Annotated in this window: 100 protein-coding genes and 2 pseudogenes (1 of these 102 running past the window's edge); 51 read left to right on the top strand and 51 right to left on the bottom strand. The window is 62.6% G+C overall.

What is annotated here, in order from left to right:
- Both garD and ACN6NG_RS12160 read left to right on the top strand, forming a co-directional pair.
- Positions 1–735, top strand: partial view of a galactarate dehydratase gene (gene garD, locus ACN6NG_RS12165; protein ID WP_016499307.1) — the 3' end only. 819 nt of this gene lie to the left of the window's left edge; only the last 735 of its 1,554 coding nucleotides appear in the window; the start codon falls outside the window, past its left edge; the stop codon is at positions 733–735.
- Between the two features lie 174 nt (positions 736–909).
- Positions 910–2,490: an aldehyde dehydrogenase (NADP(+)) gene (locus tag ACN6NG_RS12160; RefSeq protein WP_474314123.1), complete on the top strand. Its 1,581-nt coding sequence runs from the start codon at positions 910–912 to the stop codon at positions 2,488–2,490.
- Between the two features lie 171 nt (positions 2,491–2,661).
- On the opposite strand, the gene ACN6NG_RS12155 is transcribed toward ACN6NG_RS12160, so the two are convergent.
- A complete protein-coding gene (locus tag ACN6NG_RS12155; RefSeq protein ID WP_016499305.1) occupies positions 2,662–3,411 on the bottom strand; it encodes a FadR/GntR family transcriptional regulator in 750 nt (249 codons plus the stop codon).
- Positions 3,412–3,609: 198 nt separating this feature from the next.
- On the opposite strand from ACN6NG_RS12155, the gene ACN6NG_RS12150 reads away from it, so the two are divergent.
- On the top strand, positions 3,610–4,260 hold the full coding sequence (locus ACN6NG_RS12150; RefSeq protein ID WP_474314122.1) for a DUF998 domain-containing protein: 651 nt from the start codon (positions 3,610–3,612) through the stop codon (positions 4,258–4,260).
- A gap of 74 nt (positions 4,261–4,334) precedes the next feature.
- Positions 4,335–4,664, top strand: coding sequence for a hypothetical protein (locus ACN6NG_RS12145; protein WP_016499303.1), 330 nt, complete (start codon positions 4,335–4,337; stop codon positions 4,662–4,664).
- Positions 4,665–4,709: 45 nt separating this feature from the next.
- Here the strand turns inward: ACN6NG_RS12145 and ACN6NG_RS12140 are convergent, their stop codons facing one another.
- From ACN6NG_RS12140 to ACN6NG_RS12130, 3 genes are all read right to left on the bottom strand, one after another.
- The gene (locus ACN6NG_RS12140) at positions 4,710–5,630 is read right to left on the bottom strand and encodes a LysR family transcriptional regulator (RefSeq protein WP_197898711.1); all 921 of its coding nucleotides are present in this window, start codon (positions 5,628–5,630) and stop codon (positions 4,710–4,712) included.
- 28 nt (positions 5,631–5,658) lie between these two features.
- Positions 5,659–6,633, bottom strand: a complete 975-nt coding sequence (locus tag ACN6NG_RS12135; protein WP_474314119.1) for a quinone oxidoreductase family protein — start codon at positions 6,631–6,633, stop codon at positions 5,659–5,661.
- 112 nt (positions 6,634–6,745) lie between these two features.
- Positions 6,746–7,960 carry a YeeE/YedE family protein gene (locus ACN6NG_RS12130; protein ID WP_279923738.1) on the bottom strand — a complete coding sequence of 405 codons (1,215 nt, stop codon included), beginning with the start codon at positions 7,958–7,960 and terminating at the stop codon, positions 6,746–6,748.
- Between the two features lie 220 nt (positions 7,961–8,180).
- Here ACN6NG_RS12130 and ACN6NG_RS12125 point away from each other — a divergent pair, with 220 nt between their 5' ends.
- Positions 8,181–9,089 (top strand): LysR family transcriptional regulator, encoded by a 909-nt coding sequence (locus tag ACN6NG_RS12125; RefSeq protein ID WP_063424666.1) that lies wholly within the window; start codon positions 8,181–8,183, stop codon positions 9,087–9,089.
- Here ACN6NG_RS12125 and ACN6NG_RS12120 read toward each other — a convergent pair whose 3' ends face one another.
- The 4 genes from ACN6NG_RS12120 to ACN6NG_RS12105 all read right to left on the bottom strand — a co-directional run bounded on the left by ACN6NG_RS12120 (position 9,090) and on the right by ACN6NG_RS12105 (position 12,294).
- Positions 9,090–9,608, bottom strand: coding sequence for a DMT family transporter (locus ACN6NG_RS12120; protein WP_063424668.1), 519 nt, complete (start codon positions 9,606–9,608; stop codon positions 9,090–9,092).
- A gap of 228 nt (positions 9,609–9,836) precedes the next feature.
- On the bottom strand, positions 9,837–10,418 hold the full coding sequence (locus tag ACN6NG_RS12115; protein ID WP_049275956.1) for a hypothetical protein: 582 nt from the start codon (positions 10,416–10,418) through the stop codon (positions 9,837–9,839).
- A 158-nt stretch (positions 10,419–10,576) separates the two neighbouring features.
- On the bottom strand, positions 10,577–11,869 hold the full coding sequence (locus ACN6NG_RS12110) for a PQQ-dependent sugar dehydrogenase (RefSeq protein ID WP_474314115.1): 1,293 nt from the start codon (positions 11,867–11,869) through the stop codon (positions 10,577–10,579).
- On the bottom strand, positions 11,866–12,294 hold the full coding sequence (locus ACN6NG_RS12105) for a DUF2231 domain-containing protein (RefSeq protein ID WP_063424672.1): 429 nt from the start codon (positions 12,292–12,294) through the stop codon (positions 11,866–11,868). The genes ACN6NG_RS12110 and ACN6NG_RS12105 overlap by 4 nt, the downstream gene beginning before the upstream one ends.
- Positions 12,295–12,458: 164 nt before the next feature.
- On the opposite strand from ACN6NG_RS12105, the gene ACN6NG_RS12100 reads away from it, so the two are divergent.
- The 3 genes and pseudogenes from ACN6NG_RS12100 to ACN6NG_RS12090 all read left to right on the top strand — a co-directional run bounded on the left by ACN6NG_RS12100 (position 12,459) and on the right by ACN6NG_RS12090 (position 16,960).
- Positions 12,459–12,746, top strand: coding sequence for a hypothetical protein (locus ACN6NG_RS12100; protein ID WP_081237966.1), 288 nt, complete (start codon positions 12,459–12,461; stop codon positions 12,744–12,746).
- 314 nt (positions 12,747–13,060) lie between these two features.
- Positions 13,061–16,079, top strand: a pseudogene (locus ACN6NG_RS12095) (T6SS effector BTH_I2691 family protein).
- 2 nt (positions 16,080–16,081) lie between these two features.
- Positions 16,082–16,960, top strand: a complete 879-nt coding sequence (locus ACN6NG_RS12090; RefSeq protein WP_474314112.1) for a DUF6708 domain-containing protein — start codon at positions 16,082–16,084, stop codon at positions 16,958–16,960.
- Here ACN6NG_RS12090 and ACN6NG_RS12085 read toward each other — a convergent pair.
- Together ACN6NG_RS12085 and ACN6NG_RS12080 are read right to left on the bottom strand one after the other, a co-directional pair.
- A complete protein-coding gene (locus ACN6NG_RS12085; RefSeq protein ID WP_474314110.1) occupies positions 16,947–17,759 on the bottom strand; it encodes a class I SAM-dependent methyltransferase in 813 nt (270 codons plus the stop codon). The two genes, ACN6NG_RS12090 and ACN6NG_RS12085, sit on opposite strands and share 14 nt — an antisense overlap.
- 263 nt (positions 17,760–18,022) lie before the next feature.
- A complete protein-coding gene (locus tag ACN6NG_RS12080; protein ID WP_474314109.1) occupies positions 18,023–20,209 on the bottom strand; it encodes an OsmC domain/YcaO domain-containing protein in 2,187 nt (728 codons plus the stop codon).
- Between the two features lie 344 nt (positions 20,210–20,553).
- On the opposite strand from ACN6NG_RS12080, the gene ACN6NG_RS12075 reads away from it, so the two are divergent.
- The 4 genes from ACN6NG_RS12075 to ACN6NG_RS12060 all read left to right on the top strand — a co-directional run bounded on the left by ACN6NG_RS12075 (position 20,554) and on the right by ACN6NG_RS12060 (position 25,782).
- Positions 20,554–21,009, top strand: coding sequence for a (2Fe-2S)-binding protein (locus ACN6NG_RS12075; RefSeq protein WP_353456959.1), 456 nt, complete (start codon positions 20,554–20,556; stop codon positions 21,007–21,009).
- A complete protein-coding gene (locus tag ACN6NG_RS12070; RefSeq protein WP_474314107.1) occupies positions 21,009–23,258 on the top strand; it encodes a xanthine dehydrogenase family protein molybdopterin-binding subunit in 2,250 nt (749 codons plus the stop codon). The genes ACN6NG_RS12075 and ACN6NG_RS12070 overlap by 1 nt, the downstream gene beginning before the upstream one ends.
- Positions 23,259–23,276: 18 nt before the next feature.
- Positions 23,277–24,620, top strand: coding sequence for a c-type cytochrome (locus tag ACN6NG_RS12065; RefSeq protein ID WP_353456962.1), 1,344 nt, complete (start codon positions 23,277–23,279; stop codon positions 24,618–24,620).
- A gap of 154 nt (positions 24,621–24,774) precedes the next feature.
- Positions 24,775–25,782, top strand: coding sequence for an XdhC family protein (locus tag ACN6NG_RS12060; RefSeq protein WP_353456963.1), 1,008 nt, complete (start codon positions 24,775–24,777; stop codon positions 25,780–25,782).
- 17 nt (positions 25,783–25,799) lie between these two features.
- Here ACN6NG_RS12060 and ACN6NG_RS12055 read toward each other — a convergent pair whose 3' ends face one another.
- The 4 genes from ACN6NG_RS12055 to ACN6NG_RS12040 all read right to left on the bottom strand — a co-directional run bounded on the left by ACN6NG_RS12055 (position 25,800) and on the right by ACN6NG_RS12040 (position 28,033).
- Positions 25,800–26,588 (bottom strand): substrate-binding periplasmic protein, encoded by a 789-nt coding sequence (locus tag ACN6NG_RS12055; RefSeq protein WP_063423672.1) that lies wholly within the window; start codon positions 26,586–26,588, stop codon positions 25,800–25,802.
- A gap of 226 nt (positions 26,589–26,814) precedes the next feature.
- Entirely contained in the window at positions 26,815–27,456 is a 642-nt protein-coding gene (locus ACN6NG_RS12050) for a LysE family translocator (RefSeq protein ID WP_197898700.1), read from the bottom strand.
- A gap of 50 nt (positions 27,457–27,506) precedes the next feature.
- Positions 27,507–27,707, bottom strand: coding sequence for a DUF1289 domain-containing protein (locus ACN6NG_RS12045; RefSeq protein ID WP_012271937.1), 201 nt, complete (start codon positions 27,705–27,707; stop codon positions 27,507–27,509).
- 8 nt (positions 27,708–27,715) lie between these two features.
- Positions 27,716–28,033 carry a hypothetical protein gene (locus ACN6NG_RS12040; RefSeq protein ID WP_016499285.1) on the bottom strand — a complete coding sequence of 106 codons (318 nt, stop codon included), beginning with the start codon at positions 28,031–28,033 and terminating at the stop codon, positions 27,716–27,718.
- Between the two features lie 311 nt (positions 28,034–28,344).
- On the opposite strand from ACN6NG_RS12040, the gene ACN6NG_RS12035 reads away from it, so the two are divergent.
- Positions 28,345–30,093: a BCCT family transporter gene (locus tag ACN6NG_RS12035; RefSeq protein WP_063423670.1), complete on the top strand. Its 1,749-nt coding sequence runs from the start codon at positions 28,345–28,347 to the stop codon at positions 30,091–30,093.
- A gap of 143 nt (positions 30,094–30,236) precedes the next feature.
- Here ACN6NG_RS12035 and ACN6NG_RS12030 read toward each other — a convergent pair whose 3' ends face one another.
- Both ACN6NG_RS12030 and ACN6NG_RS12025 read right to left on the bottom strand, forming a co-directional pair.
- Positions 30,237–30,716, bottom strand: coding sequence for a VOC family protein (locus ACN6NG_RS12030; protein ID WP_016499283.1), 480 nt, complete (start codon positions 30,714–30,716; stop codon positions 30,237–30,239).
- Between the two features lie 128 nt (positions 30,717–30,844).
- Positions 30,845–32,152: an OprD family porin gene (locus ACN6NG_RS12025; protein ID WP_412104475.1), complete on the bottom strand. Its 1,308-nt coding sequence runs from the start codon at positions 32,150–32,152 to the stop codon at positions 30,845–30,847.
- Between the two features lie 307 nt (positions 32,153–32,459).
- On the opposite strand from ACN6NG_RS12025, the gene ACN6NG_RS12020 reads away from it, so the two are divergent.
- Positions 32,460–33,110, top strand: coding sequence for a TIGR04211 family SH3 domain-containing protein (locus tag ACN6NG_RS12020; RefSeq protein WP_016499281.1), 651 nt, complete (start codon positions 32,460–32,462; stop codon positions 33,108–33,110).
- A gap of 60 nt (positions 33,111–33,170) precedes the next feature.
- On the opposite strand, the gene ACN6NG_RS12015 is transcribed toward ACN6NG_RS12020, so the two are convergent.
- Together ACN6NG_RS12015 and ACN6NG_RS12010 are read right to left on the bottom strand one after the other, a co-directional pair.
- The gene (locus ACN6NG_RS12015) at positions 33,171–33,443 is read right to left on the bottom strand and encodes a hypothetical protein (protein ID WP_016499280.1); all 273 of its coding nucleotides are present in this window, start codon (positions 33,441–33,443) and stop codon (positions 33,171–33,173) included.
- Between the two features lie 176 nt (positions 33,444–33,619).
- Positions 33,620–34,501: a LysR family transcriptional regulator gene (locus tag ACN6NG_RS12010; RefSeq protein WP_063423682.1), complete on the bottom strand. Its 882-nt coding sequence runs from the start codon at positions 34,499–34,501 to the stop codon at positions 33,620–33,622.
- A 114-nt stretch (positions 34,502–34,615) separates the two neighbouring features.
- Here ACN6NG_RS12010 and argC point away from each other — a divergent pair, with 114 nt between their 5' ends.
- Positions 34,616–35,557, top strand: coding sequence for an N-acetyl-gamma-glutamyl-phosphate reductase (gene argC, locus ACN6NG_RS12005; protein ID WP_063423667.1), 942 nt, complete (start codon positions 34,616–34,618; stop codon positions 35,555–35,557).
- A gap of 80 nt (positions 35,558–35,637) precedes the next feature.
- Complete coding sequence (locus ACN6NG_RS12000) at positions 35,638–36,324, top strand: GNAT family N-acetyltransferase (protein WP_063423666.1); 687 nt, start codon at positions 35,638–35,640, stop codon at positions 36,322–36,324.
- 111 nt (positions 36,325–36,435) lie between these two features.
- Here ACN6NG_RS12000 and ACN6NG_RS11995 read toward each other — a convergent pair whose 3' ends face one another.
- The 5 genes from ACN6NG_RS11995 to ACN6NG_RS11975 all read right to left on the bottom strand — a co-directional run bounded on the left by ACN6NG_RS11995 (position 36,436) and on the right by ACN6NG_RS11975 (position 40,926).
- Positions 36,436–37,191: an ABC transporter permease gene (locus tag ACN6NG_RS11995; protein WP_063423665.1), complete on the bottom strand. Its 756-nt coding sequence runs from the start codon at positions 37,189–37,191 to the stop codon at positions 36,436–36,438.
- Complete coding sequence (locus tag ACN6NG_RS11990) at positions 37,191–38,396, bottom strand: ABC transporter substrate-binding protein (protein WP_197898697.1); 1,206 nt, start codon at positions 38,394–38,396, stop codon at positions 37,191–37,193. The genes ACN6NG_RS11995 and ACN6NG_RS11990 overlap by 1 nt, the downstream gene beginning before the upstream one ends.
- Positions 38,383–39,204, bottom strand: coding sequence for an ABC transporter ATP-binding protein (locus ACN6NG_RS11985; protein WP_197898696.1), 822 nt, complete (start codon positions 39,202–39,204; stop codon positions 38,383–38,385). The genes ACN6NG_RS11990 and ACN6NG_RS11985 overlap by 14 nt, the downstream gene beginning before the upstream one ends.
- On the bottom strand, positions 39,201–40,265 hold the full coding sequence (locus ACN6NG_RS11980; RefSeq protein WP_197898695.1) for an acyl-CoA dehydrogenase family protein: 1,065 nt from the start codon (positions 40,263–40,265) through the stop codon (positions 39,201–39,203). The genes ACN6NG_RS11985 and ACN6NG_RS11980 overlap by 4 nt, the downstream gene beginning before the upstream one ends.
- Positions 40,266–40,365: 100 nt before the next feature.
- Positions 40,366–40,926, bottom strand: a complete 561-nt coding sequence (locus ACN6NG_RS11975) for a carboxymuconolactone decarboxylase family protein (RefSeq protein ID WP_063423661.1) — start codon at positions 40,924–40,926, stop codon at positions 40,366–40,368.
- A 102-nt stretch (positions 40,927–41,028) separates the two neighbouring features.
- Here ACN6NG_RS11975 and ACN6NG_RS11970 point away from each other — a divergent pair, with 102 nt between their 5' ends.
- Complete coding sequence (locus tag ACN6NG_RS11970; protein ID WP_063423660.1) at positions 41,029–41,940, top strand: AraC family transcriptional regulator; 912 nt, start codon at positions 41,029–41,031, stop codon at positions 41,938–41,940.
- Between the two features lie 128 nt (positions 41,941–42,068).
- Here the strand turns inward: ACN6NG_RS11970 and ACN6NG_RS11965 are convergent, their stop codons facing one another.
- Positions 42,069–42,608 carry an RrF2 family transcriptional regulator gene (locus tag ACN6NG_RS11965; RefSeq protein WP_474314095.1) on the bottom strand — a complete coding sequence of 180 codons (540 nt, stop codon included), beginning with the start codon at positions 42,606–42,608 and terminating at the stop codon, positions 42,069–42,071.
- A 105-nt stretch (positions 42,609–42,713) separates the two neighbouring features.
- Positions 42,714–44,093: an NAD(P)-binding domain-containing protein gene (locus ACN6NG_RS11960; protein WP_474314092.1), complete on the bottom strand. Its 1,380-nt coding sequence runs from the start codon at positions 44,091–44,093 to the stop codon at positions 42,714–42,716.
- A 545-nt stretch (positions 44,094–44,638) separates the two neighbouring features.
- Here ACN6NG_RS11960 and ACN6NG_RS11955 point away from each other — a divergent pair.
- Both ACN6NG_RS11955 and ACN6NG_RS11950 read left to right on the top strand, forming a co-directional pair.
- Complete coding sequence (locus ACN6NG_RS11955; RefSeq protein ID WP_474314090.1) at positions 44,639–45,838, top strand: NAD(P)/FAD-dependent oxidoreductase; 1,200 nt, start codon at positions 44,639–44,641, stop codon at positions 45,836–45,838.
- 228 nt (positions 45,839–46,066) lie between these two features.
- The gene (locus ACN6NG_RS11950) at positions 46,067–47,692 is read left to right on the top strand and encodes a methyl-accepting chemotaxis protein (protein ID WP_063423656.1); all 1,626 of its coding nucleotides are present in this window, start codon (positions 46,067–46,069) and stop codon (positions 47,690–47,692) included.
- 303 nt (positions 47,693–47,995) lie between these two features.
- On the opposite strand, the gene ACN6NG_RS11945 is transcribed toward ACN6NG_RS11950, so the two are convergent.
- A complete protein-coding gene (locus ACN6NG_RS11945; RefSeq protein WP_016499265.1) occupies positions 47,996–49,402 on the bottom strand; it encodes a purine-cytosine permease family protein in 1,407 nt (468 codons plus the stop codon).
- Positions 49,403–49,719: 317 nt separating this feature from the next.
- On the opposite strand from ACN6NG_RS11945, the gene ACN6NG_RS11940 reads away from it, so the two are divergent.
- The 10 genes and pseudogenes from ACN6NG_RS11940 (at position 49,720) to ACN6NG_RS11895 (ending at position 58,826) form a co-directional block, all read left to right on the top strand.
- Positions 49,720–50,205: a flavin reductase family protein gene (locus tag ACN6NG_RS11940; protein ID WP_016499264.1), complete on the top strand. Its 486-nt coding sequence runs from the start codon at positions 49,720–49,722 to the stop codon at positions 50,203–50,205.
- Positions 50,206–50,280: 75 nt separating this feature from the next.
- Positions 50,281–51,312: pseudogene (locus tag ACN6NG_RS11935) on the top strand (LLM class flavin-dependent oxidoreductase); the annotation flags it as partial.
- 149 nt (positions 51,313–51,461) lie between these two features.
- Positions 51,462–52,058 carry an amino acid synthesis family protein gene (locus ACN6NG_RS11930; protein ID WP_003256068.1) on the top strand — a complete coding sequence of 199 codons (597 nt, stop codon included), beginning with the start codon at positions 51,462–51,464 and terminating at the stop codon, positions 52,056–52,058.
- Between the two features lie 68 nt (positions 52,059–52,126).
- A complete protein-coding gene (locus ACN6NG_RS11925; protein ID WP_016499262.1) occupies positions 52,127–52,960 on the top strand; it encodes an alpha/beta fold hydrolase in 834 nt (277 codons plus the stop codon).
- A complete protein-coding gene (locus tag ACN6NG_RS11920; protein ID WP_474314087.1) occupies positions 52,957–54,438 on the top strand; it encodes an aldehyde dehydrogenase in 1,482 nt (493 codons plus the stop codon). The genes ACN6NG_RS11925 and ACN6NG_RS11920 overlap by 4 nt, the downstream gene beginning before the upstream one ends.
- Positions 54,439–54,450: 12 nt before the next feature.
- Positions 54,451–54,936: a flavin reductase family protein gene (locus ACN6NG_RS11915; protein WP_016487520.1), complete on the top strand. Its 486-nt coding sequence runs from the start codon at positions 54,451–54,453 to the stop codon at positions 54,934–54,936.
- Positions 54,937–55,136: 200 nt separating this feature from the next.
- Positions 55,137–55,526 carry a carboxymuconolactone decarboxylase family protein gene (locus ACN6NG_RS11910; RefSeq protein WP_016499260.1) on the top strand — a complete coding sequence of 130 codons (390 nt, stop codon included), beginning with the start codon at positions 55,137–55,139 and terminating at the stop codon, positions 55,524–55,526.
- Positions 55,527–55,614: 88 nt separating this feature from the next.
- Positions 55,615–56,367: a GntR family transcriptional regulator gene (locus tag ACN6NG_RS11905; RefSeq protein ID WP_016499259.1), complete on the top strand. Its 753-nt coding sequence runs from the start codon at positions 55,615–55,617 to the stop codon at positions 56,365–56,367.
- Between the two features lie 2 nt (positions 56,368–56,369).
- Positions 56,370–56,933: an NUDIX hydrolase gene (locus tag ACN6NG_RS11900; RefSeq protein ID WP_049275823.1), complete on the top strand. Its 564-nt coding sequence runs from the start codon at positions 56,370–56,372 to the stop codon at positions 56,931–56,933.
- Between the two features lie 81 nt (positions 56,934–57,014).
- Positions 57,015–58,826 (top strand): ATP-binding protein, encoded by a 1,812-nt coding sequence (locus ACN6NG_RS11895; RefSeq protein ID WP_474314083.1) that lies wholly within the window; start codon positions 57,015–57,017, stop codon positions 58,824–58,826.
- 22 nt (positions 58,827–58,848) lie between these two features.
- On the opposite strand, the gene ACN6NG_RS11890 is transcribed toward ACN6NG_RS11895, so the two are convergent.
- Positions 58,849–59,481, bottom strand: coding sequence for a LysE family translocator (locus ACN6NG_RS11890; protein ID WP_049275086.1), 633 nt, complete (start codon positions 59,479–59,481; stop codon positions 58,849–58,851).
- 66 nt (positions 59,482–59,547) lie between these two features.
- Positions 59,548–60,162, bottom strand: a complete 615-nt coding sequence (locus ACN6NG_RS11885) for a LysE family translocator (RefSeq protein WP_474314081.1) — start codon at positions 60,160–60,162, stop codon at positions 59,548–59,550.
- A gap of 111 nt (positions 60,163–60,273) precedes the next feature.
- Between ACN6NG_RS11885 and ACN6NG_RS11880 the strand changes: the two genes are divergently transcribed.
- A complete protein-coding gene (locus ACN6NG_RS11880) occupies positions 60,274–60,726 on the top strand; it encodes an Lrp/AsnC family transcriptional regulator (protein WP_474314079.1) in 453 nt (150 codons plus the stop codon).
- 396 nt (positions 60,727–61,122) lie between these two features.
- Positions 61,123–62,535 carry a purine-cytosine permease family protein gene (locus ACN6NG_RS11875; protein WP_016499253.1) on the top strand — a complete coding sequence of 471 codons (1,413 nt, stop codon included), beginning with the start codon at positions 61,123–61,125 and terminating at the stop codon, positions 62,533–62,535.
- Positions 62,536–62,659: 124 nt separating this feature from the next.
- On the opposite strand, the gene ACN6NG_RS11870 is transcribed toward ACN6NG_RS11875, so the two are convergent.
- From ACN6NG_RS11870 to glnT, 5 genes are all read right to left on the bottom strand, one after another.
- Positions 62,660–63,964 (bottom strand): ammonium transporter, encoded by a 1,305-nt coding sequence (locus tag ACN6NG_RS11870; RefSeq protein WP_474314077.1) that lies wholly within the window; start codon positions 63,962–63,964, stop codon positions 62,660–62,662.
- A 61-nt stretch (positions 63,965–64,025) separates the two neighbouring features.
- On the bottom strand, positions 64,026–65,351 hold the full coding sequence (locus tag ACN6NG_RS11865; RefSeq protein WP_403010548.1) for an FMN-binding glutamate synthase family protein: 1,326 nt from the start codon (positions 65,349–65,351) through the stop codon (positions 64,026–64,028).
- A 15-nt stretch (positions 65,352–65,366) separates the two neighbouring features.
- Positions 65,367–66,041 carry a protein glxC gene (locus ACN6NG_RS11860; RefSeq protein WP_474314076.1) on the bottom strand — a complete coding sequence of 225 codons (675 nt, stop codon included), beginning with the start codon at positions 66,039–66,041 and terminating at the stop codon, positions 65,367–65,369.
- Positions 66,042–66,068: 27 nt separating this feature from the next.
- Positions 66,069–66,974, bottom strand: a complete 906-nt coding sequence (locus ACN6NG_RS11855) for a class II glutamine amidotransferase (protein ID WP_063423648.1) — start codon at positions 66,972–66,974, stop codon at positions 66,069–66,071.
- A gap of 66 nt (positions 66,975–67,040) precedes the next feature.
- Positions 67,041–68,375, bottom strand: coding sequence for a type III glutamate--ammonia ligase (gene glnT, locus ACN6NG_RS11850; protein WP_474314074.1), 1,335 nt, complete (start codon positions 68,373–68,375; stop codon positions 67,041–67,043).
- Between the two features lie 346 nt (positions 68,376–68,721).
- Between glnT and ACN6NG_RS11845 the strand changes: the two genes are divergently transcribed.
- The 5 genes from ACN6NG_RS11845 to ACN6NG_RS11825 all read left to right on the top strand — a co-directional run bounded on the left by ACN6NG_RS11845 (position 68,722) and on the right by ACN6NG_RS11825 (position 73,727).
- Positions 68,722–69,315: a helix-turn-helix domain-containing protein gene (locus tag ACN6NG_RS11845; RefSeq protein WP_016499247.1), complete on the top strand. Its 594-nt coding sequence runs from the start codon at positions 68,722–68,724 to the stop codon at positions 69,313–69,315.
- A 296-nt stretch (positions 69,316–69,611) separates the two neighbouring features.
- Positions 69,612–70,541, top strand: coding sequence for a DMT family transporter (locus ACN6NG_RS11840; RefSeq protein WP_474314073.1), 930 nt, complete (start codon positions 69,612–69,614; stop codon positions 70,539–70,541).
- Positions 70,542–70,654: 113 nt separating this feature from the next.
- Positions 70,655–71,476, top strand: coding sequence for an ABC transporter substrate-binding protein (locus ACN6NG_RS11835; RefSeq protein ID WP_016499245.1), 822 nt, complete (start codon positions 70,655–70,657; stop codon positions 71,474–71,476).
- Positions 71,473–72,318, top strand: coding sequence for an amino acid ABC transporter permease (locus ACN6NG_RS11830; protein WP_063423646.1), 846 nt, complete (start codon positions 71,473–71,475; stop codon positions 72,316–72,318). Before ACN6NG_RS11835 ends, ACN6NG_RS11830 begins: the two co-directional genes overlap by 4 nt.
- 35 nt (positions 72,319–72,353) lie before the next feature.
- Positions 72,354–73,727, top strand: coding sequence for an LLM class flavin-dependent oxidoreductase (locus ACN6NG_RS11825; protein WP_474314072.1), 1,374 nt, complete (start codon positions 72,354–72,356; stop codon positions 73,725–73,727).
- A 174-nt stretch (positions 73,728–73,901) separates the two neighbouring features.
- On the opposite strand, the gene ACN6NG_RS11820 is transcribed toward ACN6NG_RS11825, so the two are convergent.
- Positions 73,902–75,452, bottom strand: coding sequence for a PAS domain-containing protein (locus ACN6NG_RS11820; RefSeq protein WP_474314071.1), 1,551 nt, complete (start codon positions 75,450–75,452; stop codon positions 73,902–73,904).
- A 280-nt stretch (positions 75,453–75,732) separates the two neighbouring features.
- Between ACN6NG_RS11820 and ACN6NG_RS11815 the strand changes: the two genes are divergently transcribed.
- Positions 75,733–76,104: a response regulator gene (locus tag ACN6NG_RS11815; RefSeq protein WP_474314069.1), complete on the top strand. Its 372-nt coding sequence runs from the start codon at positions 75,733–75,735 to the stop codon at positions 76,102–76,104.
- A 36-nt stretch (positions 76,105–76,140) separates the two neighbouring features.
- On the opposite strand, the gene ACN6NG_RS11810 is transcribed toward ACN6NG_RS11815, so the two are convergent.
- Positions 76,141–76,845, bottom strand: a complete 705-nt coding sequence (locus ACN6NG_RS11810) for an NUDIX hydrolase (RefSeq protein WP_474314068.1) — start codon at positions 76,843–76,845, stop codon at positions 76,141–76,143.
- Between the two features lie 138 nt (positions 76,846–76,983).
- On the opposite strand from ACN6NG_RS11810, the gene ACN6NG_RS11805 reads away from it, so the two are divergent.
- Both ACN6NG_RS11805 and pncB read left to right on the top strand, forming a co-directional pair.
- Positions 76,984–77,634: an isochorismatase family protein gene (locus ACN6NG_RS11805; RefSeq protein ID WP_474314065.1), complete on the top strand. Its 651-nt coding sequence runs from the start codon at positions 76,984–76,986 to the stop codon at positions 77,632–77,634.
- Complete coding sequence (gene pncB, locus ACN6NG_RS11800) at positions 77,631–78,830, top strand: nicotinate phosphoribosyltransferase (protein WP_474314064.1); 1,200 nt, start codon at positions 77,631–77,633, stop codon at positions 78,828–78,830. Before ACN6NG_RS11805 ends, pncB begins: the two co-directional genes overlap by 4 nt.
- A gap of 114 nt (positions 78,831–78,944) precedes the next feature.
- Here pncB and ACN6NG_RS11795 read toward each other — a convergent pair whose 3' ends face one another.
- A complete protein-coding gene (locus ACN6NG_RS11795) occupies positions 78,945–79,832 on the bottom strand; it encodes a LysR family transcriptional regulator (RefSeq protein ID WP_474314062.1) in 888 nt (295 codons plus the stop codon).
- 111 nt (positions 79,833–79,943) lie between these two features.
- Between ACN6NG_RS11795 and ACN6NG_RS11790 the strand changes: the two genes are divergently transcribed.
- Positions 79,944–81,005 (top strand): YeiH family protein, encoded by a 1,062-nt coding sequence (locus ACN6NG_RS11790; protein ID WP_016499220.1) that lies wholly within the window; start codon positions 79,944–79,946, stop codon positions 81,003–81,005.
- Between the two features lie 193 nt (positions 81,006–81,198).
- Positions 81,199–82,572 carry a nucleotide 5'-monophosphate nucleosidase PpnN gene (gene ppnN, locus ACN6NG_RS11785; protein WP_474314060.1) on the top strand — a complete coding sequence of 458 codons (1,374 nt, stop codon included), beginning with the start codon at positions 81,199–81,201 and terminating at the stop codon, positions 82,570–82,572.
- A 157-nt stretch (positions 82,573–82,729) separates the two neighbouring features.
- On the opposite strand, the gene ACN6NG_RS11780 is transcribed toward ppnN, so the two are convergent.
- Positions 82,730–83,875, bottom strand: coding sequence for a GGDEF domain-containing protein (locus tag ACN6NG_RS11780; RefSeq protein ID WP_063423638.1), 1,146 nt, complete (start codon positions 83,873–83,875; stop codon positions 82,730–82,732).
- Positions 83,876–84,040: 165 nt separating this feature from the next.
- Positions 84,041–84,970 carry a LysR substrate-binding domain-containing protein gene (locus tag ACN6NG_RS11775; protein WP_063423637.1) on the bottom strand — a complete coding sequence of 310 codons (930 nt, stop codon included), beginning with the start codon at positions 84,968–84,970 and terminating at the stop codon, positions 84,041–84,043.
- Positions 84,971–85,071: 101 nt separating this feature from the next.
- Here ACN6NG_RS11775 and ACN6NG_RS11770 point away from each other — a divergent pair, with 101 nt between their 5' ends.
- A complete protein-coding gene (locus tag ACN6NG_RS11770; RefSeq protein WP_353456984.1) occupies positions 85,072–86,037 on the top strand; it encodes a DMT family transporter in 966 nt (321 codons plus the stop codon).
- Between the two features lie 48 nt (positions 86,038–86,085).
- On the opposite strand, the gene pssA is transcribed toward ACN6NG_RS11770, so the two are convergent.
- Complete coding sequence (gene pssA / locus ACN6NG_RS11765; protein ID WP_081237885.1) at positions 86,086–87,414, bottom strand: CDP-diacylglycerol--serine O-phosphatidyltransferase; 1,329 nt, start codon at positions 87,412–87,414, stop codon at positions 86,086–86,088.
- Between the two features lie 180 nt (positions 87,415–87,594).
- On the opposite strand from pssA, the gene ACN6NG_RS11760 reads away from it, so the two are divergent.
- Entirely contained in the window at positions 87,595–88,602 is a 1,008-nt protein-coding gene (locus ACN6NG_RS11760) for a GlxA family transcriptional regulator (RefSeq protein ID WP_016499214.1), read from the top strand.
- A 129-nt stretch (positions 88,603–88,731) separates the two neighbouring features.
- On the opposite strand, the gene ACN6NG_RS11755 is transcribed toward ACN6NG_RS11760, so the two are convergent.
- From ACN6NG_RS11755 to katG, 3 genes are all read right to left on the bottom strand, one after another.
- A complete protein-coding gene (locus ACN6NG_RS11755; protein ID WP_474314057.1) occupies positions 88,732–90,066 on the bottom strand; it encodes an MFS transporter in 1,335 nt (444 codons plus the stop codon).
- Positions 90,067–90,247: 181 nt separating this feature from the next.
- Entirely contained in the window at positions 90,248–91,459 is a 1,212-nt protein-coding gene (locus ACN6NG_RS11750; RefSeq protein ID WP_474314056.1) for a M24 family metallopeptidase, read from the bottom strand.
- Positions 91,460–91,714: 255 nt separating this feature from the next.
- Positions 91,715–93,970, bottom strand: a complete 2,256-nt coding sequence (gene katG / locus ACN6NG_RS11745) for a catalase/peroxidase HPI (RefSeq protein ID WP_474314054.1) — start codon at positions 93,968–93,970, stop codon at positions 91,715–91,717.
- A gap of 368 nt (positions 93,971–94,338) precedes the next feature.
- On the opposite strand from katG, the gene ACN6NG_RS11740 reads away from it, so the two are divergent.
- Complete coding sequence (locus ACN6NG_RS11740) at positions 94,339–95,241, top strand: LysR family transcriptional regulator (RefSeq protein WP_028613150.1); 903 nt, start codon at positions 94,339–94,341, stop codon at positions 95,239–95,241.
- An 8-nt stretch (positions 95,242–95,249) separates the two neighbouring features.
- Here the strand turns inward: ACN6NG_RS11740 and ACN6NG_RS11735 are convergent, their stop codons facing one another.
- Entirely contained in the window at positions 95,250–96,128 is an 879-nt protein-coding gene (locus ACN6NG_RS11735; protein ID WP_028613151.1) for a DMT family transporter, read from the bottom strand.
- Positions 96,129–96,375: 247 nt separating this feature from the next.
- Here ACN6NG_RS11735 and ACN6NG_RS11730 point away from each other — a divergent pair, with 247 nt between their 5' ends.
- Entirely contained in the window at positions 96,376–97,200 is an 825-nt protein-coding gene (locus ACN6NG_RS11730) for an aldo/keto reductase (RefSeq protein WP_474314052.1), read from the top strand.
- A gap of 205 nt (positions 97,201–97,405) precedes the next feature.
- Here the strand turns inward: ACN6NG_RS11730 and ACN6NG_RS11725 are convergent, their stop codons facing one another.
- The 5 genes from ACN6NG_RS11725 to ACN6NG_RS11705 form a co-directional block, all read right to left on the bottom strand.
- Positions 97,406–99,502 carry a putative bifunctional diguanylate cyclase/phosphodiesterase gene (locus ACN6NG_RS11725; protein ID WP_063423632.1) on the bottom strand — a complete coding sequence of 699 codons (2,097 nt, stop codon included), beginning with the start codon at positions 99,500–99,502 and terminating at the stop codon, positions 97,406–97,408.
- Positions 99,503–99,665: 163 nt separating this feature from the next.
- Positions 99,666–100,160 carry a GNAT family N-acetyltransferase gene (locus ACN6NG_RS11720; RefSeq protein WP_063423631.1) on the bottom strand — a complete coding sequence of 165 codons (495 nt, stop codon included), beginning with the start codon at positions 100,158–100,160 and terminating at the stop codon, positions 99,666–99,668.
- Between the two features lie 239 nt (positions 100,161–100,399).
- On the bottom strand, positions 100,400–101,335 hold the full coding sequence (gene catA / locus ACN6NG_RS11715) for a catechol 1,2-dioxygenase (protein WP_353456993.1): 936 nt from the start codon (positions 101,333–101,335) through the stop codon (positions 100,400–100,402).
- 43 nt (positions 101,336–101,378) lie between these two features.
- Positions 101,379–101,669, bottom strand: a complete 291-nt coding sequence (gene catC / locus ACN6NG_RS11710) for a muconolactone Delta-isomerase (RefSeq protein WP_016487549.1) — start codon at positions 101,667–101,669, stop codon at positions 101,379–101,381.
- Between the two features lie 21 nt (positions 101,670–101,690).
- Positions 101,691–102,812 carry a muconate cycloisomerase family protein gene (locus ACN6NG_RS11705; RefSeq protein WP_049274190.1) on the bottom strand — a complete coding sequence of 374 codons (1,122 nt, stop codon included), beginning with the start codon at positions 102,810–102,812 and terminating at the stop codon, positions 101,691–101,693.
- A gap of 135 nt (positions 102,813–102,947) precedes the next feature.
- On the opposite strand from ACN6NG_RS11705, the gene ACN6NG_RS11700 reads away from it, so the two are divergent.
- A complete protein-coding gene (locus ACN6NG_RS11700; protein ID WP_063423629.1) occupies positions 102,948–103,820 on the top strand; it encodes a LysR family transcriptional regulator in 873 nt (290 codons plus the stop codon).
- A gap of 126 nt (positions 103,821–103,946) precedes the next feature.
- Here the strand turns inward: ACN6NG_RS11700 and ACN6NG_RS11695 are convergent, their stop codons facing one another.
- Together ACN6NG_RS11695 and ACN6NG_RS11690 are read right to left on the bottom strand one after the other, a co-directional pair.
- On the bottom strand, positions 103,947–105,350 hold the full coding sequence (locus ACN6NG_RS11695; RefSeq protein WP_353456996.1) for an amino acid permease: 1,404 nt from the start codon (positions 105,348–105,350) through the stop codon (positions 103,947–103,949).
- Positions 105,351–105,437: 87 nt separating this feature from the next.
- A complete protein-coding gene (locus ACN6NG_RS11690; protein ID WP_474314050.1) occupies positions 105,438–106,469 on the bottom strand; it encodes a histone deacetylase family protein in 1,032 nt (343 codons plus the stop codon).
- Between the two features lie 123 nt (positions 106,470–106,592).
- On the opposite strand from ACN6NG_RS11690, the gene ACN6NG_RS11685 reads away from it, so the two are divergent.
- Positions 106,593–107,075, top strand: coding sequence for an Lrp/AsnC family transcriptional regulator (locus ACN6NG_RS11685; protein WP_063423627.1), 483 nt, complete (start codon positions 106,593–106,595; stop codon positions 107,073–107,075).
- Positions 107,076–107,280: 205 nt separating this feature from the next.
- On the opposite strand, the gene ACN6NG_RS11680 is transcribed toward ACN6NG_RS11685, so the two are convergent.
- The gene (locus tag ACN6NG_RS11680; RefSeq protein WP_049274198.1) at positions 107,281–108,192 is read right to left on the bottom strand and encodes a LysR substrate-binding domain-containing protein; all 912 of its coding nucleotides are present in this window, start codon (positions 108,190–108,192) and stop codon (positions 107,281–107,283) included.
- Between the two features lie 97 nt (positions 108,193–108,289).
- Between ACN6NG_RS11680 and ACN6NG_RS11675 the strand changes: the two genes are divergently transcribed.
- The 4 genes from ACN6NG_RS11675 to ACN6NG_RS11660 all read left to right on the top strand — a co-directional run bounded on the left by ACN6NG_RS11675 (position 108,290) and on the right by ACN6NG_RS11660 (position 113,466).
- A complete protein-coding gene (locus tag ACN6NG_RS11675; RefSeq protein ID WP_016499198.1) occupies positions 108,290–109,381 on the top strand; it encodes a tartrate dehydrogenase in 1,092 nt (363 codons plus the stop codon).
- Between the two features lie 194 nt (positions 109,382–109,575).
- Positions 109,576–111,174: a BCCT family transporter gene (locus tag ACN6NG_RS11670; RefSeq protein ID WP_016499197.1), complete on the top strand. Its 1,599-nt coding sequence runs from the start codon at positions 109,576–109,578 to the stop codon at positions 111,172–111,174.
- A gap of 120 nt (positions 111,175–111,294) precedes the next feature.
- A complete protein-coding gene (locus ACN6NG_RS11665; protein ID WP_474314047.1) occupies positions 111,295–112,416 on the top strand; it encodes an aromatic ring-hydroxylating oxygenase subunit alpha in 1,122 nt (373 codons plus the stop codon).
- Between the two features lie 78 nt (positions 112,417–112,494).
- Positions 112,495–113,466, top strand: a complete 972-nt coding sequence (locus ACN6NG_RS11660; RefSeq protein ID WP_474314046.1) for a PDR/VanB family oxidoreductase — start codon at positions 112,495–112,497, stop codon at positions 113,464–113,466.
- Positions 113,467–113,552: the final 86 nt, after the last annotated feature.

Here is a 113,552-nt window from a genome sequence, read left to right as displayed (position 1 = left end):
AGCGAATTGATCCTTGGCATGCAATGCGGTGGCAGCGATGCGTTCTCGGGCATCACCGCCAACCCGGCGCTGGGGTACGCAGCCGACTTGCTGGTACGCGCCGGCGCCACCGTGCTGTTCTCGGAAGTGACCGAGGTGCGCGACGCCATCTACATGCTGACCTCGCGCGCCGAAAACCAGGAGGTGGCCGGTGCCTTGATACGCGAAATGGACTGGTACGACCGCTACCTGCAGCAAGGCGCCGCCGACCGCAGCGCCAACACGACGCCGGGCAACAAGAAAGGCGGCCTGTCCAATATCGTCGAGAAGTCGCTGGGGTCGATCGTCAAGTCCGGCAGCGGCGCCATCCAGGGCGTGCTTGGCCCGGGCGAGCGGGTAATGCGCAAAGGCCTGATCTTCTGCGCCACCCCGGCCAGCGACTTTGTCTGCGGCACCCTACAACTGGCCGCCGGCATGAACCTGCATGTGTTCACCACGGGCCGAGGCACGCCCTACGGGCTGGCCATGGCGCCGGTGGTGAAGGTGTGCACGCGCAGCGAACTGGCCCAGCGTTGGCCCGACCTGATCGACATCGACGCCGGGCGCATCGCCACAGGCCGTTCGAGCATCGAAGAGCTGGGCTGGGAACTGTTCCATTACTACCTGGACGTGGCCAGCGGCCGCAAGCAGACCTGGGCCGAACAGCACCGGCTGCACAACGACATCACCCTGTTCAACCCGGCACCGATTACCTGATGCCGAGGATTCACTCTTTTTCCCGGTATTTCGCGTCCCCTGTAGGAGCGGGTTTACCCGCGAACACCGGCAAGGCCGGTGCCATACACCGCGTTGGATTCTTCGCGGGTAAACCCGCTCCCACAGCCCATGCGACTACCCCCCAGATTTTTTTCAGCCAACAGGAGCACCCCAATGCCTGAAATCCTCGGCCACAACTTCATCGCCGGCCAGCGCAGCGCCGCTGGCCCACAGCGTCTGCAGAGCCTGGACGCCAGCACTGGCGAAGCCCTGCCCTACAGCTTTGCTCAAGCCAGCGAAGCCGAAGTAGACCAGGCCGCCAAGGCCGCCGCTGCGGCCTTCGCTGAGTTCCGCCAACTGGCCCCGGCCCGCCGCGCCGAATTCCTCGACGCCATCGCCGCCGAACTGGACGAACTGGACGATGCCTTCGTCGCCATCGTCTGCCGCGAGACCGCCTTGCCCGCTGCCCGCATCCAAGGCGAGCGTGGCCGCACCAGCGGCCAGATGCGCCTGTTCGCTCAGGTGCTGCGCCGTGGTGACTTCCTCGGTGCCCGTATCGATCTGGCCTTGCCCGAGCGCCAGCCGCTCCCGCGTGTGGACCTGCGCCAGATGCGCATTGGCGTCGGCCCGGTCGCCGTGTTCGGCGCCAGCAACTTCCCGCTGGCCTTCTCTACCGCCGGTGGCGACACCGCTGCTGCACTGGCCGCTGGCTGCCCGGTAGTGTTCAAGGCGCACAGCGGCCACATGGCCACCGCCGACCTGGTGGGATGCGCCATCGTGCGCGCCGCCGAGCGCACCGGCATGCCCAAGGGCGTGTTCAACATGGTGTTCGGTGGTGGTGTGGGCGAATGGCTGGTCAAGCACCCGGCCATCCAGGCCGTCGGTTTCACCGGCTCGCTCAAAGGCGGCGACGCCCTGTGCCGCATGGCAGCCGAACGCCCGCAGCCGATCCCAGTGTTCGCCGAGATGTCCAGCATCAACCCGGTCATCATCCTGCCAGCCGCCCTGGCCAAACGTGGCGAGGCCATTGCCCGCGAACTGGCCGGTTCGGTATGCATGGGCGCCGGACAGTTCTGCACCAACCCGGGGTTGGTGATCGGCCTGCAATCGCTACAGTACAGCCAGCTACTGGCCGACCTTGGCCAGCACCTGGACCAGCAGGCCGGGCAAACCATGCTCAACGCGGGTGGCCTGCGCAGCTACGTTGGCGGCCTTGAGCACCTGCAGGCCCATACCGGTATCGAGCACCTGGCCGGCCAGGCGCAGGAAGGCAGCCAGGCCCGCGCCCAACTGTTCAAGGCCGATGCCCGCCTGCTGGTCGAGTCTGACCCGCTGTTGCAGGAAGAAGTGTTCGGCCCTACCACCGTCGCCGTAGAAGTGCAGAACGACGAACAACTGCGCGCCGCCCTGCTCGGCCTGCGTGGCCAACTGACCGCTACCCTGATCGGCGAAGCGGAAGATTTCGAGGCGTACGCCTGGCTGGTGCCGCTGCTGGAGGAGAAGGTCGGGCGCATCCTGATCAATGGCTACCCGACCGGTGTCGAAGTATGTGATGCCATGGTCCACGGCGGGCCTTACCCTGCGACCTCGGACGCCCGCGGTACCTCGGTGGGTACCTTGGCCATCGACCGCTTCCTGCGCCCGGTGTGCTACCAGAACTACCCGCAGGCCCTGCTGCCTGAGGCGCTGCGCGATGGCAACCCGCTGGGGCTGCGCCGACTGGTGAACGGGCAATGGAGTGATGAGGCGATCTGATCGGGCGCCTGAAATAAGAAAGCCCCGCACATTGCGGGGCTTTTCTTTTGGCTGTGCCGGCCTCTCCGCGGGTAAACCCGCTCCCACAGGGTTTGCACAATTTTCAGGCATTGTGGTGATTCTGTGGGAGCGGGCGTGCCCGCGAAGAGGCCGGTATAGGTCACAAATGCCTCAGACCCCTTGCGCCTCAGCCTCTTCATGTACCTGACGCAAGCGCTCCCGGCTATTGCTCAGGTGCATGCGCATGGCCATCTTTGCCCCTTCGCTGTCACGCCGGGCGATTGCTTCATAAATCGCCTCGTGCTCATGCATCAACCGGCTCATGTAATGCGCCTGGTCATCACGGGCCAGCCGCGCCGAATTCACCCGGGTACGCGGGATGATGCTGGTGCCCAAGTGGTTGATGATGTCGGCGAAGTAGTGGTTGCCGCTGGCCTGGGCAATGCGCAGGTGGAACTGGAAGTCCGCTGACACCGCATCATTGGCATGGGCCGCCCCTTCGTTGAGTTCGTCCAGCGCCGCACGCATGCCCGCCAGCTCTTCATCGCTGCGCCGCTGCGCCGCCAAGCCCGCCGATTCGATCTCCAGGGCAATACGCAACTCCAGCACCGCCAGCACTTCACGCAGGGTGACCACAGTCGCCGGGTCGATGCGAAAGCCCCCCGACGCTGGCGCGTCCAGCACGAACGTGCCGATGCCATGGCGGGTCTCGACCTGCCCGGCGGCCTGCAGCCGCGAGATTGCCTCACGCACCACGGTGCGGCTGACGCCCTCTTCGACCATGATCTGCGATTCGGTCGGCAGCTTGTCGCCACGCTTGAGCTGACCACTGCGAATGCGTTCGGTCAGCACTGTGACCAGTTCCTGGGCCAGACTACGCGGCTTGCGCCGGGTCCTTGCCTGTACCTGTTGCTCTGTCATTGCCCTGTATTTCACCTAGAAAGACAGCGCTCATCATAGCGCAAGCAGTTGTACGATCACATACACCCGGTGCGGTATTTCTTGCTCTTCCTCCCAAGCCACACCTATGAAAAAGCCGGCCCAACTGCTGGCCCAGAGGCCACGCAAGCCTGTACTGTGCGCCTTTGCGCTCACTCATCCATGGAAGGAAAATGCCGCATGAAACCCCTCGACCGCCTATTGCTCGCCAGCGGCTTGCTGATACCCCTCTGGTTGCTGGCAGGTGTTTGGCTCACCGCCCAGGCTTACCCCGGCTATGACCACCTGCAACAAGCCATGAGCCAGCTCGGGGCCGTGGGCGCGCCGACCCACAGCTGGTCGCCACTGGTAAACAACTTCCCACTGGCCGCGCTGTTCGCGCTGTTTGCCTGGGGCCTGGTGCGGCGCTGGCGTGGTTCGAAACTGGCAATGCTGAGTGCTGCCCTGGTGCTTCTGCATGGCGTCGGCAGCCTGGGCACCGGCTGGTTCCCCTGTGACCAAGGTTGTGCACCAGCGCAGCCGTCCACCTCACAGCAACTGCATAACCTGTCCGGCCTGCTGATGTTCCTCTCGCTGACCCTGGCCAGTGCCCTGTGGGCGTGGCTAGGCAATCGCATTGCCGGCTCGCGGGCCTTTGCGCTGTTTTCCCTGGCCTGTGTGTTACTGGCGATCATTACCGTCGCGCTGATGGGCCAGGCAGCGCAAAACGGCCAGTTATTCGGCCTGTATCAACGCCTGAACTATGGTGTGTCGGTCATCTGGGTTGCCAGCCTGGCCTGGGCAAGCCTACGCACACCAGCGGACAGCCCGCTGCGCATGGCGGTGATCTGACGGCAAATTGCTGGCCCCCGGCATCGGAAAGCGAAGGCAAACTCCGTTCTTCTTCAGATGCTTAGGACAGCAATATGCGAGTATTTCTAGCAACGATGGCCGGTTGCTTGCTGGCCACGCTGGCTTTCGGCGCCCAGGCCCGGGCGCTGAGCCAGAATGATCGCCACACCTGCGGCTGGGGTGCGCAGATAGCGGCCGAGGCCCAGCAGGCCAAGCTTTCCGGGGTGACCCTGTATGCTACGCGCAAGAAGCTGCAGGTACGCAAATTCCCCAAACCCTGGATGCGCATGACCGCCTTCGGTATTACCGAGCAGACTTACAACAGCCGCTCGCGGTTGAAGCCTGCAGCGATCAAGCAAACTTATTATGAGCAGTGTGTTCAGCATGCGGTAGCCAAACGATAATCTATTATTTATCAGACAGTTATGCGTTAAATCTGCAGAAGAGCATCAAGACCGCCACGGTGCCCCGGCCTGGAAGCGGTCTTCCAGCCAGGCCTTGAAGGCGCCCAGGGCCGCAGTGTTTAGCCGAGCGGTCGGGCGTACCAGGTAAATGCCCGCTGCCACATCCAGCTGCCATTGCGGCAGCACCCGTACCAGGCGGCCGCTGGCCAGGTCCTCACCCATCAGCCAGTCACCGCCGGCAAGAATGCCCACGCCACGCCGCGCCGCCTCCAGCAATGCCTCATTGTCGTTGCTGCGCAGGCTGCCTGCGACCTTCACATTCACCTGCCGCTCACCGCTCATCAGGCGCCATTCAGGAAATGAACGTAAGCCACTGAAACACAAGCAATTATGATCATTCAATTGTTCAGGCTGTACCGGTACACCATGCCGAGCGAGGTATTCAGGCGACGCACACAGGATGCGCCAGTGATCGCACAGTTTCCTGGCCACCAGGCGATTGTCCACCAGCTCGCCAATGCGGATGGCGGCATCGAAGCCCTCGCCGATCAGGTCGACGAAACGGTCGGCATACTCGGCCTCCACCGTCACCTGCGGATAGGCCAGCACGAAGTCCGCTAGCATCCCACTCAACCAGCGCCGCCCCATGGCCGCCGGCAATGCCAGGCGCAAGCGCCCGCGTACCGTTGCCGCACCCTCGGCAGCTTCCTGTTCCGCCTCGGCGATCAGCCGGTTGGCCTCGCGTACCTTGGCCACCAGCCGCTCGCCTTCATCGGTAAAACGCAGCTGCCGCGTGCTGCGCTCCACCAGGCGAATGCCCAACCGCGCCTCCAGCGCACTCAGGCGCTTCGACAGCACCGTGGGGTGGCGCTCCAGCCGCCGCCCGGCAGCGGCAAACGAGCCCTGCTCGTGGAGGGCCAGCAAGGTGGCAAGTTCATCGGTGCGGCGACTGGCGAAGGCATCCATGGCTAGGCTCGGTGGCAGGATTCGGGCATCAGGCAGTAAGGACCAGCGCGCCCTCCGACAGCCCTTGTTCCAGGTCCCGATGGGCCCTGGCCACTTTGGCCAGCGGGTAGCGACGCCAGACCCGAGGCTGGATGATACCCTCGGCGACGGCTGCCAGCACATCGGCGGCGCGCTGCTGGTACTCCTCTACCGTGCGGGTATGTGCCGCCAGTGACGGCCGGGTCAGGTACAGCGAGCCCTTGGCATTGAGCGTGGCCACCTCGATCGTCGCCGGCGCACCGGAAGCGCCCCCGAACGACACCAGCAGGCCCCGCACCCGCAGGCTGTCCAGCGAAGCTTCCAGCGACACCTTGCCGACACAGTCATAGGCCACATCCACGCCCTGCCCCTGGGTCAGCTTGCGCACATCGCTGGCCAGCGTTGCCGCGTCGAACACCAGCACATGGTGGCAACCGGCCGCCTGGGCCCTGGCCACACTTTGCGGGCGTGATACCACGCCGATCACCGTCGCCCCGAGATGCCGCGCCCAAGGCGCCATCAGCTGGCCCAGGGCACCGGCGGCGCCGTACAACAGCACTTGGGTACCCGGGCCCACAGCGTAGGTGGTTTTCAGCAAGTACTGCGCCGTGATGCCTTTGAACAGCACCGCTGCTGCGGCCTCGTCCTGCAGCTGCGGCGGCAGCTTGACCAGCCGTTCGGCCGGGAACAACCGGCCGCTGGCATAGGCACCGACCGGCCCCATGGCATAAGCGACCCGGTCCCCCACCTGCACGTTGTGTATCCCATCACCGACGGCAGTGACCTGCCCGGCGCCTTCCAGCCCCAGACCGGAAGGCAAGGCCAGAGGTGCACCGCCCTTGCGCTGCAACAGGTCCAGCGGGTTCACGCCCATGGCTGTCTGCTCCAGCCAGACCTGGCCGGGCCCTGGGGGTTGTGCTTGCACGTGTTCAGGCTGCATGACGTCGACACTGCCGGTGCAGTTGAGAGTGATACGGATAGCCATGTTCGAATCCTGCTGGTGAGGGTTCGTGTCAGGCTAATCAAGGAGGAAAAGTTGAACAATCAGGCGAGGTGCAGATGATTTCTGCACCTCTTGCAGCAATTCACTCAGCGCATTAGCAGCCTGTCAGCACCGCAGGGCGCCGCTCACCGGCGAAAAACAACGGCCGCAGGCCCACGCCGATCAGGTTGCCGGCATACGCCGACACCAGCCACAGCCAGCCATGCACGCTACCCGAGGCGATGCCACTGAAGTACGCACCGATATTGCAGCCATACGCCAGGCGCGAACCGTAGCCCAATAGCAGACCGCCGATGACCGCGGCAATCAGCGACGGCAGCGGAATTCTCAGGCTTGGCGCAAAGCGCCCGGCAAGGCCGGCCGCCAGCAGCGCACCCAGCACGATGCCCAGGTCCATCACCGTGGTGATGTCTTGCCACAACGGCGAGGCCAAAGCCTTGGCATTGGCCGGCGCCTGCCAGAACACCCAACTGCCGACATCCACGCCCAGGCCGTTGAGGGTTTTGGCACCCCACAAGGCGAAGGCCGAAGTAATGCCCCACGGCCGCCCCGCCAGCGCCAGGGTCGCGTAGTTGAGCAGTGCCAGGGCGATAGCGCCCCACAGCAACGGCCAAGGGCCACGCAGGAAGCGACGCATGCCCTGGTGTTCGCTGGCAACTGGCGCTTCCAGCGCGCCGTGTCGGCGCTTTTCCAGCACCACGGTAGCCCAGGCGATCAGCCCGAACACTGCCAGGCTCACCAGCAGCGCCGGCCCCACACCCCAGGCCTGCACGATCGAGGTTGCCGGGAACGACGGCAAGGCAAACCACCAGTCAGCGTGATGGGTGGCGGTTACAGAACCGATGATGAAGAACAGCAGGGTCACCAGCATGCGCGCATTGCCACCGCCGACGGTGAACAGCGTGCCCGAAGCGCACCCGCCGCCCAGCTGCATGCCAATGCCGAAGATGAACGCACCGAACACGACCGAGACACCCGCCGGGGCCACCAGGCCAGTGACCGGGTTGCCGAACAGGCTGCCAGCTGACAATGCCGGGAAGAACAGCAGCACCGCCAGGGCCAGCATGACCATCTGCGCCCGCAGGCCTGCGCCGCGACGCTCGTTGATGAACACCCGCCAGGCCGAGGTGAAGCCGAAGGCGGCGTGGTACAGGGTCAGGCCCAGCGCCGCGCCGACCAGCAGCAGCAACACCTGCTTGAAGCCGGCATTCAGATTGAGGAACCAGGCGCCAGCCAGCAGTAAGGCCATGGCGATCAAAGGGGCGCCCAGGCGACGCGGTTCGGGTGTGGCAGTTGCGGAAAGACCCATCGGAGTACTCGGATAACAGTAAAACGGACGGGGAGTATAACCCCAACGGTCAACGCGAGCCTTGTGGGAGCTGCCTTGCGTCGCGATGGGGCGCGAAGGGCCCTCAGCTTTTAATCGCGCCAGCTTTTAGAAGTTGAGCAAGACAGTTGCTCCCACAACGACCGTGCAAGGCTTGTTAAGCTAATAAACACCGCTGGAATCAACCAAGGCCATTCACCCCATGGATGAACTGCGCAAGATCGACCTCAACCTGCTACTCGCCCTGCATGCCCTGCTCAGTGAAAAGCACGTGACCCGGGCCGCCCTGCGTCTGCACCGCAGCCAACCCGCCGTTAGCCACGCGCTGGCGCAACTGCGCAAGCACTTCGACGACCCCTTGCTGGTACGCCAAGGCGGCGGCATGGCCCTCACCGCCCGTGCCCAGTCGCTGGTAAAACCGCTACAGGATGCCTTGAGCAATCTCAACGGCCTGCTGGCCACCCCACAGTTCGAGCCAGCCAAAGCCCAGCGCCGTTTCCGGCTGTCGCTGTCCGACTACTCCTCGCGCATCATCCTGCCGCCCCTGCTGCGCCACCTGCGCCAGGTAGCACCCGGGGTGGACCTGGCCATCAGCCAGGCCAGTCGCGAAACCATGCTGGCGCAACTGCTCGATGGGGAACTGGACCTGGCACTGGGCCTGTTCCCCGAGCTGCCTCAGGACATCCTTGCCCAGCCCCTGTTTGCCGACCATTTCATCAGCGTTGCCGATCGCCAGGTGTTGCCCCCCAGCGGCGGCCTTACCCTTGAAGACTGGCTGGCACGCCCGCATGTGTTGATGGCCATGCGCCCCGATGCCTTCGACGAGATCGAGCGTGCGCTGGCCGCCCAAGGCCTGCGCCGCCGCATTGCCTTGGCCTTGCCACACTGGAGCGCGGCAGTAGAGGTACTTGCTGGCACCGACCTGATCCTGACAGTAGCCAGCCGCGCAGTGGGCTCCTTGCGCGAGCACAAGACACTGCGCCAGTTCACACCGCCACTGGCGATTCCCTCGTTCGACTACCAGCAGGCCTGGCACAGCCGCAAGGACAGCGACCCCGGGCACCGCTGGCTGCGCGAAACCGTGTGGGCATGCAGCCAACCGGGGCGCTGATCAGCCTTCTGGCTGCTTCACAGCGGTGATTGCACTGGTGGCTGGCGCCGTCGACCAGGTGCCTTGCACCAACAGCACGCCACACAGAATCAGCACTACACCTGCCACCCTGGCAAGGCTCAGCGGCTTGCCGCCCAGCCCCATCACCCCGAAGTGGTCGGCGAGCACTGCCGTGATGATCTGCCCTGCCACTACGAACACCAGGAACCCCGCCGCGCCCAGTTTGGGCGTAAGCGCTGCAGCACCCGCCACATACATCGCCCCCAGCACGCCGCCAATCCACAGCCACCATGGCCCCTGCAGGGCCTTGCCCAGGTCTGGTACGGGCACCCTGAGAACCAACAGAGCGGCGATAACCACCAACGAACTTATCGTCAACGAAGCGAAGGCCCCCCACAACCAATGCCCCAGGGCACGACCCACGGCGGCATTACCTGCAGCCTGGAACGGCAATACCGCCCCGGCAAGCAACGCCAAGGCAAAAGGAAGTACCAGCAGGCACAGGGTTTTACTGGACATGGCAGCCCTCATTGCTGAAAACGTTCAGGCAATGATCGAATATTCTCACCATTGATGGAAATCGAAAGCATGCACGTAGATTATTCGTCAGGCGCATGCTCGAAGCGGTTGCAATTTTCCCCGTGATGAGGATTTTTGCGTGCTCGGGTCGCCTACAACATCCGCCGTCATGCAAGGCATCACGACGGATTCACGTACGGGCAACCCGTAGCCTGTCTCAGGAAATGCTCAGCGGGAGGTTTCGACGCGCAGCACTTCGGTAAAGATCGCATCGACCGTCTGGCCGACCTTGAGATTCTTCATGCGTGCCTGCAAGTCCGGGTTTTCGACCTTGACCACCTGCAACTTGCCCTCGGGTGGCAGCAGGCTCACTTCATGCGTCTTGAGGTCGATCTTCTTGATCTGCGAGGTGACCCGGACCTGGCGGAATGCCTCTCCGCCCGGGTTGGGGTTTTGTGCAGTGGCGCGAATGGTGCCGGATTCCTCGCTGGCCTTCGGCGCCCCACCCACATCGGTGTTGAGCACATAAGCCACAGCGCGGGTAACGAAGATATCGACCTGGTCCCCAACCTTGAGGTTAGGCAGAGCCTTCGCGTTTTCCGTAAGCTGGAACGTCACATCTTTCTTGTTATCAGGGCCTTTTACCGTGACCTGGCGGTTGGCCAGGTCGATGGCTGTGACCTGCGTGGTGACATGGCTTTCCAGTGCCTCGCTGGCAATCGGAATATCGGCAGCGTGCACCGTGAAGCTGGCAGCGGATGCCAGCGTGGCCAGGGCAACAGCACGAGCGAGTGAGCGAATCGGATTCATAGACCTGCTTCCATGTGATCAACCAGAAAAGGGCGCGAATGGTTCACGCGCCAACAAGCATAGACGTTGCCCGCCACCCTGCCGGTGCCATCACCTCGCCGGCTTTTTCGCGGATGAACCCACTCCCACAGGGGAGTGGATTTGGGCCAGACCAATATTCAACGGTTACGCGTCACCCGCCATACCGTATTGGCCAGGTCATCGGCAATGATCAACGCCCCGCGCGGGTCCACGGTCACCCCCACCGGCCGCCCACGCGTCTTGCCATCCTCACCGCGAAAGCCGGTGGCGAAGTCGATGGGTTCCCCTGCCGGCCTGCCATTGCTGAACGGCACGAAAATCACCTTGTAGCCCACCGGATCGGGCCGGTTCCAGCTGCCGTGCTCGCCCACGAACACTCCGTCGGCAAACTCCTTGCCCATGGCCGGGATCGAGAAGTCGACACCCAATGCAGCCACATGCGAGCCCAGGCTGTAGTCCGGCTTGATCGCCACAGCCACCTTGTCCGGGTTTTGCGGCCGCACCCGATCATCTACATTCTGCCCCCAGTAGCTGTAAGGCCAACCATAGAAGCCACCTTCGCGCACCGAAGTGAGGTAGTCCGGCACCAGGTCGGGGCCCAGCTCATCCCGCTCGTTGACCACCGTCCACAACTGCCCGGTCTGTGGCTGAATGGTCAATGCCGTCGGGTTGCGCAAGCCGGTGGCGTAAGGCCGGTGGGCGCCGGTTTCGGCATCAACCTGCCAGACCATCGCCCGATCGATCTCCACCTCCAGGCCGCGCTCGGTGATGTTGCTGTTCGAGCCGATGCCCACATACAGATAGCGGCCATCGGGGCTGATTGTCAGCGCCTTGGTCCAGTGGTGGTTGATCTTCGCCGGCAGGTCGGTGACCTTGGATGGCGGGCCGTCGGCCTGGGTCTGGCCTTCCTTGTAGTCAAAGCGCACCAGCGCATCCTGGTTGGCCACATACAGCTTGCCGTTGGCAAAGGCCAGGCCATAGGGGGCGTTGAGGTTTTCGGCGAACACGGTCTGCACCTCGTAGGTGCCATCGCCGTCGGCGTCGCGCAACAGGGTCAGGCGGTTGCCACCCTTGACCTGAGTATTGCCCTTGGCCTTGATCTGGCTGGCGATCACATCCTTGGGCTTGAGCTTGGCCGCGCTGCCACCCCTGCCCTCGGCCACCAGAATATCGCCATTGGGCAGCACCAGGCTCTGCCGCGGGATTTTCAGGTCAGTGGCAATGGCTGTGACGTTGAAACCCTCCGGCACGGTCGGTTTCTGCTCGCCCCAGGCAACCGGCTGCGCGATCTTCATGCTCGGCAACAACCCGCGCTGCGGATCGGGCAGCTTCGGGTCCGGCCCATGGGCCTGGGTAGGCTCGCCGTCACCCCCACAGGCGCTCAGCAACACCGCCATGCTCAACAAGCTCAATGCATGCAAAGGCTTCATGCTGCACCTCCCGAACGCAGGTTGCTCAAGCCGGTCCACGCAGCCACTACCGAGAGCACGGTCACGATCACCGACAACACCAGCCCCGACGGCATCACCGCCCAGGCGTCCTTGGCGTGCTCGAACGCATTGATCAAGCCAAGCACCCAGGTCACCAGCAGCAGCATGAAGTACAGCGTGGCGCGCCCGCCCTTGCGTTTGGCGCGGATCAGGTTGGCCAGCGCAAACAACAGTGCCAACCCGCAGAACACCAAGGCGCCGGCGATCAGCCAGGCGGCGAAGTTGCTCCACTGGATCTGGTAGCTGTTGAAGTAGGCGATGTCGCTCAGCAGTGCGCCAAGAAACAACGGCACACTGCCTGCCAGGAGCAGGGCGTGCAGCGGGCTGGGCGTACAGCGGTAGAGGGTTTGGTCAGTAGCGGTCACAGTGCCTCCTTTTCATTCAGTGACCCAGGGATGATGGGCGTGCGCCATCAGGTGAGCGCAGGGTGCGCTTAGCAAAGGAGCCCCTTCACGACGCGATAGTTCACCGCTTCGCTACAATGAAATATCCTGCAAGGCATTTGCTGCCAAGCGCAGAAGGGGAACACGTGAGCAGACCAAACGCATCCTGGGCCCTGACCACCCTGCTCGCCCTCAGCCTGGCGCTTACCGCAGGTTGCTCCAGCAAAGCCAGCAAGGCGCGCTACGCCACGCCTGCAGTAGGCTCCAACTGCTTCGCCAAAGCCGTACCCACGACTGGCGAAGGCGGCCTGGCCTGGGGCAATACCCTGAGCATTGCGCGGCAAAAATCCATGAACAATTGCATACGCTATGCCGGCCGCTCGGGGGGCGCTCCCCGAACTTGCCAAGTAGTGATGGCCAAGTGCAAGAACTGAAAGTTTAAAGCCCGATTAATATGTAAGACAACTCCTACAGAAAAGGTCAAACTTTCCACTTATAAAACCACACTCGCGAAACACAAAAAACATTCAAATAAAATATTACACTTTCTGCCTCGACCAAGAAGGAGAAAGCGAGGCATTGTTTTTCGCCTGAGCCTTAACAAGCCAATCTTTTTTAGCCTCTAAACAAGGAAGATATTTCCTACAGCATAAGCATCAGCCAACCCCCTTCCAGTCTTTATTTGCACTGAAACAGGCCGTTCTACGCGTTTGGTCTGAAAAGACTGCTCTCTGAGCAAGGAACTCGCATGAGCAATGCTTCCGTTAGCAGTGCCACTTCCGGCCCTGCCTGTAGTGCACGCATCCCCATCCTGCCGGTGCGCTATGCCATCGTGCCACGCACCGGCGAATCCCCCGCCTGCCGCTATGCCAATGCCGGTTTCAACCTGGAACAAGGCTTCGCCCCGCTGCAACACTCTGCCTACACCCTCCGCGCTTTACGCCCGGGTTATGTCTACGTGTTCATGAAAGGCCCGAAGGGCGAAAAGCTGGTCATCCATGAGTACATTGGCGCGGGCCTTTACAAGGAACTGCGTTACAAAGGGCTGGAAAACTACCACCTGCGTGATCGCTACCTCTCCAGCCGGAGCATGGGCTGGGTGTGGGCCGATACCTGCCCCGATATCGCCAAGGAAGTGTGGATCGCTTACAGCCCGCACCTGTGGACCAACGCCGTGACCGCCCGCATCACCAGTTCATCAGCCTTGCGCAAACGGCACATGCGCCAGCTGGACATGGTCGAACTGATCACCGGCAACCAGGCGCCGTCCACCCAGCCCCATGTGTTGCCGGTCAGTGCCCTGCAAACCTGGGTCGAAGACTTCAAGCCAACCGAACGACGCATGCCGCTGACCTGGAGCAGCGACCCGGTCACCGAAACCTTGCCTATCGGCAACCTGGTCGCCGTTGCGCGTCACTACCCCTGGACCCAACCGAAAGTACCGGTGGTGGTAGCACTCGCCGACGCCGAAGGCATGGCCCTGGACCTGAGCCTGTCGGTCTCGGCCTACCAGCATCAAATGCGCGACCTGATGCCCGCCGAGCAACTGGCACACACAAAACCCGCGCAACCTCCCGAGCAGGAACGCGTGCCCGCGTGCTACCGCCTGGATGCCGAGCAACTGAGCGTGCAAAGCCGCGATTTTCACCATCGCAACCTGGTGGGCATGCTGCTGAACAAGACGCTGGAAAGCATGTACCCGGCCGATGCGCCTTCACCGGAACTGGCTGCGTTCAGGCTTGGCACGGAGCGGCGTGGCCCTGCGCTGTCTGCGGCCGAGTCACATTTCCAGGCCCTCACCCATGAGGATTACTCCCCCTACGGCGCGCGCCTGGCAAAACGCATCGATATCGCCAAATACCGGCATTTCCTCGCCGAGCGCGATGAACTGGAACGGCGTATTGCAGCCCTGCGCAACCTGGCGTTGCAAGCCAGCAATGATCATGACGCCTGGCTGGCCACTGCCGAATCGCAACATATCGACAACCCCTACAGCCTGGCAGCCGCGCTGGCGTGTTACGACCGCGACGAACGCACCTCCGCCCGCGGCCTGGAAATCTCGCTGGCTTTGCTGATTCACCCGATGGGCCAGCCGACACCCGGCACCCGGCACCCGGCACCCGGCACCCGGCACCGAAGAGCATGACCGACGCTTCAAACGCCTGGAGCAATGGCTGGACCAGCACGACAGCCCGCTGTACACCGCCCTGGCGCCGTTCAACCCGTTCAAGGACAAGGCGGATTCGACCGGCTCTTTGTTCGGCGCGAGCGACAACGTGATCGAAGGATTGGCGGGTCGCTTCCCGGCCATGGCCGACATCACCGACCTTACCGCCCAGGCGGTCAATACCGTAGTGCTCAAGCGCCTGCGTGGCCAGACACGGTGGGATGCCAGTCATGGCCTGCGTCAGCAGGTGCTGTTGGCGGCACGGGAGGCGAATGCCGAGAAGGCGTTGGGGCTGTTGGCAGCGCGCTATCGAATCACCGAACAGGCCATCACGGACAATCCATTTAGCCAGGAGGCACAGAAGTATTTGAAGAGCGGCATGGCGCAGGTTGAGGAAATGAAACAACTGCGCATCTCGGGTAGCCGGACAATATCGATAGAACTGACCACCACTGCGCGAGTGAAGCCCAACTTTCTCGGGTTGCTCACCTCGGGCGGTGGGGGTGGTCTGAACGCGGGGATGCTGTGGTTCAACATCTTATCGCTCAAGACGGCCTTTAACAGCCTGCAAAAGAACGATGCACCGGAATACACCTTGGGCTTTGCTTCATCGATTTTCGGAGTGATCGGTGCAGCGGCGGCGACGATGGTCAGCGTGCGAGCAACGCAGAAGGCCGTGATGTTGAGATTGAGCTCAACGGCGCCGGGCATGGCCTTTGGTAATGGAATCATCAAGTTCTTAAGCAGTAATTTGTTTGCGCGTTTAGCCGGATATCCGGCGATAGCATTCAGCCTATTTTCAGACATATCAAAGGGAATGCGTCAGCTCAAAAGTGGTGGTTCAACTGCAGGCGGATACACCTTGGCCGGAGGGGTAACTATGGCCATCGGCTCTGCTGTCGCCCTTGAAGCAGGCCTTGCCGTTGCGGGCGCAACAACATTAGTACCCTTTGCCGGATGGGCTGCGGCTGCCCTTGTCCTCGTAGGCGTAGCCATCATTGCAGGAGGCTTGTACCTGCACGCCAAGGCACATGAGCACCTTCACAGCCCAATTGAGCTTTGGGCCGCACGCAGCATCTTCGGTAATCGCATCAATGATGGAGAGGGGCGCGCTGGCATTACCTTGGACTATGAGCAGAAACTTCCGGCTTACGCGTCGCTACAAGCCGAGGTCAAAGCCTGGCACACCGAGCATTACGGACCAAAACTGCTGTCCGCTGAACAGGCGCTGTCCCTGGGTATAACTGAAGCCGGCACTAAATGGCGTCGGAACGATCACTGGTCTCCGCCCAACTGGACAGCTATCACCCATAACGAAGCCGCCACACCTCAACCAACTGTTGAGTTCACAGTGCTACTGCCTGGCTTCAGGCTAGGCGTGAGTGAATGGTCAGGGAGCTTGAGCGCCCTTCGTGACGACCAAGGGATGGACGTTTTCCCAATCGTCTCAACCGGTCACATCGTAGGCGCTGGCTTGGTTCTGCATTTCGAGAACACGCTAGCCAACCAAAATCATGTCTCACTGCATCTCGCTTACAGCGCCAATCAAGGGTTGGACGAAGACAATGAGAGCCTCGCAACTTTTCGTCTGGAACGCTGACCATGGCAACCATCTGGATGTTCAATTCAAAGACAGGTTCAGGACACAAGCCCGCTATCACCGGGCAGCTATTGAGCTTATCCGACAATTTTTTATGTTTGAGAAACCCATGGGTAACAGACTCGATATTCATGGGGAAACTGTACTGCGCAATAATAACTATTTCAATGATCGGCTTCTACCCTTATCTATTTGACGGGGAGTTCATAAAGTATTTTGAATCCAACCCACTTTTAATGACCAGCTTCGCACTCACGCCCTTCACATTCCTCCCGTTCCTAATTTACCGAATATACTTCATAAAGCGCTTATCGAGCATATGTTTCAACCGATCAACTCAGAAGATTTACTATAAACGCTTGAGCAAGATATTCGTCTTTGAGTGGAGTAACACTGGCGGAGGCGTTTTCAAACGCACCGAGTATGGCGGCTCATCCTTCAGCACCAGCTACGCCCTCGCCTTCGCCCCTCGCCGAGCGGATGGCAGCCTCCACCAAAAAGACTGCCTCTGGGTCGACAGCAACGACCCCACCGAGCCCGGGGTCAGACACGTCGCCGAAGTGTGGGAGTACCTCCGCCATTTCATGAACCACGGTCCGGACAAGCTTCCGCCTCCCCGCGAGCCCAATTGGTGGCACAAGCCACTCCACGCCATCTGCCTGACCCCGGCTGAAGCCTGGCGCCACTATGCCCCCTGGCGTACCGGCGAGCCCGGTGAAATGCAGGGCAAGAAAAACTGGCAACTGCCGTTCTGGGCCGTGTTGTTCCCCTACAACCTAACGGTCGCGATCGCTTGGTACTTCGTCTGCAAGCTTTTCAATGTCCGTGCAGCCCCCCCACCCGCGGAGGCATTGGAAGGAGCGCCTGCTAGCCCCGAATGACCACCACCTCAATGTATTCACTCGGCACCACCAACGATGAAGGCCCAGCGACGTTGTTCTCCTCCAGCAATTGGGTCAGATCCCGCTCCAGCGCACTGGCCGCCTCCGGCTCCAATGAGGTAAACGCCTTGTGCACCGGCCCATACCAGGTGCGGAACACCTCGATGAAATGCGCCGCCGAGCGATAGCGAAAGTTGAACTGCTGGCGGTTCACTTTCAGTTCGCCAAGCGCCCCTTCGAACATCACGCGCAACTGCTCCTCATCGCCCCAGCGCGATGGCGGCAAGGCACCGGGAGGTGGAGGCACATGCCGGCCTAGAATTCTGAACATCTGCCCGACAAAGCCTTGCGGGGTCCAGTTGGCCAGGCCGATGCGGCCACCGGGCCGGCACACCCGGGCCAGCTCGCGTGCGGCCTGCGCCTGATCAGGGGCGAACATCACGCCGAAGGTGGAAAGCACGGCATCGAAGGTTCCGTCGGCAAACGGCAACGCTTCGGCATCGGCCGCCTGGAACAGCACATCCAAGTGCTCGGCCCGCGCGCGCTCTTCGCCGCGCTTGAGCAATTCGGGCACGTAGTCGGTGGAGGTGACGCGACAGCCGCGCCGGGCAGCGGCCAAGGTGGCGTTGCCGTTGCCGGCAGCAACGTCCAGCACCTGCTCGGCCCAGCGCAAGTCGCAGGCCTCGGCCAGGCGTTCGCCAACCAGTTGCAGGGTGGTGCCGATTACCGCGTAGTCACCGCTGGCCCACGCGGCCTGCTGGCGGGCTTTAAGGGCATTGGTGTCCAAAGGGGTGCTCATGGTCTGCGCCTTCTTGTCGTGCGCGCGGCCGAGGTCCTTCTGGCGGTTAACGCGCCATCTATTGGGGGAAAATAATTTACTCGCCTGTCAGGCGAAGCGGAAAGACGCTTTGGGGATAGCGCCAGGATCAAAGTGCTATATGAGGGCTGCTAGCCCAATCGCCGGCAAGCCAGCTCCCACAAGGGTGCAGTACCTGTGGCAGCTGGCTTGCCGGCGATGAGGGCGGTACAGCCAGCACAAAATAACGAGTGGGACCGCAGCTATCAGGCGAATTTGGCCCGGGCTGCATGCAGCTTCTTGTAGCTCTCGATCAGGCGCAGATGGCGATCAAGGCCTTCGAGCTTCATGCTGGTCGGAGTCAGGCCATGGAAACGCACGCTGCCGTCCAGCGAACCCAATGCTGCGTCCATCCGCGCATTGCCGAACATGCGGCGGAAGTTGGCTTCGTAATCGTCCATCTCCAGTTCGTCATCCAGCTGAACTTCCAGCACCACGTTCAGCGCCTGGTAGAACAGGCCACGCTCGACGGTGTTGTCGTTGAACTGGAGGAATGCCTCGACCAGCTCCTTGGCCTCCTCAAAACGCTGCACCGCCAGGCAAATCAGCAGTTTCAGCTCGAGAATGGTCAGCTGGCCCCACACGGTGTTCTCGTCGAACTCCACACCAATCAGCGTGGTGATGGTGGTGTAGTCATCCACATCGCAGTTGTCCAGGCGCTTGAGCAGCAACTTGAGGGGGCGGCTTTCGAGGGTATGCAGGTTGAGGATGTCGGCGCGGAACGACAGGGCGCGGTTGGTGTTGTCCCAGATCAGGTCCTCGACCGGGTAGATTTCCGAGTAGCCCGGCACCAGGATGCGGCAGGCAGTGGCGCCAAGGTTGTCGTACACCGCCATGTACACTTCCTTGCCCAGGTCTTCGAGAATGCCGAACAGGGTTGCGGCCTCCTGAAGATTGGAGTCCTCGCCATGGCCGGAGAAGTCCCACTCGACGAACTCGAAGTCGGCCTTGGCGCCGAAGAAGCGCCACGACACCACGCCGCTGGAGTCGATGAAGTGCTCGACGAAGTTATTCGGCTCGGTCAGCGCATGGCTCTCGAAGGTCGGCTGCGGCAGGTCGTTCAGGCCTTCGAAGCTGCGGCCCTGCAGCAGCTCGGTGAGGCTGCGCTCCAGCGCCACTTCAAGGCTCGGGTGGGCACCGAACGAGGCGAAGACGCCACCGGTGCGCGGGTTCATCAAAGTCACGCACATGACCGGGAACTCGCCACCCAGCGAGGCATCCTTGACCAGCACCGGGAAGCCCTGCTCTTCCAGGCCCTGAATACCGGCGACAATGGCCGGGTACTTGGCCAACACTTCCTGCGGCACGTCCGGCAGGCACAGCTCGCCTTCGAGGATTTCGCGCTTCACGGCGCGCTCGAAGATTTCCGACAGGCATTGCACCTGCGCCTCGGCCAGGGTATTGCCGGCGCTCATGCCGTTGCTCAGGAACAGGTTTTCGATCAGGTTGGACGGGAAGTACACCACCTGCTGGTCGGACTGGCGGACGAACGGCAGCGAGCAGATGCCGCGCGCAGTATTGCCCGAGTTGGTGTCGTACAGGTGCGAACCACGCAGCTCACCGTCCGGGTTGTAGATTTCCAGGCAATGCTCGTCGAGGATCTCGGCCGGCAACGCGTCGCGCGGGCCAGGCTTGAACCACTGCTCGTTCGGGTAGTGCACGAACGGCGCGTTGGCCAGCTCCTCGCCCCAAAACTGGTCGTTGTAGAAGAAGTTGCAGTTCAGGCGCTCGATGAATTCGCCCAGCGCCGAGGCCAGCGCCGCTTCCTTGGTTGCGCCCTTGCCGTTGGTGAAGCACATCGGCGACTGCGCATCGCGCACGTGCAGCGACCATACGTTGGGCACGATATTGCGCCACGAAGCGATCTCGATCTTCATCCCCAGCCCGGCGAGGATGCCCGACATGTTGGCGATGGTCTGCTCCAGCGGCAGGTCCTTGCCTGGGATGTAGGTGCTGGTGTCCGCCACCGGCATCAGCAGGCCCTGGGCATCGGCATCGAGGTTTTCGACCACTTCGATCACGAATTCGGGGCCGGTCTGCACCACCTTTTTAACCGTGCAACGGTCGATGGAGCGCAGGATGCCTTGGCGGTCCTTCTCGGAAATGTCCTCGGGCAGCTCGACCTGGATCTTGAAGATCTGGTTGTAGCGGTTTTCCGGGTCAACGATGTTGTTCTGCGACAGGCGAATGTTTTCGGTGGGGATGTCGCGCGCCTGGCAGTACAGCTTGACGAAGTAAGCCGCGCACAAGGCCGAAGACGCCAGGAAATAGTCGAACGGGCCTGGGGCCGAACCATCGCCTTTGTAGCGGATCGGTTGGTCGGCGATCACCGTGAAGTCGTCGAACTTGGCTTCGAGACGGAGATTGTCGAGAAAATTGACCTTGATTTCCATGCGGGATTACCGTGATTTAAGCGTGCAAAACGAAATTGGCCGGCATTATCCGGGTTTTTACGCCAGAAGTCCTGTTTGCCTGCCTGGCCCCATCGCCGGCAAGCCAGCTCCCACAGGGACTGCATATCTTTCAACCCTTACGCCGCCCTGTGGGAGCTGGCTTGCCGGCGATGGGGCCGGTACAGGCTTGCGCATTCCGCCGGATTGCTTGCCTGATCCTCTGAACCTGCACTCGCCTCCAGACCAGCGGTCATCCCCCTGTGCTAGCGTTTCTCCTCTGGGGAACAACGTATTCCCGCACAGAAAAAACACAGCGACAGCAACCGATGACTGGCAGGTGAACCATGGAACTACGCATTAACCAGCAGACCTATCAGGTCGAGGCGGACGCCGACACGCCCTTGCTGTGGGTGATCCGCGATGACCTGGGGCTGACCGGCACCAAGTACGGCTGCGGCCTGGCCCAGTGCGGCGCCTGTTCGGTGCTGGTGGACGGCAACGTAGTCCGCGCTTGCGTCACCCCGGTGGCCGGTGTGGTGGGGCGCGAGGTCACCACCATCGAGGCAATCGAAGCCGATGCCGTTGGCAAACGGGTGGTTGCGGCCTGGGTCGAGCACCAGGTGGCCCAGTGCGGCTACTGCCAGTCTGGCCAGGTCATGGCCGCCACGGCGTTGCTCAAGCACACCCCCAAGCCCAGTGATGCGCAGATCGACGCGGCCATGGTCAACCTGTGCCGCTGCGGCACCTACAACGCCATCCATGCTGCCGTGCATGACCTGGCCCAAGGGGAGCAGGGCTGATGAACACGCCAGTCGATAGCCCCGCAGAGCTGCTCAAGTTGCAACTGGGCGAAACCGTCAACCTGTCGCGGCGGCGTTTTCTTGCCGGCACCGCAGTCGGCGCCCTGGTGCTGGGTTTCGGCCTGCCCATGGGCTCGGCCCGCGTGCAGGCCGCGGCCGCGGCAACCCCAGAACGCGGCACCCAGGTGCCGGCGTTTCTGGAAATTCGCCCAGACGGCACGGTGCGCCTGCTCAGCCCCTTCATGGAAGGCGGGCAAGGCCCCTTCACCGCCATGGCGCAAATTGTGGGTGAAGAGCTGGATGTCGACCCCGTCAACTTCGTAGTCGATAGCGCACCACCGGGCGAAGCCTACGTGGTGATGGAAAACGGCATGCGCATCACCGGCGGCAGCATGTCGGTGCGCATGAGCTACCCGACCATGCGCCGCCTGGGCGCCCTTGCCCGGGCAATGCTGCTGCAGGCGGGCGCCGAACAACTGGGCGTGCCGGTCGACGAACTCTCGACCACACCAGGAAACGTAGTACATACCACGAGCGGGCGTTCGATACCCTACGGTGAACTCGCCGGGCGCGCCATGGACCTGCCGGTACCCGACCCGGCCAGTGTCAAGCTGCGTGATCCCAGCCAGTTTCGCTGGATCGGCAAGCCCGTTCGCCGCCTGGATGCCTACGACAAGTCCACCGGCAAGGCCCAGTACTGCATCGACATAAAGGTCGACGGCATGCTCCACGCCGCCGTGCAGCACGCGCCACGCCTGGGCATGACCGTGGGCAGCCTGCGCAACGAAGAGCAGGTCAAGGCCATGAAAGGTGTGCATTCAGTGCACCAACTGCCGGGCGCCGTGGCCGTGGTGGCCGAGCGCTGGTGGCACGCAAAGCGTGCGGTGGAGGCGATTCAGGTGGACTGGCAAGAGCCGACCGCCGACAGCAAGGTGCGGCCGATGCCGGCCAATTTCTCCAGCGACGCCTGGCGCGAGCACTTGGCAACGGTCGAGGGCCCGGCCCGTGATGAAGAGAACGAAGGCGATATCGCCGGCGCCTTGAGCAATGCCAAAACCAAGGTCGAAGCCAGCTACCACAACCAGTACCTGAACCATGCCCAGCTCGAGCCACCGTCCGCCCTCGCCCGCTTCAACCCGGATGGCACCCTGGACGTCTGGCTGCCCAACCAGGCCCCGGACATGTTCCGTGACGACATTGCCAAGCGTACCGGCCTGGAGCCTGCGCACATCAACCTGCACTCGCCACTGCTGGGCGGCTTCTTTGGCCGCCACTTCCTGTACGACTCGGCCAACCCTTACCCGCAGGCCATTGCCTTGGCCAAAGCGGTTGGCCGGCCGGTAAAACTCATCTGGAGCCGCGAAGAAGAATTCCTGCGTGATGTGCTGCGCCCGGTCGCAGTGGTGAAATTCCGCGCCGGTCTGGATGCCGATGGCATGCCAGTGGCCCTCGAAGCGGTCAGCGCCACCGAAGGCCCAACCGAGGCTCTTGCTGGCAAACAAGGGGAAAAGATCGACCCGACCGCGCTTGAGGGGCTATCAGGCAAGGCGTACGCCATCGGCAACAAGCGCATTGCCCAGATCTACGTCAAAGGCCCGGCCATGCTCGGCTACTGGCGTTCGGTGGGTAACTCGCTGAACGACTTCTTCTATGAATCATTCCTGGATGAACTGGCCGACAAAGGCGGCAAGGACCCGTTCGAGCTGCGTCTGCATCTGCTGCGCGACAACCCGCGCCTGACCAACCTGCTGAACGCGGTCGCCGAATTGTCCGGTGGCTGGAAACGCGGGCCGTTCACCGCCGAGGATGGCAGTAAACGGGCACGCGGCGTGGCCATGGCCTCACCATTCGGCTCGGAGGCGGCAGTCATCGCCGAGGTATCGATCGAGAACGGCCAGGTCAAGGTGCACGACATCTGGGAGGCCATCGACCCGGGCAGCATCGTCAACCCGGCGATCATCGAACACCAGGTTAACGGCGCGGTTGCCCTTGGCCTGTCGCAGACGCTGGTGGAAGAAGCGGTATATGTCGATGGCAAGCCACGCGCACGCAACTACGACCTGTACCCGATCCTGCCGCCCTCGCGCATGGCGCGGGTGCATGTGCGCATTGTCGAAAGCGGGGCGAAGATGGGCGGTATCGGGGAACCACCGCTACCCGCCGTAGCCCCGGCAGTGGCCAACGCGGTCGCGCAGCTTACCGGCCAGCGCGTACGCAGCCTGCCACTGAGCCGCCATACCTTCAGCTGATCGCACAAGGGACGCCCCATGACCCATCGTTTCGCAAGAACCGCTGGCTGGCTGGCGCTGCCGTGCCTGGTCGCGGCAGGCCTGCTGGCCTGGTATGTCACCCGCGAGCCGGCCACGCCGTTTGCCGACGCACAGGCCAGTGCCGCTGACCCGGCATTGGTCAGCCGTGGCGAGTACGTGGCCCGCCTCAGTGACTGCGTTGCCTGCCACAGCCTGCCGGATGGCAAGCCTTTCGCTGGCGGGCTGGAAATGGCCACCCCCCTGGGTGCCATCCACGCCACCAATATCACCCCCGATCGCGACAGCGGCATCGGCAGTTACAGCCTGGCCGATTTCGACCGTGCCGTGCGCCAGGGTGTCGCGCCCGGTGGCCGCCGGCTGTATCCGGCCATGCCCTACCCGTCCTACGCCAAGCTCAGCGATGACGATGTAAAGGCGCTATACGCGTTTTTCATGCATGGTGTGCAACCGGTGCAACAGGCCAACCTGGCCAGCGACATCCCTTGGCCATTGAACCTGCGCTGGCCAATCGCCTTGTGGAATGGCCTGTTCGCGGCCACCACGCCTTACACCGCCAAGGCAGGGCAGGATGCGCAGTGGAACCGGGGCGCCTACCTCGTCCAGGGCCCCGGCCACTGCGGCAGTTGCCACACCCCGCGCGGCCTGGCCTTCAACGAAAAGGCCCTGGATGAAAGCGGCAAGCCGTTCCTGGCCGGTGCCCTGCTCGACGGCTGGTACGCACCGAGCCTGCGCGCCGACCACAACACCGGGCTGGGGCGCTGGAGCGAGGCAGAAATCGCGCAGTTCCTGAAAACCGGGCGCAACCGGCATGCCGTGGTGTTCGGCTCAATGACCGAGGCGTTCAACAATTCCACTCAGTTCATGCATGACGATGACCTGGCCGCCATTGCGCACTACCTGAAATCACTGCCCGGCGACCCACAGCGTGACGGCGCGCCATGGCACTACCAGGCCGAAGCGGCAGCGGCACGGCTCGACAGCCCGGGGGCGCACACCTATGTGACCCACTGCGCGTCTTGCCACGGTCTGGACGGCAAAGGCCAGGCCGAATGGATGCCGCCATTGGCAGGCGCCACCTCGGCACTGGCCAGGGAGAACGCCTCGGCGATCAATATCACCCTCAATGGTTCGCAGCGGGTGGTGGCTGCCGGTGTGCCGGATGCCTATCGCATGCCGGCTTTCCGCGCGCAGTTGCGTGACCAGGACATTGCTGAGGTGCTGAGCTTCGTGCGTACGGCCTGGGGCAACCAGGGGGGTGCGGTGGATGCGCAGGCGGTAGGCAAGTTGCGTGGTCATACCGACCCGGCCAGCAGCAGCCCGATCATCTTGCATATGCGCTGATTTGCCGTGGTTCATGCACCGGCCTCTTCGCGGGCACGCCCGCTCCCACCGGAAACACGCCGCTCTGTAAATGGGTGTAATACCTGTGGGAGCGGGTTTACCCGCGAAGAGGCCCGCACAGCCACCCTTGAACATCAGGTTTAATGGAACCCCAATGGAAAGCATTGATCTGTTGGTTTTGCGCACCACCCGAGACTGGCTCGCCACTGGTCACCGCGTCCTGCTCACCACGGTCGCCCGTACCTGGGGCTCCTCCCCCCGCCCGGTCGGCTCGATGATGGCCTTGCGCAGCGACGGCCGCGTGGCCGGCAGTGTCTCCGGCGGCTGCATCGAAGACGATCTCATCCACCGTTACACCAGCGCCTACGGCGGCCCCGGCATGCCCACCGGCCAGCCCCAGGTGGTGCGCTATGGCGTCAGCGCCGACGAGGCCCACCGCTTTGGCCTGCCCTGCGGCGGCACCCTGGAACTGGTGCTGGAATTCGCCCCCTCACTGGCGCACCTGGACCAACTGCTGGCCTGCCTCGACCGCGGAAACCTGGTGCGCCGTGAGCTGAACCTGAGCAACGGTGAAGCCCGCCTCACCGCGACCGACACGCCTGAACTGTTCAGCTTCGATGGCCAGCGCATGCTCAATACCCTTGGCCCGGGCTACCGCCTGCTGCTGATCGGTGCCGGCGCCTTGGCCGAGTACCTCGCTACCATGGCGCTGTTCAACGGTTTCAACGTTTCGCTGTGCGACCCGCGCCCGGAGTACACGGCCGGCTGGAATGTTGCCGGGGTCAACCTGCTGCCCGGCATGCCGGACGACGTGGTCCGCGCCTTCGCCGCAGACGTTCGCAGTGCCATCGTCGCGGTCAGTCACGATCCTAAACTGGACGACCTGGCCCTGCTCGAAGCCTTGCACAGCCCTGCGTTCTACATTGGCGCCATCGGCTCGCGGCGTAACAGCCAGCTGCGCCGCGAGCGCCTCATCGAACACTTCGGCGAAAGCGAGACCTCGCTGCAGCGCCTGCATGGCCCGATTGGCATCTACATTGGTAGCAAGACGCCGGCCGAGATCGCCGTCAGTGTCATGGCCGAGATCCTCGCGGCAAAAAACGCCGTCACCCTGCCTGGTGCGGTCAACGTGAGCCAGGCCAAGGAAGCGGGGTCCCTGTAGGAGCGCGTACGGGGCTGTTACTGCCACCGCTCCAGGTTCTGCTTCAGCATCTGCTCGGGCAGCGCCCCGGCAACGACCTTCGCCATCTCCCGCGCCAGGGCTTCACGCAGCTGTGGCTTGTTGCAGGGCGAATCATGCGAAATCGCCAGGTACAACCCTTCGCTGGACACGGGGGGCTGCAACACCTGCACAGTGGCTGCAATGCCCAGGGTGCGCGCCAACGCCATGCCGGGGTACTGCTCGTACACCACGTAATCACTGCGCTTGTGCATCAACTTCTCGAACGCCTGCCGTGCGCCAGGCACCGCTTCGAGGGTGAGGTTGGCCTGGGCGTATTCATCGAACTGCTGGCCATGGCTGTTGTTGACCAGGGTCCCGCCTTTGCGGCCCTTGAGGTCTGCCCACTGGTGGTAGGCAAAGGCATTGTCCTGGCGTACCCAGACCACGCTGGGAGTACTCAGGAATGGTGGGGCGATGAAGTCCATCTGTTGCTTCCGGGCCTGGGTGATGAAATACCCGGCCAGCAGGTCGATCCGGCCGGTGCGCACTTCTTCCTGCGCCCGCGACCAGGGGCCGCCGTACACCACCTCGATTTCCAGCCCCAACTGCTTGCCCAGGTACTTGAGCAGGTCAGCGTTGGCACCGATCAGTTGCTGAGGGTTCTGCGGGTCGCGCCACAGGTAAGGGGGGTATTCCGGGTTGCCGGTCGCGGTGAGCCGTCGGCATGGCTCGTCCGCTGCGGCCGCCAGGGGCAGCAACAGGCAAGGCAACAGCAGCAAGGCTTGGCTCAAGCAACGCTGGATCATCTACAACCCTCGGCACATGTAACATCCGGCGACCCGGCGTGGTGGCCAAAGGCTGCCACATCCTGTGCTCGACCGCAGCATTCATCTGCGCGTGCTGTAGACAGTCTGGACTAAGAGTTGTTAGTGAGGCGGCCTTTCATCGGCCAGCCAAGAAACAGGCCAACCCAATACCTTGGCCGGCCACGACGCCAGTTATCAACCAGCGCCCCGTTGGAGGTGTCGCGCCTCAGGCCCCTTGCCGACGCATCGCCAGAATCGCCGCGCCAAAGCCGATAAAGGTGGCGCCCACCACGCGGCTCACCCAGCGTGACATCGACGGCCGGGTCAACACACCCTTGGCCCGCGCCGCCAGTGCGGCATACAAACTCAGCGAAGCAAGCGACAAGCCCACGAAAATCCCGGTCAGGGTCAGGAACTGCGGCAACAGTGCCGCCCCTTGGTCGATGAACTGCGGGAACAGCGCAGTGAAGAACATTGTTGCCTTAGGGTTGGTCACCGCTGTGAGGAAAGCCGATTTGTACAACTTCAGCGGTGTGGGCCGTACCTTGACAGCGCCCTCAGCAGCGCCCTGCTCCAGCATCGGTTTTTTTTTCAGCAACTGCCGCACACCGAGGTAGAACAGATAGCCTGCCCCCAGGATCTTCACGGCGTTGAACAGGACTTCGGAACTGGCCAGCAACGCGCCCAGCCCGAGCATGGCCGCAGCCGACAGGCAGAACAGGCCCGAGCCATTGCCCAGCGACGACCAGACCGCGCTGCGTTGGCCGTGGGCCAGGCTGTTGTTGATGGCCATCAGGGTGGCGGGGCCAGGGCTGGCGATCGCGATGGCGGCGACCAAGGTAAACGCAAACAGCGAGTGAGAATCCATTTCAGGCTCGTCAGGCAAATCAGGCTAGGCCGCGTGCAGGGCACGCAGGATCAGTCAGCATTCTGCCGCTTGGCTGCCTTCTTGGCGATAGCTTTCATGCGCGTTGCCGCGCGCTGCACGGTGGCCATCTTTTCCGGGCGTTTCATGCCCCGCCATTTGCGAATTTCGTCACGGGTACGGCCACAGCTCACGCACAGCTCGCTGTTGAGCTGGCATAACGAGACGCAGGGGTTGTCGATATCTTTGGCCATGCCACCACTCAGCCGGGCATTTCTGCCCGTGCACGTTCGGCAGCGCTCTGAAACACCTGGCGTACTTCTTCAGACTTGGCTTTGCTGACCGACCTGGCAGCCAGCAGTTCATCGACCACACGAATGCACTGGCCCAGGGCGGTATCCAGTTGCTCAGCGTCAGAGGCGTCAGCGATATCACCCAGATAAGGAGCGATGAGGTACACGTAACGGTCCTGCAGCTTGAGCGCTGCCAGCGCATCGAGGGCTTTCTGGAACCGATCGGCGGCGGCAGGGCTCATGCTCAATTTATCGAAATGAATCAGGCTCACACGGTCAGTGGCCATTGACGAATCTCCGTTTCCTGGTGCGGCCTGGCCCACAAGCAGCAACGCTTCTACGGTGCCCGGATGTGCAGGCCAGGGTAATGCCCACAGGGTACCAGAACGCGAGGCAGAAAGGGCCACCGCCCCCAGAACTAAAAGTATTTGGCAGGTCGCGCAATGGACGCCCCAAGACGTTTACGGGACAGGTACAGCCGTTTCGGGCACAGGATAATCGGCCGGCAATCTCCCCGCCGAGGCCGTCATCGAACTCGGTCGCCCATACAACAAGAAGCCTGCGCCTGCAGGTAAACCACAAAGGGGCCTCATCATTCATGGCAAAGGAACACATCACCGAAACACTCGACCTTGGCGTGACAGACCCCTCGAAAACCGCAGAAGCCCGCCAGGACCGGCATTTCGAGGGCAAACTCGACTGGATTGTCTTTGGTTTCACCAGCCTTCTGGCCATCGCGTTCGTCCTCTGGGGCTTCCTCAATCAGGCCAGCCTCGCCAGCAGCGCCTCCAGCGCGCAATCCTGGGTCATTCTCAACTTTGGCTGGTTCTTCGTGCTCACCTCCACGCTTTTCGTGGTGTTTGTGCTGTGGCTGGCAGCCAGCCGTTATGGCCGGGTGCCACTGGGCCGTGATGGCGAACAGCCAGAATTCCGCACGGTGTCCTGGGTGGCAATGATGTTCAGCGCCGGCATGGGCATCGGCCTGATGTTCTTCGGCGTTGCCGAGCCGCTGTCGCACTATGTGACGCCGCCACCCGGCTCGGCCACCGCGCAGACGAGCGAAGCGATGCAGGTGGCTATGGCCACCACCCTGTTCCACTGGACCCTGCACCCCTGGGCCATGTACGCCATCGTCGGCCTGGTGATTGCCTACGGCACCTACCGCCGTGGCCGCTCGCAGCTCATATCCGCCGCATTCCGGCCGCTGATCGGCAAGCACGCCAACGGCCCGCTCGGCCGCCTGATCGACATGATGGCAATCTTTGCCACGCTGTTCGGCTCGGCGGCCTCGCTTGGCCTGGGTGCACTGCAGATTGCCGGCGGGCTGGAATACAATGGCTGGGTCGAAAGCCCCGGCAAGCTGTTCTACATCGCCATCATCACCCTGCTGACCATTGCCTTCGTCACCTCGGCGGTGTCAGGCATCGGCAAGGGCATCCAGTGGCTGTCCAACACCAACATGGTGCTGGCACTGGTGCTGGCGGCGTTCGTGTTCATGGTCGGCCCTACCCTGCTCATGCTCAACCTGCTGCCGACCTCGATCGGTATCTACATCAAGATGCTGCCGGAAATGATGGCCCGCACCAACGCCAGTGGCGGCGATCAGATGAACAGCTGGCTGGCCGGCTGGACCGTGTTCTACTGGGCCTGGTGGATTTCCTGGACACCGTTCGTGGGCATGTTCATCGCCCGCATCAGCCGCGGCCGCACCATCCGCCAGTTTGTCACCGGTGTGCTGCTGGTGCCGAGCCTGGTCAGCCTGGTGTGGTTCACCATTTTCGGCGGTGCATCCATCGATGCCCTGCGCGAGGGCGCCTTCCAGTTGGCCAACGGTGCGGTCAACAGCAATCACGCGCTGTACCAGTTGCTGGACAGCTACCCGCTGGCGTCGGCTTCCTCGGTGCTGGTGATGATCCTGGTGGGCATCTTCTTCGTTTCCGGTGCCGATGCGGCGTCATTGGTGATGGGCACGCTGTCGGAGCACGGCACCACCGCGCCATCGCGGCGCACGGTGATTTTCTGGGGCGCGCTGACCGGGACGGTGGCCGCGATCATGCTGGCGATCGGCGACCCGCGAGACCCGGGCGAGGCGCTGACCGGGCTGCAGAACCTGACCATCGTCGTGGCCCTGCCCTTTGTGGTGGTAATGGTGCTGCTGTGCCTGGCGCTGTACCGCGACCTGCGTAAGGACCCTATGATGCTGCGTCACCTGCGCGGCAACGAGCTGATCGAGAAGGCCGTGTTGTATGGGGCGGTGAAGCATGGTGAGGAGTTCTACATCGTGGTGCAGGAGAAGAAGGCTGCGGTGAAGCAGGCGGCAGCAGCGAGCGAAGTGTCCGAAACCTGACACGCCAGCCCCGCCCGGTCCCTTGCAGGAGCGGGCGGGTACAGCGTCTGGTTCGGGGCGCCACTTGAGGTATGGAACAGCGCCCCTCGATAAGCGATTTTCCAGGGCAAATCGATAACCACAGCCCACGAAACGCCTGCGGTTCACCCCTTCAATGCCGCCGCTATCCTGGCCACATCGATCTTGCCCATCTGCATCATGGCCTCAAATGCCCGCTTGGCCGCCGCACGGTCGGTGTGCCCAATCGCCTCGATCAGGATACGGGGGGTGATCTGCCAGGAGATTCCCCACTTGTCCTTGCACCAGCCACACACGCTGGCCTCGCCGCCATTCGCGATGATCGCATCCCACAAGCGGTCGGTTTCGGCCTGGTCTTCGGTACTGACCTGGAACGAAAACGCCTCACAGTGCTTGAACGTCGAGCCGCCGTTGAGCCCCACACAGGGTATGCCCATGACAGTGAACTCGACAGTGATGACATCGCCCTCCTTGCCCGAAGGGTAATCAGCTGGCGCCTTGTGCAGCGCAATCACCTTGCTGTCCGGGAAGATGCTGGCGTAGAAGTTGGCGGCCTCCTCGGCATCGTTGTCGTACCAGAGGCAGATGGTGTTCTTGGCAGTCATGGCCGTGCTCCATGAAGGGTGTGGACCCTTGAGTCTAGCCCGCACCCTTGAACATAAAAAAAGCGCCCCATACGGAGCGCCAAAACATCCACCCAAACCAAAGGAGCTGCAGGGCTACCCAGGTGAATTCACAGGATCGACAATGGGTACTCCACGATCAGCCGCACTTCGTCCAGGTCCGACTCGAACGCCGTGGCCCGGGTGGTGGCCTGGCGCACGCGCAGCGACAAGTCCTTGGCCGCGCCGGTCTGCACCACGTACTTGACCTCGATGTCACGCTCCCAGCGCTTCTGTTCGCTCAGCGGGTTGCCGTCGGCATCGCGGCGCATGTACACAGCGTTGGCGTTGGAATAGTCGGCATCGGTGCCTTTGCCGTAGCGCGTCATGAACGACAGCCCGGGAATACCGTAGGCGGCCATGTTCAGGTCATAACGCAGCATCCACGAACGCTCTTTGGGCGAGTTGAAATCGCTGTACTGGATGGAGTTGTCGAGGAAGATCGAGTCGGACTGGCGCAGGTAGTCGAAGTCATCGTCGCCCTTGTTGCGCTGGTGAGTCAGCGCCAGGGTGTGGGCGCCGAAGCTCACACCCAGCCTGGCGCTCCAGATGTCGTTGTCGAAGGCGCCCAGCCGCTGCTGCCCTTCATCCACGGCTTTGTAATAGTTGAAGCCGCCGATCAGGGCCAGCTCATCGCTCAATGGCCAACTGAGGCTGGTGCCGGCGTAGTACTGGTTCCACACATCCTTGAGCCGGCTGCTGAACAGGCTGACGCTGACATGTTCGTCGAGCGTGTAGTCACCGCCGCCATAGGCGATCCACGGCGAATCGACCGGGCCGCCATAGAAGGTCACGAAGTTCTCCCGCAGATCACTGGACACCGGCTGGCTCATGGCATGCAGGCGCCCGGCTTGCAAGGTGAGGTCCTTGATACTGGTGTTTTCCAGGGTCACGCCACGGAAGCTTTCCGGCAGCAGCCGTGAGTCGCCAGCGGCCACCACCGGGTTGGCCGGGAACACATCGCCTACCTTCAGTACCGTGTCGTACAGGCGCACCTTGGCCGCGCCACCCACCTTGGTGTACGCGTCTCGGGCCTGGCCGTCATGGTCTACCGGCAACACATCGAACGAACTGCGCCCGCCATTGCGGCCGCCGCCGGTGTCCAGTTTGAGGCCGAGCATGGCGAACGCATCCAGGCCAACACCCACGGTGCCCTGGGTAAAACCCGACTCGAACCGGGCAATGACGGCGTGGGCCCAGGCTTCGGAATAACCGTTATCGGGTTGCTTGCCGGGGTTGTGCGTGGGGGCTGCGGAATCGCGGTTGTCGCGGTTGAAGTAGAGGTTGCGGTTGAGCACGCTGAGCGTGCTGCCCTCGATAAAGCCTTGCGCGGCCTCGTCCGCCGCCATCGCCAGGTTGCCGACGCCGGAGAGCGCCATGCACGCAGCCAGTTTCAGGGGTGATCTGCAGGTCATCCGATGCTCCTTGTACGTCATCTTTATAGTTGTGTCGGCTGGCCGAGATTGACGGCCGGCAGATAACGCCAAGGTGATCCGTGCATTACAATTGCGTCATCGCAGGCGAAGCGCTCTGGGGCGAGTTTCCGCAACATCCTGCAGACATTTCCGATATCAGGTAGTGAACCTGCCTACAGAAAAAGGGTCTTTGGCTGACGGTCAACTCAGCGACCGGTTCATCGGCCCAGTCATCGGGCCTACTTTTGTCCTGTTTCAGCGAAGACCCAACATGCCCGAATCCCGCCCAACCGCTTCCGTCCTCCCTGCCCTGCGCGGCGGCCTGATTGCCGCCTTGGTGGCCCTTGCTGCGCCGGTGCACGCCGAAGAGCCCGCCAGCGACGCACGCTGGGTCAGCGACAGCCTGAGTACCTATGTGCGCAGCGGCCCCACCGACGGCCACCGCATCGTCGGTACCCTGAAGTCGGGGCAACAGTTGACCCTGCTCGGCACCCAGGGCAATTACAGCCAGGTGCGTGGGCAGAATGGCGATGTGGTATGGATACTCAGCAACGACTTGCAAGCGGTGCCGGGCCAGAACGAGCGCCTGCCGCAACTCGACGCCCAGGTCGTGGAGCTGACCGGGCAGTTGAAGACCATCGACGACAGCTGGAAGAGCCGGGTACAGGGCATGCAGGAAACCCTCGACTCACGGAAAAAACTCATCGACGAACTGGAAGCGCGCAACAAGGCGCTGAATGAACAGTTCGACCAGAGCCAGTCGGAGCTGCGCGATACCCAGGCGCGCCTGGGTGACGAGAACAAGCAGGTGATGATGCGCTACATGGTGTATGGCGGCAGCATTGCCGGTGCGGGCTTGCTGGCCGGGCTGATCTTGCCGGCGTTGACCCGTGGGCGGAAGAAGAACGATCGCTGGTTCTGACAGCGGGCCATCCTGCACCGGCCCCTTCGCGGGTAACGCCGCGAAGGGGCCGACCGAGGCTTACTTGCTACGCGCCTTGTTATAGATGGTCTTGGCTTGGTCCGCCGAGGACTGGCACTGGGTAAAATCACCCTTGCTCTGAGCATCCTTGGCATTTTGCAGGTGGACTTTGAAGTCATGAGCCATGCCGCCATGCATCGCCTGGCCGCTGGCCTTGTGGAAATCTTCAAGTTCCTTGATCTTGGCCTCACAGTTGCTCGCAGGGTCTGCGTGTACGGCAAAGCTGAGGACGGACGCAATCACCAACAAGGGTATGCATTTCGTGGATTTCATGGAGCGTTCTCCTGGAAAACCATAGGGTTCGTCGAGGTGTATCTTGCTCGACGCAGAAAACAGCATAGTTGGCCGAAACTTGAATCGCAGGGCTTCAGCCCAGCGGTAAACCGATCTCGGCGAACAGGAAATCGATAAAAACCCGCACTAGCAGCGGCATGTACGACGCCTGCGCCCTACTGTCGCAAGCGCTCCAACGCCTGCAACACATACCCCGTGGCCCGTTCCACCTGGCCCTCCCGGCAGGCGATACCCAACTGCCGCCACAACCCTGGTCGCAGCGGCCGGCGCGCAATGCGCCGGTCCAGTTCGCCAGCCTCGCCTTCCTGCGGCAGCAAGGTCGCGCCGTACCCGGCCCCGACCAGGCTTTTGATCGCATCGTTGTAGTTCAACTCGATCCGCGGCTCGGGGTACAACCCTGCTGCCGCGAACCACTCGCCGGTAACCCGTGACAGCTGGGTACTGCTGTCGTTGAGAATCAACGCCCGCTGCGCCAGCCAGGCCGGTGTGACCTTCGTCGGCGGCTGCCAGTCGGCCGGTACGTAGGCCAGGATCGGGTCGCGCCGCCAGGGGGTAACGGTCAGCCCTTTGCCGGCCACCTGCGGCAAGGCCACCAGGCCGATATCCAGCATCCCTTCACGCAATCGCCCTAGCGATGCCTGGGAAGTCAGCACTTGTACCTGCACGTCGATCCCCGGATGGTCCGCACGCAGGTGCTCCAGCGCCTGCGGCAGCAAGTGGGCGATAGCACCGGTGGATGCCCCCAGGCGTACCCGGCCGGTCAGCCCCTCTACTTGTCGGCGTACTTCGTCCAGCGCCAGGTCGGCGTCGGCCAGCAGGCGCCGGGCACGCGCCAGCAGCGTTTCGCCAATGGCCGTGGGGCGCACCTGGCCGCGGGTGCGGCTGAGCAACGGGGCGCCGATACGTGCCTCCAGTTCGGCCACATGCAGGCTGATGGTGGGCGGTGCCAGGTTGAGCTGGCGGGCGGCCTCGGCAAAAGAGCCCAGGTCGGCTATGACCACCAGGGTGCGGAGGCGGTCAAGGCTGATTTCGCGCATGGTCTTTATTGGCCTACATTCAGAATAAATGAACATCAGCATCATGATATTCAAATTTCCTTTAGTCCAGCCACAGGCGAGCATGGGCCATCCCAACCCGACCGGACCCTGACCATGCATACCCCTGTTGTCTTCATCGACGGTGACCAAGGCACTACCGGCCTGCAGATCCACGCCCGCCTGCAAGGCCGCAGCGACCTGCGCCTGCTTACCCTGCCCGAGGCCGAGCGCAAAGACCCGCAGCGCCGCCGCGAGGCCATCAACAGCGCCGACATCGCCCTGCTGTGCCTGCCCGACGACGCCGCTCGTGAAGCCGTGGCAGCGATCCACAACCCGCAGGTGCGGGTGATCGACGCCAGTTCGGCGCACCGCACCACCGCGGGCTGGGTCTATGGCCTGCCAGAACTGGACGACCAGCAGGCCGAACGCATTGCCCACAGCAAGCGCGTCAGCAACCCGGGCTGCTACCCCACTGGCGCCATCGCCCTGCTACGCCCGCTGGTCAAGGCCGGGTTACTGCCAGCCGACTACCCGCTGGGCATCCATGCCATCTCCGGCTACTCCGGCGGTGGCCGCGCGGCGGTCGAGCGCCACGAACAACCCGGGGCCGGTAATGCCCCGGTCTTGCAACTTTATGGGCTGGAGCTGGCGCACAAGCACGTACCCGAAATCCAGCAACACGCAGGGCTGTCGGCACGGCCGGTGTTCATGCCTGGCTACGGTGCCTACCGCCAAGGCATCGTGCTGAGTATCCCACTGCAATTGCGCCTGTTACCGGGCCAGGTCAGCGCCGAACAGCTACAGGCCTGCCTGGAGCAGCATTACCAGGGCGCACGCCATGTGCAGGTGATGCCGCTGCATCAGCAAGGCGCAGCTGCAAACCTTGACCCCGAGGCATTGAACGACAGCAACGACCTGCGCCTGGCGCTGTATGCCAACCCCGAGCATGGACAGGTCTTGCTGACCGCAGTGTTCGATAATCTGGGTAAAGGCGCCTCCGGCGCGGCGGTGCAAAACCTCGACCTGATGCTTGGTGCACTACAGCAACAAGGCTGATACGGCAAAACCGGTTAAACTGTACAGCCCGCGCCAACCTGGCCCGGGCTGTATTCCTACCCGCCGGAGCCCGCCCCCCGATGTTCATCCTGAGCCGCCTCGACAGCGTGCCGCCCGAATCTTTCCAGAACCAGATCCGCGAGCTGGTGATCCACCATGTCGGCGAACTGAGCAGTGTCGCCATTACCGCCGACAACCCGCTGTACCCGCTGTACCAGTACGGCGTCGGCATGGAGGTGCACCAGTACCTGCAAGCACTGGATGGCACCCGCGGCCTTGCCGTGGCGCTGACCCTTGCACTGGATGCAGAGGCCCCAGACCAGTTGCTGGGCTTTGCCCTGTCGCTGCCGGCCGACGACGATGAGCAGGCGTGTTCACTGGCATTTCTTGCCGTGCGCGCCAGCCATCGCCGCCAAGGCATCGCCCGCGCCCTGCTGGGCGACCTGCAGGCTCGGCATGCCTGCGTGGAGCTGAACGCCTTTGCCAGCCAGGTGCCGTGGTTCGAGGCGATGGGCATGCAGGTGGTGGCCGCCAATGGGCCGCAGGTGCTGATGAGCAGTACCGGCCATGCCAGTGGTGCGTTGATCGGGCGCCTGGACATTGCGCCGATTTATCAAACCGCTGAAGTGATGCAGATTCACACCTACCTGCTTAACCAGCAGGGTGAGGATGCAATGATCGAAGCGGAACAGATGCGCGATGAACGGCTGGATGAGCTGGCCGCCCAAGCGCTGGAGTGCGTACGGCAGCGCAAGACCGTGCATTGATCCAAGGGCCTATTCGCGGGTAAACCCGCTCCCACAGGTACACCACAGTCTTCAAAACCTGCGTTATCCCTGTGGGAGCGGGTTCACCCGCGAAGGCGCCTCACTGGCCCGTCAGCCATGCACCCAGCGCCGATGCAGCGCACGCGCCAACGCGTCCAGCACAAACCCCAGCACGCCAATCAGCAGCACCATCGCCATCAGTTCGGAATACGCCAGCCGGTCGCGGGTATCGAGGATGAAATACCCCAATCCCGCGCTCACCCCGAGCATTTCGCACGGCACCAGCACGATCCACAAAATGCCGATGGCCAGGCGCACGCCGGTCAACACGTGGCCGATCACACCCGGCACGATCACCTTGCACAAGGTTTCCCAGCGCGTGGCGCTCAAGCTGCGGCTCAGTTGCAGCCAGCGCGGGTCCAACTGCCTGACGCCCGCCGCGGTGTTCAGCAAGATCGGCCATAACGCGGCGAACGCCAGCAGGAAGTAGATCGGCTGGTCACCCACGCCCATCAGCATCACCACCACCGGCATCCACGACAACGGCGAGATCATGCGCAGAAACTGGAACGCCGGGGTGGTTGCCGCCTCCAGGTGCCGGTAGCTGCCCACCAGCAAGCCCAGCGGCACGCCGATCAGCAGCGCCAGCAGCAACCCGACCAGGATGCGCTTGAGGCTGACCCAGATGTGCCCGTAAACCTCGCCCTGCCCCAACAGCTCGACCAGGCTGGCCAAGGTTGCCGCCGGTGAAAAGCGCGCCGACAGGCCGTCCGCCTGGCCGAACATGGCAACGCCAGCCCACCACAACAGCAACAAACCCAGCAACCCGGCCAGCCCAAGGCCGGCATGTACGACATGCGTGCGCATCAGACCGCGAACTCCTCGCTACGCTCGAAGTTGTCGGCGATGCCAAACACCGACGGACCCCCGACCGCCGCGATGGCATTGCGCACGAAGCGATCGTCGACCAGGTCGCGGGCGGTCTGCGCCGGATCAAGCCCGGCAAGGAACGCGTTATCACCTTCGATCAGGGTGGTTTTCAGGCGTTTGACCAGCTCTTCGGTGTAACTGGGGAACGGGTATGGCTGGAAGTCGATGCGCTTTTCGTCCCACTGCTGATGGCGAATGGCGCCACTGGCAATGTAGCCGGCACGGTCCTCGGTGGCCGGCGCCAGCACCTTGACCAGCACCCCGGGCTCGTGCGGGGTGTACTTGTTGGGGCCGGCCTTGGACAGCAACGCAGCGGCTTCGGCGCGGTGGTCGCGGGTCCAGTGCTGGGCCTTGACGATGGCATTCACCACCTTCTGCGACCATTCGGGGCGGTTGTTCAGGTCATGCTCATGCATGAACACCACGCAGCAGGCGTGGTTGCGCCATACATCGCCGGTAAAGCGCTGCACGCGGCCAACCTTGAGGTTCTCGGCCAGGGCGTTGAACGGCTCGGCGACGATGTAGCCGGCAATACGCTTGCTGGCCAAGGCTGGCGGCATGTCGGATGGTGGCAGCACCAACAGGTTGACTTCGTTGGCCGCCAACTGCGCATTGGCCGGCTTCGATACCGGCGTCAGGCCATTGTCGTTGAGCATCTGCTGCAACACCACGTTATGGATCGAATACCAGAACGGGATGGCCACGGTTTTGCCCCCGAGCTGTTTCATGTCGCTTATGTCGGGCGCCACGGTCAGGCCTGAGCCGCCCACATGGTTCCAGGCCACTACCTTGGCTGGCACCTTGCTGCCGTAGCGCGCCCATACGGTCATCGGCGACAGCAGGTGGATGACGTTGACCTGCCCGGAGATGAACGCCTCGATCACCTGCGCCCAGCTGCGCAGCAACACCGGGCGCTCGGCCTTGATGCCTTCGGCCTCGAACAGCCCGTTGTTATGCGCCACCAGCAGTGGCGTGGCGTCGGTGATTGGCAGGTAGCCGATACGCACTGGCGCGTCCGGCTCGGAAGCGGCACGGGCTTGCAGGCTCGAGAGCAATGGCAGCGCACCAGCGGCCGTGAGCATGGCACCGAGCTTGAGAAAATCACGACGCGATGAAGAGGAACAGCAGTCATCCATGCACATGGACAGCCTCCGAGGGCAACGGGGTTGAGATAGGTTCGACTGTGCGGCTTGCCCGCCGAAGGGTTTTGAGGATTTCGATGCGCAGGGCGCCCAGTTCTTCGACCCGTTGGTCGCGCGGTTGCGGCAGGTCGATGTGCCACTGGCCGAGGATGTGCGCTGGGTGGTTGCCCAGTAGCAGGACCCGGTCGGACAGCAGCAGGGCTTCGTCAATATCGTGGGTGATCAGTACCGCCGCCGTGTTGTGGGTGGCGATCAGTTGCAGCAGCAGTTGCTGCATGTCGGCGCGGGTCACTTCATCCAGCGCGCCGAACGGCTCGTCCAGCAGCAGCACCTCGGGCTGGCGGGCCAGGCAGCGGGCCAGTGCGGTGCGCTGAGCCATGCCACCGGACAACTGCGCCGGGTACTGGCCACGGGCGTGGGCCAGGCCCACGGCGGCAATCGCATGGTCGATGCGGGCGCGCCGCTCGTCAGCGGCCAGCTTGGGCTGGCGGGAAAAGTCGAGGCCGAAGGCGACGTTCTTTTCCAGGTTCAGCCAGGGCAGCAGGCTCGGGTCCTGAAAGGCCACCGCCAGGCGCGGGTGCGGCCCTTGCAGCGGCTGGCCGTGCAGGCTCACGCTGCCGCCCCCGGGTTGTTGCAGGCCGGCCAGCACCCGCAGCAGGCTGGATTTGCCGACACCACTGGGGCCAAGAATGCTCACCACTTCGCCCGGCGCCAACTGCAGGTCGAATTGCGCCAGCACCTGCTGCCAGCCACCCTCGCGCGGGTAGCCCAGGCTGATGTCGCGAGCTTCGAGCAACACTTCACTCATGCCGCGCCCGCCTGGCGTTGCAGTTCGGCGCGCAGTTGTACCAGGCTCGGCGTCACGATCGGCACGAACGCCGACTCGCGCCAGCGGCGGGCGAAGCCTTCGCCATACTCGCTGAGATAGGCCTTGCCACCACTGGCCTGCAGCTCCAGCTGCACCGCGTCGGCGGCACTTTCAGCCAGGGTAATGCGCAGCTTGAACAGGGCGGCCGGCTGTTGCTGGAAGCGGCCTTCGAGCAGGCCCTGCTTGAGCTCGCTCACGGTGTTTTCCAGCCGCTCGCTGAGCACCTGTCGGGCCTCGTCGAGGAAAGAGGCGCGGCCGTGCAGGTGCGCCTGAACCTCGTCCAGCGCCCGTCGCGCCAGGCCGATGGCCATGCCGCATTGCAGCGCCAGGAATGCTGGGCGTACCCGTGGCAGGAATTCGCGGGCATTTTCGTGCAGCAGCCAGTCACGCGCCAGCGGTACCTGGTGAAAGGCCAGCGCCGCCGTATTGCTCGACTGCAGGCCCATCAGTTGCAGGTCGTCGGAGCGCTCCAGGCCGTGGGCCTCGGAAGGAATGGCCAGTACAAACGGCGTACCACCGGCTTCGTCTTCAATGGCCGCCGCCACTACAAAACCGCTCTTGCGCAGGTTGGTCACCCAGTGCAGGCGCCCTTCCAGGTGCCAGCCATCGCCTGCAGGGCGACCGCGCACCTGCAACGCTTCGATACCGGACAAAAACTTCATGGCGTTGGACAGCCCGGTGGCGCCGGCAAGTTCGCCGGTCAGCAAGCGCGGCAGCAGGCGCTCGCGCAGGGGCTGGTTGGGGCTGTGTAACAGGTATTCGATAAAGGCACGCTGGCCCCAGCAGACGAAGGCTGCGGCCAACGAGCGGCTGGCGATGGCGGCAATCGCCTCGACCGCGTCGGTCACCTGCCCGCCCGTGCCGCCCAGGGCCGGGTCGACACCAATGCGCAACAGCTGTGATTCGGCGATCTGCGCCAGCACCTGCTGCGGTTCGCACAGGCCCCGGTCGATGGCCTCGGCATTGGCATCCAGCCAGTGTCGAAATGCACAATCTTGCATGGTCTTGCTCCTTTTGGAACGCCGGGGGCCGCCTGGCGGCCCATTCGCGGCACAAGGCCGCTCCTACAACGACCGCGTCAGGGCCGCTCTCACACGTGGGCTATGCAGAAGGCTGCCAGCGGTACTTGCCAAGCTCTTCGTTGAGCGGCGTCTGGGCGAAAACATTAGCAAAGTTGCACAGGGTTGCGAGGCTAACCCCCAAAATCACTTCCAGCGCGTTGCCTTCGCTGAAGCCAGCTTCACGGAAGGCCTGGTAAGTGGCTTCACTGACGTTACCGCGAGTGTCGATCACTTCGCGAGCAAATGCGGCCAGGGTTTCGTAACGGGCATCGGGCAGTTCGCCGCGGGCACGCAGGGCATCGACTACTTCCTGCGGCAGCTTGGCCTTGTTCAGCGCCACGGCGGTGTGGCCGGCCACACAGAAGTCGCAGCCATGCCGGGTGGCGGCAATCAGCTGCACCACTTCACGCTCGGCCAGGCTCAGCTCGGACTTGCCATTGAGCGCCGAAACGGTCACGTAGGTTTCCAGCGCCGCCGGGGCGTTGGCCAGCACGCCCAGCAGGTTGGGGATGAAGCCGGAATTCTTCTGGGCATTCTCCAGAAACGGCCGGGCCGCTTCCGGAGCACTCTGCAGCGTGTGTAAAGTAATGCGCGAGGACATGGAGTGGTCTCCTTTGATGGGTGTCACTACAGTCTGTTGGTTATAAGAATTACCCTCCATATTCATCAGTCGCCTTTCCTTGTTCCTGAGTCTTTGTATTAGATGATTTCGTCCAGCCACCTTGTAGATTGGTTATTAGAGGGCCTGGAGCTTGATGCCAGCCTGTTTCATGTCGGCCGCTACTGCGGTGGCTGGCACGCCAGCACCCAGGGCATGGGCCGCGCCAGTTTCCACCTGGTGGTGCAGGGCCATTGCTGGCTGCACATCGATGGCCAGCCGCAAGCGGTGCGCCTGGAAAAGGGAGATGCCGTGTTCCTGTTGCGCGACCTTGCCTATCGATTGTCCAGCGATCAGGACCCGGTCGACGCCTGTGCCCAACCGCGCCAGGCCATGCAGGCGCTGGATAGCGAAGCCAGCGACGGTGTCGGGCTGGTTTGTGGCTTCTTCCATTTCCAGTCAGGCCTGTCTTCACTGATTGTCGAAGGCTTGGCCGACTGGATCCTGCTGCGCGCCGAAGACCCCGCCGGCAGTGCGGCGCGGGCGCTGTTCGAGCTGATTCTGGAAGAATGCCGGCGCACCGCCGGCCCGTCACAGACGTTACTGGAGCGGCTGACACACCTGTTGTTCCTGTACGTGCTGCGCCAGCAGGTCATTGCCGGGCAGTCACTGGGCGGGCTGATCGCCCTCGCCCGCCAGCCGGCATTTGCCGGGTTGCTGGAACAGTTGATCGAGCAACCGGGGCAAGCCTGGACACTGGAGAGCATGGCCGCCTGCACCGGCTTGTCGCGGTCGGCGTTTTTCAAGCGTTTCAATGAACTGGCCGGGCAATCGCCGGGGCAAGTGCTGCTGGCTCTGCGCATGCGCCATGCCAGCCAGTTGCTGCGGGCGGGGAATACCGTGGAGCAAGTGGGTGCGCAGGTGGGGTATCAGTCGGTGGCAGCGTTTACCAGGGCGTTTGCCAAGGCGGTGAGGGTGCAGCCGGGGGCCTATCGGCGCCAGCATGAGGGTCGCTGAAAGCGTTACTCCTGTACCGGCCTATTCGCGGGTGAACCCGCTCCCACAGGGTCACCACAGCTTTGAAGACCTGTGAAGTACCTGTGGGAGCGGGTTCACCCGCGAAAAGGCCGGTGCAGGTAACACATTCAGACCTGGCTGACCGGTATATCCCCGCCACCTTTACCCTCGCGCCGCTCACCCATCCAGCTATTCACCTGTTGGCCGAACTCGGCCGGGGCCTTGCGCCCGAAACGCCGCGCCAGATCGAGGATGGTCTGCTGCGCCAACGCCTCTTCCATGCGCTTCTGCGCCCCCAGCATCACGGCATGAATCGCACAGATGCCTTCCGTCGCCCAAGCGGGCGGCGAGCCGTCGAACAGCGTGCAGCGTTCGCGAATCTCGCGGCAATCGAAAATCTTCTTCGGCCCGTCGATGGCGTTGACGATATCCAGCACGTTGATTTCAGCCGCCGGTCGCGCCAGGCGGAAACCACCGCGCACGCCTTCGGTGGCGACCACCAACCCGGCACGTGCCAGCTTGGTGAAAACCTTGGCCAGGTATTCCTGCGGCACGCCCTGCAACTCGGCCAGGTCGCGCACGCTGGAATCACGGCTCTCACCGCCCTCGCCTATCAGAAACAGCAGGCAATGGATGCCGTATTCGACGCCAGCACTGTAAAGCGACATATCAATCTCCGACCAACCATGTCGCAAATGATACGCGGGGAGCGTCGGTACGGCAAAACACTTCCCCGCTTGCACGCATCCTGATCGTGCTGGCCGGTCCGGCAGCTACCCACGCAGCACCTTCACCTCGCCTTGCTTGCCATCCGTTTCGCGCAGGTACTCCTGCAGCGAGTCGTCCATCGCCTGCATCCAGCGGGTATGGTGTGGTACCGCTTGGGTGCCGGTGATCACCGAGCGGTACGATTTGTCGCGGTAGCCCATGATGTCGTGCTTCTTGTCGGTCTTCCATTGCAGGAAGATGCGGTTGACCGCATCGATGTCGAAGCGCGGGTAATCCGTCTGCTCGATCAGGTGCTTGATGTATCGGCCCTGGAATTCATACATCGAAGCAGTGGTTGCCAGCTGCTCCTCATCCTCGCGCCAGCGCGCGCTGTCGGCCTGCATGCCCGCCTTGGTCGGCAGCTTGATGCGCCCCAGCATGTAGTCGCGAGCAAACCAGGCCTGTGCATCGAACAGGTTGAAGCTGTACCAGAGGTCCTGCATGCCCAGGTAGAGCAACTGCGGGTTCTGCTCCCACACCACGCCTTGGTACAGGCCGGCAGGCCATAGGCGGTTGTTGGTCTTGAGGGTGAGTTCATCGGGCAGGAACGGGAAGTGATGCTGGTAGCCCGTGCACAGGATGATCGCATCCACGCGCTTGTTCGAGCCATCGGCGAAAAACGCCAGGTCGTGTTCAACGCGCACCAGTTGCGGGCGCTCTTCCCAGCCCTTGGGCCATTTGTAGCCCATCGGTTGGGTACGGTAAGCCGTGGTGATCGAGCGTGCGCCGTACTTGTAGCACTGCGAGCCGATGTCTTCGGCCGAGTAGCTGCTGCCGACAATGAGCAGGTCCTGGCCGTTGAATTCCATCGCTTCGCGGAAGTCGTGGGCATGCAGGATACGGCCGGTGAAACGCTCGAACCCTTCAAACTCCGGCACGTGCGGGGTAGAGAAGTGCCCACTGGCCACTACCACGTAATCAAACACCTGCTCGATGCCAAGCCCCGCGCTGTAGTCGTGGGCACTGACGGTGAACTCGCGGGTGTTTTCATCGAAGCTGACGTTTTTGACCGCAGTATTGAAGCGGATGTAGTCGCGCACTCCGGCCTTCTTCACGCGGCCCTGGATGTAGTCCCACAGCACCTCGCGCGGCGGGTACGAGGAAATCGGCCTGCCAAAGTGCTCATCGAAGCTGTAGTCGGCGAACTCCAGGCATTCCTTGGGGCCGTTGGACCACAGGTAGCGGTACATGCTGCCGTGCACCGGCTCGCCATGCTGGTCGAGGCCGGTGCGCCAGGTGTAGTTCCACATACCGCCCCAGTCGGCCTGCTTTTCGAAGCATACGATTTCGGGCATGGGTGCGCCCTGGGCATGGGCGGATTGGAAGGCACGCAGTTGCGCAAGGCCGGACGGGCCGGCACCGATGATAGCGACACGAAGAGTCATAGTGATTCCTGAACAGTTGAACGCTGAAAAAATGCAAAGGCTCCCCAACCCCATACGGCAAAAGGCCGGGGTGGTGGAATTCAGGCGCTACGGTGCAGGTGGAGGGACGGGGCGTTTGCGCATCTGGGTCAGCAGGAGCTTGACCGGTGGGATCGACAACACGTGGTACAGGCTCGAAAGCGGAGAGAGGGTCATGGGGGCGGGCCCGTATCCATCTGCGCAGGGCGCGAAATGGGGGCCTGAGGGGCGGAAGATACGTGTGATCTCGTGCATGGGGGGCTGAAATGGCCTCTTTTCTTTATGGTTTCTTTTTTATCTATAACGGATGGGGGTGGGGATAGCAAGGTTTGCGGCCCTGGCCGCGGCAGTCACGACAGCACGAAATACGGCCTTTGCGTACGCCCGTCCTCGGGCTCGCCTCATCGCGATGATGAAAAAAAACTTGCAGAGACAAACTACGACTAATAGAGTCGTAGTTATTCGAGCGGCACCTATCGTGTGATCGAAGCCCCCGTTTTCATCCCCGACCTTTGCGGAGCACCTGCATGAAATCCAACATCCTGATCATCGGTGCCGGCTTTGCCGGTGTGTGGAGCGCCCTGAGCGCCGCCCGGCTACTCGACCAGGCCCAGCGCGACGACCTGAGCATCAGCGTGCTCGCGCCGCAAGCGGAACTGCACATTCGCCCGCGCTTCTACGAGGCCAACGCACACACGTTGAAGGCCCCCGTAGGTGAGCTGTTCAATGCAGTGGGCGTGCATTTCATCACCGGTAACGCCGAAGCCATCGATGCCGATGCGCGCACCGTCAGCTACATCGACAGCCAAGGCCAGCGCCAGCAGATCAGCTACGACCGCCTCATCCTTGCCGCTGGCAGTCAGGTAGCGCGCCCGGCAGTCCCGGGCCTGGCCGAGCACACCTTCGATGTCGACAAGATGGAGTCAGCCGTACGCCTCGAGCAGCATCTGACGGGCCTGGCCGCCCTGCCCGCTTCACCTGCCCGCAATACCGTGGTGGTCTGCGGCGGTGGTTTCACCGGCATCGAAACGGCCACCGAAATGCCCGCCCGGCTGCGCGCCATCCTCGCAGACGCCGATGTGCAGGTCCTGCTGGTAGACCGTGGCGCCAGCATCGGCGCGGCATTGGGTGCAGGCATCAAGCCGTCGATTGTTGCCGCCTCGCAGGTTGCTGGCGTGCAGTGGTTGACTGGCACCTCGGTGGTGGCTGTCGATGCCGGTGGCGTAACCCTGGACAACGGCGAATACATCGCCAGCAATACCGTGATCTGGACCGTCGGCGTCAAGGCCAGCCCGCTGACTGCGCAGGTTGCCGGCGAGCGTGACAACTTCGGCCGGCTCAAGGTGGATGGGCACCTCAAGGTAATTGGCCAGGACCACATCTATGCGACCGGCGATACCGCCTGGGCTGCTGTCGACGACGTTGGCAACCACGCCCTGATGACATGCCAGCACGCCATCCCGATGGGTCGCCACAGTGGCAACAACGCCATGGCCGACCTGCTTGGGGTGGCACCTGTGGTGTACCGCCAGCCCAAGTACGTCACCTGCCTCGACCTGGGTGAGTGGGGCGCGGCGTACAGCGAAGGTTGGGAGCGAAAATTGAAACTGCAGGGCCAGGAAGGCAAGGAACTGAAGCGTCAGATCAACTCGGTGTGGATCTACCCGCCGGCAGCCGACCGGAGCTTGGCGCTGGCTGCTGCCGACCCGATGATTCCGATCGCTTGATGTGGAAAACCTGACAAAACCGTCAAAAATGGCGGTTTTGTCAATTATTTCGTTACATTGAATGACTGTTCAATAATGATGGCAATATGGCATCATTCAAAGAAAAACCATGCAAGAGGGTGAGAAAAATCTACTAACCCGCAGTGCATCAAGAGCCTGGCGCCACCTCGGTGTCCGGGCTTTGCAGCCAGCTCCTGACGCCTGCACGCCACCGTCAAGGAGCATTCCATGCAGTTAAGGAATTTGAAGATCGGCATTCGCGCTGCCGGCGTATTCGCCCTGTTGGGCATCCTGGTCCTGGTCATGGGCCTTATCGCACTCTACGAAACCCGCCAGATGGACAAGGCCACCGACGAAATCCGGGTCACCTGGATGCCAGCCGTGGTAGCACTGGGTGACATCAGCAGCAACCTGGGGCGCGCCCGCGCCGTTACCCTGCGCGCCGCGCTGGACGACAACCCCGCCGAACGTTCTCGCAACCTGCAGATGCTCGATGGCATCAATGCCGAGCTCAAGGACGGTTTGAAAGACTACGCCGACACCATCATCGCCGCCGACGACCGCGCCCTGTTCAACACCTTCAATGACGCGTATCAGCAGTACCTCGAACTGCAAGTAGAAGTGCTGCAGGACATTGCCGCGGGCCGTATGGATGAAGCGAAGCAGCAGATCAGCGGCCCGCTCACCCAGCGTGCCGACAGCATGATGAAGGCCTTGACGGCGCTGATCGACTACAACAGCAAGGGTGCCGAGGATGCCTCGCAGCGCAGCAGCGACGTAGCAGACGAAGCGTTCACCGCCATTATCTTCTCGTTGCTTGTGATCATGCTTGCCTTGGCCGCGATGGCTACCGTGCTGACTCGCAGCATCGTGGTGCCCCTGGCCGATGCGGTGGCCGTCGCCGAGCGTGTGGCCACCGGTGACCTTACCCAGGAAATACGCGTTACCGGCCGCGACGAGCCCGCCTTGCTGCTGCGTGCCCTGAGCCGCATGCAAGGCAGCCTGCGCGACACCATCCGCAAGATCGCCGCCTCGTCCGACCAGTTGGCCTCAGCCTCGGAAGAGCTGCACACCGTCACCGAAGACACCAGCCGCGGCCTGCACCAGCAGAGTGCCGAAATTGACCAGGCCGCCACGGCTGTCAACCAGATGACCGCAGCGGTCGAGGAAGTGGCGAACAATGCGGTCAGCACCGCCGATGCCTCGAAAGGCGCCGACCAGACCACCCGCGACGGCCGCGACCGGGTCAACCAGGCACTGGCGTCCATCCAACACCTGGTGGCCGATGTGACCGGCACCTCGGCCGAGATCGAACAGCTTGCCAACAATGCCAATGAGATCAGCCGTGTGCTGGATGTGATCGGCGCGATTGCCGGGCAGACCAACCTGCTGGCACTGAACGCCGCCATCGAGGCCGCGCGCGCCGGCGAGGCGGGCCGTGGCTTTGCCGTGGTCGCCGACGAAGTCCGCGCCCTCGCCCACCGCACCCAGCAGTCGACAGCGGAAATCGAGCAGATGATTGCCGGCATCCAGAACGGTACCGAGCGGGCCGTGACCGCGATGCACAGCAGCCAAGGGCGTGCCGCCGGGACGTTGGAGGTGGCGCAAGGTGCCGGACAGGCGTTGGAAGTGATTGCCGAGGCGATTGCCTCGATCAACCAGCGCAACCTGGTGATTGCCAGTGCTTCGGAGGAACAGGCGCAGGTGGCGCGCGAAGTGGACCGCAATTTGGTGAACATTCGCGACTTGGCGATGCAGACATCGGCGGGGGCCAACCAGACCAGTGCGGCGGCGCAGGACCTGTCGCGGTTGGCGGTGGATTTGAACGGCATGGTGGCGCAGTTCAAGGTTTGATCGGATATAGCCGGGGCCGCGGTGCGGCCCATTCGCCGGCAAGCCAGCTCCCACAGTGACAGCGTACCCTTCAAGGGCAACATAGAACCTGTGGGAGCTGGCTTGCCGGCGATGGGCTGCAGAGCAGCCCCTGTTACAGCAACCTCAATCTATCAGTCGTTGACACTCACAACCCGCCCCGCCTGCTCGGCATGCCAGCTCCCACAGGTTCTATGTTGCCCTTGAAGGGTACGCCATCACTGTGGGAGCTGGCTTGCCGGCGATGGGCTGCAGAGCAGCCCCTGTTACAGCAACCTCAATCTATCAGTCGTTGACACTTACAACCCGCCCCGCCTGCTCGGCAGCCTTGCCGCGGGTCGCCAGGCAGTAATACAAGGGCACCGTCACCAGCAGCCCGAACAGCCAGGACAAGTCCGCCCCTTCGACAATGTTCGAATACGGCCCCACATACAGCGCCGTATTGGCAAACGGCAGCTGCACCACGATGCCGCAAGCATAAGCAATGATCGCGTGGTGGTTGAAGCGGCCATAGATGCCGCCGTCAGCACTGAAGATCGAAGCGATGTCGTACTGGCCCTTTTTGATCAGGTAGAAGTCGATCAGGTTGATCGAAGCCCACGGCACGAGTACCAGCAGCAGCGCCAGGATCAGGCCGATGAAGTGGCCGATGAAGTCCGCCGAGGCGTTCAGTGCAACCATCCCGCAGCCCACCAGAATCACCGTGGCCAGCATCACCCGCACCTTGATGCTCGGCGTCCATTCGGCGATGAAGGTCTGGATCGCGGTGACGATCGACAGCACCGCGCCATACAGGTTGAGGGCGTTGTGGCTGATGATGTTGAGCAGGAACAGCACCATCAGAATCGGGCCCAGCCAGCCGGTGGCCTGCTTCACCGCGTCCATGGCGTCGGTACCTTCCGGCACGCACAGCACCGCCACGGCACCAAAGCTGAAGCACAGGATGGTGCCCAGGGTCGCGCCGAAGTAAGTGGCCCAGAACGGCCTGGCAATGCCCACTTCACGCGGCAGGTAACGCGAATAGTCGGACGTGTACGGCGAGAAGCTGATCTGCCAGATGGTGCCCAGCGACACGGTGGCGATAAAGCCCGACAGATTGAATGCACCACGGCTGAAGAAGTCGGCTGGCAGCTCCTGGGCGAACATCATGATGAACCCCGCCAGCAGCGCAGAGCCCATCACCCAGGTACCGATGCGGTTCAGGACATGGATGAAGCGGTAGCCGATCACGCCAATGGCCGTGGCGCTCAGGGCACCGATCACGATCGCGCCCGGCATCGGCATGCTCGGGGCAATGCCGTGAATGGTCTTGCCCGCAAGGACGATGTTGGAAATAAAGAAGCCCACATAGATCAGTGCGGTGAAGAACACGATCAGCAAGGCGCCGTAGCGGCCGAACTGGCCACGGCTTTGCACCATCTGTGGAATGCCCAGCTGCGGTCCCTGCGCAGAGGCCAGGGCGATGACCACGCCCCCGACCAGATGGCCCAGCACAATGGCGATCAGCCCCCACAACAGGTTCAGGTGGAACACCTGGACCACCATGGCGCCGGTAACGATAGGCAATGGCGCAATGTTGGTACTGAACCAGAGGGTGAACAGGTCGCGCGCCTTCCCGTGGCGCTCGGCAGGTGGAACGTAATCGACCGTGTGATTCTCGACAAACTGGTGTTGCGATGACGGTTGGGACATAGGATTCAGCTCGAAAGGTCGTTTTTATCGTTGTAAGGAAACCGCATCTAGGCGGCCTCTCAGCTGCGGACCATATTATGGTATTCCAAACTTTTGACAACACTGATCCGCACGAAAAAGCGTCCACTGATCTGCTTTGGAAACCCCTGCGACAAACCGCCTCACCGCTCTAAGCCAAGGCCCACGTGGCTTAGAGCCGTTCATCGCGCAATACCTTTGCTTGAAAATTCCGCTTGCAAAATAGGTATTACGGTATACCATCAGACACATCAACGATAAAAACCGCGGACCACCGCAGCCTTTTAGAGGTACTCCCGATGATCGACGCAACCGTCTACAAGAACGTCCTGGGCTCCTTCCCGTCCGGCGTTACCGTCATCACCACCCTGGACGACGACGGCTCGGTTGTCGGCCTGACCGCCAGCGCCTTCTCCTCCCTGTCGATGGACCCGCCGCTGGTGCTGTTCTGCCCCAACTACACCTCCGACTCCTACCCGGTGCTGATCAAGCAGAAGCGCTTTGCCATTCACCTGCTGTCCGGTGAACAGCAAGCCGAAGCCTATGCGTTTGCCAAGAAGGGCAAGGACAAGGCCAGCGGCATCGAGTGGTCCATGAGCCAACTGGGCAACCCGATCCTGGCCGGTGCCACCGCTGTCATCGAATGCGAACTGTGGCGTGAATATGAAGGTGGCGACCACGCCATCATGGTCGGCAAGGTGCATAACCTGATCGTGCCCGAAGAAGCGCCACGGCCGATGGTGTACTGCCGCGGCAAAATGGCCAGCCTGCCCGCCTTTGCCTGAAGCCTATTCTGAATCGTGACCACTGGCGCCCACCCTGCCAGGCGCCAGCCCCTTTCAAGCGTTGAGGAAAGCCCCATGAAATTTTCGTTGTTCGTACACATGGAACGTTGGGATGAACAGGTCAGCCACCGCCAGTTGTTCGAAGACCTGACCGAACTGACCCTGATGGCCGAAGACGGCGGTTTCAGCACCGTGTGGATTGGCGAACACCACGCCATGGAGTACACCATTTCGCCAAGCCCGATGCCGCTGCTGGCCTACCTGGCCGCGCGCACAGAAAAAATTCGCCTGGGTGCCGGCACTATCATTGCGCCGTTCTGGAACCCGATCCGCGTCGCCGGCGAATGCGCCCTGCTCGACGTGATCAGCAACGGCCGCATGGAAGTGGGCCTGGCCCGTGGCGCCTACCAGTTCGAGTTCGACCGCATGGCCAATGGCATGCCGGCCACCGACGGCGGCAAGGCGCTGCGCGAGATGGTGCCGGTGGTACGCAAGTTGTGGGAAGGTGACTACGCCCATGACGGCGAAGTCTACAAGTTCCCCACCTCCACCAGCGTGCCGAAGCCGTTCAACGCGACGCCGCCGATGTGGATCGCTGCCCGCGACCCCGATTCGCACAACTTCGCCGTGGCCAACGGCTGCAATGTCATGGTCACCCCGCTGATGAAGGGTGACGAAGAAGTGTTGGACCTGAAGAACAAATTCCAGGCCGCCCTGGACAACAACCCGGACGTGCCGCGCCCACAACTGATGGTGCTGCGCCACACCCACGTGCACAGCCCGGCCGAGCCGGATGGCTGGAAAGTCGGCGCGCAGGCCATCTCGCGCTTCTATCGCACCTTTGATGCCTGGTTCGGCAACAAGACTGTTCCGGTCAACGGCTTTCTGGAGCCGAGCCCGGAATCGAAGTTTGCCGAGGTGCCGGCGTTCCAGCTGGAGAACATCCGCAAGAACACAATGATCGGCACCCCGGAAGAAATCATCGCGCGCATCAAGTACTACCAGGAACTCGGCGTCGACGAGTTCAGCTTCTGGTGCGACAACAGCCTGCCCCACGCCGAGAAGAAGAAGTCGCTGGAGCTGTTCATCAAGGAAGTGGTGCCGGCGATAGGGCCAGTACAGACAGCAGCGAAATCAAGGCATCAGGCCACCTTTCGTCCCCCCATCAAGAGAAATTTCCAGACACCTCTTGCACAACAAATATTATGGTATACCATCAGACAACAAGAGCTGATAACCCTCACCAGGAGCCACCCATGAGTTTCGAAATCCGCAAGATCGTCACCTACTCCGAAGAGACCCGCATCGAAGGCGGCAAGGCCACCGACAAGCCGGTGACCATGGTCGGCCTGGCCGTGGTGATCAAGAACCCATGGGCCGGTCGCGGTTTTGTTGAAGATCTGAAGCCGGAAATCCGCGCCAACTGCTCGGAGCTGGGTGCACTGATGGTCGAGCGCCTGACCGCCGCTATCGGTGGTGCCGACAAGATCGAAGCCTACGGCAAAGCTGCCGTGGTCGGCGCCGACGGCGAGATCGAGCATGCGTCGGCCGTGATCCACACCCTGCGCTTCGGCAACCACTACCGCGAAGCGGTCCAGGCCAAGAGCTACCTGAGCTTCACCAACAAGCGCGGCGGCCCCGGTACCTCGATCCAGATCCCGATGATGCAGAAGGACGACGAAGGCCTGCGTTCGCACTACATCACCCTGGAAATGCAGATCGAAGACGCCCCGCGCGCCGATGAAATCGTCGTGGTGCTGGGCGCTGCCGACGGTGGCCGCCTGCACCCGCGCATCGGCAACCGCTACATCGACCTGGAAGAACTGGCTGCCGAAAAAGCCAACGCTCAATAACAACAACCAAGACGGGCCGGGGCGTGGCGTGCTTTCCCGCCGTGCCCGACCTTCAAGGAGCGCCCTCCATGATTCAGCCTGTCGCTGAACGTACACCTGCCGGCACCAGCTACCTGTCCGTAGGCCAGGGCCAACCCGTGGTACTGATCCACGGCGTGGGCCTGAACAAGGAAATGTGGGGCGGTCAGATCGTTGGCCTGGCCAACGACTACCGCGTCATCGCCTACGACATGCTCGGCCATGGTCAAAGCCGCGTGCCGGCTGCCGACACGCCGCTGGAAGGCTACGCCGACCAGCTCGCCGAACTGCTCGAGCACCTGCAAATTCAACAAGCGACCGTGATCGGCTTCTCCATGGGCGGGCTGGTTGCTCGTGCCTTTGCCCTTAACTACCCGCAGCGCCTGGCTGCACTGGTCGTGCTCAACAGCGTGTTCAACCGCACCCCCGAACAGAGTGCCGGCGTGATCGCCCGCGCTGCCCAGGCGGCAGAGCTGGGCCCCGACGCCAACGTCGATGCTGCCCTCGACCGCTGGTTCAGCCGTGAGTACAAGGCTGCCAACCCGGCGCAGGTCGCCGCCATTCGCCAGGTACTGGCGAGCAACGACCCGCAGGGCTACCACACCACGTATTCGCTGTTTGCCACCCAGGACATGTACCGCGCCGGCGACCTGGGCAGCATCCAGGTGCCGACGCTGATCGCCACGGGCGAACTCGACTCGGGCTCCACCCCGGCCATGACCCGCCAGCTCGCCGCCAGCATCCCGGGTGCGCACAGTGTGGTCCTCGCCGAGCAACGGCATATGATGCCGGTAGAAGCACCCCGTGAAGTCAACAAGATGCTGCTGGACTTCCTCGCGCAAGCCCGCACCCTCACCGAATCCGCCAAGGGGATTGTTGCATGACCCTCGTTCGTTTCCAGATGTGCATCGACGGCCAATGGCGCGATGCCCAGAGCGGCAAGACCTTCGACAGCCTAAACCCGGCCACCGCCGAGGCCTGGGCACAGCTTCCCGACGCTGACGAAACCGACGTCGAGCTGGCCGTGCAGGCCGCCCAGCGTGCCTTCGAAAGCAAGGAATGGCGCAGCATAACCGCCACCGCGCGTGGCAAGCTGCTGCGTCGCCTGGGTGACCTGATTACCGAGAACAAGGAACACCTGGCCCAGCTGGAAAGCCGTGACAACGGCAAGCTGATCCGCGAAACCCGCGGCCAGGTCGGCTATCTGCCAGAGTTCTTCCACTACACCGCAGGCCTGGCCGACAAGCTTGAAGGTGGCACCCTGCCGCTGGACAAGCCCGACCTGTTCGCCTACACCGTGCACGAGCCAATCGGCGTGGTCGCCGGGATCATCCCGTGGAACAGCCCGCTGTACCTCACCGCGATCAAGCTGGCCCCAGCCCTGGCCGCCGGCAACACCATCGTGCTCAAACCTTCCGAGCACGCCTCGGCGACCATCCTCGAGCTGGCCCGCCTGGCCCTCGAAGCCGGCTTCCCGGCCGGTGTGGTCAACGTGGTCACCGGCTACGGCCCAACCACCGGCGCGGCGCTGACCCGCCACCCACTGGTGCGCAAAATTGCCTTCACCGGCGGCGCTGCCACCGCCCGCCACGTGGTACGCAGCAGTGCCGAGAACTTCGCCAAGCTGTCGCTGGAGCTGGGCGGCAAGTCGCCGAACATCATCTTCGCCGACGCCGACCTGGACAGCGCCATCAACGGTGCCGTGGCCGGCATCTATGCCGCCTCCGGGCAAAGCTGCGTGGCCGGTTCGCGCCTGCTGGTGCAGGACGAGATCTTCGACGAATTCGTAGAGCGCCTGGTTACCCGCGCCAAGCGCATCCGCATCGGCAACCCGCAAGACGACGCCAGCGAAATGGGCCCCATGGCCACCGCACAGCAGCTGGCCGTGGTCGAAGGCCTGGTGGCTGCGGCCAAGGCCGAAGGCGCCAAATTGCACATGGGCGGCAAGCGTGCCGAGGTCGAGGGTGACGGCTGGTTCTACGAGCCGACCCTGTTCGAGTGCGACAGCAACTCGATGACCATCATGCAGGAAGAAGTGTTCGGCCCGGTCGCTGCGGTCATCCGCTTCAAGACCGAAGAGGAAGCCCTGGCCATCGCCAACGACTCGCAGTTCGGCCTGGCAGCCGGCATCTGGACCCGCGACCTGGGCCGTGCCCATCGCCTGGCCCGCGACGTGCGCTCGGGGATCATCTGGGTCAACACTTACCGCGCCGTGTCGGCCATGGCGCCGATCGGTGGTTTCAAGAACAGCGGCTACGGCCGTGAGAGCGGCATCGATTCGGTGCTGGCCTATACCGAGCTGAAGACCGTGTGGATCAACCTGTCCACCGCGCCGATGCCCGACCCGTTCGTGATGCGCTAGGAGGAACACGAGATGATCGAACCCGGCATCTACAAAGACGTGATGGGCTCTTTCCCGTCCGGCGTCACGGTAGTCACCACCCTGGACGCCGACGGCGCCATTGTCGGCATCACCGCCAGCGCCTTCAGCGCGCTGTCGATCGACCCGGCGCTGGTACTGTTCTGCCCCAACTACGCCTCAGACACCTATCCGATCCTGCGTGACAGCAAGCAGTTCGCGATTCACCTGCTGTCCGCCGAACAGACCGCCGAGGCCTATGCCTTCGCCGGCAAGGGCAAGGACAAGGCCAAGGGCGTCGAGTGGCACTTGAGCGAGCTGGGCAACCCGCTGCTGGCCAAGGCGACGGCGATCATCGAGTGCGAACTGTGGCGCGAGTATGACGGCGGAGACCACGCGATCATCGTCGGCGCGGTGAAGAACCTGGTGCTGCCGGCCGAGCCGGTGACGCCGATGGTTTACCACAAAGGCAAGCTGGGCGCCCTGCCCCCGCTGGGCTGAAGGCCTCGGGGCCGCTGCGCAGCTCAATCGCCGGCAAGCCGGCTGCCACAGGCGCTGTACTGATCTGAATACCTGTGCTGTACCTGTGGGAGCCGGCTTGCCGGCGATTGGGCCGCAAAGCGGCCCCAATACCCCTTTTTAGGGGCCGCGCGACCCTCTCACCCTTGGTTGCGGCCCCTGTTTTGATTCGGAGCTGGTCAATGAGCAACGAAAAGTACGAGAAAGGCCTGCAGATCCGCACCCAGGTGCTGGGCGAGGACTACGTCAACCGCTCGATCCAGAACGCCGACGAGTTCACCAAGCCGTTGCAGGAGCTGGTCACCGAATACTGCTGGGGCCACGTCTGGGGCCGCGAAGGCTTGTCGCTCAAAGAGCGCAGCATGATAAACTTGGCCATGATTTCCGCGCTCAACAGGCCCCACGAGCTCAAGCTGCACATTCGCGGCGCATTGCGCAATGGCCTGAGCCGTGAACAGATTCGCGAAATTCTGCTCCAGGTCGGTATTTATTGCGGCGTACCCGCGGCGGTGGACAGTTTCCGCCTGGCCCGTGAAGCGTTTGCCGAAGCCGATGCGGAGTCAACCCGATAACAACGGGCTGTTCGAACCACTGCATGGAAAGCCTCGGTTCGGGGCGTTCCGCGATGTTGGCGCAACAGCCTCTTAAAGAGCGCACCTGATGAAACGCCAGCCACTCGACGACAGCTTCAAGGTCAACCGCAACCCCGTTACCCTGCGCGAAATCGTGCTAGACAAGCTGCGCGCGGCGATCATGAACTTCCACCTGCTCCCGGGCGACCGCCTGGTCGAGCGCGACCTCTGTGACCGCCTTGGCGTCAGCCGCACCTCGGTGCGCGAAGCCCTGCGTCATCTGGAGTCTGAAGGCCTGGTAGAGTTTGCCGACGCCAAAGGCCCGCGCGTGGCCATCATCACCTTGGAAGACGCCCGCGACATCTACGAGCTGCGTTGCGTGCTCGAAGGCCTGATCGTGCAGCTGTTCACCCTCAACGCCAAGGCCAAGGACATTCGTGCCCTGGAACGTGCGCTGGAAGTGAACCGCGAAGCGCTGGAAGAAGGCGAGCTGCAACAGGTGCTGGATTCGGTACAAGGTTTCTACGATGTGCTGCTGGAAGGCTCCGGCAACCAGGTGGCCGCTCAGCAGCTGCGCCAGTTGCAGGCGCGTATCAGCTACCTGCGCGCCACCTCGGTCTCGCAGGAAAACCGTCGTGGCGCCAGCAACCGCGAAATGGAAAAGATCGTCGAAGCGATCAAGGGTGGCGACCCGCTGGTGGCCCATCAGGCTTCGGTCGACCACGTCCGCGCTGCCGCCAAGGTGGCCCTGGACTACCTGCGCCAGAAGCAGGATGACAACCCCAAGGTGCGCGACATCGTCGAGCCCCTGGCCCTGAAGGAACCCCGCATAGGTCGCTGATCATGCCTACCGCCCCGCGCTATTGCCCGCACTGCACCACGGAACTGGCCCGGGGCGTTCCCACAGGCGACACCCACGAACGCCTGCACTGCACCGGCTGCGGCTACATCCATTACATCAACCCTAAGATCATCGCCGGCTGCATCATCGAGCGCGATGGCAAGTACCTGTTGTGCCAGCGAGCCATCCCGCCACGCCCCGGCACCTGGACCTTGCCGGCCGGGTTCATGGAGGCTGGCGAAACCACCGAGCAGGCGGCACTGCGCGAAGTCTGGGAAGAAAGCGGCGTGCGTGCCGACATCGTCTCGCCCTACTCCATCTTCAGCGTGCCGAAAATCAGCGAGGTGTACATCATCTTCCGCGCCAGCGTCACCGAAGAAACCGGGCAGTACGGGCCGGAGACCCTGGCGTACAAGTTCTTCGAACCCGACGAGATTCCGTGGGACGAGATCTACTACCCGGCAATCCGGCAGATTCTCGAGCGCTACATCCTTGAGCGGCAGGCTGGGGTGTATGGCATTTACATGGGCAATGATGACACCGGCAAGGTGCACTTCATTCGCTAGCACAGACCACCACAAAATACTCGCCAACCGTCTATTCTCGGTGCACCCTAAAGACCTTGAAATAAAGGACCGACAGAGCACATGGCGAAATGGCTAGACGGCGGCGGGCTGATGGCCGAACGCATCCGCAACCACGACTGGGCCAACACCCCCCTGGGCCCACTGGAACATTGGCCCGATGCGCTGAAGACCACCATGGCCCTGTGCCTGGCCTCGCGCTTTCCGCAGGCCGTACTCTGGGGCCCGGACTTGCTCACCCTCCACAACGATGCCTTCACCCAGATTCTCGGGCGCAAGCCCCTGGCCCTTGGCATCCCCTTCCGCGACGTGTGGCAGGAAGCCTGGGCCGACATTGGCAGCATGGCTGACCGTGCCCTGGCGGGCGAAGCGGTGTACATCGAAGACTTTCCGCTGATCATCGACCGCAACGGCGGCCCGGAGCGGGCCTATTTCACCTTCTGCTACAGCCCGATTCGCGGCCTTGATGGCGAGGTGCTGGGAATGCTCGACACGGTCACCGAAACCACCACCAGCGTGCTCGCCAACAGGCACCTCAACTTTCTCGACGCACTCGGCCGTGCCATAGCCGACGCCACCGCCGCGGACCAGATCCTGGACACCACCACGCGCATGATGGTCGAGCACCTGAGCCTTTCCAGTTGCGCGTATGCGGTGATGGACGCTGACGAGGACGGTTTTACCATCTGTGGCGACGCGGTGGCCCCCGGCTCGCCGAGGCTGGTGGGCCAGTACCAACTGCACGACTTTGGCCACCTGGCACTCAGCCGCCTGCGCAGCGGCCTGCCGCTGGTGATCAACGACAACCTCAGTGAACTGGCCGCCGACGAAGCCGCCACCTTCCAGGCCATCGGCATTACCGCCACCATCTGCATGCCGCTGATCAAAGGCGGCCGCCTCATCGCTCTGATGGCGATCCATGACAACGCACCGCGCACATGGACACACTACGAACAGGCGCTGATCAGCGAAGTGACCGAGCGTTGCTGGGCGCATATCCAGCGGGTTCAGGCCCATGCCGAAGTGCGTGAGGCCATGGCTGCACTGGAGGCGCTGAATGCCACCCTCGAACACCGCGTCGACGAGCGCACCACCCAGCTGGTGCACACCGAGGCAGTGTTGCGCCAGGCCCAGAAGCTGGAAGCCATCGGCCAGCTGACCGGTGGCGTGGCGCACGACTTCAACAACCTGCTGACGATCATTCGCTCGTCGTTGCACTTTCTGCAGCGCCCCAACCTTGATGAAAAACGCCGCGAGCGCTACATCAAGACCATATCTGACACAGTCCACCGTGGTGCCAAACTGACCGGGCAGCTACTGGCCTTCGCCCGCCGCCAGGCCCTCAGCCCCGAACTGTTCGAAGCCGGGCCACGGCTGGAGGCCATGGCCGACATGCTCGACACCGCCACCGGGGCGCGCATCCAGGTCGAGCTGCAACTACCGCAGGCGCCGTGCCACATCCGCGCAGATCTCAGCCAGCTGGAAACCGCGGTGATCAACCTGATGCTCAACGGCCGCGACGCCATGGCCGGCGAAGGCACCTTGCAGCTGCGCCTGCAGGCTGACCAGCGCCTGCCTGCACTGCGCGGCCAGCCTTCGCCGCCAGCCCGGTTCGCGGCGATTTCGGTGAGCGACAGCGGTGTGGGTATTGCCGCCGAGCTGCTGGAGCGCATCTTCGACCCGTTTTTCACCACAAAAGCCCCGGGTGAGGGTACCGGGCTCGGGTTGTCGCAGGTGTTCGGTTTTGCCAAGCAGTCCGGGGGCGATGTACAGGTGGCAAGCATCCCCGGCCAGGGCACCACCTTCACCCTTTACCTGCCACAGGAGGATCCGCCTGCGGCCTCGGCCGAAGACGCCTCGGCCAGCAGCCACTGATACCTTGCAGCGCAATGAACGATCAACGGCGCCCTTCTGCCAGCATGCGCAGCGCCAGCCCTGCCAGCACGGTACCCATCAGCCACCGCTGAACCTGTTGCCACAGCGGCCTGCCAGCCAGAAACACGGCGATGGACCCAGCCATGACCGCAATCATCGCGTTGACCGTGACGCTGATGGCGATCTGTGTCGAACCCAGCACCAGCGACTGCAGCAGTACGCTGCCATGGCCCGGTTCGATGAACTGCGGCATCAGCGACAGGTACATGACGGCGATCTTGGGGTTGAGCAGGCTGGTGGCAAACCCCATGGTGAACAGCCGCCGCGGGCTGTCGGCGGGCAGTTCACGGACCTGGAAGGGTGAACGGCCCCCGGGCCGCAGCGCTTGCCAGGCCAGGTACAGCAGGTACAGCGCGCCACCGATACGCAGCGCGTCATAGGCAAAGGGAACTGCCATTACCAGCGCCGTGATACCCAGGGCCGCGCAAAACATGTAGATGACAAAGCCCAGAGCCACACCACCCAGGGAAATCAACCCGGCCTTGCGGCCCTGGCAGATCGAACGGGAGATCAGGTAGATCATGTTCGGCCCCGGGGTCAGCACCATGCCGAGGCAGATCAGGGCGAAGGTGAGCAGTTGGGTGGTTTCAGGCATGGGGCACATCCTGGTTGTGCGTGGGTTTGCGGCGAGTGTATCTGAAGCCATTTGTCACGGGTGAAATCAGTTGATCTGCCCGGCTATCAAACCCAGGGCCACGGTAATCATCGCCCCCCCCGATACCCGCCCGACCAGCTTCGCCGCCCCCGGCCGGGTGCTCAGCACGGCTTTGGCGCCATAGCCGACCAGTGAGTAGATCACCAGCGAGCTGCACAGGTGCACCAGGCCCAGCAGCAAGATCTGCAAAGGCACCGGCCAGCTCGACTGCGGGTCGGTGAACTGCGGCAGCAAGGCCAGGAACAGCAGGAACACTTTCGGGTTCAAGCCGCTGACGCAAAACCCTTTCAACGCCCAACGCGAACCCGACTCCCCCTCACCACCCTGCCCGGCCTCGGGCAATGCCGGGCTCAGCAACAGGTTGCCGCCCAGCCACAGCAAATAGCTGCACCCTGCCAAGGTCAGCAGGGTCAGCGCCAGCGGGTGGCCTGCCAACAGGCTGCCTACTCCCGCAGCCACCACCAGTGTCGCCAGGAAATGCCCCGACAACATCCCCGCCACTGCGGGCATCACCCAGCGCCCGCGCATGCCTGCCGAAATGGCGTAAGCCCAGTCTGCACCCGGGGTAATCACAAACAGCATCGACACGGCCCAAAATGCCGTCAGCACACTGATAGCCACTTGAATCTTCCTTATCTACTGCCTTGGGATGTCGAAAGATTACGGATTCCGCTCGGGGATTTTCTTTCGTATATTCCCTGCAATCGTTCAATTGCTGGAAGATCCTTCTCAATGGACAGAACTGACAGGAAAATACTTGCCGAACTGCAAAAAGACGGTCGGCTGTCGGTAACCGAACTGGCCGACCGCGTAGGGCTCAGCCTCTCGCCCTGCCATCGGCGCTTGAAGGTACTGGAGGCGTCCGGTGCGATACTCGGCTATCACGCCCGCCTGGCGCCGAGCGCCCTGGGGCTGAACTTTGCGGCGCTGGTGTTCGTGACCCTGCGCGAGGTCACCCGCCAGCCAGTGGCGGATTTTGAAGCGGCACTTTCGGAGATCCCGCAGATTGTCGAAGCGCAGCGGTTGTTTGGCGATCCGGATTACCTGCTGCATGTGGTGGCCAAGGACCTACCGGCGTTTCAGAAGCTGTACGACGAGAAACCGACCAGTATTCCCAACGTGAAGCGCCTGAGCTCGACCCTGGTAATGAAAGAAGTGATTCAGGACCGGTTGCTGCCGATGTAGCTCTATTGCCTGTACTGGCCCATTCGCGGGCTCGCCCGCTCCCACAGGTTCACCACAGGTACTGAAAGCTGCGCCATACCTGTGGGAAAGGGCCTATACAGGCAACCATCCAGCTGCCCTGAAAACGCGCATCACGCACCATCAAAGCCCACCGCTTTCTACCGATACAGGGCTCAACCCCTCTATCCCAGGCCCTGCCGCCAACTGGCACCGTCCTTGCTACCGTCACTCGCTTAAGCTTTTGTCAGCCTTAGGTTTTTTAAGGTTTATGGGTACATATTTACTAATTTCTCGTTATCCCCGCGCCCCGCATCATCCCTCCAACAAGAACGCGTCGCCCATCGCCGGCACGCCCCCGGGCAGCTCCCGATGCCCTACCTTGCCTTGGAGTCAGTCATGACCAGTGCAGCCAATTCGGCACCCCTGATAGAAAAACACACAATCGGCTACGTGCCCCCGCAAGACCGCCATGGAAAGGTAAGGGATCTGTTCACACTGTGGTTCGGCGGCAATATCGCGCCGCTGCCCATCGTCACCGGCGCGCTGGGCGTGCAGCTGTTTCACCTGAACCTGATATGGGGCATCGTCGCCATCCTGGTCGGCCACCTGGTCGGCGGGGTACTGATGGCACTGCACTCGGCCCAGGGCCCGCAAATGGGCATCCCGCAGATGATCCAGAGCCGCGCCCAGTTCGGCACCCTCGGTGCGCTGCTGGTGGTGGTGATCGCCGGCGTCATGTACATCGGCTTCTTCGCTTCCAACATCGTGCTCGCCGGCAAGTCGCTGCATGGCGTGGTAGACACCGTGCCGGTACCGGTGGGCATCGTCATCGGTGCGCTGGGGTCGGGCATCATCGGTATCATCGGCTACCGCTTCATCCACGTGCTCAACCGTATCGGCACCTGGGTGCTGGGCATCGGCATCGTGGTGGGCTTCGGCTACATCTTCACCCACGTGCAAAGCGACGACTTCCTGACCCGTGGCAGCTTCAACCTGGCCGGCTGGCTAGCCACCGTGTCGCTGGCGGCGCTGTGGCAGATCGCCTTTGCGCCCTACGTGTCGGACTACTCGCGCTACCTGCCGGCGGATGTGAAAGTCAGCTCGACGTTCTGGACCACCTACCTGGGCTCTGCCCTGGGCTCGAGCCTGTCGTTCATCTTCGGCGCCGTGGCGGTACTGGCGATCCCGGCAGGCATGGACACCATGGATGCGGTCAAGCTGGCCACCGGCACCCTGGGCCCGATCATGCTGGTGCTGTTCCTGCTCAGCGTCATCAGCCACAACGCCCTCAATCTGTATGGCGCGGTGCTGTCGATCATCACCCTGGTGCAAACCTTCGCTTATCGCTGGATTCCTACTGCCAAGAGCCGTGCGGTGCTGTCGCTGATCGTGCTGTCGGCCTGCTGCGTGGTGGCAGTGTTCGCCTCGGCAGACTTCATCGGCCACTTCGTCGACATGGTGCTGGTACTGCTGGTGGTGCTGGTGCCGTGGACAGCGATCAACCTGATCGACTTTTATGTCATCCACAAAGGTGACTACGACATCCAGTCGATCTTCCAGGTCGATGGCGGTATCTACGGGCGTTACAACCCACAGGCTTTGATTGCCTATGCGGTAGGTATCGTGGTGCAGATCCCGTTCATGAACACGCCGCTGTATGTCGGGCCGATTTCCGAGCACATCAACGGGGCTGACCTGTCGTGGCTGGTAGGGCTGGCAATTACCTCGCCGCTGTACTGGTGGCTGGCCAGCCGTGACAGTGCCTACCGTCGTCGGCAGACGAGTGCCAAGTTGGCCATGGGGCACTGATTCAACCTGTACCGGCCCTATCGCCGGCAAGCCAGCTCCCACATGAGCACCACAGGCCTGGGCCAAGTGGGTACCTGTGGGAGCTGGCTTGCCGGCGATAGGGCCGGTGCTGGCAACACATCAATCAGAGGTTGTAAGCCCGCTCATTGTGCTCCGCCAGGTCCAGCCCCTGCTCTTCTTCCTCCCGGCTGGCCCGCAGCCCGACAGTCAGCTTGATCGCGCCGAGAATCGCCCAGCTCACCACGAAGCAGTACACAAAGGTGAACGCCACCCCCTTTAGCTGCACCAGTGCCTGCCCGATGGGCGATACGCCCTCGACATAGCCCCCCAGCGAGGGCGCTGCGAACACCCCGGTCAGCACCGCCCCGACCATGCCGCCAACACCATGCAGCCCGAACACATCGAGGCTGTCGTCATACCCCAGCGTCTGCTTGAGCCGGGTCACGGCAAAGAAGCAGATGGCCCCCGTCAGCACACCGATCACCAGCGCCCCCAGCGGCCCGACGAACGCGCAAGCCGGTGTGATGCCCACCAACCCGGCCAATGCCCCCGACGCTGCACCCAAGGCAGTCGGCCGGCCATGCATCACCTTCTCGGTCAGCAACCAACCGACAATCCCCGCACAGGCCGCCACCATGGTCGCCAGCATCACCACCCCGGCCCCCTCGTTGGCCGCCAGCCCCGACCCCACGTTGAAGCCGAACCAGCCCACCCACAGCAACCCCGCACCCACCAGGGTAAAGCCGAGGTTGTGCGGCGGCATGGCCACCTGCGGGTAGCCCTTGCGCTTGCCCAGCATCAACGCCGCAGCCAAGGCAGCCACGCCAGAGTTGATATGCACCGCAGTACCACCGGCGAAGTCCAGCACGCCCCAGTTGACCATCAACGCCCCCGGGCCGCCCCACACCATATGGGCGATTGGCGCGTACACCAGCACGAACCACGCCGCCATGAACAGCAACGAAGCGCTGAACTTCATGCGCTCGGCAAAGCCGCCGGCAATCAGCGCCGGGGTGATGATGGCGAACGTCAGCTGGAACACCGCAAACACGCCTTCGGGGATAGTGCCGACCACGCTGTCATGGCCGATATCCAGCATCAGTGCCTTGTCCAGCCCGCCGATGAAACTGTTGAAGGTGAGCTGCCCCTCGACCATGCCGGTGGTATCGACCACCAGGCTGTAACCGAACAGTACCCAGAGGATGCCGATAACCCCGGCCACGGCGAACAGCTGGGTGAACACGGAGAGGAAGTTCTTGGCACGCACCATGCCGCCATAGAACAGCGCCAGGCCAGGGATGCACATCATCAACACAAACATCGCGGCGCAGATCATCCAGGCGGTGTTGCCGGTGTCCAGGGTGGTTTCGGCGGCAGTGGCCTGGGTGGCCAGGGCTAACAACATTACAGCGAGGGTGAGGTGCTTCATGGAGTCACTCCTGTGGGAATGGGGGGCCTTGGGGCTGCTTTGCAGCCCCAAAAACGGTGGATCAGTACTGCGCCTGCCCCGGCACCCAAGCCGTCCCCGCCAGGGGCACCCGCGCCATCGCCGCCGCTTCCACGGTCAAGGCCACCAGGTCCTCCGGGTCAAGGTTGTGCAAGTGCGACTTGCCACACGCCCGCGCCATGGTCTGCGCCTCCAGCACCAGCACCCGCAGGTAATTCGCCAGCCGTCGCCCCGCCTCTTCCGGGTTCAGGCGCTTGGCCAACTCCGGGTCCTGGGTGGTGATGCCGGCCGGGTCGCGGCCGTTTTGCCAGTCGTCATAGAAGCCGGCGGCCGAGCCAATCTTCTTCAGCTCGCAGTCCAGGCGCGGATGGTTGTCACCCAGGGCGATCAGCGCCGCCGTACCAATGGCCACCGCGTCAGCCCCCAGGGCCATGGCCTTGGCCACGTCGGCACCGTTGCGGATACCGCCAGAGACAATCAGCTGCACCTTGCGGTGCATGCCCATTTCCTGAAGCGCCTGCACCGCCTGCGGGATGGCCGGCAGAATCGGGATGCCGACGTGCTCGATGAACACTTCCTGAGTCGCTGCGGTACCGCCCTGCATGCCATCGAGCACGATCACGTCAGCACCGGCCTTCACCGCCAGCTTGACGTCGTAGTACGGGCGGCTGGCGCCGATCTTCACGTAGATGGGTTTTTCCCAGTCGGTGATCTCGCGGATCTCGGCAATCTTGATCGCCAGGTCGTCCGGGCCGGTCCAGTCCGGGTGGCGGCAGGCGCTGCGCTGGTCGACGCCGATCGGCAAGGTGCGCATGCCGGCCACCCGCTCGGTCACTTTCATGCCCAGCAGCATGCCGCCACCACCCGGCTTGGCGCCCTGGCCGAGGACGATCTCGATGGCGTCGGCCTTGCGCAGGTCATCGGGATTCATACCGTAGCGCGATGGCAGGTACTGGTACACCAGATGCTGCGACTGGCCGCGCTCTTCCGGGGTCATGCCGCCGTCGCCGGTGGTGGTGCTGGTGCCGGCGATGGTCGCCCCACGGCCCAGCGCTTCCTTGGCATTGGCCGACAGCGCACCGAAGCTCATGCCGGCGATGGTCACCGGGATTTTCAGGTGAATCGGCTTTTTCGCAAAGCGGTTGCCCAGCACCACGTCAGTGCCGCACTTCTCGCGGTAGCCTTCCAGGGGGTAACGCGACACGCTGGCGCCCAGCAGCAGCAGGTCGTCGAAGTGCGGCACCCGGCGCTTGGTGCCACCACCGCGAATGTCGTAGATGCCGGTTTCAGCGGCACGCTGGATTTCCTGGATGGTCAGGCGATCGAAGGTGGCCGACTCACGCAGTACCGGGGGGAATTGCTCGCTCATGGGAATGCTCCTGGATCAGTACGCGCTGGCGTTGTCGACTTTGAAGTTGTATAGCTGGCGGGCCGAGCCGTAACGTTTGAAATCGGCGGCCTTGTGGTCCAGGCCAGCCTTGTTCAGCAGCTCCTGCAGCTCTTGCAGGTGTTCGGCGCACATGTCCTTTTCGATGCAATCCGAGCCCAGTGACTGCACCGTGCCCTTGACGTAGATGCGCACCTCATACAACGAGTCGCCCAGCGCGTCGCCGGCATCGCCACACACCACCAGGCGCCCGGCCTGGCCCATGAAGCAGCTCATGTGGCCGATGCTGCCGCCTACCACAATGTCCACGCCTTTCATGGAAATACCGCAACGGGCACCGGCATCACCTTCGATCACCAGCAGCCCGCCATGGGCAGTGGCTCCAGCGGCCTGGGAGGCACTGCCCTTCACCCGCACCAAGCCGGACATCATGTTCTCGGCCACCCCCACACCAACATTGCCATGCACGGTGACACTGGCCTGCTGGTTCATGCCGGCGCAGTAGTAGCCGGCGTGGCCTTCGATATCCACCGCCACGGCAGCGTTGATGCCCACAGCCAGGTTGTGCTTGCCGCCAGGGTGGGTCACTTGCCATTCAAGGTCCTGCACCTCGCCGTGCAGGGACTGGTTGAGCACACGCACCGAAGTGCTGGAAAGGTCGATCGTCTTCATAAGGTTCTCCAGGGGTTCGGTGGCAGGTCAGGCGCTTTCGCGTTCCCAGACGTACAGCGTGGCCGGGGCCGGTTCCCAGACCTTGGCGTGCTCGATGCCTGGCAGGCCGGCCAGTGCCTGGTATTCCGAGGCCATGGCCACATAGTCTTCGGTCTCGGCCAGCACCGCCGGTTTGCAGGCAATCGGGTCGCGGATCACGGCAAAGCCGTTGCGGGTGCCGATGGCAAAGGTGAAGAAGCCGTCCAGGTCTTGCAGTGCGCCATCCAGGGCCTGGGCCAGGCTGTCACCCTGCTGCAGGCGCCAGGTCAGGTAGCCGGCGGCCACTTCGGTGTCGTTGTCGGTTTCAAAACTGATGCCTTCGCGCTTGAGCTCCTGGCGCAGGCGAAAGTGGTTGGACAGTGAGCCGTTGTGCACCAGGCACAGGTCGGCGCCGGTGGAGAACGGGTGGCTGCCTTCCATGGTCACGGCGCTTTCGGTGGCCATGCGGGTGTGGCCGATGATGTGGCTGCCCTTCATGCCGGCCAGGCCGAAGCGGCTGGAAATTTCTGCTGGCAAGCCCATGCCCTTGAGGATTTCGATGCTCTGCCCGGCGCTCATGATGCGCACGTCGGGCGCGAGCTCGGCCAACGCGGCGCGGGCAGCGGCTTCATCGGTGTGCACCTTGAGCACCGCGGCGCTGGCGTTTTGGAACCAGTCCAGCGAGCAGCCCAGGTGCCCTTCCAGCTGGCCCATCAGGGTGGTCCAGGGGTAATTGGTGTCAGCCGCTTGCAGGGTCAGCTTGACCCAGCCTTCGGCTACTTCATCGCCGTAGATGGCGAAGCCGGCGCTGTCCGGGCCGCGGTCGGTCATGGCTTGGAGCATGGGTTCGAACAGCTTGCCAAGCTGGGCTTCCAGCTCGGGCTTTTTCAGGTACAGGCCTACAATTCCACACATGGTGATGCTCCTTACTAGGCAGTGGGCGACCGCTCTCGTATTGGCCGCCCAGGGGATTGGGGGCGGTCAGAAGAACTCGGTGTAACGCTGGATTTCCCAGTCGGAGACGTGGCGGCAGTACTCCACCCACTCCATGCGCTTGAGCTTGATGAACTCGTCGACGATCTCGGCGCCCAGCACCTCGCGGAACAACGGGTCGGCTTCGAGCGCGTCGGCGGCCTCCTTCAGCGATTGCGGCAGGGTCTTGATGCCGCGTGCGGCAATTTCTTCAAGGCTGAGGGTGTACAGGTTTTCATTGCACATCTCGCCCGGGTCCAGCTGGCGGTCGATGCCATCCAGGCCGGCGGCAATGATCGCGGCGGTGACCAGGTACGGGTTGCAGCCGGCGTCCGGCAGGCGGAACTCCAGGCGACCATAAGGAATGCGCACCATCGCCGAACGGTTGTTGGCCCCCCAGGCTACGAAGGCCGGGGCCCACGTCGAACCCGACAACGAACGGCCTACCACCAGACGCTTGTAGGAATTGACCGTCGGCGCCGCAAAGGCACACAGCGCCGGGCCGTGTGCCATCAGCCCTGCGGCAAAGTGGTAGGCCAGCTTCGACAGGCCCATGCCGCTGCTGTCGGACGGGTCGTGGAACAGGTTCTTGTGGGTGCTGCTGGCCAGCGACAGGTGAAAGTGCATGCCGTTGCCGGCGCGCTTGGGGTCGGGCTTGGGCATGAACGAGCAGATCATGCCCAGGTCGTTGGCGATCTCACCGGCGGCCATGCGGAAAAAGGTGAAACGGTCGGCCGACTCCATGGCATCGCTGTAGGTGTAGTTGATCTCGAACTGGCCGTTGGCGTCTTCGTGGTCGATCTGGTAGATGTCGAAGCCCACCGGCTGCAGGGCCTCGGTCAGGCGCTCGAGGAACAGCCGCGAGCGCGACAGGCCCTTGTAGTCGTAGCAGGGTTTGTCGAGGTTGTCGGAGGCGTCCACCAGTTGCAGCTTGCCGCCTTCGTCGCGGCGGAAAAGGCTGAACTCAGGCTCAAGGCCGGTGTTCAGGGTCCAGCCTTTGTCGGCCAGGCGCTGCACCTGTTGCTGCAACACGTAGCGGGTGTCATAGGGCCAAGGCTGGCCGTTGACATGGCCCACGCACACCACGCGGCCATAGCCTGGCTGCCACGGCACCGGGACCAGTGTAGACAGGTCGCCGCGGGCCATGAAGTCCGGCCCGTGCGGTTCCATGCCCATGCCACAGATGGCGAACCCGGCAAAGCCGGCACCCTCCTCGGCTACCATTTTCAGACCCGATATCGGCACCGATTTGGTCTTGGCCGAGCCATGAATATCGACGAACTGCGCCAGCACGTACTTGATGCCGTGTTGGTCGAGCGTGCGCTGGGTTTCTGCTGGCAACATGGGTTGGACACTCCTGGGCAAGGGGCAATGATTCCGCAAAGGAAACTTACTTTCCTGACAGGAATGCAATGCGCTTGCCAAGTTTGTTCAGGCCGCGACCTTGGGGTGTCTGTTCGGGCCTCTTCGCGGGCAAGCCCGCTCCCACAGGATTCGCCGCAAAGCCTTTGTGGGAGTGGACTTGCCCGCGAGAGGCCGGCACAGCCAAGACAAAATCCAGGCAGGTTTTTCTGTTCTATTTATGGGAAACTTGTTTTCACCTGAGGAAAGAAGCGGCCAGCGCAGTTGCATTTCGCACTTTCCCAGTGCGAAAACTTTATTCTTGAACTGAAACCGTGCAGGACATTCGATGTCGACTGAAACCGAACCGCGCCTTCGCCTGGAGCAGTACCTTGGCCTGCAGATCAAGCGCCAGCGCCAGGCCCAGTCCCTCAAGCTCGCCGATGTGGCACGCATCGCCGGCATCAGCCAGGGCATGCTGAGCAAGATCGAGAACGCCCAGGTGTCCACCAGCCTCGACACCCTCAGCCGCCTGTGCGACGTGCTGGGCATGCCGATGGCCAAGCTGTTCAGCCAATATGACCAGCCCGATGGCAATGCCCTGCTGGTGAAGGCCGGCGAAGGGCTGGAAGTGGTACGCCGCGGCACCGAGAAGGGCCACACCTACCACTTGCTCAATCACGCCAGGGGGCCGAAGAAGAACTTCGAGGCCTATATGGTGAGCATGGACGACGCCAGCGAAGAGTTCCCCACCTTCGCCCACCCTGGCACCGAGTTCCTCCACTTGCTGGAGGGCGAACTGGTGTATCGCCATGGCAACCGGCTCTACCACATGCACGCCGGCGACAGCCTGACCTTCGACGGCGAAACCCCACATGGCCCTGAGCAACTGGTGCAGGTGCCCATACGCCTGCTGTCGATCATGAACTACGGCGACGAATGACGCGGCGCTGCAAGGCAACCGCCGATGTCGCGATCAGACAAGCACACGTCGCCCGCAATCGGCTGCAAAACCCTGTATACAAAAATAATACACACATCGACCAGCCCCGCGCCGTGGGCTGGCCGACGTGGTAGCCGCGAGTAAAACAGCCTCGCTTCACAATTCCAACGCTGTGGCGCCTTTTTGCACCGGGCAATTCGCCTGGGCTCATAACGATAAAAACTCCCAGTATCAGAGACCTGCGCAGCGCCAGCAGGGAGTGTTTGCGCGCGCCACATTGTGAAGACTTGACTGCCATGATCGCGACTTCAATCCCCGTAGCCGGTGCCGCCACCGGCCACCGTAACGCCCTGTGCGTTGCCCATATCGCCGCTGTGCTGTTCGGCCTGACCGGCATCCTTGGTCACTTGATCGACGCCGACGCCAGCATCATCACCTTTGGCCGCGCCACCTTCGCCTTCATTGCCCTGGGCTTCGTCGCCGGGCTCAAGGGCACCCGCCTGCTCGATGCGCTCACTCTGCGCAATTTGCCGGTGCTGGGCCTGACCGGCGCCCTGCTGGCAGCCCACTGGGTGACCTTCTTCATTGCCGTCAAAGTCGGCGGCGTGGCGATGGCCACTCTGGGCTTCGCCAGCTTCCCAGCGTTCATTGCCATGATCGAACGCGGTGTATTTGGCCAGCGTATCGGGGCCGTGCAAGGTTTGCTGCTGCTGATGGTTACCGCCGGCCTGGTGTTGGTGGTGCCGACTTTCGACCTGCTGGACAACGGCACCATCGGCCTGCTGTGGGGACTGGGTTCGGGCCTGGCATTCGCCCTGCTGACCGTGGCCAACCGCCGCAATGCATCAAGCATGAACGCCATGCAGGTGGCCTTCTGGCAGAACGTGGTGGTGGCCGCGCTGGTGGCACCGTTTGCCTTCACCCACCTGGGCAGCACCAGCCTGGCGGGCAGCGACTGGGTCAACCTGGCGCTGCTGGGCGTGTTCTGCACCGGGCTGTCGCAGTTTTTGTTCGTCAAGAGCCTGGAAGGCCTGGAAGCGCGGACGGCCGGCATGATCATCGCGCTGGAACCGGTGTACGCGATCATCGGCGCCTGGTGGCTGTTTGGTGATCAGCCGAGCCTGCGCATGGCCGTTGGTGCAGCGCTGATCGTGCTGGCGACCCTGCTGGCGGCGGCGCGCAAGGCATCGGCGGAGCAAGGGGATACCAGCCGCTGCGCGCATTGATCAAAGCACCGTAGATATAGCGCCCGGAACCAATCATATTCCATAATGTTTGTATCAACTGATTTTATATTGCGTTTTAATATTAAAAATCAAACCCTATGGAGTGTCAGTCGTTGAAAGCCTTCCCACTTTTACCTTTGGGCCTTGCCTTACTGGTGGCTTCCTCAACGGCCTTTGCGGGCGCAACGCTTGATCGTGTCCAGGGCAAGGGTGAGCTTACCGGCGTGCTGATGGAGAACTACCCGCCATTCTCATTCTTGAATGAGCAAAACCAGCTGGATGGCTTTGACGTGGATGTCGCCAAGGCCGTAGCCGAGCGTCTTGGGGTGAGGCTCAAGCTCGAAACGCCCTCTTGGGATGTCATCGCCGCAGGCCGCTGGAGTGGCCGTTACGATATCTGTGTCTGCTCAATGACGCCGAGCAAGGCGCGTGCTGAGGTGTTCGACTTCCCGGTCGAGTATTACCAGTCGCCAGCGGTGATCGTGGTCAACGCCAAGGACACCGCCATCACCTCGGGAAAAGATTTGTCAGGCAAGAAAGTTGGCGTCATTAGCGCCTCGACCTACGAGGCTTACCTGAACAAAGATCTCACCATCGAAGGGGCAGAAGACAAACCTCTCATCTACCCGTTTGATAACGCCCAGGCTGCGCCGTATGACAACGAAACTGTCGCCTTCCAGGATCTGGCACTGGGCACCGGCGTGCGCCTGGACGCAATGGTCACCAATCTGATCACTGCCAAGGAGCGTATTGCCCAGGATCCACGCTTCAAAATCACAGGCGAGACTTTGTACGCCGAACCCAACGTAATCGCTATTGAGAAAGGCGATCCGCAGTGGAATGAAAAGGTCACTGAGGTCATCACAGCACTCAAGGCCGATGGAACACTGGCCAAGATTTCCCAGAAGTGGATCGGCGCCGATATCAGTAAATGACAGTCCTCAACCCACACCCCGCAAAGTCCGTTCTCGCACCCAAGGTGAAATCGAGCCTGCTTGGTCGGACCTTTGGGTTCAAGACCCGCCTGTATCTGACCTGGGGGGCATTGCTTGGCTTTTGCATCTTCTTCTTCCTGAGCTTTGACCTGAAGTTCTCGATCATCCTGGATAAATGGCCCAACCTTGTAGGCCTGCGGCTGGGACCAAACGGCTTCCTTCAGGGTGCAGCACTGACGCTTTTCCTCTGTATTTGCTCGATAGGGTTTTCGTTGCTGCTGGGCTTTGTTACGGCGCTGGCGCGGTTATCACGCAGTGCTGTGGCGTTCGGCGTGGCGAGCTTCTATGCATCGTTTTTCCGCGGTACGCCGCTGTTGATCCAGATCCTGCTCATTTACCTGGGCCTACCGCAACTGGGTGTGGTGCCGGGAGCGATTAGCGCAGGGATCATTGCACTGTCGCTCAACTACGGCGCCTACCTCAGCGAAATTTTTCGTGCCGGCATCATGGCTGTCCCACCCGGGCAGCGAGAAGCGGCTGCTGCGCTTGGCTTGAGGCCGACCTCGGCGTTCCTCCATGTTGTGCTTCCGCAAGCGATGAGGACGATTATCCCCCCGACCACCAGCCAGTTCATCTCGATGCTGAAGGACTCGTCGCTCATTTCGGTAATGGGGGTGTGGGAAGTGATGTTCCTGGCGCAGTCCTACGGACGCTCCTCATACCGTTATATCGAAATGCTCGCCACTGCCGCGCTCATCTACTGGCTGCTGTCCATTGGGCTGGAGCTCATTCAGCACCGTCTTGAACGCCACTTCGGCAAAGGGTTCCAGCATCAGCGGTGAGCTGCCAGCTGATATCAATGAAGACAGGAAAAATGATGTCCGACCCCAAACCCCTATTGTTTGCGCTATACGAACAAGCGAGCGTTGGCTGCGGTGGCGCCCCCAGCCTATGGACTCATCCAGCGGATGAGCGCCTGGCCGCCAACACGTTTGATTTCTGGTCGAACCAAGCCCGTATCGCCGACCAGGCTAACCTCGACATGCTCTTCTTCGCAGATGTCCTGGGCTTCTACGACGTCTTCGGCGGGAGCGCTGAAGCAGCAGTGAAGTGGGCGGTAGAAGCGCCTGCGAACGACCCGTTGATGATCATTCCGGGGCTAGCTGCGATCACCAGGAATCTGGCATTCGGCGCTACCGTTACCACGACCTACGAACATCCCTTCACGCATGCCCGGCGCTTCAGCACGCTCGATCACATGACCAATGGCCGGATCGCCTGGAACATCGTCACATCCTACCTTTCCAGTGCTGCTCGCAACTTCGGCCTGGAAGAGATGGTCAAGCATGCCGACCGCTACGAACGCGCCGAAGAGTTCATGGACGTGGCCTACAAGCTCTGGGAGGGCAGCTGGGCAAACGACGCAGTGGTGCAGGACAAAGCGGGTCAGCGCTACGCCCGTGGCGAGCGAGTGAGACCGATCAATCATTGCGGGGAGCGCTACCGCGTGGCAGGCCCTCACCTGACAGCGCCTTCCCCGCAACGAACCCCGCTGCTTATCCAGGCCGGTTGGTCAGGCCGGGGCCGAGAGTTCGCAGCCAAACATGCAGAGCTGATTTTCATCGCCAAATCCAACCCAAATGAAATCCGCCAGGGTCTGGAAGAAATCTGGACGATGGCACAGGCTCGTGGACGTGATCGGGATGACGTGAAATCGCTTACGGTGCTGCGGATCGTCACGGCGAAAACCGAGATTGAGGCCCAGAGAAAGTATGACGAGCTTCAGAGCAACTATCACCTGGAAGCACAATTGGTCAGCTATGCCGGCGATACAGGCATCGACCTTAGCCGCTATGCGGACGGCGATGCGCTCTCGACCCATACCGAAGGTTTGACCTCCTACATGATGCGACCAGACGGCAGCGGCAAGCCGTTGACGGCAGGTGACGTCAGGAAGCGTTTTGCCAACGTCACACGCGGTACAGATTTGATTCTGGTAGGAACGCCTGAGCAAGTAGCCGACTGCATCGAGGAGCACGCCCGCATTTCGGGAACCAGTGGTTACATGCTGAACCCGCTCACCAGTCCTGGCACCTTGGAGGATTTCGTCGAGCTGATTGTACCTGAACTCCAAAAACGCGGGCTTTATCGCACGCAAGCGCAAAGCGGAACCTTCCGGTCTCGCCTCAGAGATGACCGCTCGAGCCGACTGCCATCATCTGCTTATGGAGCGTCTTTCCGGCAGCAGTGAAGGCGAAATCAACTGACCACTCGGCCTGGATACCGAATCAGACCAGGCCGATAACGAAGGCATACTTGATGACGAACGCTGACCTGTCAGCAAACCAGGGCCCTGCTGGCTCTGGTTTGCTCCTGCATGGCCAACCTGGAACGCGGTGCGGGGCAAGGCGGATTCAACTGCCCCCTACAGCTTGAACTTCACACAAATCGTACTGTTCTCGGCTAGCCGGTCCAGCGTAATTGCATTGGCCCCATACCCTGAATAGCTTTTCACCAGCCGCATGCCCAGGCCTGTTCCGCTTGGTTCGGGATAAGACTCCGGAAAGCCCTCCCCCTCGTCCCTTACCGTAATGACAGCATGGTCGCCTGCATCCTGGACGCTCACGCCTATGGTGCCCTTGCCGTACTTGAGGGCATTGGTGATCAGCTCGGAAATGACCAGGCCCAACGGCGCCATCCGCTGTGGAGGGAGAATGAAAGCATCGGCGTCGAGGACGATCTTTCGTTCAGCCAGCGCCGACCCCAGGTCACTCAACAAGGCGCCAAGATACTCTGATGCCAGGACACCCTGGGTTTCTGCGGTCTGATAGAGGCGTTCATGCACACTGGCTATCGTCAGCACACGGCTCGCCGCCGTCTGCAGCTGGATCTTGACCGCCTCATCCGCCGACAGGTTGGCTTGAAGCTGCAGCAGGGTGTTCACCAGGTGCAGGCTGTTCTTCACCCGATGGTGAATCTCTTCGAGATAGAGATCGCTGTCGCTCAGCTTGGTGTTCTGCACGGCAATCAGCGACAGCAGCTGAGCCTCATGCTGGTGCCGCTCGGTGATGTCCCGCGACACCGCGATCAGTCTGTCCACCTTGCCCTCAGTAGTCAGAATGGGGGCGATGGTGACGTCCCACCATCTCGGCTCATCGGTGGCTGTAGGGCAATAGGCTTCAAACCTTGCCGACTCGCCGGCTACGGAACGCGCCATGGCATCACGCACCACCGCCTTGGAATCATCAGGCCACAGCTGGGCCCAAGGTTTGCCCCGCACCTCTGCCAGCTCGCCGATGTGCATGAGGCACATCCCGGCATCATTCATGAATTCGATGTCGCCGTGGGTGGTGAGGATCTTTACGCAGTCCGGACTGGCATTGAGCATGCTCTCGGAATAGCGATCCGGTAACTGGTCATCCGCCCCATTTGCCAGACGCTCCACGGCCATGGAGATGACATTGGAGATACCCTCGAGGAAGACCAGGTCGCTTTCGATGAAGTCGTCACCGTCGGTGCTATCCGCCTCCAGCACACCAAAGGGCCTGAGCGCCCCCCGGATAGGCACGTTGATGGCGCGTTCGATACCGTATTTCTTCAACAGGTCCGGCGTGCGGAAGCGTTGCTCCTGGCCCAGATGGTTGGAGAGCACCGGCCGGTAGGTGGAAATGGCATAACCCGCCGGACTGGCCACATCCCCACCGACCTTGGCGTGGCCGATATCCGAGGGATCCCAACCGACGCCGTGGGTCAGCAAAAAATCGTCACTCCCAGGCAACGGCATCAACACCTTGGCAAAACGCGTGCTCATGCCGTTGGCCACCACGGTACAAGCCTGCGTGAGCAAAGTATCGAGGTTCGTCGACCTGAGTGACGACACGCCATACTCCACCACCAACTGATGCTGCTTGTGTAAACGGGCCTGTGACTTCTGTAGTGCAAGCCTGATCATTTCATCGGGAGGCAGTTGATGCATGGGTTCTCATCCACAGCTGGCCAATATGGAAGATTATTTTCGAGCGTGCCTTTTGACACCGTGGCCCCTGCGCACGTGCCGGACCGGGATCGAAAAAGTTTCGTGGTTTCATTTACCAACGATCCTGGATCGATGGCAATGACAAAAACCATCTAAGCCCGACGGTAATGGGCAAGTATAGATCGCTGGGCTGGCCAGCAACCCAAGCGCCACCCGTCAGCCGCGTGAAACCACTGGTCATGGCCGCTGGCCGTATGGCTACATGATCGGGGTTTTTATTATGGCTCGCAGTGTATTGGTAGTAGAGGACGACGAGTTGATCCGAATGCTCGCCTGTGAGGCGCTGGAATCGCTCGAACTCGACGTGCACAGCTGCAGTTGTGTCGATGAGGCGATAACGGTGCTGGAAACAATGGCCCAGCTGGACCTCGTCTTGACCGATATCCAGATGCCTGGCCAACTCACTGGCGTGGATCTTGCGCACCTGATCATTGATCGTTGGCCTGCTACCGCCGTGATCGTGATGTCGGCCGGCCAACTTGATCCCGGCGTTCGCCTGCCTGAGTGTTCAACGTTCCTGTCCAAACCCTGGACGGTTGACCAGTTACTGAACACTGTTGAGCGGCAGCTATCGCCTAAGGCAAGTGTTTAGACATTGGCACTTCTGCCAGGTCAGCTAGCTCCTCACTTATCCGCCTTCAGGTAACAAACTGCGGTCAAACATGAATGCCCGCTCCCCTTGCGGCGTGTACTGATACAACTGCTGCGGCCTGCCCAGCTTTGGCTGGTGCTTCTCGCCGGTATCCCTTACCCAACCCAGCTCGCGTAAACGCTCCAGGCGTTTGCGCACAGAGGTACCGTTCACCCCCTGTCCCAGGCAGGCCTGCACCGCCCCGAGCGCATCCTGCACAGTAAACTTCTGCGCCAACAGGTAAAGCGGCAGGCTGCTGTACACCGTCTTTGCCGCCAGGCGTTCGCGGGCCCGCTCCACCAGCAAGTTGTGGTCAAAGGGCAACAGCACCTTGCGCCCCAGCACACTGTCCAGATCGAAAAACGCCAGTTGCTCGCCTTCGACGTCCTGCGCGGGGTCGAGCAACGCCAGGTAATAGGTGCTCAACGACCACCCTCGTGGATCGCGGAATGCATTGCCCTCGGTACCCACCTGCTCCATGTAGCAGGGTTGCACCCGGGCCTTCTCGTGCAGGGCCCGGCTGGCGGCATCTTCCAGACTGGTGTCGGGGGTACGCCCATTTACGATGACCCCAGGCAAGGCCCATTGCCCGGCATGCGGCTCGCGCTCACGACGGTGCAACAACACTTGCAGATGCTGGGCATCAGGGGCCAGGCGCAGGGCGACGATGTCGACACTGGCCAGGACTTCGACTGTACTCACCGTGCAGCTCCTTGTTCAGTAGCACAATAATCCACCAGAGCATCTAAGTAAGGCAACCACCAACCCCATATCGTTTACCACTTGACATACTTAATACACCAGGTGAATTATATAACCATTCCAGCAAGGAGAACCGCCATGAAGATCGCCAGTTTCGATGTCGACGCGCAAAACGGCTTCACTGCCAACGCCCCGCTGGAGCTGCCGGTGCCCGAAGGCGACGAAATTGCGGCTGACCTGAACGCCATGGCCTTGCGCGCCGACCTGCGCCTGGGCAGCAAGGACGCGCACCCGGCCAACGCCGCCTGGGTGGTCGCCGACCCTGCGCACATGCTGCAACCCCTGCAACTAGCCAACGCCGACCTGACCTGGGTCAGCCACTGCGTCCCCGGCACACCGGGCTTCGCGCTGCTGCCCGGTCTGCCCGCTCCCATCGACTACGACTACTTCGTGTGGAAAGGCGTCGAACCTGACCTGCACCCCTACGGCGCCTGCTACCACGACCTTGCCGAGCGCCGCTCTACCGGGGTGATCGAATACCTCAAGGTGCAGCAGGTAAGCGCGGTGATCGTCGGCGGCCTGGCCCTGGACTACTGCGTCAAGACCACCGCCCGCCAATTGCGCCAGGCCGGCTTTCAGGTGCTGCTGTACCTGCCGGCCTGCCGCGCGCTTACCCAGGCCGGGGCCATCGAGGCATGTGATGCGTTGGCCGCCGAGGGCGTGATCCTCTGCGGCGACGAGGCCGCGCTTGACCACCAGCTTGCCCTGATCAAGGAAGACCGCCCATGAGCGACAGTGTTTTTGGCCCACGCATCATCCAGAACCTGCTGGACACCGACTTCTACAAGATCACCATGATGCAGGCGGTGCTGCACAACTACCCCAACGCCGAGGTGGAATGGGAGTTTCGCTGCCGCAATGGCGAAGACCTTTCCCCCTACCTGGCCGAGATCCGCTATCAGGTGGAGCAGCTGGCCGAGGTTACCGTCACCCACGACCAACTGGCCTATCTGGAAAAAATCCCCTTCCTCAAGCCGGACTTCATTCGCTTCCTCAGCCTGTTTCGCTTCAACCTGCGCTATGTCCAGGTGGGCCTGGATGGCGAAGGGCAACTGGCAATCCGCGTGCGTGGGCCGTGGTTGCACGTGATCCTCTATGAAATCCCGCTGCTGGCGATCATCAGCGAAGTCCGCAACCGCTACCGCTATCGCGAAGTGGTGATCGAGCAAGTGGGCGAACGCCTGTACCAGAAGCTGGACTGGCTCAAAGCCGAGACCAGCGCCGATGAGCTGGCCGGCTTCCAGCTGGCGGACTTCGGTACCCGGCGGCGCTTTTCCTACCGCGTGCAGGAAGAGGTGGTGCACATCCTCAAGCACGATTTCCCCGGGCGCTTCGTCGGCACCAGCAATGTGCACCTGGCCCGCGAGTTCGAGCTCAAGCCACTCGGCACCATGGCTCACGAATGGTTCATGGCCCACCAGCAGCTCGGCCCACGCCTGGTCGACAGCCAGGCCGCTGCGCTGGAATGCTGGGTAAGAGAGTACCGCGGGCTGTTGGGTATTGCTTTAACCGACTGCATCACCATGGATGCCTTCATTGGCGATTTCGATCTGTACTTCGCCAAGCTATTCGATGGCTTGCGGCACGACTCGGGCGATCCACTGGCGTGGGCGGAAAAAGCCATTGCCCATTATGAGCGGCTGGGGATCGACCCGAGGAGCAAGACCCTGATCTTTTCCGACGGGCTGGATTTTGCCAAGGCGCTGGGGCTGTACCGGGCGTTGCATGAACGGATCAATGTGAGCTTTGGCATTGGTACCAAGCTCACGTGTGATATCCCGGGAGTGGAGCCGATGAACATCGTGATCAAGATGACCGGCTGCAATGGGGCGCCAGTGGCGAAGATTTCCGACAGTCCGGGCAAGACGCAGTGCCGAGACGAGAATTTTATTGCTTATCTGAAGCATGTCTTTCATTTGAATTGAGGGTGCCTGCGCCGGCCTCTTCGCGGCACAAGGCCGGCTCCTACAGGTACAAAGCCGTTGAATGCTGCGTACCCCCTGTAGGAGCGGCCTTGTGCCGCGAAAAGGCCGCCACAGTCAACCGACCTCTTGCATACCCACACACAACTCAAGAAACCGCGCCGCCGCCCGCGATGGCGTCGCGGCATGCGGCATCAGAATGGAAAACCGCCTGACCAAAGGCTGCGGCGCAACCTGCAACCTGTGCAGCGCCCCATCCTCATGGCGGATGGACATCGCCGACACAAAGCCAACACCCATCCCCGCACGCACCGCCTCCTTCACCCCTTCCACCCCGGCAATTTCCAGCGCTACGCGCATCGCCACACCATCACGGGCAAACGCCCGCTCTACAATCTGCCGCACCCCCGAGCCGCTCTCGCGCAGCACCAACGGGTAAGCACCCAGCGACGCCAAGGCCTGCTGGTCACTGCCTGCCAGCGGATGACCACTGGGCACGATGGCAACGATCTCGTCCTCACGCCAGGCCGTCACTTGCGTGCCCAAGGGCAACTCCTGCGCAGGCGGCCCTTCGATCAGGGCGATGTCGACACTGTCCAGCGCAGCGACGATCTCCGCTGTGTTGCCGTGCGATGTAGTCACCAGCACGTCCGGGTGACGGGCATGGAAGTCGGCAATCAGGTAAGGCAGCAGGTAGCTGGCGGGTGTGGTACTGGCACCGATACGCAAGGTACCACGCTCCAGGCCACGCATGGCCTCACGCAGTGCCTGGGCCTGGCGGAAGGTTTCGCGCAGGCGCTCGGCATGGGCCAGCAGCTGCTCGCCGGCTGCCGTCAACCGCACACCACGGCCGGCACGCTGATACAGCGGCTCGCCAAAAGCCTCCTGCAGCAGCTTGAGCTGGCCGGACACCGCCGGTTGCGACAAGTGCAGCGCCTGGGCCGCATGGCTGATGTTGCCGTGCTCGGCAACAGTGGCAAACGTTATCAGTTGTTCTGGGGTCATGTTTTAAAAATATCAGCTAAACGGATATTTGCCATTCCAAATTACGATTTTTTATAAGCTTATAACCAGATTAACGTAGGCCTTGTCGAAACACCTTTCCGGAGGACTCACATGGCCACGGTTCCGTCCCACCCCGCTTATTCGCCTACCCTCTCTACCCGAGGGCGGCTCAACGGCATCCTGTTCGTCGCGCTTTTTGCGCTTGCGGTCACTCAGCTGGCGGCCTTGCCTGCCATCGCCAACCTGGGCATCAGCCCGTTGATTGTCGGCATCGTCGCCGGCGCGCTGTACGGCAATGCCTTGCGCGATGGTGTACCGGCCAGCTGGGCTGCCGGCATCAACTTTTCGGCCCGCGGCCTGCTGCGCATTGCCGTGGCCTTCTTCGGCCTGCGGGTCAGCCTGCAGGAAATCGCCGAAGTCGGCTGGTCGGGGCTGCTCGTGTCGTTGCTGGTGGTGTCCAGCACCCTGCTGATCGGCCTTTGGTGTGGCATGAAGCTGTTCAAGCTGGACCGCGACACTGCCCTGCTGACCGCCGCTGGCAGCGCCATCTGTGGCGCCGCCGCCGTGCTCGCCTTCGAATCGGCACTGCGCAGTGCCCCGCACAAGAGCGCCATGGCCGTCGGCAGCGTGGTGTTGTTCGGCACCTTGTCGATGTTCCTCTACCCGCTGGCCATCAACGCCGGGTGGCTGCACCTGGACACCCTGGGCGCCGGGCTTTTCCTGGGCGGCACTATCCACGAAGTCGCCCAAGTAGTGGGCGCAGCCAGTAACGTCAGCCCTGAAGCCACTCATATCGCCACCATCGTCAAGATGACCCGGGTGATGCTGCTGGTGCCGGTACTGCTGGTGGTAGGCCTGTGGATCAGCCGCTCGCGCAAGGCCGGCCAGGCGCAGGGCAATGGGCGCATTGCGATGCCGTGGTTCGCCTTCGGCTTCCTTGCCCTGGTGCTGGTGAATTCGCTGCAGGTACTGCCGGGTAGCGTGACCCAGGCGGTGAACAGCCTCGACACTTTTGCCCTGACCATGGCCATGACTGCACTGGGTATGGAAACCCGCTTCAGCCAAATTCGCCAGGCCGGGCCAAAGGCGCTGGCTACCGGGGCGATTCTTAACCTGTGGCTGGTAGGCGGTGGCTTGGCAATTACCCTCGGCGTGCAAAAGCTGTTGGGATAAATCGGGACAGGGGTGGCTTCTTCGCGGGCTTGCCCGCTCCCACAGGGATCCGCACTGTATCTGTGAGAGCGGGCAAGCCCGCGAAGAAGCCAACCCGGTCTCAAGGTTTTTCACCCGCCCCCTCGTTGCCGTCCACATTTCTCGGTATGGTGTTGTCAAAGAAGGATGTTTTACCCGCACAGGAAAGACTTAGATGCCTCAACGCAATGTCATCAATGCATCCGTCAGCCCCAAAGGCAGCCTGGAAACGCTGTCACAACGTGAAGTGCAGCAACTGAGTGAAGTCGGTACCGGTAGCCTCTACACCCTGTTCCGCCAGTGCGCCCTGGCCATCCTCAACACCGGCGCCCATGTCGACAATGCCAAGACTATCCTCGAGGCCTATAAGGACTTCGAGGTTAAAATTCACCAACAGGACCGCGGCGTGCGCCTGGAGCTGCAGAATGCCCCGGCCGACGCCTTCGTCGATGGCGAAATGATCGCCAGCACCCGTGAAATGCTGTTCAGCGCCCTGCGCGACATCGTCTACACCGAGAGCGAGCTGGCCAGCCAGCGTATCGACCTGGAAAGCTCCCAGGGCATCACCGATTACGTATTCCACCTGCTGCGCAACGCCCGCACCCTGCGCCCGGGCGTGGAGCCGAAGATGGTGGTGTGCTGGGGCGGCCACTCGATCAGCACCGAGGAATACCAGTACACCAAGAAGGTCGGCCACGAACTGGGCCTGCGCAAGCTGGACGTGTGCACCGGCTGCGGCCCTGGCGTGATGAAGGGGCCGATGAAAGGCGCCACCATCGCCCACGCCAAGCAGCGCATGCATGGCAGCCGCTACCTGGGCCTGACCGAGCCGGGCATCATCGCCGCCGAGGCGCCCAACCCGATCGTCAACGAGCTGGTGATCCTGCCGGACATCGAGAAACGCCTGGAAGCCTTCGTGCGTGTCGGTCACGGCATCATCATCTTCCCCGGCGGTGCCGGCACGGCCGAGGAGTTCCTCTACCTGCTGGGCATCCTCATGCACCCGGACAACCACGACGTGCCGTTCCCGGTGGTGCTCACCGGCCCGCGCAGCGCCGAGCCTTACCTGCAACAATTGCATGCCTTCGTCGGCGCCACCCTGGGCGAGGCGGCGCACTGCTTGTACGAAATCATCATTGATGACCCGGCCGAAGTTGCCCGGCACATGGTCGAAGGGCTCAAGGAGGTCAAGCAGTTCCGCCGCGAGCGCAACGACGCCTTCCACTTCAACTGGCTGCTGAAGATCGAAGAGAGCTTCCAGCGCCCGTTCGACCCGACCCACCAGGCCATGGCCGAGCTGGACCTGCGCCGCGAGCTACCACCCCATGAACTGGCTGCCAACCTGCGCCGGGCTTTTTCGGGCATCGTTGCCGGGAACGTCAAGGACAAAGGTATCCGCCTGATCGAGGAACACGGCCCGTATCAGATCCACGGCGACAGCGCTGTACTGGACCCCCTGGGCCGGCTGCTACAGGCCTTCGTCGACCAGCACCGCATGAAGCTGCCGGGCGGCGCAGCGTATGTGCCGTGCTACCAGGTGGTGACCTGACACCGGCTGTCCAAACAGTAACCTCAGGCTATTAGGGCCGCTTCGCGGCCCATCGCCGGCAAGCCAGCTCCCACAGGGCCCGCGCAATACTGAACGTCTGCGCAGTACTTGTGGGAGCTGGCTTGCCGGCGATGGGCTGCGCAGCAGCCCCATTAGTCTATTGGTTGAGGTCAGCCATTGGCCGCTCAACAAACCGAATGCTATCGCGCCCACTGCGTTTGGACTGGTACAACGCCACATCCCCCTGCTCGATCAACGCGGCCAGGCTCGCCGGCGGCTGCTCGAACAGGTTCACGCCGATACTCAAGGTAACCGCGTGCGGCGTAGGCACGGTCTTGCTGGCATACTGCTGAAATTGCTCACGCAATAACCCACCCAGCTCCATGACCCGCTCGCTACTCGCCCCGCTCAACAAGATGACGAACTCATCGCCGCCCAACCGCGCGGCCAGCGCGCGCTCGGGTAGCACCGTACGAATCATCTCGCTCAGGGCAATCAGCAACCGGTCCCCGGCGATATGCCCGTGCAGGTCGTTGACCAGCTTGAAGTTGTCGATGTCGATCAGCAGCAACGCCCCGGGCTGCGCCGGGCTGACGTCCTTGAAGAAATGCCCCGCCCGTACCTCTAGCGCACGCCGGTTATACAGCGCGGTCAACGGGTCGCGGGCTGCCAGCCGGGCAATCCGCTCTTCGCGCCGATAGCGCACAGTGCCGGTCATCGACAAAGCAATCAGCATGATCGCCATCGCCCCCTCGACCAGGGAAATCTGAATGATCATCCCGCCAAAGGTGGCCAGGTCAATCAACGTTCCCGGCGTGATCGCAATGACCGCCTTGGCCACATAGAACAGCCCGTGAATCAGCAGTACATAACGCAGCTGCACGGCCCCGACACTCAGCGACTTGCCGTGGGGCCGCAACAGGAAGCTGGCCTTCAGCGTCAATGCCGCCACCAGCAACGAGTTGACCATCAGCATCACCTTCGACCACTGCGGCCCTACGGGCAACAACAGCAAGGCGAACCAGACCACCACAATCATCAGCCAGGCCCGCGACAAGCGGTCCTGGGTAAAGCGCAGTACGCCCATCAGGAAGAAACAGTGCGCCACCACCAGCAAACCGTTGGCGAACCAGATACCGATGAACAACAACCCGACCCCGCGCAGCAAGGCCAGGATACAACCGACAGTAATAGTGGCAAAACCGGCACTCCAGAACAGCAGTGAGGTTTCGCGGACACTGCGCCACTCAATCGCCAGGTACAGGGCAGCCGCCGCTGCCAGGGCGACCGAGATGGTCAGCATCGTGGGTGGATCTAGCGCCATATACGCATTGGCCTATCTGGTTAACGAGGAAAAGGCCCGATTGTATGCGCTCGTGATGACTTTTCAGAGGGGCCTTGGACGGTTGACTGCAAATGATAGCCCAGCACCTGTAGATGGAGGCATGCCGGCAATATCATTTTGACATCAAGGCGCCGTGTTCACTACAGAAATCCCAGTGGTCTCGCCCCCCTCAAGCCCGGAGAGAAAACTCACCAGTTGCCGCCCATGCGAGCTCAATTGCTCCCAGTCACGGAAGCACAGGCGAAGCTCCAGGGTGGCCCAGCTTTCGGCCAGTGCCACCCTGCGCACCGGTAGCTCCTGTTCGGCGCGAAGGGCCGCTGTTTCAGGCAGCAATGCCACCCCTGCACGCTGTGCCACCAACTGAGCGATCGCCTCGAAACTCGGTGCACGCACCCGAACCTTCAGGGGCATGGCCAGCTTCATCGCCATTTCCTCGACAAAACGCTGCATCGGCCGCTCACCCGGGAGGCAGATGAACGCAAAGCCCAAGGCGTCGACCAGGCGTAGCTGCTCGCGCCCGGCCAGTGGATGACCGGCAGGCACCAGCATCACCAGGCGCTCGGTGCGAAACGGCAGCGATACCACGCCCTCACTGTTCAGGATGCCGTCATAAACACCGATCTCGCATTCGTTGGCCACCACTACCCGCAGCACATCCACGCTCTTGTGCTCGACCAGCTGCAGGTCGACTTCCGGGTAGTCCGCCAGGAACGGCCCCAACACGGCGGGCAGCAATGTGCTGTTGGTCACGGTGGAAGCCGCCAGGCGCAAGGTGATGCGGTGCTCACCAGATAGCTCTTTCAAGGTGCCCTGCAGCTTTTGCGCCTCAGCCAGGACGGTTCGCGCGCCCTCGAGCACCAACCGCCCGGATGGCGTTAGCTGCATGCCAGCGGCATTACGGATGAACAGCGCCAGCCCGCAGCGCTCTTCCAGCAGGCGCAGGCGATTACTGGCGGCCGATACGGCCACTGGAAAGGTGGCAGCCGCCTTGCTCAGGCTGCCTGTGGCAGCGATGGCCAGCAGCAGGCGCAGGTCAGTCAGATCGAATGGCATGGCTTCTCCAAAAGCGAACACCCTGTTCGATTAAAAGCGATTCTAGCTTAGCCGCCTTCTGTTCAGAATAAGCCCTGTCATTCTTCTGCTTCGGGTAATCCATGAACGCATTACGCAGCCTGATCCAACGCCAGATGCAGAGCGGCGCCTTGTACGCCGTGCTGGCCGCCCTGGGCTTCAGCTTCAAGGCGATTTTCGTCAAGCTCGCTTACGCTGCCGGGCCGGTGGACGCCATCAGCCTGCTGGCGATGCGCATGGGGCTGGCGCTGCCGTTGTTCGCCTGGCTGGTATGGGCCAGCCGTAGCCAAGGCAGCGCCCCGCTCAAACTGGGCGACGGTTTGCGTGTGTGCTTGCTTGGGCTGCTGGGTTATTACCTGGCCAGCCTTTTCGACTTTTATGGTTTGCAGTACATCAGCGCCGGGCTCGAGCGGCTGATCCTGTTCACCTACCCGACGCTGGTGCTGGTGTTCCAGGCCATCGCCCTGCGTGAGCGGCCAAGCCTGCGCACCTTGTCGGCCATGGGCCTGTGCTACCTGGGGCTGGGCATCGCCTTCGTCCACGACGTCAGTGTCGCCGGGGTTGGCCAACAGGTGGTGCTGGGCTCGCTGTGGGTGTTCGCCAGTGCGGTGACCTACGCGCTGTATTATTCCGGCACCGGGATGATGCTCAAGCGGATGGGCTCGATGCGCCTGGCCGGGCTGTGCGGCACCGCGTCCTCGCTGATGGTGCTGGCGCATTACCTGCTGGTGGCACCGGTCGGGCAGCTGTGGCAGTTGCCGGGCGCGGTGTGGGCCAACGCCGGGTTGATGGCGGTGTTTTCCACGGTATTGCCGATCTACTGGGTGGCGCTGGCAATCCAGCGGCTCGGGCCGACTCACACTGCGGCAGTGGGCAACCTGGGGCCGGTGCTGACGGTTTTGGCGTCATGGGCACTCTTGAGTGAAGAGATTTCGCTGTACCAGGTCATCGGGCTGGCGGTGGTGCTGTTTGCCGTGTCGCGGCTCAAGCCGCAAAGCAAGAAGAAAGCCGAGACAGCCACAGCGACCGAACCGGCACGGTCTCTGTAGGAGCGGCCTTGCCGGGACGCTCCTGCAAAAAGCGCACCCGACAAATCATCAGAGCACCCGCTTGATCAACGGCTCCAATCGGCTAAAACGCAACCGCCGCAGAAGCTTGCGTACTTCCTTGGGGTGTTCGGCCTTCACCCCCAAGGCCTCTGCCGAGGCAATCTTCGGCGCATGCCGGCGTAGCTCGGTCAGCTCCGCTTCCCGTGGCGCCAGCCATTGCCCTTGCGGGTCATCGATCAGCAGGCCGTTTTCCAGGTCCAGGTTGAACCCGCGCGGGTTCAGGTTGTTCCCGGTCAGCAGCGAATAGCGTTGGTCGACCCACACGCCCTTGGCATGGAAGGTATGCCCGGGATCGTTCCAGATCCGCACTTGTAGCTGGCCGCTGGCAATCGCCGCATGGCGGCGTCGGGCGAAGGCACGCAGGTTGTCTTCGTACAGATAAGGCAAGGCGCCACTGGCACTGAACGGCTCACCCGGGGCGATATAGAAGTCGTTGGCCGTGCGGTCACCGACGATCAGCTCAACGTGCACCCCCCGCTCCAGCGCATGGTCAAGCTCGCGCATAACCACACGCGGCGGGTTGAAATACGGCGTACTGATGATGAGTTGCGTGCGCGCCGTCGCCAACAGGGCGCACATTGCCTGGTTCAACGGGTTGCCACGGCCCACGCCCAGCAGCGGAATCACCCGCAACCCCTGCCCTGCCACGCTGGCTGGTGCCTCGTAGGCCATGCGCCGCAACCGCGCTCGCAAGCGCCGGATATCGCCGCGCAGGCTGCGGGTGGCAGGTTGTGCAGGCAAGTCGAGGCGTGGTGTGGCGGTGTGGTGCAACAGGCGCTGTACCAGGTCGACCATGGCGTCGGCAAGCCCCGGCGACTGGAACAGGTGGTAGCGGTCCAGGCGATAGCGGTCAAAGCGGTGCAGGTAGACGTTGTTCAGGCTGGCGCCGGTGTAGATCACGCAATCGTCGATGATGCTGCCCTTCAAGTGCAGCACGCCGAACAGCTCGCGGGTCTGCACCGGCACCCCGTGAATGACGATATCCAGCCCGCGCAACTGGCGCTGGGCCTGATACCAGGCGGCGTTACCCGGCTGGCGCCCGCCCCCCAGCAGCCCACGGCGGGCACGGAACCAGTCGACCACGATGGTGATTTCCAGGCCTGGCCGCTCAGCCTTGGCCTGGTACAAGGCATCCAGCACTTCCTGGCCGGCCTCGTCTTCCTGCAGGTACAGCGCGACGATGACGATGCGCCGGGTCGCGGCGCGGATGCGTTCGAGCAGGCAGGCGCGGTATGCCTTGGCATTGGGCAGCACCTGGATCGACTCGGGCGATATGGCGTAGCCTGGCAATGCCGCCAGCATGGATTCGGGGTTCACGAACGATCACCTTCTCTGTGCAATCACTGTCGGCCCTGCCAGCCGGCGGGGCCATTCCTGGCCGCTGCGCCCGGGGTGTAAGATCAACCCGGCAACGACCTATAACAACAAGAACCACGCGAGGCTGTATTTCTTTCTGCCCCTGACGAACTCTGCCTCAGCTTGCACAGGAACAGCGCAATGGTCCACCCCGCTTCTACAAACCTGTCGCCGTCTATTGTAAAGAGTTGTTCCGTAAAGACCTTCGGCTTTCTGATTTTGCCCAACTTCACCACCATTGGCCTGGCGTCGGCGGTGGAAACCCTGCGCATGGCCAACCTGGCCGCGCGCAAGCCACTGTTTCGCAGCGTGCTGATTGCCGCGGACGAGGCACCCGTGGTCGCCAGCAACGGCATGCGGGTACTGCCCGACTACAGCATCGCCAACGCCCCGGAGCTGGACACGTTGCTGGTGGTCGGCGCCAACCCGATCGACCGTGGCCGTAGCAGCCGCCCGCTGATCGACTGGTTGCGCAAGCTGGCCCGCCAGCACCTGCCATTGGGCGGTATCTGCACCGGTAGCTACCTGCTGGCCAAGGCCGAACTGCTCAAAGGCTACCGCTGCACAATCCACTGGGAAGACCTGCCGACATTGCAGGCGCACTTCCCCGGCATTGTCATTTCCAGCCAGCTGTTCGAACTGGACCGCGACCGTTATACCTGCTCGGGCGGTGTGGCAGCCATGGACATGATGCTGCAACTGGTGGCCCGCGAACCCGGGGGCCAGGACATTGCGGCCAAGGCGGCAGAGCTGTTGCTGTGCGACCGGGTGCGGGGCGAGCGCGATCGCCAGCGGGTACCGCTGCGCACCCTGCTTGGCAGCGCCCAACCCAAGCTGAGCCAGGTGGTGGCGATCATGGAGGCCAACCTGGAGGAACCACTGGGGCTTGAGGAGCTTGCCAGCCTCAACGAGGTGACCGTGCGCCAGCTGGAGCGGCTGTTCCACAAGTACCTGCAGCGCACGCCCAGCCAGTATTACCTGGAGCTGCGGCTGTCGCGGGCGCGGGAATTGCTGCTGCGCAGCGATGTGCAGGTGCGCGAGGTGGCGCTGGCCTGCGGGTTCAGCTCGCCGGCGCATTTTTCCAAGAGTTACAGCCGGTTCTTTGGCTTGTCGCCGCTGGGGGAGCGGCGGCAGGCCTCTCTGCACTGATCCAGATATTGCAATAGTTTTGCCGGCCTCTTCGCGGGTAAACCCGCTCCCACAGGGATCGCACAATGCTCAGGCCTGTGAGGCCCCTGTGGGAGCGGGTTCACCCGCGAAGAGGCCAGTACTGGCTTATCAATCTTCCAGTGCAGAGTGCGCCGTTTCCCGACACATCAGCATGGCCACCAGTGCCACCAGTGCTGCCGCCAGCAAATACCCCGCCGGTGCCAGCTTGCTGCCAGTCACCTGAATCAGCCAGGTGGCAATGAACGGTGCAGTCCCGCCAAACAGCGCGTTGGCCACATTGAAGCTGAGGGCAAACCCACTGAAGCGCACCCGGGTCGGGAAAATCTCGGCCAGCAGGCACGGCAAGGTTCCGTCGTTCATTGCCAGTATCGCCCCGAAGCAAATCTGGATCGCCAGGATGACCAGCAGCGGTTGCCCGTCAAGCAGGCGGAACAACGGCACGGTCAGCCCCAGGAACAACAGCGAAGCCACCACCAGCATGGTCTTGCGGCCAAACCGGTCGGACAACCGCCCCATCAGGAAGATCAAGCCAATATAAGTGGCGAGCGATACTGTCGAAGCAATGAATGAATCCCGCTCGCTCATGCCCATTTCACTGGACAGGTAGGTCGGCATGTAGCTGAGCAGCAGGTAGAACGCCACCGCGTTCAGGCAAGTAACGCCAATGCCGATGGCCAGGCTGCGGCGGTGCTGGCCCAGCAGCTCGCGCAGCGGCGTCGGGCCCATGCCGGCCTTGTGTTCCAGGCGCTGCTCCATCTCCAGGAACTTGGGCGTGTCCTGCAGGCTCATGCGGATATAGCGCCCCACCAGGCCGAACGGCGCCGCCAGCAGGAACGGCAGGCGCCAGCCCCATTCATGCAGGGCTTCGCTGCTGAGCAGTTCGTGCAGTACGGCCACGAACGCCGCACCAAACAGCAACCCCGCTGCCGTGCTGGCCGGCACGATACTGGTGTACAGGCCACGCCGGCCGGGCGGCGCGTATTCGGCCAGGAACGCCGCAGCACCGGCGTACTCGCCCGACGCAGAAAAACCCTGCACCAGGCGGATCAGCAACAGCAGCGCCGGCGCCCACAAACCGATTTGCGCATAACCAGGCAGCAGGCCGATGCAGAAGGTCGATACCGACATGATCATGATCGACCACGACAGTGCGTTGCGCCGACCATGGCGGTCGCCAAAGTGCCCCCAGACGATACCGCCTAGCGGGCGGACCAGGAACGACAGGGCAAACACGGCGAAGGTTGCCAGCAGGCCGGTGGTCTTGTCGGTCTGCGGGAAGAAGGTGGCGGCGATGATGGTGGCCAGGTAGCCGTAAGCGGCGTAGTCGAACCACTCGACGAAGTTGCCCATGAAACTGGCCCGGGCGGCCTTGCGCAGGGCCTGGCGTTCGGCGTTGTGTGCGGGACCGGCGACGGCGGATGGGTCAAGTGTGGTGCTGGACATGACGGGTACCCTCTGGTTCTTTTAATTGGAGGCAGGGTCTGGTGGTCATACAGTGATATTTTTGTTGTCCGGGTTGGCCTCATCGCCGGCAAGCCAGCCCCCACACGGGACTCCACAGGCATTGCATGCTGTGCAGTATCTGCAGGCGCTGGCTTGCCGGCGATGAGGCCAGCTGCGGTCTTTATTTGCGAATGATGTTGTGCTCCGGCCCATACGGGAACCTGGTGATGTTCTCGGCGCCGTTGTCATTGACGATCAGGATGTCATGCTCGCGGTACCCGCCCGCCCCCGGTCGCCCTTCGGGCAGCATGATCATCGGTTCGATCGACACCACCATGCCAGGCTCCAGCACCGTGTCGATGTCTTCGCGCAGCTCCAGCCCCGCTTCGCGGCCGTAGTAGTGGCTCAAGGTGCCGAACGAGTGGCCATAGCCAAAGGTGCGGTACTGCAGCAGGTCGTGGCGCAGGAAGATTTCGTTCAGTTCACGGGCGATGTCGCTGCAGCGCATGCCCGGGCGTACCAGTTTCAACCCAGCCTCGTGCACCTCCACGTTGGCCTGCCAAAGGCGCAGGTATTCATCCGGGCAATGGTCGAGGAACAGTGTGCGCTCCAGCGCGGTGTAGTAGCCAGCGATCATCGGGAAACAGTTGAGGCTAAGGATTTCACCCTTGCCGACGCGACGGCTGGTCACCGGGTTGTGCGCGCCATCGGTGTTGAGCCCGGACTGGAACCAGGTCCAGGTGTCCATCAGCTCCGCATCGGGGAAGCGCCTGGCAATTTCACGGACCATCGCCTGGGTGGCATGCAGCGCCACTTCATACTCCGGCACCTGCTCGCGCAGCGCCTCCACCACCGCCGCACCGCCAATGTCGGCCACCTGCGCACCGTGGCGGATCAGCGCCTGCTCCTCAGCCGACTTGATCATGCGCATGCGCATGCACGGCGCGCCAATGTCCAACAACTCGGCTTTGGGGTAGCAGGCGGCCAGCTTGGCGTGGTTCTGCAGGTTGAGGTGGTCGTGTTCGACGCCGATGCGCGAGGCCAGCGGCAGCGCCTGCTGGATGGCAACGAAGTAGTTGTCGCGTTGCCAGTCGGTGTAGACGATGTTGTCAGTGCCGACCGTGCGCCGCCAGGGCTGCCCGCCATCGATATTGGCGCTGATCGAGACGACTTTGTCCTGGGTGATCACCAGCGCATACGGGCGGCCGAACGAGCAGTAGAGGAAGTCGCTGTAGTAGTTGACGTTGTGATACGACGTGAAGATCGCCGCTTCAATGTCCAGCTCGGCCATGTAGGCCCGCAGCCGGGCGTGGCGGGCTGCATATTCCTGCGCCGAAAAGGTCGGCTGCACCTTGTCGCCATTGCGGATTTTCAGGGTCTTGGGCATTTGCATGGTCGGGGTTCCTTGTCGTTGTGAGCACGCTGTTCAGGCCGGCCGCCTGAGAAGCATTGCAACAGAACCGACGAGGACGCTTTTGTATCTATCCGACCTGGAATTGGCGGGATCACCAGTGCCAAGGGGCTGCTCTGCAGCCCATTCGCGGGCTTGCCCTCTCCCACAGGATTTTCACCGCCTTGAGAGGCTGCGCTGTACCTGTGGGAGCGGGCAAGCCCGCGAATGCGGCGCAACGCGCCCCCCGCAACACCGTTACTTCAGGTCAAAACGATCCAGCTCCATGACCTTCTGCCAGGCGGCCACAAAGTCCCGCACGAACTTGTCACCCCCATCACTGCTGCCATACACCTCGCTCAACGCCCGCAGCTGGGCATGCGAACCAAACACCAGGTCAACCCGGCTACCACTCCATTTGAGCTGCCCGGTCTTGCGGTCGCGGCCTTCGAAGGCCTCGTTGTCCGCCGAGGTCGGCTTCCATTCCACGCCCATGTCCAGCAGGTTGCGGAAGAAGTCGTTGCTCAGGGTGCCGGGCTTGTCGGTGAACACGCCCTGCTTGCTGCCGCCATGGTTGGCGCCCAGCACGCGCAGGCCGCCAATCAGCACGGTCAGCTCCGGCGCCGTCAGCGTCAGCAACTGGGCCTTGTCCAGCAGCAGCTTCTCAGCCTTGACGCTATAGCGGGCCTTGGTGAAGTTGCGGAAGCCATCGGCCAACGGCTCTAGCACGGCAAACGACTCGACATCGGTCTGCGCCTGAGACGCATCGACACGGCCCGGGCGGAACCCTACGCTGCCCGTGTAACCGGCCTCCCTGGCGGCTTTTTCAACAGCTGCGGTACCGGCCAGCACGATCAGGTCGGCCAGAGAAACCTTCTTGCCGCCGTTGTTGAACTCGCCCTGGATCTTTTCCAGCGCCGCCAGCACCTTATCTACACCCTGGTTTGCAGCCCAGTCCTTCTGCGGTGCGAGGCGCAGGCGGGCGCCATTGGCCCCACCGCGCTTGTCGGAGCCACGGAAAGTCGACGCGGATGCCCACGCGGTGGAGACCAGTTCGCCCACGCTCAAGCCCGAAGCCAGGATCTTGGTCTTGAGATCTGCGATGTCTTGCTCGCTGGTCGTGGCTGGATCTGCCTTGGGCAACGGGTCTTGCCACAGCAACTCTTCGTTGGGCATTTCCGGGCCCAGGTAACGGGCCAGCGGGCCCATGTCGCGGTGGATCAGCTTGTACCAGGCACGGGCAAAGGCATCCGCCAGCTGGTCCGGGTTGTCCTTGAAGCGACGGGCGATCGGCTCGTAGATCGGGTCGAAACGCAGCGCCAGGTCGGAAGTAAGCATCGACGGTGCGTGTTTCTTGCCCGGATCGTGGGCATCCGGCACGGTGCCTGCGCCTTTGCCCTCTTTCGGCCGCCACTGGTGCGCACCGGCCGGGCTCTTGGTCAATTCCCACTCAAAGTTGAACAGGTTGTTGAGGTACTCGTTGCTCCACTTGGTCGGGGTAGAAGTCCAGGTCACTTCCAAGCCGCTGGTGATGGTATCCCCCCCTTTGCCAGTACCAAACTTGTTGGGCCAACCCAGGCCCTGCAGCTCAAGGCCAGCAGCTTCCGGCTCGGGGCCGACGTTGTCGGCAGGGCCGGCACCGTGGGTCTTGCCAAAGGCGTGGCCGCCGGCGATCAGCGCCACGGTTTCTTCATCGTTCATGGCCATGCGGCCAAAGGTTTCACGGATGTCCTTGCCCGAGGCCACCGGGTCGGGGTTACCTTCCGGGCCTTCCGGGTTCACGTAGATCAGGCCCATCTGCACGGCGGCCAGCGGGTTTTCCAGGTTCCGCTCGGCCGACAGGTCGCGATTCTGTTCTTCGCCGTGCTTGGCCGGCTCGGCCACCAGGTCACCCTGGCCTGGCGGCTGGGCCTTGACCTGTTCCTTGCCGTAGCGGGTATCGCCGCCCAGCCAGACCTTTTCCGAGCCCCAATACACATCTTCGTCCGGCTCCCACACATCGGCGCGCCCGCCAGAGAAACCGAAGGTCTTGAAGCCCATGGATTCAAGGGCAACGTTACCCGTGAGCACGATCAGGTCGGCCCAGGAAATCTTGTTGCCGTATTTTTGCTTGATCGGCCATAGCAGGCGCCGGGCCTTGTCGAGGCTGACGTTGTCCGGCCAGCTGTTCAGAGGGGCGAAACGTTGCTGGCCAGAACCCGCGCCACCGCGGCCATCGCCGATGCGGTAGGTGCCCGCGCTATGCCAGGCCATGCGGATGAACAGCGGACCGTAGTGGCCGAAGTCGGCGGGCCACCAGTCCTGCGAGTCGGTCATCAGGGCAGTCAGGTCGTTCTTCAGGGCCTGGAAGTCGAGGCTCTTGAACGCCTTGGCATAATCGAAGTCCGGATCGGGGCTGGATTTCGACGAATGCTGGTGAAGAATACGAAGGTTGAGCTGGTCAGGCCACCAGTCACGGTTGGTGGTGCCGCCACCTGCGGTTTGATGGAACGGGCATTTCGATTCGTTCGACATCTGCGGGTACCTTTGGGTCGGTTATCCAGATTTCCGGTCTATGCCAGGTGTTCTTTCAGCCGAGCGTGTGGGCTCGTGCTACCCCTCATCAGGTCTACACGGGGCCACGGGAAAGACTAGACGAGCTTGGGCAGAGTTCTAATAGAGTGGCTGTTAGGGGTTGATAGGCTGGCTCTGTCAGGTTTGCTTAGGCTGGCCTCTTCGCGGGTGAACCCGCTCCTATAGGTATTGCACCAGTCTTGAATCCTGTGCCCTACCTGTGGGAGCGGGTTCACCCGCGAAGAGGCCGGCACATTCATACAAGGCAAGCAGGCCAGCGGCGTGCTTCAATACACCGCCAAGCCCTCTATATCCGGAACCTGAGCCCAATGAACCGCAACGACCTGCGCCGCGTTGACATGAACCTGCTGGTGCTGTTCGAAGCCTTGATGATCGAACGCAACCTGACCCGCGTCGGTGAAAAGCTGTTCATCACCCAGTCCACCGTCAGCGCCGCCCTCGCCCGCCTGCGCGAGCTGTTCGACGACCCGTTGCTGATACGCAGTGGCCGGGCCATGGAACCCACGCCAAGGGCCCTGCAGATCTTTGCCGAACTGGCGCCAGCGATGGACGTGATTTCCGCCGCCATCAGCCGCGCCCGCGAATTCGACCCGGCCAGCAGCTGCAATGTGTTCCGCCTGGGCCTGTCGGACGATGCCGAGTTCGGCCTGTTCCCGGCCTTGCTGCAGGCCCTGCGCGAAGAAGCCCCGGATATCAGTGTGGTTGTGCGGCGCGCCAACTTCCTGCTGATGCCTGGCCTGCTGGCCAGCGGCGAAATCTCGGTAGGTGTGAGCTACACCACCGACCTGCCGGCCACGGCCAAACGCCGCAAGCTGCGCGACATCGGCGTGCGCGTGCTGCGCGCCGACGACCGCCCCGGCCCGCTTACCCTCGACGAATACTGCGCGCGCCCGCATGTAATGGTGTCGTTCTCCGGCGACATGAGCGGCAACATCGACCTAGACCTGGCGCGCATCGGCCGCTGCCGCAAGGTGGTGCTGGCAGTGCCGCAGTTCGGCAGCCTGCGCGCCCTGCTGCGCAACACCGAGCTGATTGCCACCGTGCCGGACTACGCCGCCTGCGCCCTGGCCGACGACGGTAGCCTGCGCGCCGACCCGGCGCCGTTCGACATCACCGAGGCCGAACTGTCGATGGTCTGGAGCGGCGCCCAGGACAACGACCCGGCCGAGCGCTGGCTACGCGAACGCATCCTGCAGTTCATGGCCCGGTAGCTAATCACTCACTTCTTGCGCTGCATCCACGCCGCGCCCAGCCCACTGAGGCAGATCACCGAAATCCCAACCAGGCTCAGGGTGTCCGGCACCTGGCTATAGAATACAAGCCCAAGCAAACCGGCAAACACGATCTGGCAGTAGCTGAACGGTGCCAGCAACGCCGGTGCCGCGTGGCGGAAGGCCTGGGTCAGCAGCAGGTGCGCCGTCATGCCAAAGCCCCCCAGGGCCAGCATCAGCAGGGCATGGTCCCAACGCGGCACCTCCCAGAAGAACGGCACCAGTGCACTCATTGCCAGGGTGTTGCACAGCCCTGCATAGAAGTTGCTGGTGGTCGGGCTGTCATGTGCAGCCAGAATGCGCGTCAGCAACTGATAAAAGCAGAAGCCCAACGCCGAACCGAACGGATACAGAATGGCCGGGGTAAACATCGCCCCACCTGGGTGCACCACCACCAGCACGCCGATGAAACCCAGCACTACCGCCACCCACTGCCCCACCGTCACCCGCTCTTTGAGCAGCGGAGCAGACAGCGCGGTAACCAGCACCGGGGCAAGGAAGTTGACCGCAGTCGCCTCAGCCAGCGGCAGATACTGAAGGCCGCTGGTGAACAGCAGGCTGGTGCTCAGCAGGCTCAAGGCCCGCAAGGTCTGCAGTACTGGCCGGCGGGTGCGCAATACGTTGAGGCCAGACTTGGGCAGGAAAATGCCGGCCATCAGCAGCGTATGCACGACATAACGCGCCCACACCACCATCACAATCGGGTAAATGCCGCCGAGGAATTTGGACAGGGCATCGTGGCTGGCGAACAGGAACGTCGCCCCCACCACCAGCGCGATACCGCGCAAGGGTTGGTTGACGCCGGACAGCGGTGTGCTGGAACTCATGGCTCTCTCGATGACGGCACGGCGGCATGCCACGCCCAGGGAAGGCCGCTCAGGCGTGGCCTGGCGGATGCAACAGCTCGAATTCTAGAAGAGATACCGCAGCATAAGGAAGTTCATTTGCCGCTTGTCCACGCCGGCTGCAATTACTGTTCGCTGATCGACCACTTTGTGCCTTGAACGCATGGCCCGCGCCTCGCTGATCACCCACCATCGAGTGCGAACCCTGCACACCCTACAAGGAATTTACATGCAAAGGCTCACCACCCGTAGCGGTCTGGACCTGCCAGCAATCGGCCTGGGCACCTGGCCAATGACCGGCACCGAATGTACCCAGGCCGTGCACCAGGCGCTGGACGTGGGTTACCGGCACATCGACACTGCCACCGCCTACGAAAACGAAGCGGCCGTTGGCCAGGCCCTGCGCGACAGCGACGTGCCACGCGAGCAGATCCACCTCACCACCAAGGTGTGGTGGGACCGCCTGGAGCCCAAGGCCATGCGCCAGTCGCTGGAAGACAGCCTGCGCGCCCTGGGCACCGAGCAGGTCGACCTGTTCCACATTCACTGGCCCGGCAAGGACTGGGACCTGGCACGCAGCATCGACACCTTGGTAGCGCTGCGTGACGAGGGCAAGGCGCGCCACATTGGTGTGGCCAACTTCCCGCTGGGCCTGCTGCGCCAGGTGGTGGAAACCCTGGGTGCGCCGTTGTCGGCGATCCAGGTGGAATACCACGTGCTGCTCGGCCAGCAACCGCTGCTGGACTACGCACGCCGCCATGACCTGTTGCTTACCGCCTACACCCCGCTGGCCCGCGGCCAGGCGGCGGCGCAGCCGGTGATCCAGGCGATTGCCCGCAAGCACGGCGTGCTGCCCAGCCAGGTGGCGCTGAAGTGGTTGTTGGACCAGGACGGTGTGGCGGCAATCCCCAAGGCCAGTAGCCGCGAGAACCAGCTGGCCAACCTGGCAGCATTGAACGTGCAACTGGACGACGAGGATCGCGCGGCGATTGCCCAATTGCCGAAAGATCAGCGGGTGGTAAGCCCGCCGTTTGCGCCAGACTGGAATAGCTGAGGCAGGTAACTGCCTTGCGCCAAACCTGAATTTTTGCACCCCTCACTGTGGGAGCGGCCTTGTGTCGCGATAGGGCCGCAAAGCGGCCCCGGCAATAGTTGCGGCGAGCTGACAAGTGTGGGGGCGCTGCGCACCCCAATCGCGACACAAGGCCGCTCCCACATTGACCGCATCGCCTTCAAGCCATGCGCCATACCTGTGGCCGTCAGCCTGGCGTAATGACCTGCTTCAACCGCTCGCTCGCCGGTGCCGGCCGCCCGTACAGGTAGCCCTGGAAATGCGAGCACCCTTCCGCCGCCAGCCGGCGCATCTGCTCTTCCGACTCCACCCCCTCGGCCGTGGTCTTGATCATCAGGCTGTTGGACAGGTCGGTAATGGCACGGATGATCGACATCGCCTCACGGCTTTCGCACATGTCATGCACGAACGACTTGTCGATCTTGATCCGGTCGAACGGGAACGACCGCAGGTAGCCGAGCGATGAATAGCCGGTGCCGAAATCGTCCAGCGAAATGGACACGCCCAGGTCTTTCAGCGCGCGCAAGGTGCGCACGTTTTCCTCGCTGTTACCCAGCAGCACCGACTCGGTGATTTCCAGTTCCAGGCGCTGCGCCGGCAGGCCCGAGTCGGCCAGGGCCAAGGCCACAACCTGCACCAGGTTGGCATTCTTGAACTGCACCGGCGACAGGTTGACCGACACCGTCTGCTCGCTGTCCCAGCTGGCCGCTTCCTGGCAGGCCAGGTTCAAGGCCCGGGTGCCCAGCTCATGAATCAACCCGGTTTCCTCGGCAATGGGGATGAAGTCCATGGGCATCACCATGCCACGGCTCGGGTGCTCCCAGCGCAGCAAAGCCTCGTAGCCGGTGATGCAATGGGTCTGCTGGTCGACCACCGGCTGGTAGTGCAGTTGCAACTGGCCCAGGTGCAGCGCAGTACGCAGGTCGGTTTCCACCAGGCGGCGCTGGCGGGCTGCAACGTCCAGTTCCACCTCGAAGCACTCGTAGCGGTTTCGCCCGTTGCGCTTGGCCTCGTACAGCGCCATGTCGGCATAGCCGAGCAACTGCTCGGCCTGGTCATTGTCATCGGGGGCAATGGCAATGCCGATGCTCACCCCCACCGTGAACTGGTGGCCTTCGATCTGGAACGGCGGGCAAATGGCATTGATCAGGCGCTGCGCGGTGTTGCACGCGGCATCGCGGCCATCAAGCCCGGTCAGCACCACGGCAAACTCGTCACCGCCCAAGCGGGCCAGGGTGTCGTGTTCACGCAGCTCACGGCGCAGGCGCTTACCCAACTCACGCAACAACTTGTCGCCGAAGGCATGGCCCAGGGAATCGTTGATGTTCTTGAAGTTATCCAGGTCCAGGCACAGTGCAGCGGTCAGCTTGGCGTTCTCGCTGCCACGCACCAGCGCCTGGCGCAGGCGTTCGTTGAACAGCGTGCGGTTGGGCAGCCCGGTGAGCGCGTCATGGTGCGCCATGTGGTGGATCTGCGCGTGGGCGGCCAGTTCCTCGGTGGCATCTTCGGCAACAAACAGCACGTAATCAGCCTGGCCTTCGCGGTTCTGGCTGAGCAAGGTACGGCTGCGCAGGGTACGCGGGCCACGGGCGGTGTCGACCCGGGTCTCGGCAGCATGGCCCTTGGTGCTACGGGCACCACGGGCCAGTTGCTGCTCAAGGTAGTCGGCAGCCGCCGGGCTCAGGCACTCGCCAGGCAGTTGGCCGATCATGCTGCGCTCTGGCCCGCCGAACAGGCGCTCGGCCTGCTGGTTGGCCAGCAGGATACGCTGGCTTTCCAGGTCCTGGACGATGACGCTGGCGGGGATATTGGCAATGACCGAATCCAGGAACTGCGAAAGCTTGGCCATTTCCTGGCTGTACTGCTCGGCCAGTTCCTTGGCCTGCAGCAGCTCCAGCTCCTGACGGCGGCGTTCGGAAATGTCGCGGGTAACCTTGGCAAAACCCACCAGTTGGCCGGCATCGTCGTACACCGCATCGATTACCACATGGGCGTGGAAGGCCGAGCCATCCTTGCGCAGGCGCGAACCGATCTCTTCAAAGCGCCCGATGCTGCGCGCCTGCTCCAGGTTATGCGCGGGCAACCCGGCGGCGCGCTCGGCATCGGTGTAGAACAGCGAGTAATGCTGGCCGACGATTTCCTCGGCGTGGTACCCCTTGGCACGCTGAGCGCCGGGGTTCCAGTTGGCGACGACACCTTCGGGGGTGAGCATGTAGATGGCATAGTCCACCACACTCTGAATCAATAGCCGGTACATGATGTCGGGGCTTGCGACTAACGACATGAACTTTACCTGAACCTTCGAAGCGCATGAAAAGGGACCCCGGCAAGCAGTGGCCGGGTTTTTGAAAGCGTTGATGGCATTATGCCGCTCATGACGATTTTGTGAAGTAGCTCACAAAAATGTCGCTATTCCTCTTCAAGGACGAACGAAAGCTGGCAAACCCTCAATGGCGGGCGCCGCTCACCAGGAAACTGAGCAGGTCCTGCTCATCCGTCAGCGTAATGGCCTGCGCCGGGCGCGACAGGTTCGCCAGCACAGCCTTGCAGAACGCCACGGCCGGTGCGTCTTGTGCGTAGCACCGCAGCAACCAGTCACCCTCGCCGCCCAGCAGCTGCAATGCCACCGCCTGGCCGATGCCCTGGCGGCGGTACTTTTTCAGGATGAACAGGTCAGCCAGCTCAAGCGCGTCGATGCCCGGCAGTTCGCTGCGTTCCACCAGTACGAAGCCGGCGATGAAGCCGTCCGCCAGCACCAGGTAAGCGCCCCAGCCGTCGTCCTGCCAGTAGCGTTGCAGGTGCTCGTCGTGGATGTAGAAGCGGCCGTCCACTTCGACGTCTTCCTGCTCCCAATCGGAGGACTCGTAGGAATAGAATTGGTAGAGGTTGCGGATCAGCGGAGCCTGGTCAGCGGTGGTTGGCAGCAGCGCGATGGGCAGCATGGGCGGGGCTCAGGGAAAAGGTCGATTCTAGATCACCGGGCCCAACAGCAAAAAGCCCAGGCCCTCCCCGCACGGAAAGGCCCAGGCAAAAATGAAGGTTCCTGTAGGAGCGGCCTTGTGTCGCGATAGGGCCGCACAGCGGCCCCCGATTTTCGGCGTCACCGCTGTAATTGCCGGGGCTGCTACGCAGCCCTATCGCGACACAAGGCCGCTCCTACAAGGGCTACGTCAATCGGTCGTTATCCTTCCTGCAACGCACGCGGCCGGTGGCTGCGTGCCTCGGCCTCCACCGCCGTGGCCCCCTGCAGGTGGAAGTCGAACGCCAGTTCGGCAAAACGCTCGCCTTGAACGCCGCGGTCACGCGCCGTCGCAGCATCCTCGACAAAGCGCAGCTCGCCGATCAGCCCGTCACGGGTGGCGTAGGCAAAGTCGTCCCACAGGTACTTGTCACCCTCGAAGTTGATCTGCGTGGTCAGGTGGCGGTGCCCGGGTGCCGAGATGAAGAAGTGCACGTGCGCCGGGCGCTGGCCATGACGGCCGAGCAGGTCCAGGCATTCCTGGGTCGGCCCCTGCGGGTCGCAGCCATATCCCGACGGCACGATGGAGCGCGCACGGTAGCGGCCCTCGGCATCGGTAATGATGCGGCGGCGCAGGTTGTACTCAGACTGGGTCGAGTCGAAGTACGAATAGGTACCTTGGGTGTTGGCGTGCCACAGGTCGACGGTGGCGCCGGCCAGCGGCTTGCCGTCGGCATCGAACACCTGCCCCTGCAGGAACATCACCACGCCGGGGTCGGTACCGTCGTCCATGCGCGCTTCGCCTTGTGCCACCGGCGCGCCGGCGACATACAGCGGGCCTTCGATGGTCCGCGGGGTGCCGCCGCTCAGGCCAGCCTCGGCATCCTTGGCGTCCTGCAGCAGGTCGAGGAAGTGCTCGATGCCCAGGCCTGCGGCCAGCAGGCCAGCCTCGTTACGGCCCCCCAGGCGGTTGAGATAATCAATGGCGTGCCAGAACTCGTCTTCGGTGATTTCCAGGTCTTCGACCAGGCGCGCGGTGTCCTGCAGCACACGCAGGATGATCTGCTTGAAGCGCGGGTTGCCTTCGGCGTGGTCCAGGCCAGCCACTTTGTTGAAGAAGGCTTGAATGTCGGCAGTGTGGGAAATTTTCACGGTCATCGTGCGTACCTCATATTGTTCTTGTCAGGCAGACAGGTGCGTATCAGCGGTCGTCGCTATGGATCGACGAGGGATGCCGGCACAGGCCGTCGACCTCGATGTCCATGTACGGGAACAACGGCAGTTGCATCAGGGTGTCGTGCAACGCCTCGACGCTGGGCACATCGAACACGCTGTAGTTGGCGTAGTGCCCGGCAATGCGCCACAGGTGGCGCCAAGTCCCTTCACGTTGCAGGCGCTGGGCCAGTTCCTTTTCATCGGCCTTGAGCTGGGTAGCCTTGGCCGGGTCCATGTCCACCGGCAGTTTCACGGTCATCTTCACGTGGAACAGCATGATTATCTCCTTGTTTGCTGATCAGCGACGGGCGAAGCGCGCCAGGCGCTGTTCGTCCAGGGTCAGGCCCAGGCCTGGGGTACGGGGAATGTGCAGCTGGAAGTCGCGGTATTGCGGCGGCTCGTTGACGATTTCTTCGGTCAGCAGCAGCGGGCCGAACAGCTCGGTGCCCCAGGTCAGTTGGCGCAGGGTAAGGAAGGCGTGGGCCGAGGCCAGGGTGCCGATCGAGCCCTCGAGCATGGTGCCGCCATACAGACCGATACCGGCGGCCTCGGCGATTTGCGCGGTGCGCAGCACGGCACGCGGGCCGCCGTTCTTGGCGATTTTCAGGGCAAAGATGCTGGCGGCGCCGTCGGCGGCCAGGCTGAAGGCATCCTCGACGCTTTCGATGGACTCATCGGCCATGATCGGTGCAGGGCTGCGCTGGTTCAGGCGCACCTGGCCACCGCGGTTGATACGCGAAATCGGCTGCTCGATCAGGTCGATACCGTTGTCGCCAAGCACCTGGCAAGCGCGGATGGCCTGGGATTCGTCCCAGTACTGATTCACGTCCACTCGCACACTGGCGCTGTCGCCCAGTTCGCGTTTTATCGTCACCACGTGTTTGAGGTCCTGCTCCACCGGGTTGGCGCCAATCTTCAGCTTGAACACCCGGTGACGGCGAATTTCCAGCATGTGCCGGGCTTCGGCGATATCACGGGCGGTGTCGCCACTGGCCAGGGTCCAGGCCACTTCTAGGCTGTCGCGCACACGGCCGCCCAGCAGTTCGCTGACCGGCAGGCCCAGGCGTTTGCCCTGGGCATCGAGCAAGGCGCTTTCGATACCCGACTTGGCAAACGTGTTGCCCTTGGCCAGCTTGTCCAGCTTGAGCATGGCGGCGTTGATGTTGTCTGCCTCCAGGCCGATCAGCGCCGGGGCCAGGTGCGCGTCGATGTTGGCCTTGATGCCCTCGGGGCTTTCGTAGCCATAGGCCAGGCCACCGATGGTGGTGGCCTCACCGATACCTTCCACGCCATCGCTGCAACGCACACGCAATACCACCAGGGTCTGCTGCTGCATGGTGTGCATTGCCAGCTTGTGCGGGCGAATGGTCGGCAGGTCGACGATAATTGCATCAATACGTTCAATCAGCGCGCTTGTCATTGTTGCCAGGTCCCGTGAGGTCGGGCTGCCAGTTGCAGGCCCGAATGGTGCATTTGCTTGATTGTTCAAGGATTGCGCGAGACCCTGATGACCGTCCAATATCAAATGAATCTCCCACCATACCCTGGAGGTCTGATGGAGCTGCGCCACCTGCGTTACTTCAAGGTCTTGGCCGAGACCCTGAACTTCACCCGCGCCGCCGAGCTGCTGCACATTGCCCAACCGCCCCTGAGCCGGCAGATCAGCCAGCTGGAGGACGAGCTCGGCACCTTGCTGATAGCGCGCGAACGCCCGCTGCGGCTGACCGAGGCCGGCCGCTTCTTCTACGAGCAGAGCTGCACCGTGCTTCAGCAACTGCAGAACATCAGCGACAACACCCGCCGCATTGGCCACGGCCAGCGCCAGTGGCTGGGCATCGGCTTTGCCCCCTCGACCCTGTACAACGTGCTGCCAGAGCTGATCCGCGAGCTGCGCCAGGACAGCGAGCTGGAACTGGGCCTGAGCGAGATGACCACGCTGCAGCAGGTGGAAGCGTTGAAAAGCGGGCGCATCGACATCGCCTTCGGGCGCATTCGCATCGAGGACGCGGCCATTGCGCAACAGGTCCTGCGTGAAGACCCGCTGGTGGCCGTGCTGCCCAAGGGCCACCCGCTGGCGGGCAGCCCGCTCAGCCTCGCCCAGCTGGCTGGCGAGGCGTTCATCCTCTACCCGGCCAACCCCCGGCCCAGTTATGCCGACCACGTGCTTGCGCTGTTCGCCCAGCACGGCATGAGCATCCGCGTCAGCCAGTGGGCCAACGAACTGCAGACGGCCATCGGCCTGGTGGCAGTCGGCGTGGGGGTGACCCTGGTGCCAGCATCGGTACAACAGCAGCACCGCACCGATATCGAGTATGTCGGTTTGCTCGATAGCAGTGCCGTCAGCCCGATCATACTCAGCCGGCGCAAGGGTGACGTGAGCCCGATCGTGCAGCGGTGCCTGGGGTTGATCGCCCAGCAGGTCGGGTGAGCAAAACCAGAAGCCACGCGGTACCTGTGGGAGCGGCTTTAGCCGCGAACACCGGCGCAGCCGGTGCCATGCACCGCGTTGGGGCCTTCGCGGGTGAACCCGCTCCCACAGGGGTATGGCATTCGCTCAGGGGTGTGCTGCGCGGCGACGGTAGGCCAGCAGCAGGAACACGAACCACAACGGCATCACGCACAGCGCCAACCGGGTATCCGGCTGCAGCGCCAGCAGCACCAGCACAAAGCCGAGAAAACCCAGGGTGGTGATGGCCATCGGCACCCCGCCCGGCAACTTGAACGCCGAGGCATCGTGCGCAGACGGGTTGCGTTTGCGATAGGCAAGGTACGCCGCAAGGATCATCGACCAGGTAAAGATCACCAGGATTGCCGAAACGGTGGAAATCAGCGTGAACACCGTCATCACCTCCGGGATGATGAACAGCAGGCTCAACCCGATCAGCATGCATACGCCGGAAAACACCAGGCTGTACACCGGCACGCTCAGTGCCGAAAGCCTGGCGAACAGGGCCGGCGCGTTACGCCGCTCGGCCAGCCCGAACAGCATCCGGCAGCCCGAGTAGACACCGCTGTTGGCCGATGAGGCTGCCGAGGTCAGCACCACGAAGTTGATCATGCCGGCCGCTGCGGGGAAGCCGGCCAGCAGGAACAGCTCGACGAAGGGGCTGCGGTTGGCTGGCACCTCGGCCCACGACACCACGCTGATGATGCACACCAGCGCCAGGATGTAGAACAGCAGAATGCGCAAGGGGATGGTGTTGATGGCCTTGGGCAGCGAGCGATGAGGGTTCTTCGCCTCGGCGGCGGTGGTGCCGATCAGCTCGGTACCGGCAAAGGAAAACACGGCAATCTGGAAGCCGGCAAAGAAACCGCTGATGCCATGGGGCAGCACCGCGCCCGGCGCGACCACGTTGGACAGCGAAGCAACCACGCCATTGGGTGAGGTATAGGAGGTGGCGATCATCACCGCCGCCGTGATGATCAACAGCACGATGGCGACGATCTTGATGATGCCGAACCAGAACTCCACCTCGCCAAAAATCCGCACCGCCAGCATGTTTAGCCCCAGCAGCACGAACAGGGTGAAGAACGCGGGTAGCCAGGCCGGTGCATCGGGGTACCAGTACTGGAAGAACCCGGCCACCACGACCACGTCACCGACCACCGCCACGCTCCAGCTCAGCCAGTACGACCAGCTCAGCACAAAGCCGGCGCGCGGCCCCAGGTAATGGGCAACGATGTCGGCGAACGACTTGAAGCGCAGGTCGGACAACAGCAGCTCGCCCATGGCGCGCATGACGAAGAACACGAAGAACCCGAGGATGGCGTACACCAGCAGGATCGAGGTGCCGGACAGCGCGATCACCTTGCCGGAGCCCATGAACAGGCCGGTGCCGATGGCGCCGCCTATGGAAATCAGCTGGATGTGGCGGTTTTCCAGCGTGCGTTGCAGGTGCCCGTCACGGTCGGGCGTTACCGGTTTGCTTTGCTCAAGGCTTGCGGGCATGTCTTGCATGGCGACCTCTTGTTATTGTTGGCCTGTCACATGTCGCGGTGCCGTGGCAAAGCCCTTTACAGGCTTCGCCATTGCTTGTTACGCGGGTTAGCGCGCGCTTTCGAACCCTTGCAGGGTGTTCACGGCATTGATGCCGATTTCGTCGACCATGTAGCCGCCTTCCATCACGAACAGGGTCGGGATACCCGCACTGGCGATCTCGGCGCCCATGCGCAGGAAGTCTTCGCTGGTGAGCTTGAAGTGGCTGATCGGGTCATCCTCGAAGGTGTCGACCCCCAGCGACACAACCAGAAACTGCGGCTTGTGCGCGACAATGCGCTTGAGTGCATCCTGCAAAGCCGGCTGGTACTGGGCCCAGCGCGTGCCCTTGCCCATCGGGTAGTTGGCGTTGAAGCCTTCGCCTGCCCCCGCGCCCCGCTCATGGGCGTAGCCGGAAAAGTACGGGTAGGACACGTGCGGGGCGCCATGCAGGGAGGCGAAAAACACATCGGGGCGATCGTAAAAGATGTTCTGTGTGCCGTTGCCGTGGTGGAAGTCCACATCCAGCACAGCCACGCGCTTGGCGCCCTGGCTCAGGCAGCGCTCGGCGGCGATGGCGGCGTTGTTCAGGTAGCAGTAGCCGCCCATGTATTCCCGGGCCGCATGGTGCCCCGGTGGGCGGCACAGGGCGAAAGCACTGTCGGCACCGTCGATGATGCGCTGCATGCCGGTCAAGGCAACGTTGGCGCTGCTGCGCACCGCCTCCCAGGTTCCGACGGTGATCGGGGCCCCCGCGTCCATGGCATAAAAGCCCAGCTTGCCGTCGATGAAGCCGGGCTCACGGTCGATGGCCAGGTCGCGCACTGGCCACACTAGCGGCAGCGCATCGTGGGTCTTGCCGGTGGCGGCCCATTCCGACCAGGCGTTTTCCAGGAAGCTTACATAGCGCTCGCTGTGCGCCGCCACGTAGCAGCCACGGTCGAAGGCCTGTTCGGCAATGACATCGCCAAGGCCGGTGCTGTGCACCCGGGCCAGCACGGTGTCGGCACGCTGGGGGTTTTCGAACGATGGCGTGATTGCGCCGTCCTTGAGTTCCGAGCCATGGTGCAAGCGGTGGTTGTTGCTAAAGACTGTCAGCACGCGCATGTCCTTTTTCAAGGGGTTACCGGATAACCAATTTTCGCGACAGAGCGGTGAAAATGCTTTGCTTTATGCTCAACCAAACCGGATGCTTGAGCAAAGTATTCACAAGATTGGCCACCTATGAGCAAATCCTTTGCTATCGAACAACTGGACGAAACCGACCGCGAGCTGCTGCGCCTTTTGCAGGAGGACGGCACCCTGTCGAGCGCTGCGCTGGGCGAGCGCCTGTCGATGACCGTGACGCCCTGCTGGCGCAGGCGCAAACGCTTGGAGGAGCTGGGCATCATCAAGGATTACCAGGCCAACCTCGACCGCAAGAAGCTGGGCTACGACGTGATGGCGTTTGCCCAGGTGCGCTTTGGCAACCATTCGGCCAACGCACCGGATGAGTTCGAGCAGGTGATTCTGAAACTGCCGCAGGTGCTGTCCTGCCACAAGGTGACCGGCGAGGCTGACTATGTGCTGACCGTGTTGGCGAATGACCTGGAGAGTTATGGGCGGTTTGTGGAAGAGGTATTACGCCGTCAGCCCGGGATTGCCTCGATACAGTCCAGCCTGGCGTTGCGCGAAGTGAAGGCGGTTTCCCGAATACCCGTGCCCTGAAACCCAGCGCGCTGCGCTTTTGATTTTTGTAGGAGCAGCCTTGTGCTGCGAAAAGGCCATTGCAACCGAAGATAATCTTCAGCCTTACCGGCCTCTTCGCAGCACAAGGCTGCTCCTACAGGGTGATGCGATAGCCTGATTGATGGTGCAAGACTGTTGATCCCACAAAAAATCAAAAGCAGACCGCGCATGATTTGGGTGCAGCCTACTCCGGCAAGCTGTAGCGCTCGGCAAAGTACTGGCGGAAAAAGTCCACCGCCACCCGCACCTTGGCCGAGCTGGCCAGCGGCGAGGTGTACACCGCCCAGATGTCCGCCGGCTGGTGATAAGCCTCCAACACCTGCACCAGGCGCCCGTCCTGCAAGCTGTCGTGCACGTCCCACCATGAACGCAACAGTATCCCGCGCCCGTCCAGGCACCACTGGTGCGCCACTTCGCCATGGTTGGTCGACAGGCCGCCGGTCACCCGCACGCTTTCTTCACCCAGCGGCCCCATCAGTTGCCACACGCCGAACGGGTGGTCGCGCTCCTTGATCACCAGGCAGTCGTGGCTGCCCAGGTCGCCCAGCACCTTGGGCGTGCCGCGCCGCGCCAGGTACGCCGGGGCGGCGCACAGTACCCGGCGGTTGCGGGCCAGCGGCTTGGCGATCAGGTTGGGGGCAATGGCGTTGCCCACGCGGATGTCCAGGTCGACACCTTCGGCAATCAGGTCCACCAGGCGGTCGTGCACATCCAGGCGAATGTCCAGCCGCGGGTAGCGCTCGGCCAACTCCGACAGAGCCGGCGCCACGAAGCGCCGACCCAGGCCCAGGCTGCTGGCAATGCGCAACTGCCCGGCCGGCTCGCGGTGCTGGGCACTGATGTCATCGCCCATGCGCTGCACGGCGTCGAATATCTGCAAGGCCCATTGATACACCCGCTCGCCCTCCTCGCTCACCGTCACCCGCCGGGTGGTGCGGTGCAACAGGCGCACTTCCAGGGTTTGCTCAAGCACGCGAATGCGCTTGCTGATGTACGCCGCCGACATGCCCAGCTCGTCGGCAACGGCCGCGAAGCTGGCGCGCTTGGCCACTTGCAGGAAGATATTGAGGTCGTCGAGGCTGGGCAGATTGTTCACGTATCGTGTTCCAAGAATCAATGATTGGCCAGATTATCTCCAGGCCAAGCCCTTATAGCATGGCCAGCACCTGTTCCCTAGACAACGAGTGCACCCCATGAGCAAGACCTTCAGAATCGCGGCAATCCCAGGCGACGGCATCGGCAACGAAGTACTGCCTGAAGGCATTCGGGTGGTCGAGGCCGCTGCGCGCAAGCATGGCCTGGACATCAGCTTCGAGTTCTTCGAGTGGGCCAGCTGCGACTACTACCTGGCCCACGGCAAGATGATGCCGGACGACTGGTTCGAACAGCTCAAAGGTTTCGACGCCCTGTACTTTGGTGCCGTGGGCTGGCCAGACAAAGTGCCGGACCACATCTCGCTGTGGGGTTCGCTGCTCAAGTTCCGCCGCGACTTCGACCAGTACGTGAACATTCGCCCGGTGCGCCTGTTCCCCGGCGTACCCTGCCCGCTGGCTGGTCGTGAACCCGGCGACATCGACTTCGTGGTCATCCGCGAAAACACCGAAGGCGAGTACTCGTCGCTGGGCGGGCGCATGTTCGAAGGCACCGAGAACGAGTTCGTGCTGCAGGAATCGGTGTTCACCCGCCGTGGCGTCGACCGCATTCTCAAGTACGCCTTCGAAGTGGCCCAGACCCGCGAGCGCAAGCACGTCACCTCGGCCACCAAGTCCAACGGCATGGCCGTGAGCATGCCGTACTGGGACGAACGCACCGCCGCAATGGCAGCCAATTATCCGGAAATCAGCTGGGACAAGCAGCACATTGATATCCTCTGCGCCCGCTTCGTACTGCAACCAGACCGCTTCGATGTGGTCGTGGCCTCGAACCTGTTCGGCGACATCCTGTCCGACCTCGGCCCGGCCTGCGCCGGCACCATCGGCATCGCGCCATCGGCCAACCTGAACCCCGAGCGCAAGTTCCCGTCGCTGTTCGAGCCGGTGCACGGCTCGGCCCCGGACATCTACGGCAAGAACATCGCCAACCCTATCGCGATGATCTGGTCCGGTGCGCTGATGCTCGATTTCCTCGGCAACGAAGGCACCGACCCACGCTACCGCGCTGCCCATGATGACATCCTCAAAGCCATCGAGCAGGTCATCGCCGCCGGTGACGTAACCCGCGACATGGGTGGCCAGCAGTCTACCCAGCAAGTGGGCCAGGCCATCACCGCGCTGATCGAAGCCTGATGTACCCGGGGCCGATTGTCAGAAGTGTCTGACAATCGGCCCTTTGCCTCTTGCGAGCGGCGTGGATTGTATGCAAAATCTGTTAACCATTAGATATTAGTTAACCTATAGTTAACAACCAAGGAAGGAGTGGTACCGCAACACCCCGGATGCCTGCCGGGTATAACAAGTACGCCAACGTCCAGGAGACGATGATGTCGCACAAGAATAAAAAGATTGATGTGTTCCTGATTACCGTGAGCCTGATCGCCGTACTGCTCACCGTGATCGGCCTTGCAGCCTTCCCCGCCCAGGCTGAAAGCGCCGCCAACCAGTTGTTCGAGCTGTCCACCCGCACCTTCGGTACCAGCGTGCAGGTGCTGGTGTTTGGCAGTACCCTGGCCGTGCTGTACCTGGCCTTCAGCAAGTACGGCAACATCCGCCTGGGCAGTGGCAAGCCTGAATACGCCACCGCCACCTGGGTGTTCATGTTCATCTGTGCCGGCATGGGTTCGTCGACCCTCTACTGGGGCGTGATGGAATGGGCCTACTACTACCAGACCCCGGGCCTGAACATCGCCGCGGCCACCCCCAAGGCACTCGAGTACAGCGTGGGCTACTCGTTCTTCCATTGGGGTATCAGCGCCTGGTCGATCTACGCCCTGGCCTCGCTGGCCATGGCCTACCACTTCCATGTACGCAAGAAGAGCGGCCTGAACCTGGCTTCGGTTATCGAAGCGGTAACAGGTTTCAAGGCCACCGGGCCGGTGGGCCGTACCGTCGACCTGATCTTCCTGCTGACCATGATGGGCGCACTGACCGTGTCGCTGGCCCTCACCGCCTCTACCCTGACGCGCGGCCTGCATGACCTGACCGGCACCCCGGATACGTTCACCGTGCAATTGATGGTGATCGGCGGCGTGGCGGTGATGTTCTCGCTCAGCTCCTACATCGGTATCGATGGTGGCCTGCAGCGCCTGAGCAAGATGGTGTGCATCGGCGCGCTGGTGTTTGCCGCGGTTGTGCTGTTGGTGGGCCCGACCCAGTTCACCCTCAACAACACTGCCAACTCGATTGGCCTTATGATCCAGAACTACGTGCACATGAGCCTGTTCACCGACCCGGCGGGCGACGGTGCCTTTACCCGCAACTGGACGGTGTTCTACTGGCTGTGGTGGGTGTCGTACGCCCCGGGCGTGGCCATGTTCGTCACCCGCGTTTCGCGCGGCCGGCAGATCAAGGAAGTGGTCCTGGCCCTGCTGCTGGGGGGCAGCTTCGGTTGCTGGTTCTTCTTCGGCGCGCTGGAAAGCTACAGCATGCACCAGTTCATCACCGGCGCCGTGGATGTGCCGAAAATGCTCGCCGAACAAGGCGGCGAATCGGCCGTGACACACCTGCTGCTGGCCTTGCCGTGGGGCCAGGTGTTCCTCGGTGTGTACCTGTTCATCATGGCCATCTTCTGCGCTTCGCACATGGATGCCGCGGCCTATGCGGTGGCTGCCACCAGCACCCGCAACCTGCGTGAAGGTGACGACCCGACACCCACCCACCGCTTGTTCTGGTGCGTGGTGCTGACCCTGGTGCCGCTGGCCATGCTGTTCGCCAAGGCCTCGCTGTCGACCATGAAGACCGCCGTGGTACTCACCGCAATCCCGTTCATGGTGATTCTGCTGGTGAAGATCTATGGCTTCTTCAAGTGGATGATCGCCGACTACGGCCAGGTACCCGCCCACGTCATCGAAGAAGAGGCTGCACGGATGGCCGGTGAGCAACCTGCCGAGCATGCCCCGCGCAGCGCTGCTGCCGTGCATTGATTCAATCAGAGGGGCCGTACTGCGGCCCCTCTGAAAGGCTGCAAATTTTTTTGCCTGACCTGTTAACCAACAGGTACGCGTTAACCAACAACTATAAACCGAGCTTGTGAGAAACCTGTCATGAACGACTTCAAACGCCTGCCCGCCGATTTCTGTGCGAACGCCGACGAGGCCTTCACCATCCCGGCCAATTTCTACACCAAGGCCGCGGTGTTCGAACACGAGAAAGAAGCCATCTTCGCCCGCAGCTGGATCTGCGTGGGCCACCGCAGCGAAGTGGCAGACAACAATGCCTACATCACCCGCGACGTGATTGGCGAAAGCATCATCGTCGTCCGTGGCCGTGACAGCGTGCTGCGTGCGTTCTACAACGTCTGCCCGCACCGTGGCCACCAGCTGCTCAGCGGCAGCGGCAAGGCCAAGAACGTCATCACCTGCCCGTACCACGCCTGGACCTTCAAGCTCGACGGCGAACTGGCCCACGCCCGCAACTGCGACAACGTGGTCAATTTCGACAAAGAGAACTCCACCCTGGTGCAGCTGCGCGTCGAGGAATACGCCGGCTTCGTCTTCATCAACATGGACATGGAGGCGGGCTCCGTCGAAGACCAGCTGCCAGGCATGCAAGCACGCATGCGCGAAGCCTGCACGGTAATCGACGACCTGCACCTGGCGGCGCGTTTCGTCAGCGACACCCCGGCCAACTGGAAGTCGATCGTCGACAACTACCTGGAGTGCTACCACTGCGCCCCTGCCCACCCGGGCTTCTCCGACTCGGTCGACGTCGGCCAGTACAGCCACACCATGCACGGTAACTGGACCCTGCAATATGGCCTGGCCAAGCCTTCGGAGCAGTCGTTCAAGTTTGACGAAAACGTGAAAGACCCGTCGTTCGCCGGCTTCTGGGCCTGGCCGTGCACCATGTTCAACGTGCCGCCTGGGGCCAACTTCATGACCGTTATCTACGAGTTCCCGGTCGATGCCGAAACCACCCTGCAGCACTACGACATCTACTTCCTCAACAAGGACATCACCGAAGAGCAGCAGAAGCTGATCGACTGGTACCGCGAAGTGTTCCGCCCAGAAGACCTGCGCCTGGTCGAGAGCGTGCAGAAGGGCCTGAAGTCGCGTGGCTACCGTGGCCAGGGCCGGATCATGGCCGACCGCGAGCGCAGTGGCATGAGCGAACACGGCATTGCCCACTTCCACAACCTGATCGCCGTGGCCCACCTCGACGATTGATGGCAACCGCTCCACGTTTATTTGCACGTAAAGGTGCGCGGCAGGGCCTGCCGTGCACCCAGGCAGTCGAGGTGAACCATGGCCAACACTTATGAAATGTTCAGCGTACGCGTAACCGATGTGGAACACGCCACGCCGCTGATCAAGCGCTTTACCCTGGCCCGCGAAGACGGCGCGGCGATGCCCGCCTTCACCGGCGGCAGCCACGTCATCGTGCAGATGCAAGGCGCTGACGGCAGCCAGTTCAGCAACGCCTATTCGTTGATGAGCGACCCGCGCGACACCCGCAGCTACCAGATCGGCGTACGCCTGGAAGAGCAGTCCAAGGGTGGTTCGGCATTCATGCACCAGCAGGTAGAAGTCGGCACCCACCTGACCATCTCCTCGCCCAACAACCTGTTCGCCCTCGACCCTTCGGCTGGCCGTCACGTCCTGATTGCCGGCGGCATCGGCATCACCCCGTTCCTGGCGCAACTGCATGAGCTGGAAGGCGGCAGCGTCGATTACGAGCTGCACTATGCCTTCCGCGCGCCTGAGCATGGCGCGTTCCAGGACCAGTTGGCCAACGGCCCGCACGCAGCCAACACGCGGTTCTACATCGACAGCCTCGACCGCAAGCTTGATCTGGCCGCCCTGTGCGCGGGGCTGGACGAGCAAGCGCACTTGTACGTGTGCGGCCCCAAACCGCTGATCGACGCGGTCATCGCCTGCGCCGCCCAGGCCGGCATTGCCGAGCAGCGCGTGCATTGGGAACAGTTTGCCGCCACCCCGGTCACCGGCAGTGCCTTTACCGTGGTGCTGGCGCAATCGGGCGTGGAACTGCAGGTGGAAGAAGGCATGACCATTCTGCAGGCCATCGAGAAGTCCAAGGCTGCCAAGGTCGAGTGCCTGTGCCGTGAAGGCGTGTGCGGTACGTGCGAGACGGCCATCCTTGAGGGTGAAGCCGAGCATTACGACCAGTACCTGAGCGATGAAGAGAAAGCGGCGCAGCAGAGCATCATGCTGTGCGTTTCCCGCGCCCGTACGGCGCGGCTGGTGCTGGACCTTTAACAACCGCCCGGCTGATGTTGCCTGTACTGGCCTCATCGCCGGCAAGCCAGCTCCCACATGGTCCCCCACAGCCGCTACCGATGGGA

It is taken from the genome of Pseudomonas sp. TSO6, from assembly GCF_056098905.1.
Note: the sequence above shows the minus strand (reverse complement) of the source record. Positions and strands in the feature narration are given on the sequence as shown.

What these genes read in the sequence shown, in the direction of transcription:
- ACN6NG_RS12160 (WP_474314123.1), top strand. Translation starts at nt 910, where the DNA reads ATGCCTGAAATCCTCGGCCACAACTTCATCGCCGGCCAGCGCAGCGCC.
- ACN6NG_RS12155 (WP_016499305.1), bottom strand. Translation starts at nt 3,411, where the DNA reads ATGACAGAGCAACAGGTACAGGCAAGGACCCGGCGCAAGCCGCGTAGT.
- ACN6NG_RS12150 (WP_474314122.1), top strand. Translation starts at nt 3,610, where the DNA reads ATGAAACCCCTCGACCGCCTATTGCTCGCCAGCGGCTTGCTGATACCC.
- ACN6NG_RS12145 (WP_016499303.1), top strand. Translation starts at nt 4,335, where the DNA reads ATGCGAGTATTTCTAGCAACGATGGCCGGTTGCTTGCTGGCCACGCTG.
- ACN6NG_RS12140 (WP_197898711.1), bottom strand. Translation starts at nt 5,630, where the DNA reads ATGGATGCCTTCGCCAGTCGCCGCACCGATGAACTTGCCACCTTGCTG.
- ACN6NG_RS12135 (WP_474314119.1), bottom strand. Translation starts at nt 6,633, where the DNA reads ATGGCTATCCGTATCACTCTCAACTGCACCGGCAGTGTCGACGTCATG.
- ACN6NG_RS12130 (WP_279923738.1), bottom strand. Translation starts at nt 7,960, where the DNA reads ATGGGTCTTTCCGCAACTGCCACACCCGAACCGCGTCGCCTGGGCGCC.
- ACN6NG_RS12125 (WP_063424666.1), top strand. Translation starts at nt 8,181, where the DNA reads ATGGATGAACTGCGCAAGATCGACCTCAACCTGCTACTCGCCCTGCAT.
- ACN6NG_RS12120 (WP_063424668.1), bottom strand. Translation starts at nt 9,608, where the DNA reads ATGTCCAGTAAAACCCTGTGCCTGCTGGTACTTCCTTTTGCCTTGGCG.
- ACN6NG_RS12115 (WP_049275956.1), bottom strand. Translation starts at nt 10,418, where the DNA reads ATGAATCCGATTCGCTCACTCGCTCGTGCTGTTGCCCTGGCCACGCTG.
- ACN6NG_RS12110 (WP_474314115.1), bottom strand. Translation starts at nt 11,869, where the DNA reads ATGAAGCCTTTGCATGCATTGAGCTTGTTGAGCATGGCGGTGTTGCTG.
- ACN6NG_RS12090 (WP_474314112.1), top strand. Translation starts at nt 16,082, where the DNA reads ATGGCAACCATCTGGATGTTCAATTCAAAGACAGGTTCAGGACACAAG.
- ACN6NG_RS12085 (WP_474314110.1), bottom strand. Translation starts at nt 17,759, where the DNA reads ATGAGCACCCCTTTGGACACCAATGCCCTTAAAGCCCGCCAGCAGGCC.
- ACN6NG_RS12080 (WP_474314109.1), bottom strand. Translation starts at nt 20,209, where the DNA reads ATGGAAATCAAGGTCAATTTTCTCGACAATCTCCGTCTCGAAGCCAAG.
- ACN6NG_RS12075 (WP_353456959.1), top strand. Translation starts at nt 20,554, where the DNA reads ATGGAACTACGCATTAACCAGCAGACCTATCAGGTCGAGGCGGACGCC.
- ACN6NG_RS12070 (WP_474314107.1), top strand. Translation starts at nt 21,009, where the DNA reads ATGAACACGCCAGTCGATAGCCCCGCAGAGCTGCTCAAGTTGCAACTG.
- ACN6NG_RS12065 (WP_353456962.1), top strand. Translation starts at nt 23,277, where the DNA reads ATGACCCATCGTTTCGCAAGAACCGCTGGCTGGCTGGCGCTGCCGTGC.
- ACN6NG_RS12060 (WP_353456963.1), top strand. Translation starts at nt 24,775, where the DNA reads ATGGAAAGCATTGATCTGTTGGTTTTGCGCACCACCCGAGACTGGCTC.
- ACN6NG_RS12055 (WP_063423672.1), bottom strand. Translation starts at nt 26,588, where the DNA reads ATGATCCAGCGTTGCTTGAGCCAAGCCTTGCTGCTGTTGCCTTGCCTG.
- ACN6NG_RS12050 (WP_197898700.1), bottom strand. Translation starts at nt 27,456, where the DNA reads ATGGATTCTCACTCGCTGTTTGCGTTTACCTTGGTCGCCGCCATCGCG.
- ACN6NG_RS12045 (WP_012271937.1), bottom strand. Translation starts at nt 27,707, where the DNA reads ATGGCCAAAGATATCGACAACCCCTGCGTCTCGTTATGCCAGCTCAAC.
- ACN6NG_RS12040 (WP_016499285.1), bottom strand. Translation starts at nt 28,033, where the DNA reads ATGGCCACTGACCGTGTGAGCCTGATTCATTTCGATAAATTGAGCATG.
- ACN6NG_RS12035 (WP_063423670.1), top strand. Translation starts at nt 28,345, where the DNA reads ATGGCAAAGGAACACATCACCGAAACACTCGACCTTGGCGTGACAGAC.
- ACN6NG_RS12030 (WP_016499283.1), bottom strand. Translation starts at nt 30,716, where the DNA reads ATGACTGCCAAGAACACCATCTGCCTCTGGTACGACAACGATGCCGAG.
- ACN6NG_RS12025 (WP_412104475.1), bottom strand. Translation starts at nt 32,152, where the DNA reads ATGGCGCTCTCCGGCGTCGGCAACCTGGCGATGGCGGCGGACGAGGCC.
- ACN6NG_RS12020 (WP_016499281.1), top strand. Translation starts at nt 32,460, where the DNA reads ATGCCCGAATCCCGCCCAACCGCTTCCGTCCTCCCTGCCCTGCGCGGC.
- ACN6NG_RS12015 (WP_016499280.1), bottom strand. Translation starts at nt 33,443, where the DNA reads ATGAAATCCACGAAATGCATACCCTTGTTGGTGATTGCGTCCGTCCTC.
- ACN6NG_RS12010 (WP_063423682.1), bottom strand. Translation starts at nt 34,501, where the DNA reads ATGCGCGAAATCAGCCTTGACCGCCTCCGCACCCTGGTGGTCATAGCC.
- argC (WP_063423667.1), top strand. Translation starts at nt 34,616, where the DNA reads ATGCATACCCCTGTTGTCTTCATCGACGGTGACCAAGGCACTACCGGC.
- ACN6NG_RS12000 (WP_063423666.1), top strand. Translation starts at nt 35,638, where the DNA reads ATGTTCATCCTGAGCCGCCTCGACAGCGTGCCGCCCGAATCTTTCCAG.
- ACN6NG_RS11995 (WP_063423665.1), bottom strand. Translation starts at nt 37,191, where the DNA reads ATGCGCACGCATGTCGTACATGCCGGCCTTGGGCTGGCCGGGTTGCTG.
- ACN6NG_RS11990 (WP_197898697.1), bottom strand. Translation starts at nt 38,396, where the DNA reads ATGTGCATGGATGACTGCTGTTCCTCTTCATCGCGTCGTGATTTTCTC.
- ACN6NG_RS11985 (WP_197898696.1), bottom strand. Translation starts at nt 39,204, where the DNA reads ATGAGTGAAGTGTTGCTCGAAGCTCGCGACATCAGCCTGGGCTACCCG.
- ACN6NG_RS11980 (WP_197898695.1), bottom strand. Translation starts at nt 40,265, where the DNA reads ATGCAAGATTGTGCATTTCGACACTGGCTGGATGCCAATGCCGAGGCC.
- ACN6NG_RS11975 (WP_063423661.1), bottom strand. Translation starts at nt 40,926, where the DNA reads ATGTCCTCGCGCATTACTTTACACACGCTGCAGAGTGCTCCGGAAGCG.
- ACN6NG_RS11970 (WP_063423660.1), top strand. Translation starts at nt 41,029, where the DNA reads ATGATTTCGTCCAGCCACCTTGTAGATTGGTTATTAGAGGGCCTGGAG.
- ACN6NG_RS11965 (WP_474314095.1), bottom strand. Translation starts at nt 42,608, where the DNA reads ATGTCGCTTTACAGTGCTGGCGTCGAATACGGCATCCATTGCCTGCTG.
- ACN6NG_RS11960 (WP_474314092.1), bottom strand. Translation starts at nt 44,093, where the DNA reads ATGACTCTTCGTGTCGCTATCATCGGTGCCGGCCCGTCCGGCCTTGCG.
- ACN6NG_RS11955 (WP_474314090.1), top strand. Translation starts at nt 44,639, where the DNA reads ATGAAATCCAACATCCTGATCATCGGTGCCGGCTTTGCCGGTGTGTGG.
- ACN6NG_RS11950 (WP_063423656.1), top strand. Translation starts at nt 46,067, where the DNA reads ATGCAGTTAAGGAATTTGAAGATCGGCATTCGCGCTGCCGGCGTATTC.
- ACN6NG_RS11945 (WP_016499265.1), bottom strand. Translation starts at nt 49,402, where the DNA reads ATGTCCCAACCGTCATCGCAACACCAGTTTGTCGAGAATCACACGGTC.
- ACN6NG_RS11940 (WP_016499264.1), top strand. Translation starts at nt 49,720, where the DNA reads ATGATCGACGCAACCGTCTACAAGAACGTCCTGGGCTCCTTCCCGTCC.
- ACN6NG_RS11930 (WP_003256068.1), top strand. Translation starts at nt 51,462, where the DNA reads ATGAGTTTCGAAATCCGCAAGATCGTCACCTACTCCGAAGAGACCCGC.
- ACN6NG_RS11925 (WP_016499262.1), top strand. Translation starts at nt 52,127, where the DNA reads ATGATTCAGCCTGTCGCTGAACGTACACCTGCCGGCACCAGCTACCTG.
- ACN6NG_RS11920 (WP_474314087.1), top strand. Translation starts at nt 52,957, where the DNA reads ATGACCCTCGTTCGTTTCCAGATGTGCATCGACGGCCAATGGCGCGAT.
- ACN6NG_RS11915 (WP_016487520.1), top strand. Translation starts at nt 54,451, where the DNA reads ATGATCGAACCCGGCATCTACAAAGACGTGATGGGCTCTTTCCCGTCC.
- ACN6NG_RS11910 (WP_016499260.1), top strand. Translation starts at nt 55,137, where the DNA reads ATGAGCAACGAAAAGTACGAGAAAGGCCTGCAGATCCGCACCCAGGTG.
- ACN6NG_RS11905 (WP_016499259.1), top strand. Translation starts at nt 55,615, where the DNA reads ATGAAACGCCAGCCACTCGACGACAGCTTCAAGGTCAACCGCAACCCC.
- ACN6NG_RS11900 (WP_049275823.1), top strand. Translation starts at nt 56,370, where the DNA reads ATGCCTACCGCCCCGCGCTATTGCCCGCACTGCACCACGGAACTGGCC.
- ACN6NG_RS11895 (WP_474314083.1), top strand. Translation starts at nt 57,015, where the DNA reads ATGGCGAAATGGCTAGACGGCGGCGGGCTGATGGCCGAACGCATCCGC.
- ACN6NG_RS11890 (WP_049275086.1), bottom strand. Translation starts at nt 59,481, where the DNA reads ATGCCTGAAACCACCCAACTGCTCACCTTCGCCCTGATCTGCCTCGGC.
- ACN6NG_RS11880 (WP_474314079.1), top strand. Translation starts at nt 60,274, where the DNA reads ATGGACAGAACTGACAGGAAAATACTTGCCGAACTGCAAAAAGACGGT.
- ACN6NG_RS11875 (WP_016499253.1), top strand. Translation starts at nt 61,123, where the DNA reads ATGACCAGTGCAGCCAATTCGGCACCCCTGATAGAAAAACACACAATC.
- ACN6NG_RS11870 (WP_474314077.1), bottom strand. Translation starts at nt 63,964, where the DNA reads ATGAAGCACCTCACCCTCGCTGTAATGTTGTTAGCCCTGGCCACCCAG.
- ACN6NG_RS11865 (WP_403010548.1), bottom strand. Translation starts at nt 65,351, where the DNA reads ATGAGCGAGCAATTCCCCCCGGTACTGCGTGAGTCGGCCACCTTCGAT.
- ACN6NG_RS11860 (WP_474314076.1), bottom strand. Translation starts at nt 66,041, where the DNA reads ATGAAGACGATCGACCTTTCCAGCACTTCGGTGCGTGTGCTCAACCAG.
- ACN6NG_RS11855 (WP_063423648.1), bottom strand. Translation starts at nt 66,974, where the DNA reads ATGTGTGGAATTGTAGGCCTGTACCTGAAAAAGCCCGAGCTGGAAGCC.
- glnT (WP_474314074.1), bottom strand. Translation starts at nt 68,375, where the DNA reads ATGTTGCCAGCAGAAACCCAGCGCACGCTCGACCAACACGGCATCAAG.
- ACN6NG_RS11845 (WP_016499247.1), top strand. Translation starts at nt 68,722, where the DNA reads ATGTCGACTGAAACCGAACCGCGCCTTCGCCTGGAGCAGTACCTTGGC.
- ACN6NG_RS11840 (WP_474314073.1), top strand. Translation starts at nt 69,612, where the DNA reads ATGATCGCGACTTCAATCCCCGTAGCCGGTGCCGCCACCGGCCACCGT.
- ACN6NG_RS11830 (WP_063423646.1), top strand. Translation starts at nt 71,473, where the DNA reads ATGACAGTCCTCAACCCACACCCCGCAAAGTCCGTTCTCGCACCCAAG.
- ACN6NG_RS11825 (WP_474314072.1), top strand. Translation starts at nt 72,354, where the DNA reads ATGTCCGACCCCAAACCCCTATTGTTTGCGCTATACGAACAAGCGAGC.
- ACN6NG_RS11820 (WP_474314071.1), bottom strand. Translation starts at nt 75,452, where the DNA reads ATGCATCAACTGCCTCCCGATGAAATGATCAGGCTTGCACTACAGAAG.
- ACN6NG_RS11815 (WP_474314069.1), top strand. Translation starts at nt 75,733, where the DNA reads ATGGCTCGCAGTGTATTGGTAGTAGAGGACGACGAGTTGATCCGAATG.
- ACN6NG_RS11805 (WP_474314065.1), top strand. Translation starts at nt 76,984, where the DNA reads ATGAAGATCGCCAGTTTCGATGTCGACGCGCAAAACGGCTTCACTGCC.
- pncB (WP_474314064.1), top strand. Translation starts at nt 77,631, where the DNA reads ATGAGCGACAGTGTTTTTGGCCCACGCATCATCCAGAACCTGCTGGAC.
- ACN6NG_RS11795 (WP_474314062.1), bottom strand. Translation starts at nt 79,832, where the DNA reads ATGACCCCAGAACAACTGATAACGTTTGCCACTGTTGCCGAGCACGGC.
- ACN6NG_RS11790 (WP_016499220.1), top strand. Translation starts at nt 79,944, where the DNA reads ATGGCCACGGTTCCGTCCCACCCCGCTTATTCGCCTACCCTCTCTACC.
- ppnN (WP_474314060.1), top strand. Translation starts at nt 81,199, where the DNA reads ATGCCTCAACGCAATGTCATCAATGCATCCGTCAGCCCCAAAGGCAGC.
- ACN6NG_RS11780 (WP_063423638.1), bottom strand. Translation starts at nt 83,875, where the DNA reads ATGCTGACCATCTCGGTCGCCCTGGCAGCGGCGGCTGCCCTGTACCTG.
- ACN6NG_RS11775 (WP_063423637.1), bottom strand. Translation starts at nt 84,970, where the DNA reads ATGCCATTCGATCTGACTGACCTGCGCCTGCTGCTGGCCATCGCTGCC.
- ACN6NG_RS11770 (WP_353456984.1), top strand. Translation starts at nt 85,072, where the DNA reads ATGAACGCATTACGCAGCCTGATCCAACGCCAGATGCAGAGCGGCGCC.
- ACN6NG_RS11760 (WP_016499214.1), top strand. Translation starts at nt 87,595, where the DNA reads ATGGTCCACCCCGCTTCTACAAACCTGTCGCCGTCTATTGTAAAGAGT.
- ACN6NG_RS11755 (WP_474314057.1), bottom strand. Translation starts at nt 90,066, where the DNA reads ATGTCCAGCACCACACTTGACCCATCCGCCGTCGCCGGTCCCGCACAC.
- ACN6NG_RS11750 (WP_474314056.1), bottom strand. Translation starts at nt 91,459, where the DNA reads ATGCAAATGCCCAAGACCCTGAAAATCCGCAATGGCGACAAGGTGCAG.
- katG (WP_474314054.1), bottom strand. Translation starts at nt 93,970, where the DNA reads ATGTCGAACGAATCGAAATGCCCGTTCCATCAAACCGCAGGTGGCGGC.
- ACN6NG_RS11740 (WP_028613150.1), top strand. Translation starts at nt 94,339, where the DNA reads ATGAACCGCAACGACCTGCGCCGCGTTGACATGAACCTGCTGGTGCTG.
- ACN6NG_RS11735 (WP_028613151.1), bottom strand. Translation starts at nt 96,128, where the DNA reads ATGAGTTCCAGCACACCGCTGTCCGGCGTCAACCAACCCTTGCGCGGT.
- ACN6NG_RS11730 (WP_474314052.1), top strand. Translation starts at nt 96,376, where the DNA reads ATGCAAAGGCTCACCACCCGTAGCGGTCTGGACCTGCCAGCAATCGGC.
- ACN6NG_RS11725 (WP_063423632.1), bottom strand. Translation starts at nt 99,502, where the DNA reads ATGTCGTTAGTCGCAAGCCCCGACATCATGTACCGGCTATTGATTCAG.
- ACN6NG_RS11720 (WP_063423631.1), bottom strand. Translation starts at nt 100,160, where the DNA reads ATGCTGCCCATCGCGCTGCTGCCAACCACCGCTGACCAGGCTCCGCTG.
- catA (WP_353456993.1), bottom strand. Translation starts at nt 101,335, where the DNA reads ATGACCGTGAAAATTTCCCACACTGCCGACATTCAAGCCTTCTTCAAC.
- catC (WP_016487549.1), bottom strand. Translation starts at nt 101,669, where the DNA reads ATGCTGTTCCACGTGAAGATGACCGTGAAACTGCCGGTGGACATGGAC.
- ACN6NG_RS11705 (WP_049274190.1), bottom strand. Translation starts at nt 102,812, where the DNA reads ATGACAAGCGCGCTGATTGAACGTATTGATGCAATTATCGTCGACCTG.
- ACN6NG_RS11700 (WP_063423629.1), top strand. Translation starts at nt 102,948, where the DNA reads ATGGAGCTGCGCCACCTGCGTTACTTCAAGGTCTTGGCCGAGACCCTG.
- ACN6NG_RS11695 (WP_353456996.1), bottom strand. Translation starts at nt 105,350, where the DNA reads ATGCAAGACATGCCCGCAAGCCTTGAGCAAAGCAAACCGGTAACGCCC.
- ACN6NG_RS11685 (WP_063423627.1), top strand. Translation starts at nt 106,593, where the DNA reads ATGAGCAAATCCTTTGCTATCGAACAACTGGACGAAACCGACCGCGAG.
- ACN6NG_RS11675 (WP_016499198.1), top strand. Translation starts at nt 108,290, where the DNA reads ATGAGCAAGACCTTCAGAATCGCGGCAATCCCAGGCGACGGCATCGGC.
- ACN6NG_RS11670 (WP_016499197.1), top strand. Translation starts at nt 109,576, where the DNA reads ATGTCGCACAAGAATAAAAAGATTGATGTGTTCCTGATTACCGTGAGC.
- ACN6NG_RS11665 (WP_474314047.1), top strand. Translation starts at nt 111,295, where the DNA reads ATGAACGACTTCAAACGCCTGCCCGCCGATTTCTGTGCGAACGCCGAC.
- ACN6NG_RS11660 (WP_474314046.1), top strand. Translation starts at nt 112,495, where the DNA reads ATGGCCAACACTTATGAAATGTTCAGCGTACGCGTAACCGATGTGGAA.